The 111321-nt window shown below is 60.0% G+C and carries 109 protein-coding genes, 1 tRNA gene and 7 pseudogenes (2 of these 117 only partly in view); 74 read left to right on the top strand and 43 right to left on the bottom strand.

Going from position 1 to position 111321, the window contains the following annotated elements:
* The 8 genes and pseudogenes from cysG to argS all read right to left on the bottom strand — a co-directional run.
* On the bottom strand, positions 1 to 228 hold the 5' end (the start) of the coding sequence (gene cysG, locus ACTG2O_RS02735; protein WP_439975306.1) for a siroheme synthase CysG. 1173 nt of this gene lie to the left of the window's left edge; only the first 228 of its 1401 coding nucleotides appear in the window; its start codon is at positions 226 to 228; its stop codon lies off the left edge, out of view.
* Positions 229 to 240: 12 nt separating this feature from the next.
* On the bottom strand, positions 241 to 1053 hold the full coding sequence (nirC, locus tag ACTG2O_RS02730) for a nitrite transporter NirC (RefSeq protein WP_421303232.1): 813 nt from the start codon (positions 1051 to 1053) through the stop codon (positions 241 to 243).
* Between the two features lie 57 nt (positions 1054 to 1110).
* Entirely contained in the window at positions 1111 to 1428 is a 318-nt protein-coding gene (gene nirD / locus ACTG2O_RS02725; protein WP_439975305.1) for a nitrite reductase small subunit NirD, read from the bottom strand.
* Between the two features lie 100 nt (positions 1429 to 1528).
* A pseudogene (gene nirB / locus ACTG2O_RS02720) lies at positions 1529 to 4074 on the bottom strand (nitrite reductase large subunit NirB).
* A gap of 264 nt (positions 4075 to 4338) precedes the next feature.
* Positions 4339 to 5667: an HslU--HslV peptidase ATPase subunit gene (gene hslU / locus ACTG2O_RS02715; RefSeq protein ID WP_005340773.1), complete on the bottom strand. Its 1329-nt coding sequence runs from the start codon at positions 5665 to 5667 to the stop codon at positions 4339 to 4341.
* Positions 5668 to 5732: 65 nt separating this feature from the next.
* The gene (gene hslV, locus ACTG2O_RS02710; RefSeq protein WP_005342555.1) at positions 5733 to 6266 is read right to left on the bottom strand and encodes an ATP-dependent protease subunit HslV; all 534 of its coding nucleotides are present in this window, start codon (positions 6264 to 6266) and stop codon (positions 5733 to 5735) included.
* A 187-nt stretch (positions 6267 to 6453) separates the two neighbouring features.
* Positions 6454 to 7299 carry an SPOR domain-containing protein gene (locus tag ACTG2O_RS02705; RefSeq protein WP_005340771.1) on the bottom strand — a complete coding sequence of 282 codons (846 nt, stop codon included), beginning with the start codon at positions 7297 to 7299 and terminating at the stop codon, positions 6454 to 6456.
* Between the two features lie 3 nt (positions 7300 to 7302).
* The gene (gene argS, locus ACTG2O_RS02700) at positions 7303 to 9048 is read right to left on the bottom strand and encodes an arginine--tRNA ligase (protein ID WP_179902918.1); all 1746 of its coding nucleotides are present in this window, start codon (positions 9046 to 9048) and stop codon (positions 7303 to 7305) included.
* 310 nt (positions 9049 to 9358) lie between these two features.
* Here argS and ACTG2O_RS02695 point away from each other — a divergent pair, with 310 nt between their 5' ends.
* From ACTG2O_RS02695 to ACTG2O_RS02685, 3 genes are all read left to right on the top strand, one after another.
* Entirely contained in the window at positions 9359 to 9925 is a 567-nt protein-coding gene (locus ACTG2O_RS02695) for an LON peptidase substrate-binding domain-containing protein (protein WP_263085137.1), read from the top strand.
* 140 nt (positions 9926 to 10065) lie between these two features.
* A complete protein-coding gene (locus ACTG2O_RS02690; RefSeq protein WP_005355542.1) occupies positions 10066 to 10635 on the top strand; it encodes a sigma-70 family RNA polymerase sigma factor in 570 nt (189 codons plus the stop codon).
* Positions 10628 to 11323, top strand: coding sequence for a ChrR family anti-sigma-E factor (locus tag ACTG2O_RS02685; RefSeq protein WP_058059578.1), 696 nt, complete (start codon positions 10628 to 10630; stop codon positions 11321 to 11323). Before ACTG2O_RS02690 ends, ACTG2O_RS02685 begins: the two co-directional genes overlap by 8 nt.
* A gap of 66 nt (positions 11324 to 11389) precedes the next feature.
* Here ACTG2O_RS02685 and bacA read toward each other — a convergent pair.
* The 5 genes and pseudogenes from bacA to galE form a co-directional block, all read right to left on the bottom strand.
* A pseudogene (gene bacA, locus ACTG2O_RS02680) lies at positions 11390 to 12204 on the bottom strand (undecaprenyl-diphosphate phosphatase).
* A 114-nt stretch (positions 12205 to 12318) separates the two neighbouring features.
* Positions 12319 to 13308 carry a galactose-1-epimerase gene (gene galM / locus ACTG2O_RS02675; RefSeq protein ID WP_058059579.1) on the bottom strand — a complete coding sequence of 330 codons (990 nt, stop codon included), beginning with the start codon at positions 13306 to 13308 and terminating at the stop codon, positions 12319 to 12321.
* Positions 13305 to 14453 carry a galactokinase gene (galK, locus tag ACTG2O_RS02670; protein WP_216956716.1) on the bottom strand — a complete coding sequence of 383 codons (1149 nt, stop codon included), beginning with the start codon at positions 14451 to 14453 and terminating at the stop codon, positions 13305 to 13307. Before galK ends, galM begins: the two co-directional genes overlap by 4 nt.
* Positions 14450 to 15508 (bottom strand): UDP-glucose--hexose-1-phosphate uridylyltransferase, encoded by a 1059-nt coding sequence (locus ACTG2O_RS02665; protein ID WP_421269026.1) that lies wholly within the window; start codon positions 15506 to 15508, stop codon positions 14450 to 14452. The genes galK and ACTG2O_RS02665 overlap by 4 nt, the downstream gene beginning before the upstream one ends.
* 60 nt (positions 15509 to 15568) lie before the next feature.
* A pseudogene (galE, locus tag ACTG2O_RS02660) lies at positions 15569 to 16581 on the bottom strand (UDP-glucose 4-epimerase GalE).
* Between the two features lie 201 nt (positions 16582 to 16782).
* Here galE and ACTG2O_RS02655 point away from each other — a divergent pair.
* From ACTG2O_RS02655 to ACTG2O_RS02630, 6 genes are all read left to right on the top strand, one after another.
* Positions 16783 to 17790, top strand: coding sequence for a substrate-binding domain-containing protein (locus tag ACTG2O_RS02655; RefSeq protein ID WP_041915397.1), 1008 nt, complete (start codon positions 16783 to 16785; stop codon positions 17788 to 17790).
* 189 nt (positions 17791 to 17979) lie between these two features.
* Positions 17980 to 21039 (top strand): beta-galactosidase, encoded by a 3060-nt coding sequence (locus tag ACTG2O_RS02650; RefSeq protein WP_421269027.1) that lies wholly within the window; start codon positions 17980 to 17982, stop codon positions 21037 to 21039.
* A 276-nt stretch (positions 21040 to 21315) separates the two neighbouring features.
* Positions 21316 to 22302 carry a galactose/glucose ABC transporter substrate-binding protein MglB gene (mglB, locus tag ACTG2O_RS02645; RefSeq protein ID WP_005340747.1) on the top strand — a complete coding sequence of 329 codons (987 nt, stop codon included), beginning with the start codon at positions 21316 to 21318 and terminating at the stop codon, positions 22300 to 22302.
* Positions 22303 to 22355: 53 nt separating this feature from the next.
* Entirely contained in the window at positions 22356 to 23876 is a 1521-nt protein-coding gene (gene mglA, locus ACTG2O_RS02640) for a galactose/methyl galactoside ABC transporter ATP-binding protein MglA (RefSeq protein WP_041234376.1), read from the top strand.
* 16 nt (positions 23877 to 23892) lie between these two features.
* Complete coding sequence (gene mglC / locus ACTG2O_RS02635) at positions 23893 to 24903, top strand: galactose/methyl galactoside ABC transporter permease MglC (protein ID WP_005342585.1); 1011 nt, start codon at positions 23893 to 23895, stop codon at positions 24901 to 24903.
* 51 nt (positions 24904 to 24954) lie between these two features.
* Entirely contained in the window at positions 24955 to 26688 is a 1734-nt protein-coding gene (locus ACTG2O_RS02630; RefSeq protein WP_439975304.1) for a methyl-accepting chemotaxis protein, read from the top strand.
* Positions 26689 to 26755: 67 nt separating this feature from the next.
* Here ACTG2O_RS02630 and trmA read toward each other — a convergent pair whose 3' ends face one another.
* On the bottom strand, positions 26756 to 27889 hold the full coding sequence (trmA, locus tag ACTG2O_RS02625; RefSeq protein WP_005356965.1) for a tRNA (uridine(54)-C5)-methyltransferase TrmA: 1134 nt from the start codon (positions 27887 to 27889) through the stop codon (positions 26756 to 26758).
* A 170-nt stretch (positions 27890 to 28059) separates the two neighbouring features.
* Here trmA and ACTG2O_RS02620 point away from each other — a divergent pair, with 170 nt between their 5' ends.
* Positions 28060 to 29202, top strand: coding sequence for a DUF5610 domain-containing protein (locus ACTG2O_RS02620; protein ID WP_439975303.1), 1143 nt, complete (start codon positions 28060 to 28062; stop codon positions 29200 to 29202).
* An 89-nt stretch (positions 29203 to 29291) separates the two neighbouring features.
* The gene (locus ACTG2O_RS02615; protein WP_439975302.1) at positions 29292 to 29831 is read left to right on the top strand and encodes an ATP--cob(I)alamin adenosyltransferase; all 540 of its coding nucleotides are present in this window, start codon (positions 29292 to 29294) and stop codon (positions 29829 to 29831) included.
* A 99-nt stretch (positions 29832 to 29930) separates the two neighbouring features.
* Here the strand turns inward: ACTG2O_RS02615 and malZ are convergent, their stop codons facing one another.
* The 9 genes from malZ to ACTG2O_RS02570 all read right to left on the bottom strand — a co-directional run bounded on the left by malZ (position 29931) and on the right by ACTG2O_RS02570 (position 38216).
* Entirely contained in the window at positions 29931 to 31760 is a 1830-nt protein-coding gene (gene malZ, locus ACTG2O_RS02610; protein WP_005355500.1) for a maltodextrin glucosidase, read from the bottom strand.
* Between the two features lie 5 nt (positions 31761 to 31765).
* Positions 31766 to 32596: an HDOD domain-containing protein gene (locus ACTG2O_RS02605; protein WP_005355498.1), complete on the bottom strand. Its 831-nt coding sequence runs from the start codon at positions 32594 to 32596 to the stop codon at positions 31766 to 31768.
* Between the two features lie 88 nt (positions 32597 to 32684).
* Positions 32685 to 33104 (bottom strand): META domain-containing protein, encoded by a 420-nt coding sequence (locus ACTG2O_RS02600; RefSeq protein WP_252413178.1) that lies wholly within the window; start codon positions 33102 to 33104, stop codon positions 32685 to 32687.
* A gap of 165 nt (positions 33105 to 33269) precedes the next feature.
* The gene (gene yegD / locus ACTG2O_RS02595; protein ID WP_103250831.1) at positions 33270 to 34631 is read right to left on the bottom strand and encodes a molecular chaperone; all 1362 of its coding nucleotides are present in this window, start codon (positions 34629 to 34631) and stop codon (positions 33270 to 33272) included.
* 92 nt (positions 34632 to 34723) lie between these two features.
* Complete coding sequence (locus tag ACTG2O_RS02590) at positions 34724 to 35713, bottom strand: 2-hydroxyacid dehydrogenase (RefSeq protein WP_005340720.1); 990 nt, start codon at positions 35711 to 35713, stop codon at positions 34724 to 34726.
* Positions 35714 to 35787: 74 nt separating this feature from the next.
* The gene (locus ACTG2O_RS02585; protein ID WP_439975301.1) at positions 35788 to 36288 is read right to left on the bottom strand and encodes a CreA family protein; all 501 of its coding nucleotides are present in this window, start codon (positions 36286 to 36288) and stop codon (positions 35788 to 35790) included.
* Positions 36289 to 36315: 27 nt separating this feature from the next.
* Positions 36316 to 36762 (bottom strand): Mpo1 family 2-hydroxy fatty acid dioxygenase, encoded by a 447-nt coding sequence (locus ACTG2O_RS02580; protein WP_439975300.1) that lies wholly within the window; start codon positions 36760 to 36762, stop codon positions 36316 to 36318.
* 62 nt (positions 36763 to 36824) lie between these two features.
* Positions 36825 to 37682 carry a hypothetical protein gene (locus ACTG2O_RS02575; protein ID WP_042081792.1) on the bottom strand — a complete coding sequence of 286 codons (858 nt, stop codon included), beginning with the start codon at positions 37680 to 37682 and terminating at the stop codon, positions 36825 to 36827.
* A 147-nt stretch (positions 37683 to 37829) separates the two neighbouring features.
* Positions 37830 to 38216 (bottom strand): TraR/DksA family transcriptional regulator, encoded by a 387-nt coding sequence (locus ACTG2O_RS02570; RefSeq protein WP_005356952.1) that lies wholly within the window; start codon positions 38214 to 38216, stop codon positions 37830 to 37832.
* A 478-nt stretch (positions 38217 to 38694) separates the two neighbouring features.
* On the opposite strand from ACTG2O_RS02570, the gene ACTG2O_RS02565 reads away from it, so the two are divergent.
* The 9 genes from ACTG2O_RS02565 (at position 38695) to ACTG2O_RS02525 (ending at position 47979) form a co-directional block, all read left to right on the top strand.
* Positions 38695 to 40026: a glutamine synthetase family protein gene (locus ACTG2O_RS02565; protein ID WP_013723370.1), complete on the top strand. Its 1332-nt coding sequence runs from the start codon at positions 38695 to 38697 to the stop codon at positions 40024 to 40026.
* A 276-nt stretch (positions 40027 to 40302) separates the two neighbouring features.
* A complete protein-coding gene (locus tag ACTG2O_RS02560; RefSeq protein WP_439975299.1) occupies positions 40303 to 41664 on the top strand; it encodes an aspartate aminotransferase family protein in 1362 nt (453 codons plus the stop codon).
* 53 nt (positions 41665 to 41717) lie between these two features.
* A complete protein-coding gene (locus tag ACTG2O_RS02555; RefSeq protein ID WP_005340709.1) occupies positions 41718 to 42815 on the top strand; it encodes an extracellular solute-binding protein in 1098 nt (365 codons plus the stop codon).
* Between the two features lie 119 nt (positions 42816 to 42934).
* Complete coding sequence (locus ACTG2O_RS02550) at positions 42935 to 44020, top strand: polyamine ABC transporter substrate-binding protein (RefSeq protein WP_439975298.1); 1086 nt, start codon at positions 42935 to 42937, stop codon at positions 44018 to 44020.
* A gap of 78 nt (positions 44021 to 44098) precedes the next feature.
* The gene (gene potA, locus ACTG2O_RS02545; protein ID WP_005340704.1) at positions 44099 to 45253 is read left to right on the top strand and encodes a polyamine ABC transporter ATP-binding protein; all 1155 of its coding nucleotides are present in this window, start codon (positions 44099 to 44101) and stop codon (positions 45251 to 45253) included.
* A complete protein-coding gene (locus ACTG2O_RS02540; RefSeq protein WP_005340703.1) occupies positions 45250 to 46155 on the top strand; it encodes an ABC transporter permease subunit in 906 nt (301 codons plus the stop codon). Before potA ends, ACTG2O_RS02540 begins: the two co-directional genes overlap by 4 nt.
* Positions 46152 to 46997 (top strand): ABC transporter permease subunit, encoded by an 846-nt coding sequence (locus tag ACTG2O_RS02535; protein ID WP_407705117.1) that lies wholly within the window; start codon positions 46152 to 46154, stop codon positions 46995 to 46997. The genes ACTG2O_RS02540 and ACTG2O_RS02535 overlap by 4 nt, the downstream gene beginning before the upstream one ends.
* A gap of 45 nt (positions 46998 to 47042) precedes the next feature.
* Positions 47043 to 47747 (top strand): MOSC domain-containing protein, encoded by a 705-nt coding sequence (locus ACTG2O_RS02530; protein WP_120416359.1) that lies wholly within the window; start codon positions 47043 to 47045, stop codon positions 47745 to 47747.
* Between the two features lie 155 nt (positions 47748 to 47902).
* Positions 47903 to 47979: transfer RNA gene (locus ACTG2O_RS02525), tRNA-Pro, on the top strand.
* 260 nt (positions 47980 to 48239) lie between these two features.
* Here ACTG2O_RS02525 and ACTG2O_RS02520 read toward each other — a convergent pair.
* Positions 48240 to 48767, bottom strand: coding sequence for an AbiTii domain-containing protein (locus ACTG2O_RS02520; protein WP_236285165.1), 528 nt, complete (start codon positions 48765 to 48767; stop codon positions 48240 to 48242).
* A gap of 124 nt (positions 48768 to 48891) precedes the next feature.
* Positions 48892 to 49356 (bottom strand): thioesterase family protein, encoded by a 465-nt coding sequence (locus ACTG2O_RS02515; RefSeq protein ID WP_201298779.1) that lies wholly within the window; start codon positions 49354 to 49356, stop codon positions 48892 to 48894.
* Positions 49357 to 49489: 133 nt separating this feature from the next.
* Between ACTG2O_RS02515 and recQ the strand changes: the two genes are divergently transcribed.
* Positions 49490 to 51325 carry an ATP-dependent DNA helicase RecQ gene (recQ, locus tag ACTG2O_RS02510; protein ID WP_042081697.1) on the top strand — a complete coding sequence of 612 codons (1836 nt, stop codon included), beginning with the start codon at positions 49490 to 49492 and terminating at the stop codon, positions 51323 to 51325.
* Positions 51326 to 51392: 67 nt separating this feature from the next.
* Here recQ and ACTG2O_RS02505 read toward each other — a convergent pair whose 3' ends face one another.
* Positions 51393 to 51695 carry a c-type cytochrome gene (locus ACTG2O_RS02505; RefSeq protein ID WP_005340687.1) on the bottom strand — a complete coding sequence of 101 codons (303 nt, stop codon included), beginning with the start codon at positions 51693 to 51695 and terminating at the stop codon, positions 51393 to 51395.
* Between the two features lie 105 nt (positions 51696 to 51800).
* Here ACTG2O_RS02505 and ACTG2O_RS02500 point away from each other — a divergent pair, with 105 nt between their 5' ends.
* The 3 genes and pseudogenes from ACTG2O_RS02500 to ACTG2O_RS02490 all read left to right on the top strand — a co-directional run bounded on the left by ACTG2O_RS02500 (position 51801) and on the right by ACTG2O_RS02490 (position 54359).
* Entirely contained in the window at positions 51801 to 53228 is a 1428-nt protein-coding gene (locus ACTG2O_RS02500; RefSeq protein WP_439975297.1) for a protein adenylyltransferase SelO, read from the top strand.
* 10 nt (positions 53229 to 53238) lie between these two features.
* A complete protein-coding gene (locus ACTG2O_RS02495; RefSeq protein WP_439975296.1) occupies positions 53239 to 53526 on the top strand; it encodes a DUF3630 family protein in 288 nt (95 codons plus the stop codon).
* A gap of 159 nt (positions 53527 to 53685) precedes the next feature.
* A pseudogene (locus ACTG2O_RS02490) lies at positions 53686 to 54359 on the top strand (7-cyano-7-deazaguanine/7-aminomethyl-7-deazaguanine transporter).
* A gap of 270 nt (positions 54360 to 54629) precedes the next feature.
* Here ACTG2O_RS02490 and rraA read toward each other — a convergent pair.
* A complete protein-coding gene (gene rraA, locus ACTG2O_RS02485; protein ID WP_005340678.1) occupies positions 54630 to 55115 on the bottom strand; it encodes a ribonuclease E activity regulator RraA in 486 nt (161 codons plus the stop codon).
* Between the two features lie 146 nt (positions 55116 to 55261).
* Between rraA and ACTG2O_RS02480 the strand changes: the two genes are divergently transcribed.
* Complete coding sequence (locus tag ACTG2O_RS02480) at positions 55262 to 57115, top strand: methyl-accepting chemotaxis protein (RefSeq protein WP_159162697.1); 1854 nt, start codon at positions 55262 to 55264, stop codon at positions 57113 to 57115.
* A 122-nt stretch (positions 57116 to 57237) separates the two neighbouring features.
* Positions 57238 to 57888 carry a chromophore lyase CpcT/CpeT gene (locus ACTG2O_RS02475; RefSeq protein WP_021230765.1) on the top strand — a complete coding sequence of 217 codons (651 nt, stop codon included), beginning with the start codon at positions 57238 to 57240 and terminating at the stop codon, positions 57886 to 57888.
* Between the two features lie 110 nt (positions 57889 to 57998).
* Here the strand turns inward: ACTG2O_RS02475 and rpmE are convergent, their stop codons facing one another.
* The gene (rpmE, locus tag ACTG2O_RS02470; RefSeq protein WP_005340673.1) at positions 57999 to 58214 is read right to left on the bottom strand and encodes a 50S ribosomal protein L31; all 216 of its coding nucleotides are present in this window, start codon (positions 58212 to 58214) and stop codon (positions 57999 to 58001) included.
* A 147-nt stretch (positions 58215 to 58361) separates the two neighbouring features.
* Between rpmE and priA the strand changes: the two genes are divergently transcribed.
* Positions 58362 to 60569: a primosomal protein N' gene (priA, locus tag ACTG2O_RS02465; RefSeq protein WP_439975295.1), complete on the top strand. Its 2208-nt coding sequence runs from the start codon at positions 58362 to 58364 to the stop codon at positions 60567 to 60569.
* 66 nt (positions 60570 to 60635) lie between these two features.
* Here priA and ACTG2O_RS02460 read toward each other — a convergent pair whose 3' ends face one another.
* Positions 60636 to 61718 (bottom strand): hypothetical protein, encoded by a 1083-nt coding sequence (locus tag ACTG2O_RS02460; protein WP_439975294.1) that lies wholly within the window; start codon positions 61716 to 61718, stop codon positions 60636 to 60638.
* A 71-nt stretch (positions 61719 to 61789) separates the two neighbouring features.
* Positions 61790 to 61918 (bottom strand): hypothetical protein, encoded by a 129-nt coding sequence (locus ACTG2O_RS02455; protein ID WP_279500543.1) that lies wholly within the window; start codon positions 61916 to 61918, stop codon positions 61790 to 61792.
* A gap of 86 nt (positions 61919 to 62004) precedes the next feature.
* Here ACTG2O_RS02455 and ACTG2O_RS02450 point away from each other — a divergent pair, with 86 nt between their 5' ends.
* The 5 genes from ACTG2O_RS02450 to dtd all read left to right on the top strand — a co-directional run bounded on the left by ACTG2O_RS02450 (position 62005) and on the right by dtd (position 67902).
* The gene (locus tag ACTG2O_RS02450; RefSeq protein WP_181496997.1) at positions 62005 to 63438 is read left to right on the top strand and encodes a DUF2867 domain-containing protein; all 1434 of its coding nucleotides are present in this window, start codon (positions 62005 to 62007) and stop codon (positions 63436 to 63438) included.
* Between the two features lie 168 nt (positions 63439 to 63606).
* Complete coding sequence (locus ACTG2O_RS02445) at positions 63607 to 64833, top strand: aromatic amino acid transporter (RefSeq protein WP_439975293.1); 1227 nt, start codon at positions 63607 to 63609, stop codon at positions 64831 to 64833.
* A 254-nt stretch (positions 64834 to 65087) separates the two neighbouring features.
* Complete coding sequence (locus tag ACTG2O_RS02440) at positions 65088 to 66329, top strand: malic enzyme-like NAD(P)-binding protein (RefSeq protein ID WP_439975292.1); 1242 nt, start codon at positions 65088 to 65090, stop codon at positions 66327 to 66329.
* Between the two features lie 176 nt (positions 66330 to 66505).
* On the top strand, positions 66506 to 67378 hold the full coding sequence (locus ACTG2O_RS02435; RefSeq protein ID WP_005340664.1) for a virulence factor BrkB family protein: 873 nt from the start codon (positions 66506 to 66508) through the stop codon (positions 67376 to 67378).
* An 86-nt stretch (positions 67379 to 67464) separates the two neighbouring features.
* Entirely contained in the window at positions 67465 to 67902 is a 438-nt protein-coding gene (gene dtd / locus ACTG2O_RS02430) for a D-aminoacyl-tRNA deacylase (RefSeq protein ID WP_005340662.1), read from the top strand.
* On the opposite strand, the gene ACTG2O_RS02425 is transcribed toward dtd, so the two are convergent.
* Positions 67891 to 68571 (bottom strand): spermidine synthase, encoded by a 681-nt coding sequence (locus ACTG2O_RS02425; RefSeq protein WP_439976645.1) that lies wholly within the window; start codon positions 68569 to 68571, stop codon positions 67891 to 67893. The two genes, dtd and ACTG2O_RS02425, sit on opposite strands and share 12 nt — an antisense overlap.
* A 170-nt stretch (positions 68572 to 68741) precedes the next feature.
* Here ACTG2O_RS02425 and ACTG2O_RS02420 point away from each other — a divergent pair, with 170 nt between their 5' ends.
* Positions 68742 to 69650 carry a bifunctional GNAT family N-acetyltransferase/hotdog fold thioesterase gene (locus tag ACTG2O_RS02420; RefSeq protein WP_167557315.1) on the top strand — a complete coding sequence of 303 codons (909 nt, stop codon included), beginning with the start codon at positions 68742 to 68744 and terminating at the stop codon, positions 69648 to 69650.
* A gap of 54 nt (positions 69651 to 69704) precedes the next feature.
* Here ACTG2O_RS02420 and ACTG2O_RS02415 read toward each other — a convergent pair.
* From ACTG2O_RS02415 to gntU, 4 genes and pseudogenes are all read right to left on the bottom strand, one after another.
* Positions 69705 to 71820, bottom strand: a pseudogene (locus tag ACTG2O_RS02415) (AsmA family protein).
* A 143-nt stretch (positions 71821 to 71963) separates the two neighbouring features.
* Positions 71964 to 74032, bottom strand: a pseudogene (gene recG / locus ACTG2O_RS02410) (ATP-dependent DNA helicase RecG).
* A 190-nt stretch (positions 74033 to 74222) separates the two neighbouring features.
* Positions 74223 to 75572 carry a CDP-diacylglycerol--serine O-phosphatidyltransferase gene (gene pssA, locus ACTG2O_RS02405; protein WP_005342654.1) on the bottom strand — a complete coding sequence of 450 codons (1350 nt, stop codon included), beginning with the start codon at positions 75570 to 75572 and terminating at the stop codon, positions 74223 to 74225.
* Between the two features lie 150 nt (positions 75573 to 75722).
* A complete protein-coding gene (gene gntU, locus ACTG2O_RS02400; RefSeq protein WP_069527617.1) occupies positions 75723 to 77063 on the bottom strand; it encodes a gluconate transporter in 1341 nt (446 codons plus the stop codon).
* A gap of 245 nt (positions 77064 to 77308) precedes the next feature.
* Here gntU and ACTG2O_RS02395 point away from each other — a divergent pair, with 245 nt between their 5' ends.
* From ACTG2O_RS02395 to ACTG2O_RS02385, 3 genes are read left to right on the top strand one after another with little or no spacing between them, the layout of a single operon-like run.
* Complete coding sequence (locus ACTG2O_RS02395; RefSeq protein ID WP_005340649.1) at positions 77309 to 77818, top strand: gluconokinase; 510 nt, start codon at positions 77309 to 77311, stop codon at positions 77816 to 77818.
* On the top strand, positions 77815 to 79611 hold the full coding sequence (edd, locus tag ACTG2O_RS02390) for a phosphogluconate dehydratase (protein ID WP_021230776.1): 1797 nt from the start codon (positions 77815 to 77817) through the stop codon (positions 79609 to 79611). Before ACTG2O_RS02395 ends, edd begins: the two co-directional genes overlap by 4 nt.
* A 9-nt stretch (positions 79612 to 79620) precedes the next feature.
* Positions 79621 to 80262, top strand: coding sequence for a bifunctional 4-hydroxy-2-oxoglutarate aldolase/2-dehydro-3-deoxy-phosphogluconate aldolase (locus ACTG2O_RS02385; protein WP_005342660.1), 642 nt, complete (start codon positions 79621 to 79623; stop codon positions 80260 to 80262).
* Positions 80263 to 80347: 85 nt separating this feature from the next.
* Here ACTG2O_RS02385 and ACTG2O_RS02380 read toward each other — a convergent pair whose 3' ends face one another.
* Positions 80348 to 81355, bottom strand: coding sequence for a substrate-binding domain-containing protein (locus ACTG2O_RS02380; protein ID WP_236285176.1), 1008 nt, complete (start codon positions 81353 to 81355; stop codon positions 80348 to 80350).
* An 89-nt stretch (positions 81356 to 81444) separates the two neighbouring features.
* Here ACTG2O_RS02380 and ACTG2O_RS02375 point away from each other — a divergent pair, with 89 nt between their 5' ends.
* Positions 81445 to 82095, top strand: a complete 651-nt coding sequence (locus ACTG2O_RS02375; RefSeq protein ID WP_236285177.1) for a Qnr family pentapeptide repeat protein — start codon at positions 81445 to 81447, stop codon at positions 82093 to 82095.
* Between the two features lie 132 nt (positions 82096 to 82227).
* On the opposite strand, the gene envC is transcribed toward ACTG2O_RS02375, so the two are convergent.
* The gene (gene envC / locus ACTG2O_RS02370) at positions 82228 to 83580 is read right to left on the bottom strand and encodes a murein hydrolase activator EnvC (RefSeq protein WP_019445047.1); all 1353 of its coding nucleotides are present in this window, start codon (positions 83578 to 83580) and stop codon (positions 82228 to 82230) included.
* Between the two features lie 9 nt (positions 83581 to 83589).
* Positions 83590 to 85119: a 2,3-bisphosphoglycerate-independent phosphoglycerate mutase gene (gene gpmM / locus ACTG2O_RS02365; RefSeq protein ID WP_005356867.1), complete on the bottom strand. Its 1530-nt coding sequence runs from the start codon at positions 85117 to 85119 to the stop codon at positions 83590 to 83592.
* Between the two features lie 246 nt (positions 85120 to 85365).
* Here gpmM and ACTG2O_RS02360 point away from each other — a divergent pair, with 246 nt between their 5' ends.
* The 4 genes from ACTG2O_RS02360 (at position 85366) to ACTG2O_RS02345 (ending at position 88655) form a co-directional block, all read left to right on the top strand.
* Entirely contained in the window at positions 85366 to 85797 is a 432-nt protein-coding gene (locus tag ACTG2O_RS02360; RefSeq protein ID WP_005340640.1) for a rhodanese-like domain-containing protein, read from the top strand.
* Positions 85798 to 85847: 50 nt separating this feature from the next.
* On the top strand, positions 85848 to 86318 hold the full coding sequence (gene secB / locus ACTG2O_RS02355; RefSeq protein ID WP_042054222.1) for a protein-export chaperone SecB: 471 nt from the start codon (positions 85848 to 85850) through the stop codon (positions 86316 to 86318).
* A 2-nt stretch (positions 86319 to 86320) separates the two neighbouring features.
* A complete protein-coding gene (gene gpsA, locus ACTG2O_RS02350) occupies positions 86321 to 87325 on the top strand; it encodes an NAD(P)H-dependent glycerol-3-phosphate dehydrogenase (RefSeq protein WP_439975291.1) in 1005 nt (334 codons plus the stop codon).
* A 110-nt stretch (positions 87326 to 87435) separates the two neighbouring features.
* A protein-coding gene (locus ACTG2O_RS02345) for an IS3 family transposase (protein WP_439975195.1) occupies positions 87436 to 88655 on the top strand; the annotation gives its coding sequence in 2 pieces (ribosomal slippage) (positions 87436 to 87784 and positions 87784 to 88655; 1221 coding nt in all).
* Between the two features lie 66 nt (positions 88656 to 88721).
* Here the strand turns inward: ACTG2O_RS02345 and nfuA are convergent.
* Entirely contained in the window at positions 88722 to 89300 is a 579-nt protein-coding gene (gene nfuA / locus ACTG2O_RS02340) for a Fe-S biogenesis protein NfuA (RefSeq protein ID WP_005340636.1), read from the bottom strand.
* An 80-nt stretch (positions 89301 to 89380) separates the two neighbouring features.
* Positions 89381 to 90109 carry a ComF family protein gene (locus ACTG2O_RS02335; RefSeq protein WP_439975290.1) on the bottom strand — a complete coding sequence of 243 codons (729 nt, stop codon included), beginning with the start codon at positions 90107 to 90109 and terminating at the stop codon, positions 89381 to 89383.
* 38 nt (positions 90110 to 90147) lie between these two features.
* On the opposite strand from ACTG2O_RS02335, the gene bioH reads away from it, so the two are divergent.
* The 4 genes from bioH to ACTG2O_RS02315 all read left to right on the top strand — a co-directional run bounded on the left by bioH (position 90148) and on the right by ACTG2O_RS02315 (position 92351).
* Complete coding sequence (gene bioH, locus ACTG2O_RS02330; RefSeq protein ID WP_439975289.1) at positions 90148 to 90912, top strand: pimeloyl-ACP methyl ester esterase BioH; 765 nt, start codon at positions 90148 to 90150, stop codon at positions 90910 to 90912.
* Positions 90913 to 90983: 71 nt separating this feature from the next.
* Positions 90984 to 91217 carry a flagellar basal body rod C-terminal domain-containing protein gene (locus ACTG2O_RS02325; protein ID WP_005340632.1) on the top strand — a complete coding sequence of 78 codons (234 nt, stop codon included), beginning with the start codon at positions 90984 to 90986 and terminating at the stop codon, positions 91215 to 91217.
* A 1-nt stretch (position 91218) separates the two neighbouring features.
* Positions 91219 to 91986 (top strand): putative metalloprotease CJM1_0395 family protein, encoded by a 768-nt coding sequence (locus ACTG2O_RS02320; RefSeq protein ID WP_439975288.1) that lies wholly within the window; start codon positions 91219 to 91221, stop codon positions 91984 to 91986.
* Between the two features lie 86 nt (positions 91987 to 92072).
* Complete coding sequence (locus ACTG2O_RS02315) at positions 92073 to 92351, top strand: hypothetical protein (protein WP_005355353.1); 279 nt, start codon at positions 92073 to 92075, stop codon at positions 92349 to 92351.
* Between the two features lie 70 nt (positions 92352 to 92421).
* Here the strand turns inward: ACTG2O_RS02315 and ACTG2O_RS02310 are convergent, their stop codons facing one another.
* Positions 92422 to 94731 (bottom strand): Tex family protein, encoded by a 2310-nt coding sequence (locus ACTG2O_RS02310; RefSeq protein ID WP_247823633.1) that lies wholly within the window; start codon positions 94729 to 94731, stop codon positions 92422 to 92424.
* Between the two features lie 202 nt (positions 94732 to 94933).
* Positions 94934 to 95407, bottom strand: coding sequence for a transcription elongation factor GreB (gene greB / locus ACTG2O_RS02305; RefSeq protein ID WP_181269737.1), 474 nt, complete (start codon positions 95405 to 95407; stop codon positions 94934 to 94936).
* 249 nt (positions 95408 to 95656) lie between these two features.
* On the opposite strand from greB, the gene ompR reads away from it, so the two are divergent.
* Together ompR and envZ are read left to right on the top strand one after the other, a co-directional pair.
* Entirely contained in the window at positions 95657 to 96379 is a 723-nt protein-coding gene (gene ompR / locus ACTG2O_RS02300) for an osmolarity response regulator transcription factor OmpR (protein WP_005340625.1), read from the top strand.
* Complete coding sequence (envZ, locus tag ACTG2O_RS02295) at positions 96376 to 97686, top strand: two-component system sensor histidine kinase EnvZ (RefSeq protein WP_005340624.1); 1311 nt, start codon at positions 96376 to 96378, stop codon at positions 97684 to 97686. Before ompR ends, envZ begins: the two co-directional genes overlap by 4 nt.
* A gap of 37 nt (positions 97687 to 97723) precedes the next feature.
* On the opposite strand, the gene ACTG2O_RS02290 is transcribed toward envZ, so the two are convergent.
* Positions 97724 to 98638 carry a DMT family transporter gene (locus tag ACTG2O_RS02290; RefSeq protein ID WP_439975287.1) on the bottom strand — a complete coding sequence of 305 codons (915 nt, stop codon included), beginning with the start codon at positions 98636 to 98638 and terminating at the stop codon, positions 97724 to 97726.
* Positions 98639 to 98993: 355 nt separating this feature from the next.
* On the opposite strand from ACTG2O_RS02290, the gene rpsJ reads away from it, so the two are divergent.
* The 27 genes and pseudogenes from rpsJ to ACTG2O_RS02155 form a co-directional block, all read left to right on the top strand.
* Complete coding sequence (gene rpsJ, locus ACTG2O_RS02285; RefSeq protein ID WP_005307944.1) at positions 98994 to 99305, top strand: 30S ribosomal protein S10; 312 nt, start codon at positions 98994 to 98996, stop codon at positions 99303 to 99305.
* A gap of 22 nt (positions 99306 to 99327) precedes the next feature.
* Positions 99328 to 99960, top strand: a complete 633-nt coding sequence (rplC, locus tag ACTG2O_RS02280) for a 50S ribosomal protein L3 (RefSeq protein WP_005340620.1) — start codon at positions 99328 to 99330, stop codon at positions 99958 to 99960.
* A gap of 17 nt (positions 99961 to 99977) precedes the next feature.
* Positions 99978 to 100583, top strand: a complete 606-nt coding sequence (rplD, locus tag ACTG2O_RS02275; protein WP_005340616.1) for a 50S ribosomal protein L4 — start codon at positions 99978 to 99980, stop codon at positions 100581 to 100583.
* Positions 100580 to 100882, top strand: coding sequence for a 50S ribosomal protein L23 (rplW, locus tag ACTG2O_RS02270; protein WP_005307955.1), 303 nt, complete (start codon positions 100580 to 100582; stop codon positions 100880 to 100882). The genes rplD and rplW overlap by 4 nt, the downstream gene beginning before the upstream one ends.
* Positions 100883 to 100897: 15 nt before the next feature.
* Positions 100898 to 101719, top strand: coding sequence for a 50S ribosomal protein L2 (gene rplB / locus ACTG2O_RS02265; RefSeq protein ID WP_005340614.1), 822 nt, complete (start codon positions 100898 to 100900; stop codon positions 101717 to 101719).
* A gap of 22 nt (positions 101720 to 101741) precedes the next feature.
* Positions 101742 to 102020, top strand: coding sequence for a 30S ribosomal protein S19 (rpsS, locus tag ACTG2O_RS02260; RefSeq protein WP_005307960.1), 279 nt, complete (start codon positions 101742 to 101744; stop codon positions 102018 to 102020).
* A 10-nt stretch (positions 102021 to 102030) separates the two neighbouring features.
* Positions 102031 to 102375 carry a 50S ribosomal protein L22 gene (gene rplV, locus ACTG2O_RS02255; protein ID WP_005319741.1) on the top strand — a complete coding sequence of 115 codons (345 nt, stop codon included), beginning with the start codon at positions 102031 to 102033 and terminating at the stop codon, positions 102373 to 102375.
* A gap of 3 nt (positions 102376 to 102378) precedes the next feature.
* The gene (rpsC, locus tag ACTG2O_RS02250; RefSeq protein WP_005307962.1) at positions 102379 to 103092 is read left to right on the top strand and encodes a 30S ribosomal protein S3; all 714 of its coding nucleotides are present in this window, start codon (positions 102379 to 102381) and stop codon (positions 103090 to 103092) included.
* Between the two features lie 13 nt (positions 103093 to 103105).
* Entirely contained in the window at positions 103106 to 103519 is a 414-nt protein-coding gene (rplP, locus tag ACTG2O_RS02245; RefSeq protein WP_005340612.1) for a 50S ribosomal protein L16, read from the top strand.
* Positions 103519 to 103710, top strand: coding sequence for a 50S ribosomal protein L29 (gene rpmC / locus ACTG2O_RS02240; protein WP_005307965.1), 192 nt, complete (start codon positions 103519 to 103521; stop codon positions 103708 to 103710). The genes rplP and rpmC overlap by 1 nt, the downstream gene beginning before the upstream one ends.
* Positions 103710 to 103957: pseudogene (gene rpsQ / locus ACTG2O_RS02235) on the top strand (30S ribosomal protein S17). The gene rpmC and the pseudogene rpsQ overlap by 1 nt, the downstream one beginning before the upstream one ends.
* Positions 103958 to 104104: 147 nt before the next feature.
* Positions 104105 to 104473, top strand: coding sequence for a 50S ribosomal protein L14 (gene rplN / locus ACTG2O_RS02230; protein WP_005307975.1), 369 nt, complete (start codon positions 104105 to 104107; stop codon positions 104471 to 104473).
* A gap of 11 nt (positions 104474 to 104484) precedes the next feature.
* The gene (gene rplX, locus ACTG2O_RS02225; RefSeq protein ID WP_005307977.1) at positions 104485 to 104802 is read left to right on the top strand and encodes a 50S ribosomal protein L24; all 318 of its coding nucleotides are present in this window, start codon (positions 104485 to 104487) and stop codon (positions 104800 to 104802) included.
* Positions 104803 to 104815: 13 nt separating this feature from the next.
* Entirely contained in the window at positions 104816 to 105355 is a 540-nt protein-coding gene (rplE, locus tag ACTG2O_RS02220) for a 50S ribosomal protein L5 (protein ID WP_005331162.1), read from the top strand.
* A 10-nt stretch (positions 105356 to 105365) separates the two neighbouring features.
* Positions 105366 to 105671: a 30S ribosomal protein S14 gene (rpsN, locus tag ACTG2O_RS02215; protein WP_005340609.1), complete on the top strand. Its 306-nt coding sequence runs from the start codon at positions 105366 to 105368 to the stop codon at positions 105669 to 105671.
* Between the two features lie 21 nt (positions 105672 to 105692).
* Entirely contained in the window at positions 105693 to 106085 is a 393-nt protein-coding gene (gene rpsH / locus ACTG2O_RS02210) for a 30S ribosomal protein S8 (protein ID WP_005307980.1), read from the top strand.
* A gap of 13 nt (positions 106086 to 106098) precedes the next feature.
* A complete protein-coding gene (gene rplF / locus ACTG2O_RS02205; protein ID WP_005340607.1) occupies positions 106099 to 106632 on the top strand; it encodes a 50S ribosomal protein L6 in 534 nt (177 codons plus the stop codon).
* Between the two features lie 9 nt (positions 106633 to 106641).
* A complete protein-coding gene (gene rplR / locus ACTG2O_RS02200; RefSeq protein WP_005340606.1) occupies positions 106642 to 106995 on the top strand; it encodes a 50S ribosomal protein L18 in 354 nt (117 codons plus the stop codon).
* Positions 106996 to 107009: 14 nt separating this feature from the next.
* Positions 107010 to 107510 (top strand): 30S ribosomal protein S5, encoded by a 501-nt coding sequence (gene rpsE / locus ACTG2O_RS02195; RefSeq protein ID WP_005340605.1) that lies wholly within the window; start codon positions 107010 to 107012, stop codon positions 107508 to 107510.
* A 6-nt stretch (positions 107511 to 107516) separates the two neighbouring features.
* Complete coding sequence (rpmD, locus tag ACTG2O_RS02190; protein ID WP_005307985.1) at positions 107517 to 107696, top strand: 50S ribosomal protein L30; 180 nt, start codon at positions 107517 to 107519, stop codon at positions 107694 to 107696.
* A gap of 2 nt (positions 107697 to 107698) precedes the next feature.
* Complete coding sequence (gene rplO / locus ACTG2O_RS02185) at positions 107699 to 108136, top strand: 50S ribosomal protein L15 (protein ID WP_005340604.1); 438 nt, start codon at positions 107699 to 107701, stop codon at positions 108134 to 108136.
* Positions 108137 to 108144: 8 nt separating this feature from the next.
* Positions 108145 to 109473, top strand: coding sequence for a preprotein translocase subunit SecY (gene secY / locus ACTG2O_RS02180; protein ID WP_005340602.1), 1329 nt, complete (start codon positions 108145 to 108147; stop codon positions 109471 to 109473).
* Positions 109474 to 109500: 27 nt separating this feature from the next.
* Positions 109501 to 109614: a 50S ribosomal protein L36 gene (gene rpmJ / locus ACTG2O_RS02175; protein WP_005319705.1), complete on the top strand. Its 114-nt coding sequence runs from the start codon at positions 109501 to 109503 to the stop codon at positions 109612 to 109614.
* Between the two features lie 139 nt (positions 109615 to 109753).
* Complete coding sequence (rpsM, locus tag ACTG2O_RS02170; RefSeq protein WP_005307991.1) at positions 109754 to 110110, top strand: 30S ribosomal protein S13; 357 nt, start codon at positions 109754 to 109756, stop codon at positions 110108 to 110110.
* 14 nt (positions 110111 to 110124) lie between these two features.
* Positions 110125 to 110514, top strand: a complete 390-nt coding sequence (gene rpsK / locus ACTG2O_RS02165) for a 30S ribosomal protein S11 (RefSeq protein WP_005307993.1) — start codon at positions 110125 to 110127, stop codon at positions 110512 to 110514.
* Positions 110515 to 110553: 39 nt separating this feature from the next.
* Positions 110554 to 111174, top strand: coding sequence for a 30S ribosomal protein S4 (gene rpsD / locus ACTG2O_RS02160; protein WP_005340600.1), 621 nt, complete (start codon positions 110554 to 110556; stop codon positions 111172 to 111174).
* Between the two features lie 25 nt (positions 111175 to 111199).
* Positions 111200 to 111321: the start of a DNA-directed RNA polymerase subunit alpha gene (locus tag ACTG2O_RS02155; RefSeq protein WP_005307997.1), read on the top strand. 868 nt of this gene lie beyond the right edge of the window; 122 of the gene's 990 nt are visible here — the first part of the coding sequence; its start codon is at positions 111200 to 111202; its stop codon lies beyond the right edge, outside the window.

The raw sequence follows: 111321 nt of genomic DNA, 5'->3' as shown, positions 1-111321 counted from the left end.
CACCAGCCACTTGCCCGCCAGTTGCGCCGGTGCAAATTCACCGGCCAGCCACTCGATGCTCCCGTTGGCAGCCAGTTCCGCCAGCTCGGGGGCGAGCTCGGGCGCGACTACTGTGAGATGGGCACCGGCATCCAGCAGCAGGCGCGCCTTGCGTTCCGCTACCTCGCCGCCGCCGACCAGCAGCACGGGTTTGTTGTCGAGTCGGCAAAAGATGGGCAAGTAGTCCATGGGGCCTCCGGATCAGGCGGTTCGGGTCTGGTTGGCGGTGCTGGTGGTCTCGCTCACTGCAACCGGGCGCTCAGCCTTGGGGGTGGCATACCAGTAGCCGAGGCCCATAAAGAGGACGCCGGAGACGGTGTTGCCCAGGGTCACCCACAGCAGGTTGTGGCCGATGCCGCCTAGGGTGTAGGCCTCGGAGTGGGCGCCAAACCAGGAGAGGGCGAACAGGGTCATGTTGGCGATGGAGTGCTCGTAGCCGGAGGCGATAAAGGCCAGCAGGCACCACCAGATGGCGATGAAGCGGGCGGCCCCTTCGGTGCGCAGCGCCATCCAGATGGCGAGGCAGACCAGCCAGTTGCAGAGGATCCCTTTCATAAACAGGGTCAGCGCCGGTGCCTGGGTCTTGGCCAGCGCCACCTTGTGGGCCAGACTGCCCGCATCCGGCAGCAGGCTGCCGCCGTAGGAATAGATGAGCGCCACCACGATGGAGCCAATCAGGTTGCCGGCCCAGGTCTGCGGCAGGATGCGCAGCAGGTCGGCCATGGTGATCTTGCCGGTTTTCACCCCGAAGGTGAGGAACATGGTGTGGCCGGTGAACAGCTCGGAGCCGGCGATGATCACCAGCGTCAGGGCGATGCCGAAGGTGGCCCCCATCACCAGCGGTCGGATGCTCGGATCCACCAGATTGCCGAGGGTGAAGATCAGGATGATGCCGAGGCCCACATAGGCACCCGCCATGGCGGAGCTGAGCCAGAAGCCGAGCTTGTCGCTGCGCTCGAAGCGGTTGATGCGGGCCGCGTTGGCGGCGCACTTGTTGATGGTTTCCGTGTACATCTTGTGAGTCCTTGAAAGGGCTGCCCTCTGGCAGCCCGAAAGAGAGTGAATTTGGTTTTAGACGGCGACCCAGACCTGCTGGTCGCGCACGTCAACGGTGTAGCTTTGAACCGACATCGCCGGATTGTCGAAACAGTGGCCATCGCTCAGGCGAAAGCGCTGCTTCTTGAGCGGGCTGGCGACCCAGAGTTCACCGTCGTGTTCGCAGATCAGGCCCCGCGACAGCACGTTGGCGGCGAAGAAGGGATCCCGGTTGTCGATGGCGAACACCTCGGCCGCCGCGCTCGGGCGGAACAGGGCGATCTGACGACCCTCAATCAGAGCGCAGACGCCGGTGCCCGGCAGGATGTCGTTGAGTTGGCAGGCAAGTTTCATCGCTTAATCTCCACCTCGAGTTGGATGAACTGGCTATCGAGCAGTGCGCAAACGTCCATGCAGCCCGGCAGGATATCGTTGAGTTGGCAGGCAAGTTTCATCATTTGGTCTCCACCTCGATCTGGTAGACGGGGATGCGCTCGGCCGGGGTCGCCGGTCGGTGCTGGTCGCGCTCGGCGACGAACTGAACGTCCGGATCGCGCTTGTCGCTGTTGATGAAGTGGCTGAAGCGCTTGAGCGCCTCCTCTTCATTGAGGGTGCGCGACCATTCGCACTCGTAGCTGTCGATCAGGGTCTGGATATCGCGCTCCAGCGTGTCGGCCAGCCCCAGCTTGTCGTCGACGATCACCTCGCGCAGGTAGTCGACACCCCCTTCCAGATTGCCGAGCCAGACCGATGTGCGCTGCAGTTTGTCGGCGCTGGTGACGTAGAACATCATAAAGCGGTCGATCAGCTTGATGAGGGTTTCGCGGTCAAGGTCAGAAGCCAGCAGGTCGGCGTGGCGCGGCTTCATGCCGCCGTTGCCGCCCACATAGAGGTTCCAGCCCGCGTCGGTGGCGATGATGCCGACGTCCTTGCCCTGCGCTTCCGCACATTCACGGGTACAGCCAGAGACGCCGAACTTCATCTTGTGCGGGGTGCGAATGCCCTTGTAGCGGTTTTCGAGGAAGACCCCGAGGCCGACGCTGTCCTGTACGCCGAAGCGGCACCAGGTGCTGCCGACACAGGTCTTGGCCATGCGCAGCGCCTTGGCGTAGGCCTGACCGGTCTCGAAACCGGCCGCCAGCAGCTTGCGCCAGATGGCGGGCAGATCATCCTTCTGGGCCCCGAACAGGCCGATGCGCTGGGCGCCGGTGATCTTGGTGTAGAGCTTGTAGTCGCGGGCCACTTCGGCCACCGCCAGCAGCCCCTCCGGAGTCACTTCGCCACCGGCCATGCGCGGGATGACGGAGTAGCTGCCGTCCTTCTGCATGTTGCCGAGGAAGATGTCGTTGGTGTCCTGCAGCGGGATGTTGCGCGGGCTCAGCACATGCTCGTTCCAGCAGGAGGCGAGGATGGAACCTACGGTCGGTTTGCACACCTCGCAGCCATAGCCTTGGCCATGTTTGGCCAGCAGTTCGTCGAAGCTCTTGATCCCCTCCACCTTGACCAGATGGAACAGCTCCTGACGGGAGTGTTGGAAGTGGGCGCAGAGGTGGTTGTTGACCTCGATGCCCTGCTTCACCAGTTCGGCGTTGAGCACCTGACTGATGAGCGGCACGCAGCCGCCGCAGCCGGTACCGGCCTTGGTGTGCTGCTTGATGGCGGCCAGGGTGGTGTGACCCTCGGCCACCGCCTGAGCGATGTCGCCCTTGGAGACGTCGAAGCAGGAGCAGATCTGGGCGCTCTCCGGCAGGGCATCCACCCCCAGCGTCGGCTTGGCACCGGCGTAGGCGGGCAGGATCAGGGTATCCGGGTGGCTCGGCAGCGGCAGGGCGTTGAGCATCATCTGCAGCAGGTTGCCGTAATCGTCCACGTCGCCCACCAGCACGGCGCCGAGTAGGCGGCTGTTGTCTTCGCTCACCACGATCTTCTTGTAGACGCCAGCCTGATCGTCCTGGAACACATAGCTGTGGCTGCCCGGGGTGCGGCCATGGGCATCACCGATGGAGCCGACGGAGACGCCGAGCAGCTTGAGCTTGGCGCTCATGTCCGCCCCTTCGAAGCGGCTGTCGCCGCCGAGCAGATGGTCGACGGTGATCTGGGCCATCTTGTAGCCCGGCGCTACCAACCCGAAGAAGCGGCCCTGCCAGGCGGCGCACTCGCCGATGGCGTAGATGTCGGGGTCGGAGGTGAGGCAGTGATCGTCGATGACGATGCCGCCGCGCTCGGCGATGGCGAGATCACCGTAACGGCCCAACGTATCTTGCGGACGAATGCCGGTGGAGAAGACCACCACGTCCACTTCCAGCTGGCTGCCGTCGGCGAAGGCGAGGCGGTGTTTCGCCTGTTCGCCGCCGTGCATCAGGATCTCGCTGGTGCTCTTGCTGGTGTGTACCTGCACCCCCATGGATTCGATCTTGCGGCGCAGCAGCTGGCCGCCCTGACCGTCGAGCTGCTCGGCCATCAGCACAGGGGCAAATTCAACCACGTGGGTCTCGAGACCCAGCGCCTTGAGGGCACCGGCCGCTTCGAGGCCAAGCAGGCCGCCCCCGATCACCACCCCGCTCTTGCCACTCCTGGCGGCGCTGCGGATGGCTTTCAGATCCTCGATGGTGCGGTAGACGAAGCACTCGTGGTGCTGACTGCCCGCAATGGGCGGCACCCAGGGGTAGGAGCCGGTGGCCAGCACCAGCTTGTCGTACCCGACCACAGTGCCCTTGTTGGAGTGCACTTCGCGGTTGGCCCTGTCGATTTTTTTCACCGCTTCGCTGAGCAGCAGGCGGATGCCGTGCTTGTCGTAGAAACCGGGTTTGACGAGGGAGAGATCTTCGCTGGTGTGATGGGAGAAGTAGGAGGAGAGATGGACGCGATCGTAGGCGGGACGGGGTTCTGCACCGAAGACGGTGATCTCGTAGCGGCCGGCTCGGCCCGCTCGATCAACTCTTCGATGAAGCGGTGCCCCACCATGCCGTTGCCCACAACGACCAGTCTGACTTTGCTCATGATTGCCTCTAGTTTGGAGTAATAAAACATCATTCTGGGGCTAGGCTACCCAGTCAGTCGGGGCGGGCAATTGATGCAAATCAAGTGTCTATTTATATATCTCGTCAGGGGTAATTCGATAAAATTCAAAGATATACAAAAATAGGTATACCAGTTGAGAGTTTTGGTGCTGGGTGTGAGTGGGACATAGAGAGAAGGGGGCTGGGGCTTAAAATGCAAAACGCCCCCATTTCTGGAGGCGTTTTTTTACAAACAGAACTGCGCTTACAGAATAAAGCGGCTCAGATCCTCATCCTCGACAAGCGCACCGAGATGAGCGTTGACGTAGTCGGTGTCGATGACAAAGGTCTCGCCGGACTTCTCGGAGGCATCGTAGGAGATATCTTCCATCAGACGCTCCATCACGGTGTGCAGACGACGGGCTCCGATGTTCTCGGTACGCTCGTTGACCTGCCAGGCCGCTTCGGCCAGACGGCGGATGCCATCCTTGGTGAACTCGATATTGACCCCCTCGGTGGCCATCAGCGCCTTGTACTGATCGGTCAGGGAGGCGTTCGGTTCGGTCAGGATGCGCTCGAAGTCATCGGTGGTCAGCGCGGTCAGCTCGACCCGGATCGGCAGACGACCCTGCAGCTCGGGGATGAGATCGGACGGCTTGGCGATCTGGAAGGCGCCGGAGGCGACAAACAGGATGTGGTCGGTCTTGACCATGCCGTGCTTGGTGTTGACGGTGCAACCTTCAACCAGCGGCAGCAGGTCGCGCTGAACCCCTTCACGGGAGACATCGGGGCCCGAGCTCTCGCCGCGCTTACAGATCTTGTCGATCTCGTCGAGGAAGACGATGCCGTTGTTCTCGACCGCTGCGATCGCTTTCTGCTTCAGCTCTTCCGGATTGACCAGACGGGCCGCTTCCTCTTCGATCAGCGCCTTCATGGCCTCTTTGACCTTGATCTTGCGCTTCTTCTTCTGGTTCTGACCCAGGTTCTGGAACAGCCCCTGCAGCTGGTTGGCCATCTCTTCCATGCCCGGCGGGGTCATGATTTCGACGCCCATCGGGGAGGCGGAGAGCTCCAGCTCGATCTCTTTGTCATCCAGCTGACCTTCCCGCAGTTTCTTGCGGAAGATCTGGCGGGTGTTGGAGTTGTCGGCTTTCTCTTCCTCACCCCAGGTGTTGCGCGGGTTGGGCAGCAGAGCGTCGAGGATGCGCTCTTCGGCGGCTTCCTCGGCGCGGTATTTCATCTTCTCCATCTCGGTTTCGCGCACCAGCTTGATGGCGGCATCGGTCAGATCGCGGATGATGCTGTCCACTTCCTTGCCGACATAGCCCACTTCGGTGAACTTGGTCGCTTCCACCTTGATGAAGGGGGCGTTGGCCAGCTTGGCCAGACGACGGGCGATTTCGGTCTTGCCTACACCGGTCGGGCCGATCATCAGGATGTTTTTCGGGGTTACTTCATGGCGCATCTCTTCGTTGAGTTGCATCCGGCGCCAGCGGTTGCGCAGGGCAACGGCAACGGCGCGCTTGGCATCGGCCTGACCAATGATGTGTCTGTCCAGCTCGTGGACGATTTCTCTCGGGGTCATCTCGGACATGATGGTGTTCCTGTATCCGGGGTGGGCAGTGCCCACCCCTTGGGAAATTGGGTTGGCTGGCGGCCTTACTTGGCAGCGTAGTCCAGCACTTCGATGGTGTGGTTGCCGTTGGTGAAGACGCAGATGTCGCCCGCAATCTTGAGGGACTTCTCGACAATGGTCCTGGCATCCAGCTCGGTGTTTTCCAGCAGCGCGATGGCGGCGGACTGGGCGAAGTTGCCGCCGCTGCCGATGGCGATGAGATCGTGCTCCGGTTGCACCACGTCACCGTTGCCGGTGATGATGAAGGATTTGTGTTCGTCGGCCACGGCCAGCAGCGCTTCGAGGCGGCGCAGGGCGCGATCGGTGCGCCAATCTTTGGCCAGCGCCACGGCGGCGCGCTCCAGATTACCCTGATGGGCCTGCAGTTTTGCTTCGAAACGCTCGAGCAGGGTGAAGGCGTCGGCGGTACCGCCAGCGAAACCGGCCAGCACCTTGCCGTTATAGAGACGATGAACCTTGCGGGCGTTGCCCTTCATGACGGTGTTGCCAAGAGAGACCTGGCCATCGCCACCGATGACGACCTGACCGTTGCGGCGAACTGAAACTATGGTAGTCACTTTACTTACCTCGCTTGAGCCGAATGACGGCCTGACTGTGCATGGCAAGAAAGATGGGGATGGCAAACGGGCTTTTCAACCCTGCCTTTGGTCGGGATAAACGGGGTAGTAAAGAGCGTGGGTGCGAGTGACACCAAAAGAACAGGGCCGGGTGTTGCCACTCGGCCCTGCGTCATCGGTAAGCGGATTACCCTTTCTTGGGAATGCAGCCGCTGATGCCGGAGCTCTGCAGCTTGCTGTTGGCCGCGTCGGCGGCCGCCTTGCCGTTGAAGGGGCCCACCATCACCTTGTAGACGGTGCCGTTGGCGCCATTGATCACCTGCAGGCTGGAAGAGAGGCCGGCGGTGAAGGCGATACGCGCCTTGAGCGACTCTGCGGAATCCTGCGAGCGCAGGGCGGCGCACTGCATCATGTAGCGACCGCTGTCGGCGGCTGCGGTCTGGGCTGGCGGAGTGGCCGCTTTGGCCTTGGCCGCTTCGGCGCGTTCCCGTTCCAGCTCAGCACGGATCTCCCGCTCCATCCGTTCCCGTTCAGCCTTGCGGTCGATCACCTGCTCTTGCGCGCTGGCAACCGGTGCACCCGAGGTGGAAGGGGTGGTCGCCGGATTGGGCTGATAGGGCTTGGGCTGGCCGATAGGTGTTCCCGGTTGGGGAATGTCGGTCGGCACCGGCTGTGGCAGTTTTTCCGGTTGCAGGGTCATGGTATCTGCCGGTGGTGGCGGCAGCACACCCGGCTGGGTCGGCGGCTCTATGATATCGACCTGCTTGTTCTCAAGCCGTTCGATGTAGCTCCACTTCTCCTGAGGCAGCCCGTTATTCTGCGCTTTTGGCTTGTTGGCCTTTACCTGCTCCTCAATGGTGGGGGCGTCGTTGCCCTTGCCATTGATCATGTAAAGGAAGCCACCAAAGCCTGCCAGCAGTGCCACGACCAGCAGCACTGGAATAACAGGAAAGCGGCGAGGGGCCGCTTTCTTGGTATTGCGGCCACCCGCCCGACGTCGCGGGCGGCTGCCGACATAATCCCGGGTTGCCATCTATTACATGCGCTCCAGGGTATGGATGCCCAGTACGCCGAGGCCCAGTTTCAGCACCTTGGCGGTGGCGGCGCACAGCAGCAGACGGCTCTGACGGGTTGCTTCGTCCACGCCATCCTTGTTGATCGGGCAGGCTTCATAGAAGGTCATGAAGTTGCCGGACAACTCGTACAGGTAGGTACAGAGCAGGTGCGGCATCCCTTTGTCGGCCACGCCGTTGACCGCGTCGGAGAACTGGATCAGTTTCTGGGCCAGCACCTCTTCGGCCTCTTCGTTCAGAGTCACGTTGCCGGTCAGCGCCTCGGCATCGATGTTGGCCTTGCGGAAGATGGACTGGATACGGGTGTAGGCGTACTGCAGGTAAGGGGCAGTGTTGCCTTCAAAGGAGAGCATCAGATCCCAGTCGAAGATGTAGTCGGTAGTACGGTTCTTGGAGAGATCCGCATACTTGACTGCGCCCATGGCGATGGCATTGACCACATTGGCCTTCTCTTCGGCAGAGAGGTCGCTGTTGCGGCTCTCCAGCAGGGCGGCGGCGCGCTCTTCCGCTTCGTTCAGCAGATCAACCAGCTTGACGGTGCCACCGGAGCGGGTCTTGTAGGGACGGCCATCCTTGCCCAGCATCATGCCGAAGGCGTGGTGCTCGAGCGGCACGGATTCCGGCACATAACCCGCCTTGCGGGTGATGGTCCAGGCCTGCATCAGGTGCTGGTGCTGACGGGAGTCGATGAAGTACATGACACGGTCGGCGCCCAGCGTCTCGTAACGGTATTTGGCACAGGCGATGTCGGTGGTGGTGTAGAGGAAACCGCCATCGCTCTTCTGGATGATGACGCCCATGGCCTCGCCATCCTTGTTCTTGAACTCGTCCAGGAAGACAACGGTGGCGCCTTCGCTCTCGACCGCCAGCCCCTTGGCTTTCAGGTCTGCAACGATCTCCGGCAGCATGTCGTTGTACATGGACTCGCCCATGATGTCCTTGTTGGTCAGGGAGACATTCAGGCGGTCGTAGTTGATCTGGTTCTGTTCCATGGTCATGTCGACCAGCTTCTTCCACATGGTACGGCAGTACTCGTCGCCGCCCTGCAGCTTGACCACGTAGTTACGGGCGCGCTCGGCGAAGGCTTCGTCTTCGTCGTAGCAACGCTTGGCCTGGGTGTAGAAGGCTTCCAGATCCTTGAGCGCCATGTCACTGGCGTGTTCGTTGGACATCTTCTCCAGATAGGCGATCAGCATGCCGAACTGGGTACCCCAGTCACCGATGTGGTTGGCACGGATCACTTTGTGGCCGAGGAATTCCAGCGCGCGCGCGGCCACGTCACCGAGTACGGTGGAGCGGATGTGGTGCACCGCCATCTCTTTGGCCACGTTGGGGGCAGAGTAGTCCACCACCACGGTTTGTGGCGCGGGCAACCGTACGTTGGCGTTGGCAGAGGTCACCATGGCCTCGACCTGACCGGCCAGCCAGCGCTGGTCGAAGAAGAAGTTGATGAAGCCGGGGCCGGCGATCTCGACCTTGGCGATCAGGTCGGAGGCGGGCAGGTGCTCGATGATGGCCGCCGCCAGCTCACGGGGATTCTTGCGGGCCGGTTTGGCCAGCAGCATGGCCAGGTTGGTAGCCAGGTCGCCGTGAGCTTTTTCCTTGCATCGGTCTACTTGCACGCGGGCTTCCAGGTCCGCCGGCAGGACGCCTGCTGACTTGAGATTGGCTACCGTTTGTTCAAGTAGATGATGAATATGCTCTTTCATAACTGACCACCAAGGTTGCGCGTCGAAAAATGACTGATATATAAGGGCGTGAATTTTACCCGCATCGGCCCGAGAAAACTATAGGGATGACCCGCCGCTCGCTGTCGGGCGGATATTTCACTGCGTTTAGCGCCATATTCCAGAATATTGGGCGGAAATTACGGTGCTTATCCATTTCTACTGCATATCGAAGCGGCTTGTCCAGGCTATTTTCCCCTGATTGTTAAGGGTTTTTCCTTTCCGCTGACGGGAATGATCTCCTCCCTCTGGCCCGGCGTATCAACAGAGGTTCCCAACCGAGGAGTTTGCGATGCGACTGGCGCTGTTTCCCCTATCTGCCCACCTGCTGCCAGGCGGTGTCATGCCGCTGCGGATCTTCGAACCGAGATACCAGCGGATGATCGCCGAGGCGGGGGAGTCCGGCTTTGCCCTCTGCATGGTGGACCCTCGCCAGCCCGACGCCCTGCGCAACATGCTGCCCATCGCCACCCGGGTCACCATCATCGATTTCGACCGGCTGCCGGACGGCATGCTGGGGATCACGGTGCAGGGGGTGGAGCGGGTGCAGATAGAGGATCTGTGGCAGGAGCAGGATGGCCTGCGTATCGGCGAGGTGACGCCGCTGACGGCCTGGCCGCCCCGCCGGCTCCATCCCGATCAGCAACCACTGGTTGATGCGCTGCGGGAGGTGTTTGCCGACTATCCCGACTACGCCGCCCTCTATCCCGCCCCTCGCTGGGACGATGGCAACTGGGTGGCCCAGCGCTGGCTGGAGGTGCTGCCGATCCCCCCCGAACAGAAACAACTGCTGCTGGCCGCCGCCGACAATCAGCCCGCCATCGCCCTGCTCAAGGGGGTACTGGTGGCCAGCCACTGATTTTTTCTGACCCGCTGATCCGCCAGCGCCGCAGCGCCGTACCAGTCATCACCACAGCATGTTCGACAGCACACCAAAGGGATGGCGCAATGGCATATACTGGCCAACCACACTCGACCATACGCAGGACCTCGCCCGTGATGGATAACCCGGATGGCGACCTCAAATCTCTGCTGATCAGGGTGGCAGAGCAGGCCGACAAGGCTGCTTTTGCCCGCCTGTTCCAACACTTTGCGCCGCGCATTCGCAGCTACGGCCTGCGCCACCTCGGCAGCGAAGCCAACGCCATGGAGCTGGTGCAGGAGACCATGCTGCTGGTGTGGCAAAAGGCGCGCCTCTACCACCCCGAGAAGGGGGCGCCGACCACCTGGATCTACACCGTGATGCGCAACCAGTGCTTCGACATGCTGCGTCGTCGTCGCGCCAGCAAGGAGGATCTCTGTGCCGAGGAGCTGTGGCCCGTGCTGGAGTTTCAGGCCGAAGAGGAGCATCTGAGCGGCGGGGAAGATGCGGTGCTGACTCGTCAGATGGCCCACTATCTGGGTACCCTGCCGGAGCCGCAACAGCAGGTGGTGCGCGGCATCTATCTGCAGGAGTTCTCCCAGCAGGAGCTGGCGGAGCGCCTTGGCGTGCCGCTCGGTACCATCAAGTCCCGCCTCAGACTGGCGTTACAGAAATTGAAAGAGCAAGTGGAGCAAGGCCATGATTAAAGCCCATCCGACCGACCCTATGCTGCGTGCCTTTGCCGCCGACGAGCTCCCTCTGCCGCTGGCGGTAGGACTCTCCGCCCACTGCGAACTCTGCCCCGATTGTGCTGCCCGACTGAAGACATTCGAAGAGGAGCTGGCGCAACAATATCTTGCCTCGCCAGCGGAGCCCGAGCTGGACTCCCGCGATGACGTGGCGCTGGACGCCGGATTCGACGCCATGCTGGCGGATATTCTGGCCCAGCCGCTGGCAGAGCCCCTCTCCGAGCCAACACATGACCAGCCCCGAACGCAGCACGGTGAGCTGGAGGTGGCAGGTCACGCCTACCGTTTGCCACGGGTGCTGGCCCGCTATCGTTCGCCCAAGTGGCGCCATATCGGGGCCATTCGTCAGCATAGTTTGCCGCTGGACGAGATGGGGGCGCGCGCCAGCTTGCTCCATATCGAAGCGGGCGGCCGCATCCCCGAGCACACCCATCAGGGCTATGAACTGACTCTGCTGCTGGCTGGCAATATTCAGGATGGCGATACCCTTTACAAGGCGGGAGATTTCATCTGGCGCGATGCCAGCCACTCCCATAGCCCGCATACGCCCGATGGCTGCCTTTGCTACACGGTGCAGGATGCGCCGGTGCAGTTCACCAAGGGGCTGTCGCGGCTGCTGAATGGCATCAGCCAGCACCTCTACTGAGCACTATGACGCCATAGAAAAAGGGACCAGATTGGTCCCTTTTTTCATTTGATTGCTGGTTGCCGGTCAGGCGACAAACACCAGATAGACGGCGAATGCCACGATAAAGCGGTAGATGGCGAACGGGATAAAGTCGATGCGGCGTATCAATGTCAGGAAGGTTTGATCGCAAACATCGCTACCACGAAGGCGGTGATAAAGCCCACTGCAAACATCGGGAAGTCGGCCATCGAGAGGAAATCGCGGCTCTTGTAGAGATCAAGCCCGCTGGCCGCCACCATCATGGGCACCGCCATGATGAAGGAGAACTCGGCGGCGGCGTGACGGCTGATCCCCATCAGCATGCCACCACTGATGGTGGCGCCGGAGCGGGAGAAGCCGGGCCACAGGGCCAGACACTGGAACAGACCGATGCCGAACGCCTGCTTGTAGCTGATGTCATCCAGGGTTTCTGCTGTGACGGCCGGGCGGAACTTCTCGGCGATGATCAGCAGGATGCCCCCCGCGACCAGCGCGTACATTACGGTTTGTGGGCCAAACAGGTTGGCCTTGATCCAGCTGTGGATGGCCAGACCGACCACGATGGCGGGCATCATGCCGAGGATGACATGTACCAGCGACAGGGTGGCGTGATCCCGGGACGGCTTCTGGCCAAAGTGGATGCCAATCAGGCCAAACAGGCGACGCCAGAAGACGGCGACCACGGCGAGGATGGAGCCAAGCTGGATCACCACTTCGAAAGTGGCAGCCTTGGGCCCTTCAAAGCCCAGCAGATGGCCGACGATAATCATGTGGCCGGTGGAGGAGACGGGGAGGAACTCGGTCAGCCCCTCGACGACGCCCAGAATAAAGGCGACCAGCAGGCTATAAGTGTCAGTCATCGAACAAACAATCCTTAACTTCGTTGATGTAAAACGCCCCGGGAGGGTCTCGGGGCGGCTTATCTTGCTCGATAGTGACTGCTGAGGCTATGTAAAAATCATGAAACCTTTAAGTCAGTCGCGGATAAAGCGGTAGCGAGTCTGGTGGTGATAACGCTCGCCAGGCAGCAGCCAGGGGTTGCCTAGCTCGGGGCGATTGGGGCTGTCCGGTAGCTGTTGCGCCTCAAGACAGAAGCCGTCGTGATCCCGGTGCGACAGGCCGCTGCGGTTCGGGGTATTGGCCAGCCAGTTTCCGGTGTAGAACTGTAGCGAGGGCTGGTTGGTATAGACCTCCATCGCCAGCTGCTTGTCGCCAGAGACTATCCGAGCGGCCCATTCTGATGTCGGGCCGTTGAGCAGAAACGCATGATCGTACCCCTTGGCCTGTTGCTGCTGGGGATGGTTCAGCCAATCCTGGCCAATCAGGCGCTCGCGGCGCAGATCGAATGGCCCCTCCACCGGAGTGATGGCGATCGGCAAACCGATCGGGTCGGTCGGCAGGAAGTGGTCGGCATTGATGCTGATGAGGTGGTCACGGACATCTTCGCCATCGGTTTGCCCATCGAGATTGAAGTAGGCGTGGCTGGTAAGGCTGACCGGGGTCGCTGCATCTGTGCTGGCCACAAAATCGACCACCAGATCGCTCCGCTCCAGCCGGTACTCCAGGGTGACCCGCAGATTGCCGGGAAAGCCCTGATCCCCCGCCCGGGAGAGCAACGCCAGCTTGACCCGATCCGCCTCCAGCTCCCTGATTTGCCAGCGCTGGCGATGAAAGCCAGCCTGCCCGCCGTGCAGACAGTTGGGTGCCTGATTGGCATTCAGCGGCCAGCGCTGTCCATCACGCACCAGCTCGGCACCGCCGATGCGGTTGGCAAAGCGTCCTGCCACCGCGCCCAGCCACACCTGCTGGGTGGGATAGGTGTCGTCGGCACAGCCCAGCAGCACTTCACGCCGTTTGCCCGCCACCGGCAGGGTGAGGGAGGTGAGGGTGGCGCCGAAATCGAGGCCGCGCAGGCGCAGCCCCTCCTCGTTTTCCAGCTCGAATGGCGTCATGGCGCTGCTCATAGCTTGCCTGCACCGGCGCTGGCAGAGCAGACGTAGCAGTCAGCCTTGAGGCCGAAGCGGGTCGGATACTCGGCTTCAACCGCGGCGATCACCTCGGCCACTTTCTCCGGGCGCAGCAGGGCGACCACGCAGCCGCCGAAGCCGCCGCCGGTCATCCGCACGCCGCCATCTGTGCCGATCCTGGCCTTGATGATCTCCACCAGACCGTCGATGGCGGGCACTGTGATCTCGAAGTCATCGCGCATGGCGGCGTGCGACTCGGCCATCAGCTCGCCGAGACGGGTCAAATCGTGGCTCGCCAGTGCATCGGCCGCCGCCAGGGTGCGGGCGTTTTCACCGACGATGTGGCGGGCACGGCGGTAGCAAGCATCATCCAGCCCGGCCTTGCCCGCTTCCAGTCCGGTCAGATCGAGGTCGCGCAGCGCCTTGACCCCGTAGTGACGGGCGGCGGTCTCGCACTGCTGACGGCGGGTGTTGTATTCGCTGTCCACCAGACCCCGGCGCACGTTGGAGTTGACTATCAGCACCGCCAGATCGCTGGGCATCGGGATGAGGCGGGTCTCCAGCGAGCGGCAGTCGAGCAGCAGGGCATGATCGGTTTTGCCGCTGGCGGAGATCATCTGATCCATGATGCCGCAGTTGCAGCCGACGAACTTGTTCTCCGCCTGCTGACCGTTGAGGGCGATCTCGGCCTGGCTGATGTCGAGCCCCAGCGCCTCCTTGAAGGCCTGACCGATGGCCACTTCCAGCGAGGCAGAGGAGGAGAGCCCCGCCCCCTGCGGCACGTTGCCGGAGACCACCAGATCGAGGCCGCGCAGGGCATAACCGCGCTCCTGCAGATACTTCACCACGCCGCGGATGTAGTCGCTCCAGCGTTGGCTGGGGTGGTGCTCGATGGGCTGGTCGAGGTCGAACTGGTCGCGCTGGTTGTCGTAGTCGGCGGCGATCACCTGCACTTGTCGGTCATCGCGCAGGCCGATGGCAACGCAGGTCTCGTAGTCGATGGCGCAGGGCAGCACGAAGCCGTCGTTGTAGTCGGTATGTTCACCGATGAGGTTGACGCGGCCGGGGGCGCGTACCAGCAGATCGGGCGCTTTGGCAAATTGCTCGGCAAAAACGGTGCTGACGCGTTGGCTGGGGGTCATAGGGCCTCCTCATTGGTGTGGCTGGTCTGGGTGTAGTGAACGGGGCTCAGGGCACGCAGCCGCTCGGCAGCCTGCTCGGGTGTAAGGTCGCGCTGGGTTTCGGCCAGCATCTCGAAGCCGACCATAAATTTGCGCACGGTGGCGGAGCGCAGCAGCGGCGGATAGAAGTGGGCATGCAGTTGCCACGCCTCGGGGCAATCCGATTTGGGCGGTGCAAAGTGCCAGCCCATGGAGTAGGGGAAGCTGCACTCGAACAGGTTGTCGTAGCGGCTGGTGAGCTCCTTGAGCGCCACCGCCAGATCCTGTTGCTGGGCCTTGGTCAGATTGAGCATGGAGGGGACGTGCGCCTTGGGCAGCAGCAGGGTTTCGAACGGCCAGGCGGCCCAGAAGGGGACGATGGCAAGCCAGTGCTCGGTCTCTACCACGATGCGAGAGCGATCCGCCAGCTCCCGCTCCACATACTCCAGCAGCATGGGGCGGCCATGCTCGGCCAGCCAGTCACGCTGGTGCTGCTCTTCGCGGGCGATCTCGTTGGGCAGGAAGTCGCTGCCCCAGATCTGGCCGTGGGGGTGCGGGTTGGAGCAGCCCATGACGGCCCCTTTGTTTTCAAATACCTGCACCCACTCCCACTGGGCCGACAACTCGGCGACCTGATCCATCCAGGTGGTGATCACCCCCTCGATGGCGGGTAGCTGCAGCTCGGGCAGGGTCTTGCCGTGATCCGGCGAGAAGCAGATGACCCGGCTGGTGCCGCGGGCGGCCTCCAGTTTCAGCAGGGGATCGCTGGCGCTATCGGCGGCCGGGGTATCCTGCATCAGGGCGGCGAAGTCGTTGGTAAAAACGAAGGTGCCCTGATAGTCGGGGTTGATGTCGCCGGTGACCCGGGTGTTGCCCGCGCAGAGGAAACAGTCGGGATCGTGTGCCTGTTTGGGGGCCTGACTCACCTTCTCCACCTGTCCCTGCCAGGGGCGTTTGGCCCGATGGGGGGAGACCAGCACATACTGGCCGGTCAGCGGGTTGAAGCGGCGATGGGGATGATCGATGGGGTTGAACATCATCTCTCCTGAATAAGGTATTGAAAAATAGGGTCGTCTATTAACAGGGAGCAGGCAGGCCTACTCCTCGTAACCGTTCGGATTGGCGGATTGCCAGCGCCAGCTGTCGGCGCACATGGCGTCGATGTTGCGGGTCGCCTGCCAGCCCAGTTCACGCTGCGCCTTGGCCGGATCGGCCCAGCAGGCGGCGATATCGCCCGGGCGACGCGGCTCGATGCGAAATGGCAACGGCTTGCCACAGGCAGCAGAGAAAGCGGCGACCAGCTGCAACACGCTCTGGCCCTGGCCGGTGCCCAGGTTGTAGGTGTGCACGCCACCCTTGCCGGCGCAGTGGTGCAGCGCCTTGACGTGCCCTTCGGCGAGATCCATTACATGGATGTAGTCGCGCACGCCGGTGCCGTCCGGGGTGGGGTAATCGTTTCCAAAGACAGACAAGCAGTCGCGACGGCCAATGGCCACCTGGGTTAAAAATGGCATGAGATTGTTGGGGATCCCTTGCGGGTCTTCCCCCATGGTGCCCGATTCGTGGGCGCCGACCGGATTGAAGTAGCGCAGCAGGGTCATGCTCCAGTGGGGCTCGGCCAGTTGCAGATCTTCGAGGATCTCCTCGATGATCAGCTTGGATCGTCCGTAGGGGTTGGTGGCGCTACGAGGGAAATCCTCGCGGATCGGCAGGCTGGCGGGATCGCCATAGACGGTGGCCGAGGAGCTGAACACCAGATTGTGCACATTGGCCCGCTTCATCGCCTGCAGCAGGGTGAGGGTGCCGCCGAGGTTGTTCTCGTAGTAATCCAGTGGAATGCGGGTCGACTCGCCGACCGCCTTGAGGGCGGCAAAGTGGATCACTGCATCGATATGCTGCTCGGCGAAGATCCGGTCCAGCAGGGCCGCATCGCGAATATCCCCTTGATAGAACAGGGGTTGCTGGCCGCTGATGGCAGCGACTCGGGCCAGCACGCTGCGTTTGCTGTTGCCGAGTTGTCGACCACCACGGGATTCATGCCTGCCGCTTGCAGGGCCAGACAGGTGTGGCTGCCGATATATCCGCAACCGCCGGTGACCAGAACGTTCATCTTGCTCTCCACTGAAAAGTGTCTGGAAGGAGTCTAGCCGAGGGTGTGGCGACCAAACTGTGAGCTTGCTTGCAAAACAGTGTAAACGATTACACTGTTTTTATGGTCATCCTGACGGCAGATATACGTTTCACCCCTGTTTTCAATGGGTTTGCTGGGTATAATGGCGCTCTATTGCACAGTGAAAGAAGTGAAAACAGCATGAGCACCATCAAGGATGTCGCCCGTTTGGCCAATGTGTCGGTGGCAACGGTTTCACGGGTGATGAACAACTCCCCCAAGGCCAGCGCCGCGTCTCGCGAAGTGGTGCAGAAGGCCATGGCTGAACTGGGCTACACCCCCAACGCCAACGCGCGGGCACTGGTCAGTCAGACTTGCGACACCATGGGGGTGGTGGTCGGTGACGTGGCCGATCCCTTCTTCGGTGCGCTGGTGAAGGGGGTCTCCGGCATCGCCGTCGAGCAGAACCTCCACCTGCTGATGGGTAACGGTTTTCACAAGGCGCGTCAGGAGCGTGAAGCGATCGAGCTGCTGATCGGCAAGCGCTGTGAGGCGCTGGTGGTGCATAGCAAGGCGCTGAGCGACGAGGAACTTTACGATTACGCCATGCGGGTGCCCGGCATGGTGCTGATCAACCGCGATATTCCGGCCCTCAAGGGGCGCTGCATCGCCCTCAACAACCGGCTGGGGGCCGCTACGGCGACTCGCCACCTGATCGAACTGGGCCACCGCCATATCGCCTTTATCAGCTCGGATCACGCCATCGAGGATGCCACCTTGCGTCTGCAGGGGTATCAGGATGGGCTGATGGAGGCTGGTCTGGCAGCCGATCCCGAGCTTATCGAGAGTGGCACCCCGAACGAGGAGGGGGGGGAGCGCGCCATGCTCAACCTGCTGGCCAAGGGGCTCAAGGTGACCGCCGTGGTGGCTTATAACGATGCCATGGCGGCTGGCGCCATCTCAGTGCTGGCGGACAACGGCCTGCGAGTGCCGGAGGAGGTATCGGTGGTGGGCTTCGATGACATCATCTATGCCAGATATTTGCGCCCCAAGCTCTCCACCATGCGCTATCCCATCGAGCTGATGGCGGCCCAGGCGGCCAAGCTGGCCATTCAGCTGGCGGCGGGGGAGAGTGACGCGACCCAGAGCCGGATCTATACCCCCACCCTGATCAATCGCCACTCGGTGGCACCGGTTCGGGCCGGATAGCCCCCTTTTGTGGCCCTGTTTGGGGCCGTTTCTTGCACAGTTATTGTTTTACCTATTTTTAATCATTTTTACTCCGCTTTACTTAACAAAATCAGTGTAATCGTTTACATCTGTGTGAGCGAGATCGCCGTTCCCTGCGTCATACTTCTCTAGACTGAATAGGTTTTCCAATCAGCAGGGAGAGAGTGAATGCTCAGGGAGATAGTGGCGCGTCAGGATTGGCAGACTCAGGCCATTACGTCGGTAAACCGGCTGGCTGCCCATACCCCCATGTTCAGCTGGCGCAGCGAAGCGGATGCCAGGGGTGATCTGGCCTCTTCCTCCCGTCTCTTGCTCGATGGCGAGTGGCGTTTCTCCTTCTTTGCCGCTCCCGAGCGGGTGCCCGAGAGTTGGCTGGCGCAGGATCTGGTGGATGTTTGCCCCATTACCGTGCCGGGTAACTGGCAGCTGGATGCCGCCTATCCGGCTGCGCGGCCGCTCACCGATGGCCCCATCTACACCAATATCAAATACCCCTTTCCCTGCGATCCGCCCCGGGTGCCGGCAGACAATCCTACTGGCTGCTACTCCCGCGAGTTCGAACTGCCCGCCGACTGGCTGGTAAGCGGCCAGAGCCGGATCATCTTCGACGGGGTGAGCAGTGCCTTCTACCTCTTCTGCAACGGCCGCTGGGTCGGCTACTCCCAGGACAGCCGCCTGCCCGCCGAATTCGATCTGACTCCTTATCTGCACACCGGTCACAATCGGCTGGCGGTGCTGGTGCTGCGCTGGTCCGACGGCTCCTATCTGGAAGATCAGGATATGTGGTGGCTGGCGGGGATCTTCCGCTCCGTCAGCCTGCTGCACAAACCGTCCCGTCATCTGATGGATATCCGGGTCACCCCCGAGCTGGATACCTGCTATCGGGATGGCCGTCTCAAGATTGCCCTGCAGGTCGCCAATGGGGCTGGCCTCTCGGTAGAGGCCAATCTCTATGACGGCGGCGAGCGCGTCGCGACCCTGCGCCAGCCGATCGGCACCCAAGCCATTGATGAAAAAGGGGCGTATGACGATCGCGCAGAGTTCTCGCTCGACGTGGCTGCGCCGCGCAAGTGGAGCGCCGAGACGCCCCATCTCTATCGTCTGACCCTGACCCTGCTGGACGAGCAGGGCCAGGCTATCGAGAGTGAGGCATGTGATGTGGGCTTTCGGGTGGTGGAGATCCGTGGCGGCCTGCTGCGGGTCAATGGTCAGCCGCTGCTTGTTCGCGGTGCCAACCGCCATGAACACCACCCCGCCAGGGGTTATGCCATCGATCGTGCCACCATGGAGCGGGATCTGCTGCTGATAAAGCGCCACAACTTCAATGCGGTGCGCTGCTCCCACTATCCCAACCACCCCGACTTCTATCGCCTTTGCGATCGGCTCGGTCTCTATGTGGTGGACGAGGCGAATCTGGAGACCCACGGCATGACCCCGATGGGGCGGCTGGCGCGGGATCCCGCCTGGAGCAATGCCTTTCTGGAGCGGGCGACCCGCATGGTGGCGCGGGATTTCAACCACCCCTCGATCATCATCTGGTCGCTCGGCAACGAGTCGGGTTACGGCCCGGCCCACGATGCCATGTATGGCTGGATCAAGCGCAGCGACCCGAGCCGTCCGGTGCAGTACGAGGGGGGCGGGGCCGATACCCCGGCCACCGACATCATCTGCCCCATGTATGCCAGAACCCATCAGGATCAACCCTTCCCGGCGGTGCCCAAGTGGGCGCTGGCCAAGTGGATTGGCCTGCCCGGCGAGCACCGACCGCTGATCCTCTGCGAATATGCCCACGCCATGGGCAACAGTCTGGGGGGCTACGCCCACTATTGGCAGGCGTTTCGCGATCATCCACGTCTGCAAGGCGGGTTTGTCTGGGATTGGGTCGATCAGGGGCTCGACAAATACACCGCAGATGGCCGCCACTACTGGGGCTATGGCGGCGACTTCGGTGATGTGCAAAACGATCGCCAGTTCTGCTGCAACGGTCTGCTGTTCCCGGATCGCACCCCCCATCCCACCCTGTTCGAGGCAAAACGTGCCCAGCAGCCGTTCCGCTTCACCCTGCTTGAGCACACACCGCTGCGGGTGCGGCTCGAGAGCGAATACCTGTTCCGCTCCACCGATAACGAGCGGCTTTGCTGGCAGCTGTGCGAGAACGGTCATGTGCAGCAGCAGGGGGAGTTCTCCCTTGAGCTGGCGCCACAGGGAGTGGTCGAGTTGACCCTGAGCGAGACACTGCCTCCCTTTGCGGCAGGCTCACTGGCCTGGCTCGATCTGGCCATCGTTCAGCCCCAGGCTACCCTATGGTCGCAGGCGGATCACAAGGTCGCCCGTCAGCAGTTCACCCTGCCGACCCCCCTTGCTCTGCCTGCTCCCGTCGCTGCCGCCACCCTGAGCGAGCAGCCGGATGGCTGGTTGGTCACCACCGCAAACAGTCAGTGGCGGCTCGACAAGCAGAGCGGCCGCATCACCAGTTGGCAAAGATCGGGGCAGGAGCAGCTGCTGGCGCCGATCATGGATCACTTCTACCGGGCGCCGCTCGACAACGACATCGGCACCAGCGAAGCGGATCACGCCGACCCCAACTCCTGGATTGCCCGTTGGCAGGTGTGTGGTCTCGGCCAGTGGCAGCACCGCTGTCTGGGGATTGCGGTCGCCGGAGGGGATATCCGGGTCAGCCATGGTTACTTCCACCACGATGAGCCGCTGCTGGTGAGTCACTGGCATCACCGCTTTACCGACGATGGCGCCATGAGCCTGGAGATAGAAACTGAGCTGGCACAGGTGCTGCCGTCGCTGCCGCGGATCGGTCTGCTGCTTCATCTGGCCGAGGTACCGGCGCGAGTCGAATGGCTTGGGCGTGGGCCGCACGAGAACTATCCGGATCGTCTGCTGGGCGCCGATCTTGGTCGCTGGAGCCTGCCGCTGGAGGCCATGCACACCCCTTACATTTTCCCGAGTGACAACGGTTTGCGCTGCGATACCCGTCAGCTGCAGCTGGGCAGCACAACGGTGAACGGCAGCTTCCATTTCAGTGCCAGCCGCTTCAGTCAGCAACAGCTGGCCGCTGCTCGTCACCAGAGCGATCTGGTGGCCGAAGCAGGGCTGTGGGTCTGCCTCGATGGCGCCCACATGGGGGTGGGTGGCGATGACTCCTGGAGCCAGAGCGTGCGTCCCGAGTATCAACTGCTCGAGCGTCGTTACCGTTGGAGCTGCACTCTCCGTTAAGCCAGCTATTGAGACGACTGTCGAGCCAGTGCGCCATTTTGACAACAGACCAGTAACGACTAGCCTCAATGCTGTGGGAAAGATTGAGTCTCAAATCTGATTTTTATTTATATGTATTTGAAAAATAAATATAAAGTTTCAATGTAACAGAGTGTAAACGTTTTCATTTTGTCGTCATGATCACAGAAGAAATGACAACAAACTGATTACATTGATTGGCGCTTGCTCAATTGCTCGCCACCCTACAACACAGATAGACACATCGGAGCACACATAATGAAAAAACTGACCACAGTTGCCGCCCTGCTGATGGGCATGATGGCTGGAGCTAATGCCCAGGCTGACACTCGTATCGGGGTAACCGTCTACAAGTACGACGACAACTTCATGGCGGTCGTGCGCAAGGCCATCGAGAAGGAGGCGGCAGCCACTCCGGGGGTGGAGCTGCTGATGAACGACTCCCAGAACGACCAGTCCAAGCAGAACGACCAGATCGACGTGCTGCTGGCCAAAGGGGTGAAGGCGCTGGCCATCAACCTGGTTGACCCGGCTGCGGCCCCGGTGGTGATTGAGAAAGCCCGTGGCGAAGATATCCCGGTGGTCTTCTACAACAAGGAGCCGAGCGCTACCGATCTGGCCAGCTACGACAAGGCCTACTACGTGGGTACCGACTCCAAGGAGTCAGGGATCATCCAGGGTCAGCTGATTGCCAAACACTGGAAAGCCCATCCGGAGTGGGATCTGAACAAGGATGGCGTGATCCAGTTCGTGCTGTTGAAAGGGGAGCCGGGCCACCCGGATGCCGAAGCGCGTACCTCCTACGTGGTCAAGACCCTGAACGATGGCGGCGTCAAGACCGAGCAACTGCACATGGATACCGGTATGTGGGATACCGCCATGGCGAAAGACAAGATGGACGCCTGGATCTCCGGCCCCAACGCCAACAAGATCGAAGTGGTCATCGCCAACAACGACGGCATGGCAATGGGCGCGGTCGAATCACTGAAAGCCCAGGGCAAGACTGCCATTCCGGTATTCGGCGTCGATGCGCTGCCGGAAGCGTTGGCCATGGTCAAGAGCGGTGCCATGGCGGGTACCGTGCTGAACGATGCGGCCAACCAGGCCAAAGCCACCTTCGAGCTGACCAAGAATCTGGCTGAAGGCAAACCGGCCGGTGAAGGCACCAAGTGGAATATCGTCGACAAGGTAGTACGTGTTGCCTACGTCGGTGTGGATAAAGACAACCTGTCCCAATTCGAGTAATTCCCTCCTCCAGGGCAAGGGAGATCCCCTTGCCCTTTTTTCAACCAGATGTGATGGCTGATATGACAACACAGCAACAATCAGAATGGCTGTTGGAGATGATTGACGTCAGTAAGAGCTTTCCCGGCGTCAAGGCACTCGATAATGTCAATTTACGGGTCCGTCCTCATTCTGTGCATGCGTTGATGGGCGAAAACGGAGCGGGAAAATCCACACTGCTCAAGTGCCTGTTCGGCATTTACGAGAAGGATCAGGGCAAGATCTTCTTCAAGGGGCAGGAGATCAACTTCACCTCCTCCAAAGAGGCGCTGGAAAATGGCGTCTCCATGGTGCATCAGGAGCTCAACCTGGTGCTGCAGCGTACCGTGATGGACAATATGTGGCTCGGCCGCTACCCCACCAAGGGGTGGTTTATCGACCACGGCAAGATGTATGACGACACCAAGCGCATCTTCGATGAGCTGGATATCGACATCGACCCCAAGGTGAAGGTCGCGACCCTGTCGGTCTCCCAGATGCAGATGATCGAGATCGCCAAGGCGTTCTCCTACGATGCCAAGATCGTCATCATGGACGAACCCACCTCCTCCCTGACCGAGAAAGAGGTGAACCACCTCTTCAAGATCATCAACAAGTTGAAGGAGAAGGGGTGCGGCATCGTCTACATCTCTCACAAGATGGAGGAGATCTTCCAGCTCTGTGACGAGATCACCATATTGCGGGATGGCCAGTGGGTGGCAACCCAGCCGCTCAAGGGCATGACCATGGATCAGATCATCGGGATGATGGTCGGCCGTGAACTGACCCAGCGCTTCCCGGAAAAGACCAACCAGCCGAAAGAGGTGATCCTCGAGATCGAACACCTGACGGCGAAGAACCAGCCCTCCATTCAGGATGTGACTTTCAACCTGCACAAGGGGGAGATCCTCGGCATCGCCGGACTGGTGGGGGCCAAGCGCACCGACATCGTCGAGACCCTGTTCGGTATTCGTGATCGCAGTCAGGGCAGCATCAAGCTGCACGGCAAAGAGGTAGCCAACCACAACGCCCACGAAGCGATCCGCAACGGCTTTGCGCTGGTGACGGAAGAGCGCCGCTCCACCGGTATCTACTCCCGGCTCGATATCGCCTTCAACTCCCTGATCGCCAACATGGACAGCTACAAGGGCTCCATGGGGCTGCTCAGCGACAACAAGATGAAGAGCGATACCCAGTGGGTGATCGACTCCATGCGGGTCAAGACGCCGACCCAGCAGACCCAGATCGGTTCCCTCTCCGGGGGCAACCAGCAGAAGGTGATCATCGGCCGCTGGCTGCTGACCCAGCCGGAGATCCTGATGCTCGACGAGCCCACCCGCGGCATCGACGTCGGGGCGAAGTTCGAGATCTACCAGCTCATCCTGGAGCTGGCGAAGAAGGACAAGGGGATCATCATCATCTCGTCAGAGATGCCGGAATTGCTGGGGATCACCGACCGCATCATGGTGATGAGCAATGGCCGGGTCGCCGGGATCGTCAATACCAAAGAAACTGACCAGAGCGAGATACTGCGCCTGGCATCTCTGTACCTCTAGAGACAGGAAGACATTTATGGAGTCGGCTAAAAATTTCAATCTGATGCAGGCGCTCAAGGAAAACGCCATCTATCTGGTGCTGCTGGTGCTGCTCATGGTCATCGTGATCCAGGAGCCCTCTTTCCTGAGCCTCACCAACTTCAGCAACATCCTGACCCAGTCCTCGGTGCGGGTCATCATCGCGCTGGGGGTGGCGGGCATCATCATCACCCAGGGGACGGATCTCTCGGCCGGTCGTCAGGTCGGTCTGGCGGCACTCATCGCGGCAACCATGTTGCAGGCGCTGACCAACGTCAACAAGGTGTTCCCGACGTTGGGGGAGGTGCCCATTCCTGCGGTGATCCTGCTGGTGTGTGTGGTGGGGGCGCTGATTGGTCTGGTCAACGGTCTCATTGTGGCCTACCTGAACGTTACCCCGTTCATTACCACCTTGGGCACCATGATCATCGTCTACGGTATCAACTCCCTCTACTTTGACTCGGTAGGGGCCTCGCCGGTGGCCGGGTTTGATCCCCGCTTCTCCAGCTTCGCGCAGGGCTTTATCCGGATAGGAGGATTCAAGCTCTCCTATCTCACCTTCTACGCGGCCATCGCCAGCGTCTTTGTCTGGGTGCTGTGGAACAAGACCCGCTTTGGCAAAAACATCTTCGCCATCGGCGGTAACCCCGAGGCGGCCAAGGTCTCCGGCGTCAACGTGGCGGTCAATCTGGTGATGATCTATGCGCTGGCGGGGGTCTTCTACGCCTTCGGTGGCATGCTGGAAGCGGGCCGGATCGGTAGCGCCACCAACAACCTCGGCTTCATGTACGAGCTGGATGCCATCGCGGCGTGCGTGGTGGGCGGGGTGTCGTTTGCTGGCGGGGTGGGAACGGTCGCGGGTGTGATTACCGGCGTACTTATCTTCACCCTGATCAACTATGGCTTGACCTATATCGGCGTCAGCCCTTACTGGCAGTTCATCATCAAGGGCGGCATCATCATTCTGGCGGTGGCCTTGGACTCCATGAAGTACGCCAAGAAGAAATAACGATTGGCAGAGAGGGTTGGCGTTGTCAGCCCTCTCTTCTGGAGGGAACCCATGCCATTCAAGGTCAAGATTTACCTCTTGCTGCTACTGGCCATTCTGGTCACCATCGGCACCGCCGGGCTCAGTGTCAACCACTTCATCAGTGGCTACATTCGCACTCAGGCCACCCACAACATCAACGAGCAGATCACTCTGGTCAAAGAGAAGCTGGCCAGCGACATCAATCAGAAAATCCTGTTGGCCGCCAACCTCAACTTCGGGGTGACCAACGTCAAGAAGACCCTGCAAGAGACCGGCTTTCACAACATCGTCAAGGTGATCGGCGACATGGCATTCGACGTGAGCGGGGTCATCAACGACAACGCCAAGGTCGATGCCCTGCGCAAGTTGATCCCCGCCGCCAACAACCAGATCACCGTCAGCCCGCTGCAACAGGTGGATGGCAAGCCGGTCATCACCATTCTGGTGCCGCGCGGCGCCGATTCCGCCTATCTCTACTACCTCGATATGAGCGAGTTCAAAAGCCTGCTGGAGAAGATGAGTGGCGATGGCCGCTACTTCTCGCTGGCCGACAGTCAGGGTAACAGCCTCTATGACCGCAAGCCGCAAGGGGAGAGCGAAGCGCGCCCCAACCAGCTGGATATTCGCGGCAGCAGCTGGACGCTGACCGGCTACATCGATCTTGACTACATCCGGGCCATGACCCGGGCCCTCAACGGCCAGATCATCATGGCACTGTGCGGCGTGGCGATCGTAGTGATGGTGCTGGCGATGCTGGCGCTCAACGTGGCCTATCGCCCCATCCTCTCGCTGCGGGATCTGGTGCTGGAGCTCTCCCGCGGCAGCGGCGATCTCACCCGCCGACTGGCGGTAACCAGCAAGGATGATCTGGGCCAGATCTCGGCCGGCATCAACCGCTTTATCGAGCGGTTGCAGGAGATGATGGGGGAGGTGCGGCAGGCGAGCGGCCAGCTCAACAGCGGCATCGAGGGGTTGGCCAGCCAGACCGGCGCCGCCCAGTCCCTGCTGGCGGATCATGTACGCGAGACCGAGCAGGTGGTGACAGCCATCAACGAGATGAGCCGCACCGCGGTCTCCGTCTCCGAGAGTGCGGCCAGCACCGCCCAGCTCACCGGCCAGAGCCAGCAGCTGGCGAGCCAGTCCCGTCAGGTGGTGGATCAGGCGATGGCCAGCGTGATGGCGTTGGTGGACGAAGTGGAAGCCACTGCCCGCTCCATCGAGGCGATGCAGCAGGATGTGCAGCAGATTGGCTCTGTGCTGGGGGTGATCGGCAGCATTGCCGAACAGACCAACCTGCTGGCCCTCAACGCCGCCATCGAGGCGGCCCGCGCTGGTGAACAGGGGCGCGGTTTTGCGGTGGTGGCGGACGAGGTGCGTTCCCTCGCGGCCCGTACCCAGCAGAGCACAGCCGAGATCCAGACCATGCTGGCCAGTCTGCAGCGGGGCACCCGAACTGTGGTGGATGCCATGGGCAACACCAAGCAGAGCTGTCAGGGGGCGGCCGAGAACACCACCAGGGTCAACGAGTCGCTGGATCTGATGGCAGGGGAAGTGGTGGAGATCAACGATCTCATCAGCCATATCGCCACGGCGGCGGAACAGCAGAGCGCGGTGGCCGAAGAGATCAATCGCAACATGAGCGCCATCGCTGAAGTGATCCGCCAGCTGACCCACAATGGCGAAGCGACGGTCGCGAGCTCTGCGGCGATGCAGCAGACCTACGACCAGCTGCGGGAGATCGTGGGTCACTTCCGGCTGGAGTGAGGCCGGTGTTCAGTCAATAACAAAACAGGGCCATCCGGCCCTGTTGTTGTTTTCCTGTCTGCCTGAATCAACCCGCCTTGCGGCGCAGATAGACCCCGGCTTCCATGTGATGGGTCCAGGGAAACTGGTCGAACAGGGCGAAACGGGCGATTTCGTGGGTTTCGCCCAGCACGGCCATGTTGGCCTGCAGTGTCTCGGGGTTGCAGGAGATGTAGAGGATGTTGTCGTACTCCTGCACCAGCTTGACGGTGGCATCGTCCAGACCGGCGCGGGGCGGGTCGACGAAGATGGTGTTGCACTGGTAGCTCTTGAGATCGACCCCCTTGAGGCGGTTGAACTCCCGCTCGCCACGCATCGCCATGGTGAACTCCTCGGCCGACATGCGCAGGATGATCAGGTTATCGACGCCGTTGGCGGCGATATTGAACTGGGCGGAGTCGACGCTCGGCTTGGCGATTTCGGTGGCCAGCACCTTGCGGAAGTTCTGCGCCAGCGCGATGGAGAAGTTGCCGTTGCCGCAATAGAGCTCCAGCAGGTCCCCTTCGCTCCCCTTGGTCACATCCAGCGCCCAGGCCAGCATCTGCTCGTTGATGGCGGCGTTGGGCTGGGTGAAGCTGTTCTCCACCTGCTTGTAGATGAGCTGGCGACCCGCCACGTTGAGCTGTTCGATGACGAAGTCATCCCCCAGACAGATCTTCTGCTTGTGGGCGCGGCCAATCAGTTGCAGCTCGAACCCCTTGGCGCGCAGGTCGGCCTGCAGCGCTTCGGCGGCCTGTTGCCATTCGGCCTCCAGCTTGCGGTGATAGAGCAGGCTGACAATGATCTGGCCGGACTGGGTGGAGAGGTAGTCAATCTGGAACAGCTTGCGGCGCAGCACCGGGTGTGGGCGCAGCCCCTCCAGCAGCAGCGGCATCAACTGGTTGATGAGGCGGCTGGCGGTAGGGAAGTGGTCTATCTTGATGATCTCTTTGGTCGCCGGGGCATACATGCAGTGGAAGAGGTCATCCCCTTCGTGCCAGATGCGAAATTCGGCGCGCATCCGGTAGTACTCCGCCGGTGAGCTGTGCACTTCCAGCGCCGGGAGGGTGAAGCCGGCAAACAGCTCGGTGAGGCGAGCGCGCTTTTCGTCGAGTTGGGCCTGATAGTCGGCCGCGGTTCTAGGCGCCGGAGCGTTCGCGGAAGGCTGTTGGGATTGGGTCATAAATACCTCACATGCACACCGGCCGGGCCGGGTCGAAATCGGGGGAAGGCAACAGGCCACCCAAAGGGGCCCGATTTTAAAAGCCAGCCGCAGATTGTCCAGCATTTTGTGGTCAAGAAGTGTTCAGTCAGGCCGATAGCTGATCTACAGGCATGGTGGGAGGACACATTATGCAGATCGAAGGCGTGGGCGCAGCCCAACCCAAGGGAGTGGGTGTTTCTCCCAAATCGCCCCAACAGGCGGAGCAGAAACAGGTCAAGAGCGAGGAGGAGGTCTCCTTGCACAAGCCGCCCAAGTGGGCGCAGGTGCTGATCCAGCAGGCATTGCAGTTCTCGCTGGAGATCAACGGCCAGGGCTATCAGGCTCCGAAGGTGATAGAGCCCGAGGAGATCACGCCGGAGACCCTGTTCGACTTCCAGTCGGTGGCTGACAACGTGCTACAGTTTGTGACCGGGCGGCTTGGCGCCGCACGGGCTGATGGCAAATCCGACGACGACCTGACCGGGATGATGGAGCAGGCCCGCAAGGGGGTCGACAAGGGCTTTGACGAGGCGAAGAAGCAGCTCGGCAAGTGGGCGACTGACAACGACGATATCAAAACCGGTATCGATCAGAGCTACAAGCTGATCCAGAAAGGGCTCGAGGAGTTCGAGAAGGAGTTCTTCGGCAAGGTCTCTCCGACCGACATGGGACAGGCCGAGATGGCCAGTCGCCAGCAGGGGTATCTGGAGATCCAGACCAAGGATGGCGACAAGGTGGTGCTACGCTTCAACGACAGCTGGCAGACCAAGTCCCAGAGCAGCGAGAGCGGCAGCCAGTTCAGCCTCAAGTCGAGCCAGAGCTTCAGCTTCTCGCTGGAGGGGGATCTCAGCAGCGACGAGATGGAGTCCATCGGCAAGTTGGTCAAAGGGATCGACGAGCTGGCGGGGAACTTCTTCTCCGGCAACTTCGAGGATCTGCTGGACAAGGCGGGCGAGCTGAAACTGGATGACAGCCAGTTGGCCTCCTACTCCCTCAAGCTCAAGCAGAGCGTCAAGCTGAGCCAGACCTATCAGGGGGCGCACTCTCTGCAGGATCTGATCAAGCCGTTTGCCGACTACCTGCCCAAGCTGGATCAGGTGCAGAAACAGGCTGATACCCTGCTGCCAGCATCCCAGCAACAGGCGCTGACCCCGGCCGTGCTGGCCGCGAGAGGGGAAGGGGAACCTGCACAGGTCGATCGCTTCACCAGCTTCAACCAGCGGATGCTGGAGGCGCTGCGGATGATCAACCAGTTCCAGCCCTCCACCGAGCCCGCCAGTAAGAACGCCTGAGCCACAGCGCGTAACGCAAGTAATGAGCTGCCGTTTGCCAGCCCTTCCCGGGGCTGGCAAACTGGCCTTTTCTCCAATCCGGTTGCCCCATGAACCCCAAGAAGCCAAGAGACAAGCGCGAGCTCTGCTACCCCTTTATCTTCGAAACCTCGCTCAAATGTGATTTTGAAATCGCCACCGACGAGCTCTGCTGTCAGGTCGGGGCAGTGCTGTCACACCTTGCGCCGGATGCGGATACCGATACCGAGCCCATGCTGGCGGATCTCGCGGCGTTGCAGCGACTTATCTACAACCTCAACGGCTCGGTGCGCGGCAAGCTGGGGATCTTCGATGCAGACCTTGAGTGGCTCAAGGCACGTTACGACCACTACAACGAGGCGAGTCGCGGCAGCGTCACAGGTTTCGTGCTGCCACAGGGGCCACAGCCCATTCCCACCCTCCATCTGTGCCGCTGTGGCAGCAAGAAGGTGGTGCGGCTGCTGGTCAGGCTGGAAGAGAGCGGGGTGACCTTCGATCCCATTCTCTATCGCTTCGCCAACCTGCTGGCCAATTTCTTCTTCGTGCTCACCGTCTACCTCAAGCAGCGCTGGCAGGTGCCGGAAGTGCCCTACGTCAGCATCAACTACTGATGGCGGCAGGCAAAGAGCCAAGCGCCATGGTGGATTGAATGGAATAAAAAACCGGAGCCTTGGGCTCCGGTTTTGCTTTTCAGCGCGTAAGTTGCCCACTCAGCTGGAGATCAGCACTCTCGCCGAGTTGGCCGGGATGGTGAGCTGTACCTCGCCCTGCACCACTTCAAACTTCTCGCCGTTGAAGGCGTCGGTGAAGCGGCTGGCGGGGCTCGCGGTCTGCCACAGGGGCAGGCTGATGGTGCGTGGCTCGCTCGGGTGGCGGTTGCAAGCCACTACCACCTGATCGCTTTGCAGGGTACGGGCGAACACATAGCTGTGGGGCCCGGCGTAGAGGGTCTGGATATCGCCACGGCGCAGGGAGGGGCGCTGGCGGCGGATCTGGATCAGCCGACGATAGTGGTCGTGCAGCACATGATCCCAGTCTGTGGTATCCCACGGGAAGCAGCGGCGGCAGTCCGGGTCGTTGCCGCCGGAGAGCCCCACTTCATCGCCGTAGTAGATGGACGGCACACCGATATAGGTGAGCAGCAGGGTGGCGGCCAGCTGCATCCGCTGCTTGTCTTCACCCAGCAGGTGGAGGAAGCGGGCGGTATCGTGGCTGTCCAGCAGGTTGAACTGGGCCAGCTGGTTCTTGAACGGGATATGGGCCCGCGCCAGCTTGAGCCAGCGATCCAGCTCTTCGGCGCTGATCTTGATGGGGTGGTAGGCGATGTCCTTGCCAGCCAGGAAGGCGCGGATCGGGTGGGCGAAGCCGTAGTAGTTCATGGCGCCATCCTCCTGATCCCCTTGCAGCCACTGGCTCGCCTCGAAGAAGTGTTCGCCGAGCACATAGGCGTCCGGGTTCTCCTGCTTCACCGCGCCGCGAATGGCGCGCACGTGACTGCGATTGCCCTCGGCGGTGCCGCGCTCGCCCAGCATGTGGATGACGTCAAAGCGCCAGCCATCGATCTGGTAGGGGGCGCGCATCCAGTAACGGAGGATGGCGTCGTCGGCCCGATAGACGGCGTCTTGTACCTTCTCGCAGGAGAAGTCCAGCTTGGGCAGGCTGCGAATGCCCTTCCAGCTGACGTAATCCCCTTCTTTATCAAAGGTGTAGAAGCTGCGCCACGGGGAGTCCGGGTTGCTCTGGGCGCCCAGTGGCGGGCAGAACCAGGGATGCTCGGTAGAGGTGTGGTTGACCACCGCATCGAGGATGATCTTCATGCCGCGCTGGTGCAGGTTGCGGGTCAGCTCGGCGAACTGCTCGTTGCTGCCGAGGTGGGCATCCACCTTGAAGTAGTCCTGGGTGTCGTACTTGTGGTTGCTCGGCGAATCGAAGATGGGGTTGAGGTAGAGCGCCGTCACCCCGAGAGATTGCAGGTAGTGGAGCTTGGCATCGATGCCTGCCAGATCGCCGCCGTAAAATTCGCAGGCGCCGTGGCCCTCTTCGTGGCGACTGACCGGCTCGCCCCACGCCTTGCTGATCACCGCCTTGCCACGGTATTCGTACTCGTGATGCTTGACGCTCAGCGACGGATCGCCGTTGCAGAAGCGGTCGGGGAAGATCTGGTAGAACACCTGATCCTGCACCCAGGCCGGTGGCTGGTGCAGGCTGTTGAAGCGAAAATGTTGCTCCCGTGGCGGCATGGACGCGCTGACGCCCGCCCCGTGCAGCCACCACTGCTCCTCGTCGGTGAGGCACTTGAAGCTGTAGAGGTGGATATCCTGTCCCTTGATGAGCGGCAGTGTCGCCTGCCACACCTGCAGCCGATCGCGGGTGGAGACTGCCGTCATCGGGATCAGGTACTCCTCGTTATCCGGCTCGTGGCGCAGCCACACCTCGCGGATCGGCGCATCCAACTCGCTAAAGAGGGTCAATTGCAGTGCGTCGGCGCTCTCTTTGAACCAGGGCGCCACCTGGGGATGAAACAGAAAGGGATGGGTCATGATGCTTATTGAGTCAGAAGATCGGCGAGGGCATTACCCTGTTCATGCAGTGTTTCGAGCTGGCCTGCCAGCGACTTGGGATCCAGTCCCAGCTGATCGGCGAGCGGTTTGGGGAAGCGGGCGATGATGGCCTGGGCAGGCACGCCCGCGTTCCAGGCGAAGGAGATAAACACGGCGAGGCGGATTAGCACCGCCTCCTTGCTGACCGGATCGTGGGAGAGCGGGTCAAGCTGTTGGGAGATAGCATCGACGAAGGCCTCGGAGAGGTTCCAGCGCCGCGCCAGTTCGGCACCAAGCTGGGCATAGTCGTAGCCCAGCATCTCCCGCTGGGCCTCGACCCGGCTGCTGCCGTTCTGGATCGCCATGTTGATGAGCTCGGCCTCTTCCGGCAAGGTGCTCTGGATAAGCAGTTCGCCGATGTTGTGGATCAGGGCGCAGGTGAAGGCGGTCTCGGGATCCATCACCTTGGCCTCCTGGGCCAGGGTTTTGGCGATGGTGGCGACCTGGAAGGTCTCGGTCCAGAACTTGTTCTTGTCGAAGCTGGGCGGGGCCTTGAAGGTGCCGATGATGCCGGAGGCGACCACCACGGAGCGCAGCCGGTTGAAGCCAAGCCGGATCACCGCCTGTTCGATGGAGGTCACTTCGTTGCCCCGGCGCAGGGCGGCCGAGTTGGCCATCCGTAGCACCTTGACGCTGATCACCTGATCCATGGCGATCTTGGCCGCAATCTCGTCGATGCGGGCATTCTCGTCGTTGAAGCTCTGCATCAACTCGTGCAGCAGCTTGGGAATAGTGGGGAGTTGTTTGATCTTGTCAAACAGGCGATCCATCGACATGGCTGAGGCAGCCTCCGTTGCGAACTCTGCCTCATATTGTGCCACAGCCGGACAACATGTTCCTGTTTGTGATGCGGCTTTGTGAGCGCTAGAACACCCAGTCGCGCAAGGTGTATTCCAAACGGTGCTGTTTGCCCTGCAGGATCAGGTTCTGACTGGTGCCGCTCAGGGTCGCACCCTCGGTAAGGGTGGTCAGTACGGCCTGTTCGATTGTGTCGAGCGGTGGCATGCAGGCCATTTCGGTGCTGCCCAGACTGGTGACCCACAGCTTGTCATCTTCCAGATGGCCCTGACCGAAGTAGCGGTTGCAACCGGCGATGCCGTTGACGGTGAAGTGTTCGCCGATCTCGAAATCGGGAGGATTGTCGCGCAAGGTGGCGACCGGTTCGCCATCCAGTTTGCTCAGTACCCAGTGGTGATGTTGCAGATCTTGTTGAACAAAGGCGGTCGAGCTGCAGCCAGCGAGCAGTAACAGGGGGATCAGCAACAAAAAGGGCAATCTGGGCATGAGGGGGCTCCGGTTGGGGGAGCGTCAAGAATACCCTTTTTAGGCAGTCGGGAGCAGGGCGGGAGAGGGGACGACCGACCGCTTCTGTCGCCCCTTGTCCCGCACGACTGTCGCTTAATGGCAACACCCTGGTGATGTTGCCATCGATTTACGCTATCTCAGGGATCAGTTGGCGAACAGCCGCTCGGCATAACGGGCGAGACCCGCGGCCACCGAGCCAAAGTCATCGCCACCCTCAAGCGGGATGGACGGGAGCTTCTGGCGGATAAAGCTGGCGATCAGCGGCGAGCGGGCGCTACCGCCGGTGACGAAGATGCGGTCCGGCTGCACACCGGCGGCGGCAATCGCTTCGTCCATCAGCTCGCCAATCTTCTCCAGCAGCAGGGCGGAGGCGTTGGCCAGCTGTTCGCGGGTCAGTTCCGCTTCCAGCCCTTTTTCCAGCTCGGCCAGCGACTGGCGATTGAGTTCCTGCTCCGAGAGGGCGATCTTGCCCTGCTCGGCACGCCACACCAGCTGGTGGCTCAGCTTGTGTGCCCGCAGGTTGGCCAGACGCCCCAGCTTGCTGCCGGGCTGGCTGTCGAGCTGCAGATCCTGCAGCTGGCGGGCGGTGTCGAGGCTGTAGAAGCGGCTCTGGGCGCTGACGTCATTGATGGCGGCCGCATCCCAGAACAGCGGGTGGGGCAGCGGCTTGCCGGTCTTGAGGGTCTCGTGCATGCCGAGCAGCGGCATCATCCCCTCCACCGTCAGGCGGATGTCGAAGTCGTTGCCGCCGATCCGCTGGCCGCTGTGGCCGAGCAGATCGCCGCTGCGATCCAGCTGATCGCGGTAGCTGGGACCCATCCGCAGCATGGAGCAGTCGGTGGTACCGCCGCCGATATCCACCACCAGTACCACGGCGTCTTCGGTGAGGCGCGCCTCGAATTCAAACCCGGCGGCCACCGGCTCGTAGAGGAACTCCACCTGCTCGAAACCGGCCAGACGGGCCGCCTCGGTCAGGATGGCGATAGCTTGCTGGTTGCTCTCTTCCCCCGCCAGGCCCTGGAAGTTGACCGGTCGGCCGATCACCGCCTGACGGATCGGGGCGCCGAGCTGCTGCTCCGCCTGCTGGCGGACATGGAGCATCATGGCGCAGACGATGTCTTCAAACAGGGCGATCTGGGGGGCCTTGAGGCCATAGGCGCCGAGGAAGGATTTCGGCGATTTGATGTAGTAGCCATCGTCTGGCTCTTCCAGATAGCGCTCCAGCGCGGCACCGCCGAAGCTCAGCTCGTCGATCAGTCCCTCTTCGCGCATCTGGCGACGAACCGTCTGGGCGCGGGTGACCACGGGGCCACGCAGCTTGAGGTACTCCGCCTGCTGGGCGGGGGCCAGCCCTTCGGCCAACAGACCGGCGATGGCATCCCGGTGGGGCGCATGCAGGGTGGAGGGGAGATAGCGGGATGCGCCAAGATTCAGCAGCCTGGGGCTACCTTGTTCCATCACGGCCACGGCACAGTTGGAGGTGCCGTAATCAAATCCGATAAACATGGGCGCCAGACTCCTGAATAAAAAAAGGGGGCTAGCCTACCCGAAGGCGCCGGGTCTCACAACCCGGCGCGTGACGAAGAGAGGGCGAGCCCTTATTCCACTTCGTTGTCGCAGCGGCCCTGGCTCTCGATGGCGCGGATATTGCCGAGGGTGGTATCGGCGATGGCGTGCAGTGCCTCCCGAGTCAGGAACGCCTGATGGCCGGTGAACAGCACGTTGTGGCAGGCGGACAGACGGCGGAACACGTCATCGGTGATCACCTCGTTGGACTTGTCGGAGAAGAAGAGATCCTCTTCCTCTTCGTAGACGTCCAGCCCCAGCGCGCCGATACGGGAGGTCTTGAGCGCTTCGATGGCGGCGTTGGAGTCGAGCAGGCCGCCACGGCTGGTGTTGATGATCATCACCCCGTCCTTCATCTTGGCGAACGCCTCCTTGTTCAACAGGTGGTAGTTCTCTTTGAACAGCGGGCAGTGCAGGCTGATGATGTCGGATTGGCGGAACAGGGTATCGAGATCCACGTACTCGGCTCCCAGCTCGATGGCTGCCGGATTCTGGTAAGGGTCGTTCACCAGCAGGCGAACCCCGAAGCCCTTGAGGATACGTAGGGCGGCCAGACCGATCTTGCCGGTGCCGATGACGCCAACGGTCTTGCCATGCATGTTGAAGCCGACCAGCCCTTCCAGCGAGAAGTTGGCGTCGCGGGTGCGTTGATAAGCCTTATGGATGCGGCGGTTGAGGCACATCATCATGCCGACGGCGTGTTCTGCGGTCGCCTCGGGGGAGTAGGCGGGCACCCGCACCACTTTCAGCCCCAGCTCTTTGGCGGCGGCCAGATCCACGTTGTTGTAACCGGCGCAGCGCAGGGCAATCACCTGGGTGCCGTTGGCAGCCAGTTCGGTCAATACCTCGCGGTCGGCATCGTCATTGACGAACAGACACACCACCGGGAAGCCGTGAGCCAGTCGGGCCGTTTTGGCCTCCAGCCGCACATCGAAAAACTCCAGGTCGAAGCCGTACTGGCTGTTGGCCTGGTTGAAATGCTCTTTGTCATAGCTCTTGGTACTGAATACGGCGACTTTCATGGTATGTGCTCCGCAGCGTGTGTGTCGTCAAATTACAACAAAATGGGTCAGCTATCACCGGACAAACCGGCTGGTTATTGTCCCCATGGCATAATGGGAACGGCGCTGACTGCACTCTTGTACGAACCATCCACCAGTTTGGTGCTGTAGGTCAGGTAAACCAGTGCATTGCGTTTCTTGTCGTAAAAACGCACCACTTTCTGCTCCTTGAACACCAGTGAAGTGCTGACATCGAACACCTCTTCTCCCGCCTTCAGCTTTTCGGGCAGGGTGATGGGGCCGATCTGGTGGCACGACAGGGAGGCGTGGGAGGGATCTTCCGCCAGTCCCAGCCCGCCTTTTACACCACCGGTCTTTGGGCGAGCCAGATAGCAGGCGACGCCGTCGATGCGCGGGTCGTCGAACGCCTCCACCAGGATCTTGTGGTTGGGGCCAAACAGCTTGAAGGCTGTGCTCACTTCACCGACCGGGTCGGCCTTGTCGGCCAGTGCCGGGCCGGCAAACAGGGCCCCCAGCAGCAGCAGCAGGGGCAGGGCGCGGCGCAGGGCATTATGTCGCGTGTGGTTATGTGTCATGGTCTCTCCTGTTGGCCTGGCCCCCCTTCAATAGGGAATGCCCAGGCGACGATAGAGGCTGGCAAGCACCCAGGCGGGGCCTATCAGCAGAAATTGCAGGTCGGCGAGGAAGGAGGGGCGCTTGCCCTCGATCTTGTGGCCGACAAACTGGGCTATCCAGAGAATCACGAACGTTGCCACGGCCGGCCACAACAGCGGCCCCTGCCATTGGTGGCAGATCCACAGTCCCAGCGTGGTCAGCCCGGCCATCCCCGCGAACAGCGAAAATGACAACTGTAGGTAGAATGCCAGCACCGGAATGACCGCTACTGCCGCCCAGTTGAGGGGCTCTGGCAAGGGCCCGTGTGGCAGACACCAGAGCAGCGCCAGCGAGCAGAGATAGATGCCCGGCACTGCCAGCTTGTGGATGGCGACGTTGACCGGATGGCGATGGCTCTGGCCATACTCCGCAAACCACTCCTGGATTCCCTTCATGGCACCTCCCTGGCGCACTGTGTTCTCGCTGCCTGACCTTCGTGGTCAGGCGCTCGGGATGATTATCCCTGCGGTGGATACTCCCAATATTGGGCCGGAATGGATTTTAGCAACGGGGTCATATCCGGATTGGGCAGGGCGATGGTGACCCGCTGATCGAGGTTGGCGCTGGCGAGCGCTTCGCGGATCTTGGGGTTGTCATTGAAGAACTTCATAAAGCTGCCATCGGCATAGGCCCGCTCCAGCCCGGTCTGAATCGCCTTGGCCAGCTTGGGGTATTCGGGGCTGACGAAGAAGAACTGGGCGAAGGGGTAGCGGATCAGCAGATGCTGCTCGATAGCGAGGTTGGGATACTGCGCCACCAGCTCGCTGCGCTCGGCGAAGATCTCCACCAGGGCGCGCGGGAAGAAGTCGATCTTGTCGCCGTCGTTGATAAGGCGAAACAGGCTGCTGTATCGGCCGGAGAAGGTCGGGATGCCCGCATTTTCCAGAATTTTGTTATCGGCCCAACCGACCCCTTGCGCCGCCTTCAGCTGTTTGAGGTCGGCCAGGGTATTGATCTGGTTGAACTTCTCTTGTGCATCTGCGTGGATGAAGGACAGTCGCAATCCTTCCAGCCCGCGAAACAGCGGAATGGGGACGGCAATCAGGGAGGATTCGAGTGCGCTGGAGGTGCCCATCCAGAAGACGTTGATGGTCTTGCCCTTGCTCAGCTGCTGCTGGAGGGTGAACTGGTTGAGGTCGAGTTCGACAGGCTGGATGCGAAAGGGTTGCCCGGAGCGGGTCAGGGCCAGTTCCAGCAGCTTGTACTGGTACTCCTGGTCAAGATTGTTGACGGGACGGCTGGGGACCTTGACCGTCAGAACCTGTGCTTGTGCCAGCAGTGGCAGGCACAAACACAGCTTGATGAGCCATTTCACTCTCTGTTCTCCTGTAGATTCCGGAAGGTGTCCGGAGTCTAACAGAACTTGTCACCATCTTGCTGCGAGGCGTTGTGCAAGGTTTGAGCGCGGTGCGCTGCCTTGCTGGCGTCTGTTGCACCAGAATGGTGACGGTTCTTCGAAGAATCAGGCGACGCGACGGAACACGTGGGTATCGTTAAATTCCTTGGTGCTCTGGCATTCGACGCAGAAACGGGATTCCGGACGGGCATGCAGCCGCTTGAGGGAGATCTCGTCACCGCAAGATTCGCAGTAACCGAAATCCCCTTCGCTGATGCGCTTCAATGCGCCCCGCAGCTTGCGCAGGTGCAACTTGTCGTGCTCGATGCGGTTCAGCTCCAGACGGCGGGCTTCCTCGATACTGGCACGGTCAATTTCATCAGCCATCTCGTTGGTGTCGGTGGCGATGGCCTGGCTGGCCTGGGAGTTCAGGCGCTCTTCGAGCTCGACGATCTGTCGCTCGATCTGCCCCTTGTAAAAGGCCAGTTGGTCTTCAGTCATGAAATCACACATACGATTAACTACCAGTCAGTTTACTAACCCAATTATCCCTGTTTATGGGGGCTGTCTGCCTACAGACCAAGCCCTTGTATCCCGATTTGCACCTGTTTCATGCAAGAGAGTGCAAATCAGGGCGGGCCTTGTACCAAAAAAATGCAGCCAAGCAAAGCAAATAGGATAAGGATTGTGCGCCCTTGCAAAAAAATGGTCCGTTCCTGCGGGGGATTGGTCGGGATCTGGCGTCCGCTTCACCCTCTGTTGGCATCGCCTTTGCAACGATGAGAGGGAGGCTTCGTACGGATTTGAGTGTTTAGTATTTGGTGCCGCCTTGGTCATTATATACGCCGTTATTTATAGTTTTTTAAACACGTCCGCTTGACATTGCCCTTGATGGCGGGCTTTTATGGTGATGTTGATTACAATTTTATAACAAGGGTGTTCCATATATTAGACACCCTTGCCAATGGCAACCGTAAAGTCGGGGTTTAACATGGACAGTATCAAAGGCTGGATGGAAAGCAATCGCATCACGGAAGTGGAGTGCCTGTTCCCGGATTTCACCGGCAACGCCCGGGGCAAGATCATCCCAGCCAACAAGTTTTTGCGCGAAGGGGGCATGCGTCTGCCCGAGGTGATTTTCACCCAGACGGTGACCGGCGAATATCCGGATGACGACAGCATGATCGACCCGCTGGAGCGGGACATGCAGCTCTATCCCGACCCCAACACCATCCGTTTTGTCCCCTGGGCGCTGGAGCCCACTGCACAGGTGATCCACGACTGTTTCGACGTCAACGGCAAGCTGATCGACATCGCGCCGCGCTCCGTGCTGCGTCGGGTTCTGTCATTTTACGAGAAGCAGGGCTGGAAGCCGGTGGTGGCGCCCGAGCTGGAATTCTATCTGGTCACCCGCAACGAAGACCCCGACTATCCGCTGGTGCCGCCGGTGGGTCGCAACGGCCGCCCGGAGACCGCCCGCCAGTCGTTCAGCATCGATGCGGTCAACGAGTTCGACCCCATCTTTGAAGACATGTATGACTACTGCGAGGCGCAGGAGCTGGAGGTGGACACCCTGATCCACGAGTCGGGCGCCGCCCAGATGGAGATCAACTTCCTGCACGGGGATGCCATCGATCTGGCGGATCAGGTGTTCCTGTTCAAGCGCACCATGCGTGAAGCCGCTCACCGCCACGGCATCTATGCCACCTTCATGGCCAAGCCGATGAGCGACGAACCGGGGTCGGCCATGCACATCCACCAGAGTCTGGAAGATGTGAACGGCCACAACCTGTTCGGCACTCCGAACGGCGGCAACAGCGAACAGTTCATGCACTTCATCGCCGGTCTGCAGAAATACACCCCGGCGGTGACCGCCCTGCTGGCCCCCAACGTCAACTCCTACCGCCGCCTCACCTTTGGCGAGAGCGCGCCGCGCAACGTCCAGTGGGGTGTCGAGAACCGCACCTGTGGTCTGCGGGTGCCCTTCTCCGACCCGAGCGCACGGCGGGTGGAGAACCGTTTCGCCGGTGCCGATGCCAACCCCTATCTGGCGCTGGCCGCCACTCTTGCCTGTGGCTATCTCGGCATGATGGAGAAGCTGGAGCCGCTGCCGGAGATGAAGTCGAGCGCCTATGACCTGCCCTACAGCCTGCCCCGCTCGCTGGAGGAGGCACTCAGCCATCTCGAACAGTGCGAGCCCATCAAGGAGATGCTGGGGGAGCGCTTCACCCGCGCCTTCGTCGCGGTCAAACGCAAAGAGTACGAGACCTACTTCGGGGTGATCAGTCGCTGGGAGCGCGAGTTCCTGCTGCTGAACGTTTGATCCCCCTGTAACGGGGAGGCCGGAGTCGGCCTCCCCGGTCCCTGTATCGAAGAGACCGGAACGCGAGTCAGGTGGCGGTAGCCACCTGTGAGTGGTTGTGGCCGAAAGAGCGCTGCGACCTAGATTGATTAACGATTGAATCTTGCCAAATCGAAGGCGCAGGGGAGTAACGAATGCAGCAGACACGCCGTGAGTGACTGTGGCTGCGAACGTGCCAACGCACCTGACTGTTTGACGACTGAATCTTGCTAAATCGAAGGAACCGAGGAGCAACAAATGCAGCAGACAACCCGTGAGTGGCAACAGCTGGATGCCAGCCACCACCTGCACCCTTTTACCGACTTTCAGGCCCTGAACAAGAAGGGCTCGCGCATCATCACCAACGCCAGCGGTGTCTATCTGGAAGATTCCGAGGGCAAACGCATTCTCGACGGCATGGCGGGCCTGTGGTGCGTCAATATGGGCTATGGCCGCCAGGAGCTGGTGGATGCCGCTACCCGCCAGATGCAGCAGTTGCCCTACTACAACCTCTTCTTCCAGACCGCTCACCCGCCGGTGATCGAGCTGGCGACCCTGTTGGCCGAGGTGACGCCAGCCCATCTCAACCACGTCTTCTTTACTGGCTCCGGCTCCGAGTGCAACGACACCGTGCTGCGGATGGTGCGCCACTACTGGGCCAGCAAGGGTCAGCCTGACAAACAGGTGATCATCAGTCGCCACAACGCCTACCACGGTTCTACCGTGGCGGGGGCGAGCCTGGGCGGCATGAAGGGGATGCATGCCCAGGGTGGTCTGCCCATTCCCGGCATAGTGCACATCGATCAGCCTTACCACTTCGGTGAGGGGCAGGGGATGAGCGCCCACGACTTCGGGCTGGAGCGGGCCCGTCAGCTGGAGCAGAAGATTCTGGAGCTGGGGGTGGACAAGGTGGCTGCCTTTATCGGCGAGCCGATCCAGGGGGCGGGCGGCGTCATCATTCCGCCCGACAGCTACTGGCCGGAGATCCAGCGTATCTGCGATCAATACGGCATCCTGCTCATCGCCGACGAGGTGATCTGCGGCTTTGGCCGTACCGGTCACTGGTTTGCCAGCGAAGGGTTTGGCATCAAGCCGGACCTGATGTGTCTGGCCAAGGGGATCACCTCCGGTTATCTGCCGCTCGGCGCAGTGATGGTGAGTGACCGGGTTGCCAAGGGGTTGGTGGAGGAGGGGGGCGAGTTCAACCACGGCTTCACCTACTCGGGCCATCCGGTCTCTTGCGCCGTGGCGGTGGCCAATATCCAGCTTATGCAGAAAGAGAGCATAGTTAAGCGAGTGCATGATACTATCGGCCCCTATTTGCAGCGCCGCTGGGCGGAGCTGGCCGATCATCCTCTGGTGGGAGAAACCCGAGGCAAAGGATTGGTCGCCGCGCTGGAAATCGTTGAGGACAAGCAGACCAACCGGCGTTTCCCGGCTCAGGCAAATGCGGGGATGACTTGCCGGGAGTTCTGCTTTAACAATGGCTTGGTGATGAGGGCGGTAGGCGATACCATGATCATATCGCCCCCCTTGGTCATCACCGAGGAACAGGTTGATGAATTGGTCGATCTGGCCAGGCGCAGTCTGGATCTGACAGCCGCAAAGCTGAAGGGTTGAGGCAGGTCGGGCAGGTTGGCATGCGCATACAATTTGCTTAGGAGACAAGGATGATGTCTTTCAAAACAGGAGTGATCGCTGCCTCCGTGGCTCTGGTCATGGCAAGTGCCGGAGCAATGGCTGAAGAGAAGGTGCTGCACGTCTACAACTGGAGCGACTACATAGCGCCGGATACCCTGGATAACTTCCAGAAGGAGACGGGGATCAAGGTGGTCTATGACGTGTTCGACAGTAACGAGGTACTGGAAGCCAAGTTGCTGGCGGGTAGTTCTGGCTACGACATCGTGGTGCCATCCAACCCCTTCCTAGCCAAGCAGATCAAGGCGGGCGTGTTCCAGAAACTGGACAAGTCCAAGCTCTCCAACTGGCAAAACATGGATGTCGACCTGCTCAAGGCGCTCGAGCCGAGCGATCCGGGCAACCAGTACTCCATCCCCTATCTGTGGGGCACCATCGGCTATGCCTACAACGCCGAGAAGGTGAAAGCCGTGCTGGGGGCCGATGCCCCGGTCAACTCCTGGGATCTGGTGTTCAAGCCGGAGAACATGGCCAAGTTGAAAGAGTGTGGCGTCTCCTTCCTCGATTCACCGACCGAAATGCTGCCGGCTGCCCTGCAATATCTGGGCTTCAAACCGGATAGCCAGAAACCGGCCGAGCTGAAGAAGGCTGAGGAGCTGTTCCTCTCCATCCGCCCCTATACCGCCTATTTCCACTCCTCCAAGTACATCTCGGATCTGGCCAACGGCAACCTTTGCGTTGCGGTCGGTTACTCCGGTGACTTGCAGCAGTCCAAGGCGCGGGCAGCCGAGGCCAAGAATGGCGTCGCGCTCACCTACACCATTCCGAAAGAGGGGGCAGGCAGCTTCTTTGACATGATCGCCATTCCGGCGGATGCCAAGAACGTCGAGGCGGCCCACACCTTCATCAACTACCTGATGAAGCCCGAGGTAATCGCCAATATCACCAACGTGGTGCAGTTCCCGAACGGCAACAAGGCTGCGACCCCGCTGGTGGATGAGGCGATTCGCACCGATCCGGGTATCTACCCCGATGCGGCAACCCTGCAGAAGATCTACACCTTCCCGGATCTGCCGGCTAAGGTGCAGCGGCTGATGACCCGCAGCTGGACCAAGATCAAGTCCGGCAAGTAAGTAACGAGTGCCCCTCCCGGTCCGCAGTTCGGCCGGGAGGGTAGTGATGCCATCCATCCGGATGGGCCGCGCGAATGGATGCGCAGACGGTCAACCACTGAAACAGGAGAACTGACACCGTGAATACAACCAGATTGCTAACCGTAGCGCTGACCATGGGATTGGCGAATGTGGCTCAGGCTGCCCCTGTGCTGCACTTCTACAACTGGTCTGACTATATCGGCGAGACCACCCTCAGCGATTTCCAGCAGGCGACCGGGATCAAGACCGTCTATGACGTGTTTGACTCCAACGAGACCCTGGAAGGCAAGTTGCTGACGGGGCGGACCGGTTACGATCTGGTGGTGCCCTCCAATAATTTCCTGGCCAAGCAGATCAAGGCGGGAGCCTTCCAGAAGCTGGATAAATCCCTGCTGCCCAATCTGGCCAACCTGGATCCCGTGCTGCTCAAGCAGCTCGACAAGGTGGATCCGGGTCATCAGTACGCGGTGCCCTATCTGTGGGGGACCAACGGCATCGGCTACAACGTCGACAAAATCAAGGTGGTGCTGGGAGTCGACAAGATTGACTCCTGGGCCACCATCTTCGAACCGGAAAACATGGCGAAACTCTCTCGCTGCGGCGTCGCCTTCCTCGACTCTGCCGACGAGATGCTCCCTGCTGCCCTCAACTACCTCGGGCTCGATCCCAACAGTCATGCGACGGGGGATATCAAGCAGGCCGAGGCGCTGCTGCTCAAGGTGCGGCCCTATGTGGCCTACTTCCACTCCTCCAAATACATCGGCGATCTCGCCAATGGCGACATCTGCGTGGCGGCCGGTTTTTCCGGTGACATCCTGCAAGCCGCTGCCCGCGCCGATGAAGCTGGCAAGGGGGTGAAAATTGCCTACAGCATTCCGAAAGAGGGGGGCAATCTCTGGTTCGACATGATGGCGATCCCGTCCGATGCCACCAATGTCAAAGAGGCGCACGCTCTCATCAACTACGTCCTGCAGCCCGAAGTGATCGCCAAGGTCAGCGACTATGTGGGCTATGCGAATCCCAACTCAAGGGCGGGCGAGTTTATGGATGAGGCGGTGCGCAACAATGAGGAGGTTTATCCCCCTCAGGCCGTGCTGGAGCGACTCTATGTGCAGGAAGCACATCCCCGCTCGGTACAGCGTCTAATCACCCGGAGTTGGACCAAGATCAAGTCCGGTACCTAACCTTGGTGCCCGTTCGGGGGCGCCAAATCGCTTTTATGGATCGGCCGCAAGGCTGGTATCACGTTGGGGAGTTTGGTAATGGCGATAGCCTCCAGTGCCTACAAGAAAGCCCTCGAGGGCAGTCAGCAGCGCAAAGAAGTGCTGGTGAAAATTGATCGGGTAAGCAAGCAGTTCGACGAAACGCTGGCGGTCGATAACGTATCTCTCAATATTCACAAGGGGGAGATTTTCGCCCTGCTCGGCGGGTCCGGTTCCGGCAAATCGACCCTGCTGCGGATGCTGGCCGGTTTCGAGCGCCCGACCGAGGGGCGGCTGTTCCTCGACGGGGTCGACATCACCGACATGCCCCCCTATGAACGCCCCATCAACATGATGTTCCAGTCCTACGCCCTGTTCCCCCATATGACGGTGGCCCAAAACATCGCCTTTGGCCTCAAGCAGGATGGCCTGCCCAAGGCCGAGATTGATGCCCGCGTGGAGGAGATGCTCAAGCTGGTGCAGATGACCCAGTATGCCCGCCGCAAACCGCATCAGCTCTCCGGTGGCCAGCGCCAGCGGGTGGCGCTGGCCCGTTCCCTGGCCAAGCGTCCCAAGTTGCTGCTGCTGGATGAACCCATGGGGGCGCTCGACAAGAAGCTGCGATCCAAGATGCAACTGGAGCTGGTGGAGATCATCGAGCGGGTCGGGGTTACCTGCGTCATGGTGACCCACGATCAGGAAGAGGCCATGACCATGGCGGAGCGGATCGCCATCATGCACCTCGGCTGCATCGAGCAGATCGGCAGCCCGATGGATATCTACGAGACCCCGGCCAGTCGGCTGGTGTGCGAGTTTATCGGCAACGTCAACCTGTTCGACGGCCTGCTGGTGGAGGATGAGCAGGATCACGCCACCATCGCCTGCGCCGATCTGGAGCAGCCCATCTATGTGGGCCACGGCATCAGCTCCCGCGCCGAAAACAAGAAGGTGACCTACGCCCTGCGGCCGGAAAAACTGCTGATGAGTCTGCAAAAACCGGAGGAGATCGAGCACCCGGACTTCAACTGGACCAAGGGTGAGGTCTATGACATCGCCTATCTGGGCGGTCACTCGGTTTATCACATCCAGCTGCCCTCGGGCAAAATCGTTCAGGCTTTCATCGCCAATGCCGAACGCCACGGCAAGCGGCCAACCTGGGATGACCAGGTGTTCCTCTACTGGGAAGATGACAGCGGCGTGGTGCTGCAATCATGAAGTTCTTGCAACGACTGAAGCGGGTCGGGGGGCGCCGATTGGTGATCGGCATCCCCTTCTTCTGGCTGTTCCTCTTCTTCCTGCTGCCCTTCGTCATTGTGGTGAAGATCAGTTTTGCGGAAGCGGATGTGGCGATCCCGCCCTACACCGACGTGGTGAGCTGGGCCGACAATCAGCTCACCATCCTGCTCAATATGGGCAACTACCTGCTGCTGCAGGAGGATGAGCTCTATATCGCGGCCTATCTGGGCTCCCTCAAGATGGCCTTCGTCAGCACTTTGCTCTGCCTGCTGATTGGCTATCCGATGGCCTACTCCATCGCCCGGGCCAACAAGGAGACCCAGACCGTTTTGCTGCTGCTTATCATGATGCCGACCTGGACCGCCATTCTGATCCGGGTCTACGCGTGGATGGGGATCCTCAGCAACAACGGCCTGCTCAATAGCGTCTTGCTGGGGATCGGGGTGATCGACGAGCCGCTGCAGATCCTCAACACCAACCTGGCGGTCTATATCGGCATCGTTTACTCCTACCTGCCCTTCATGGTGCTGCCGCTCTACGCCAATCTGGTCAAGCATGACCAGAGCCTGCTGGAGGCTGCTTCTGACCTGGGGGCCCGCAACCTGACCCGCTTCTGGCAGATCACGGTGCCGCTCTCCAAAAACGGCATTATCGCCGGCTGCATGCTGGTGTTTATTCCGGTGGTGGGGGAGTTCGTTATTCCGGAAATGCTGGGCGGCCCGGAGACCCTGATGATCGGTAAGGTGCTGTGGCAGGAGTTCTTCAACAACCGCGACTGGCCGGTCGCCTCTGCGCTGGCGGTAGTGATGCTGGCGGTGCTGATCATTCCGATCATCCTCTTCAACCGTAACCAGGCCAAAGAGCTGGAGGGCAAGGCATGATGAGACGTTTCGGTTTTGCCAAACTGATGCTCTGGCTGGGGCTGCTGTTTATCTACCTGCCCATGATCATCATGGTGATCTACTCCTTCAACGCCTCCAAGCTGGTGACGGTGTGGGGTGGCTGGTCGCTCAAGTGGTACTTCGGCCTGCTCGACAACAAGCAGCTGATTGGATCCGTGTTCCGCTCGCTGGAGATCGCCTTCTACACCGCGATCGCTGCAGTGGCGCTGGGGACGGTGGCGGCCTTCGTGCTGACCCGAATTCCCCACTTCCGTGGTCGCACCCTGTTCGGCGGAATGGTGACGGCGCCGCTGGTGATGCCCGAGGTGATCACCGGTCTGTCGCTGCTGCTGCTGTTCGTGGCGATGGCCCAGCTGGTGGGCTGGCCCGCCGAGCGGGGCATGCTGACCATCTGGATCGCCCACACCACCTTCTGTACCGCCTACGTGGCGATCGTGGTGTCGGCGCGCTTGCGGGAACTGGATCTCTCCATTGAGGAGGCGGCGATGGATCTTGGCGCCAAGCCGTGGAAGGTGTTCTTCCTGATCACTATCCCGATGATCGCCCCCTCGCTGGCGGCAGGCGGCATGATGTCGTTCGCCCTGTCGCTGGATGATCTGGTGCTGGCGAGTTTCGTCTCCGGCCCGGGCTCGACCACCTTGCCGATGGAGGTCTTCTCGGCGGTGCGGCTAGGGGTGAAACCCGAGATCAACGCGGTGGCCAGCCTGATCCTGTTGTCGGTATCGCTCTTTACCTTCGGCAGCTGGTATCTGATGGCCAAGGCGGAGAAGCGCCGTCGTGCCGAGATCGCCATGACCACCCAGATGCAGGCCGTCGTCTGACGCCATGATAAGATCCGCCTACTCTCGTCAACCTGGAGGATGAGTATGCGGATCTCCCTTTTTAGCGGTCGTGGCACCGAGCTGGTGCCCGGCCTCACCAGCGCCATTCACAAGCAACCGATCTCTGCACCAGTTCGCTGTACCTTTGCCGGTCTGGAAGGGGATGAGCAGTGTGACCTGCGCCACCACGGTGGCCCGGATCGGGCGCTCCACTACTATCCTGCCGATCACTATCTCTGGTGGCAGACCTGGCAAACCGCGCTGGGCCTGTCTGCGCCACGTACACCCTGGCAACCTGCCGCCTTTGGCGAGAACCTCTCCGGTATCGGGCTGACCGAGGCGCAAGCCTGCATTGGCGATGTCTATCGACTCGGTGAGGCGCTGATCCAGATCAGCCAGCCGAGATCCCCCTGTTTCAAGCTCAACCAGCGCTTTGGCTATGGCCAGATGTCCCAGGTGATGCAACTGAATGGTCGTTGTGGCTGGCTGCTGCGGGTGCTGGAGGAGGGGATGGTGTCGCCGGAGTCGGCCATGGAGCTGGTAGACAGACCCTATCCCGAACTGACGGTGAAGCGCACGGCGGACATTCTGTTCAATCAGGTGCGCAATGAAGCTGATCTACTGCTGTTGCTGGAGAATCCGGCCCTCTCACCCAACTGGCGCCAGCATGCAGCCGACTGGCTGGAGCATGGCACTGTGGCTGACTGGCAGCGCCGTCTGTTGGGACCGGCATCCCTGCGCCTGGCCTGACGGTCGGTTGCCGGAATGTCACCAGCTGGCTGCAGTCCGGTAAATGGGTGAAAAGAGTGCTGAATAGTTGAGCGAACGGCACTTTTTTTCCTGTCAAACGCAAAAAAGGCTTGTGTCGGGTCGGGGCTTTCGGTAAATTCCCGTCCCGCAGACATCGGTGTGTAGCGCAGCTTGGTAGCGCACTTCGTTCGGGACGAAGGGGTCGGAGGTTCGAATCCTCTCACACCGACCAAATTTGAAAAGGCCGCTCAATAGAGCGGCCTTTTTGCATTCATCCTTCCTGTTTTCCCGATTTTCTTTAGCTGCTGACCTGTTACCTGGCCAAGTGATCTGACTTGCAGTATGCAGGGTCGAAGCAAGACCACAGACATTAAAAGGGCCACCGCTCGGTGGCCCATCGGTGGAGTCTGATCCTGACTCCGGCACTCTAGATTGTGGCAATCTCGCTATGGGTCTTGTCTATGGTGCCCTCCTTGCGCGCCAGGCGCTTACTCAGATATGCCAGTGCTGATGCCGCAAAGCCTTGAAACTGTGTTGAGGCAGCAAGGCCGCGTGCTTGGGGTACTCACTAATGAAATGTTCTATTCCCTCCATCAGTTGTGCACGTAATGAAATCACGGGCTCATGCCAGGCTTGCAGGCATAGATGGCCGGGGATCAACTGCTCCTGATAATCTTCCAGCAGCTGTTCTGGCCAGGGTTCAATACCGGAATTGCGTTGCAGCAAATAGTGGGCGGCGGGTTCACGGGCATAAATGAACTGAATTTGGGCCAGATCGCGTTGGCATAGCGTTTGACTGTTGATATGACAGGTCAAATATTTTCCCGTTTTCAGATCCAGAAAGTGACCGCGTTGCCGACAGGGAACGATGCGATACCAAGGCAAGGGTGAGGAGAGAGAATACCCCTCAAGCTCCTGTTCCAACCAGTGGCGACACTCGGGTGTCTGCACCTCGTCGAGCATGGACTCGAGCTGTGTCAACAAGGCTCTGGATGGTTTGATGGCCGGTTTCGCACTCATCGCCTGCAATCCTCCCTCTGCACACAATCCCGACTATCAGTATGGACCTTGTTCGGCCAGAGGGGGTAAGGAATCTAATGATTAAAAGTGGATTAGCCGTGTGGTTTTTATGCACTAACTTGGTTCAACTCACCAGATAGGTGCCGGTGCCAAAGGCGATGTGGGTGCCCTCTTCGTTGTGCAGCTCCATCCTGGCGACGGCCACCTTGCTGCCAGCCCGGATGATGTGGGCGGTGGCGATAAACTCGTTGCCGCGCCCCGGCCGCAGGTAATCCACCCGCAGATCTATGGTGCCGAGGCGGGCGAAGCGCTCCTTGAGATAACTGGGGGAGAACTCCTCCAGCTCGTCGATGCAGGAGGCTGCGACGATCATGCCGCCCGCCACATCCAGCAGCGTGGCGGTGACGCCGCCATGCAGGATGTTGTGGAAGGGGTTGCCGATCAGCTTGTCGTCCATCTTGATGCGCAGTTCCACTTTGTCGAAGTCGTAGTGGGTCACCTGCATGCCGATCAGCTTGTTGAACGGCATCTTCTCGGCAAACAGGTTGGCAATGCCACTGAGCGCCATCTTCTTGAGCATCTGTTTCATTCTCTGATCCCAATCCTTGTCATCAAAGCCGAGTAAAAACTCCAGCCAGTCTGCAACAGTTTCTTAACAGTCGCAATGGCAGGTTTATTGTGGGCGGCGGCTGCTTTAGAATGGCGACCCCAAAGGAGAGCCCATGACCGCGATTGCCGAAACCCTGCCAGATCCTCAGCCAGAGAGTCCGCTTGCCCTGCTGCAGGCGGTCTTCGGCTATCAGCAGTTTCGGCCGGGTCAGCTCGAGATCATCGAGCAGATCGTCGCGGGGCGCGATGCGCTGGTGCTCAAGCCCACCGGTGGCGGCAAGTCGCTCTGCTATCAGATCCCGGCATTGCTGCGGCCAGGGCTCGGGGTGGTGGTCTCTCCCCTTATTTCGCTGATGAAGGATCAAGTCGACAGCCTGCGCGCCAACGGCGTAGCGGCGGTCTACATCAACTCGGCCCTCAGTCGGGAGGAGATGATCCAAAACTTCGCCGCCATGCGTCGCGGCGAGATCAAGCTGGTCTATGTCTCCCCCGAGCGCTTGCTGCAGCACGAGTTTATGGATCGGCTGGCCGAACTGCCGCTCGGGCTGTTCGCCATCGACGAGGCGCACTGCGTCTCCCAGTGGGGCCACGATTTCCGGCCTGAGTATGCGGCGCTGGGGCGGCTTAAACAGTGGTTCCCGCAGGTGCCTGTGGTGGCGCTGACCGCCACCGCCGATGAGGCGACCCGTAGTGATATGCTGCACCGCCTCGAGCTGAACGATCCCTTTATCCACACCGCCAGCTTCGATCGCCCCAATATCCGCTACAGCCTGGTGGAGAAGTTCAAGGCGGCCGAGCAGCTGCTGCGTTACGTGCAGAGCCAGAAGGGCAACTGTGGCATCGTCTACTGCTCCAGTCGCAACCGGGTGGAGGAGGTGGCCGAGCGGTTATCCCGCCACGGCTGCAAGGCCGCGCCCTATCATGCGGGGCTACCGCTCGAGCAGCGCCAGCAGACGCAGGATGCCTTCCTCAAGGATGACATCGAGATAGTGGTGGCGACGGTGGCGTTCGGGATGGGTATCGACAAGCCCAATGTGCGCTTCGTGGTGCACTACGACATCCCGAAGAACATCGAATCCTACTATCAGGAGACCGGCCGTGCCGGGCGCGATGGCACTCCCGCCGAGGCGCTGCTGCTCTACGATCCTGCCGACATCGGTCGGGTGCGCCGCTTGCTCGACAACATCGAGAATCCCCAGCAGTTGCAGGTGGAGCAGTACAAGCTCAACGTGATGGCGGCGTTTGCCGAGGCCCAGACCTGCCGCCGTCAGGTGCTGCTCAACTACTTCGGCGAGTACAACGACAAGCCGTGCGGCAACTGCGATATCTGCCTCGATCCGCCCAAAAGTTATGACGGCACCGAAGATGCCCAGAAGGCGCTCTCCTGCGTCTGGCGGGTGGGGCAGAATTTCGGGGTGGGTTATGTAGTGGAAGTGCTGCGCGGGTCGCTGAACCAGCGCATCAAGGATCACGGCCACGACAAGCTCTCGACCTACGGCATCGGCAAGGATCAGAGCCACGAATACTGGATGAGCGTGATCCGCCAGCTGATCCACAAGGGACTGCTGACCCAGAACATCACCCGCAATCTGGTGCTGCAGCTGACCGAAGCGGCCCGCCCCGTGCTGCGTGGCGAGGTGAAGCTGGAGTTGGCGGTACCCCGCCTGCAGCCTATCTCCAGCCGCAAGGAGAAGCGCAACGGTCTGCTCGACAATGCCAACTATGACAAGCGGTTGTTCAAGGAGCTACGCGGCCTGCGCAAGCAGATTGCTGAGGATGAAGAAGTACCGCCCTACGTGGTGTTCAACGATGCGACCCTGGTGGAGATGGCTCAGCTGATGCCGATGACCGAAGACGAGATGCTGGCTATCAACGGTGTCGGGCACCGCAAGCTGGAGCGCTTCGGCGAAGCCTTTATGGACCTGATCATCGACTACTGCCGTCGTTAGGGTCGATTAGGCAGCCTAATCGACCACGGTAAGCGCGGCTCGGAAGAACCTGGGGTTAGACGCGAGGTTATTTCAGGCTGGCGTAGAAGGCCGCCAGATTGTCGATATCCGCATCGGTCAGCGGCGCCATGAAGGGGTCCATCAAGGGCTCTTTGCGAGTGCCATCCTTGAACGCTTTCAACTGTTTCACCAGATAGGCTGCATTCTGACCCGCCAGATGGGGATAGTTGGGGATCATCGCCTTGCCTTCCACGCCGTGACAGGCGGCACAGACCGCGGCCTTGGCTTTGCCGGCTTCGATATCGGCAGCCTTGGCCTGATGACCCCACGCCAGTGCCAGCAGGGGCAGGGCATATACCCATTTTTGCATCTTCTTCTCCTTGAATTGAAAAATGATGGTTGCCAGTGAGCACAAGCATGGCTGACGGCAGTATAAAGAGTGACACGAGCATACGCAGGGACGAATGGCACAACCATGAAGTTGATCAACACTTTTGCTACCGAGTTGCCCTGGGCCTGTGAACCCGTGGCCCCCCAGCCGCTGCAGCAGCCCCGGTTGCTTCATCTCAACCGGGCTTTGCTGGATGAGTTGGGGCTGGGAGGCGTCAGAGAGGCTGACTGGATCGCCTGTTGTGGCGAGGGAAAAGTGCTGCCAGGCATGCAGCCGGTAGCTCAGGTCTATGCGGGCCATCAGTTCGGGGGTTACAGCCCCCGGCTCGGGGATGGTCGGGCGCTGCTGCTGGGTGAGCAGCAGGCGCCGGATGGTCAGCGCTGGGATCTGCACCTGAAGGGGGCGGGTAAAACCCCATTCTCCCGTTTTGGTGACGGCCGCGCCGTGCTGCGCTCCAGCATTCGCGAGTATCTCGCCTCCGAGGCACTCCATGCTCTAGGCATCCCGACCACCCGGGCGCTGGTATTGGTGGGGAGTCAGGAGCCCGTTTATCGCGAACAGGTTGAGACAGGGGCGACCGTGCTGCGCACCGCCCCCGGCCATCTGCGTTTCGGCCATATCGAGTATTTCGCCTGGAGCGGGCAGGGGGAGAAGATCCCGCCACTCATCGACTATCTGCTGCGCCACCACTTCCCCGAGCTGGAGAGTGGCGCCGAACTGTTTGCCGAGGTAGTGCGCCGCACCGCGCGGCTGATTGCCAAATGGCAGGCCGCGGGGTTCTGTCACGGGGTAATGAATACCGACAACATGTCGCTGCTCGGCCTGACGCTGGATTATGGCCCCTACGGCTTTATCGATGCCTATGTGCCCGATTTTGTCTGCAACCACTCGGACCCTGCGGGCCGCTACGCGCTGGATCAGCAGCCAGCGGTCGGTTACTGGAATCTGCAAAAACTGGCGCAGGCGCTGGCTGGCCATGTAGACGGTGATGCGCTGGCTGCAGCGTTGGCCCAGTACGAGCAGCAGCTGATGTTGCACTACTCCGAGTTGATGCGGGCCAAACTCGGGCTGGCGGTGTGGGAGGAGGATGACCCGGCGCTGTTCCGCGAGCTGTTCCGGTTGCTGGCGGCCCACAAGGTGGATTACCACCTGTTCCTTCGCCGTCTCGGCGAGGTGACGCAAGAGGGGGCGTGGCCTGCGTCTCTGCTGGCCCTGTTGTCTGAACCAAGTGTTTGGCAGGCGTGGCTGGAACACTATCGGGCGCGGCTAATGCGCGAAGGCAGCGAGGATGCCGTGCGCAAAGCGCAGATGGATGCCATCAATCCCAAGTATGTGCTGCGCAATGCGCTGGCCCAGCAGGTGATCGACGCCGCCGACGCAGGGAATATGCGGCCGTTCGAGCGGCTGTTCGCCGCCTTGCAGCACCCCTATGATGAACAAACCGAATATGAGGATCTCGCCACCCCGACTCCGGCATGGTATTGCGGTGGTGAGCTCTCCTGCAGTAGCTGAGAGATTGGGAATGAGTTGGCAAATCAAACAGGCAGATAGCGAAGCTGGCGTGGTGACGCTGGATTGTCCGGCACTCGACTGGGACACGTTCCCGCTGTTGGCGCAGGCCTTGCTGCGAGAGTGGGAGCTACGGCCGCTCGAGCAGGATGTGGGGGCCGACCGCCATAGCTGGTTGCTGGAGTTTGAAGGTAGCCAGTTTCGGCTGGAGTACGAACACTACAGCGGCTGCTGGCTGGAGGCGGTGCGCCCGGCGGATCGGGAGGCGCTGCTCTGGCTCGCCAGACAGCACAAGGCGTGACTATCGCCCACAAGGCCTGTTCTGCCGCTGGCCAACTTGGATGAGCCTAATCGCATAAAGATTGAACTATCGGTTTGGGGGCGTATAATCTCGCCCCTCGATTATCGCCAATGGTGGCGATATGGGTTCCCTAACCCCATTAACCAAAAAGGTCACAAGATGAATCTGACCCCTGCGCAGTACCAAACGGCGCTCGTTCGCCTGTCGTTGTTCCACATTCTGATCATTGCCAGCAGCAACTATCTGGTGCAGCTGCCGATCACCGTGTTTGGCTTCCATACCACCTGGGGTGCGTTCAGCTTCCCGTTTATCTTCCTGGCGACCGACCTGACGGTGCGGATCTTCGGTGCCGGTCTGGCACGCAAGATTATCCAGACCGTGATGCTGCCTGCGCTGGCAGTCTCCTATGCGCTCTCCGTGCTCTTCTTCGAAGGGAGCTTCCAGGGCGTTGGTCATCTGGCTGAATCAACCTGTTCGTGGCGCGTATCGCACTGGCCAGCTTTATGGCCTATCTGGTAGGGCAGTTCATGGATGTGGTGGTGTTCAACCGCCTGCGTCTGCTCAAGCAGTGGTGGATTGCACCTGCGGCCTCCACCCTGTTTGGTAATCTGGTTGATACCATCGCTTTCTTCAGTGTAGCCTTCTGGCGCACCACAGATCCTTTCATGTCAGAACACTGGGTCGAGATCGCAACCGTCGATTACGTATTCAAGTTGCTGATAAGCCTTGGTTTATTCGTGCCGCTCTACGGTGTCTTGTTGCGCTACCTCAGCCGCAAGCTGGTGGGCGAGGCCGGATTATCCAGCCTGCAAACGGCCACCCGGCAAGCCTGACGAGATTGACCACCCTTTGCGGTGGTCAATTTTTTTGCACTTTCTGCAAATAGCGCTTGCCTAGTTAAATGAGAATGATTATTGTTAACTTGTTTTCCGGGAAAGACTTCATTCGTTCCAACGTGATGGACTTCTTGTGAAGGCACGACATTGCTCACATTGCTTCCAGTTAAGGGCCAGTTTATCTGGCCCTCTTTTTTTGTCATTTTTCAGCAAGTTGCAGGCATAAAAAACGGGAGCCAAGGCTCCCGTCGTCACGCTGTTTGTGGCTTACTCGATATCGAGTGCCTCGGGGGAGAGGATCACCCCTGTGGTATCGGCGTAGAGGTGGTCGTCAGGCAGGAAGGTCACCCCACCGAAGTTGACCGGCAGATCGGTCTCCCCTACATCCTTGCTGTCGGCACCGACCGGAATGGCTGCCAGTGCCTGAATGCCGATGTCCAGATCTTCCAGAATATCGACTTCGCGGACGCAGCCGTAGCAGACAATCCCTTCCCAATCGTTCTCTGCTGCTGTTGTGGCGATGTCGCTGTCGATCAGAGCGCGGCGCATGGAGCCACCGCCATCGATCAGCAAGACGCGTCCCAGTCCGTTCTCTTTGACGAGTTCACGGATCAGGCCATTCGATTCGAAGCATTTGACGGTGGTGATGACGCCGCCGAAAGAGGCGCGGCCGCCGAAGGAGCAGAGCATGGGTTCAAGCACATCCACCATGTCCTGATAGATGTCGCACAGTTCAGAAGTATTGTATTCCATAGTGTCAAATCCACGGCTGGAAACAGGTGCAACCAGTATAAGGAGTGGGTGTGGCATTTCAATGAATATTCCTTGCACAGATCACCTGTCGCCGCTTTTCTGCATAAGCTCAATGCAGTTCACTGCCAGTTTGCGAGAGGTCCATCGTGCTTATCCGTCATAAGTTGATCCTGAATACCGTGCTGGTTGCCGTTGCCATGCTGGTACTGAGCGGCCTGTTTATCTACTCCAGCCAGGTGCACCGTCATCTGACCGAAGCCCAGCGCAATATCGACCAGCTGGAGATCGCCATGCTCAACTTGCGGCGGGCCGAGAAGGATTTTCTGATCCGTAAGGATATGACCTTCGTCGAGCGCTTCAATCAGGGGCTGTCAGATTTTCACCAGCACAATCGGGAGCTGGTGAACGATGACAATCTGGCGGCTGTCGAGGGGGAGCTGACCAGACTGGATCAGCAGATCAGCGGTTATGGCAAAGCCTTCAACGATCTGGTGGCCCAGCAGCAGAAGATTGGTCTGGGGCCGGAGGAGGGGCTCTATGGCAAGCTGAGGGCGGCGGTGCATGAGGTGGAGAATGGGCTCAAGCAGCTGGATCAGCAGGGGCTGCTCATCACCATGTTGCAGCTGAGACGGGCGGAGAAAGACTTCATGCTGCGCTCCGATATCCAGTATCTGGAGCGTTTCGAAACCTTGCACAAGAGTTTTCAGGATAGTCTTGCCACTTTGCCGGAGGCGGATCGCGGCAAGTTGGAGCAGGCCAGCAAGCAGTACCGGCAGGACTTTGTGGCGCTGGTGCAGGGGATGCAGGTACTGGGGCTGAAAGAGGATGAGGGGCTGCGCAACCAGATGCGGGATCTGGTGCATCAGACCGAACAGGGATTTGCTGCTGTAGATCAGCACATTGTCGCTGAACTGGAGCGGCAGAGCGCTCGCCTCAACAGCCTGATGCTGGTCTGTGGCGGGGTGATTGTGGTGCTGATCGGCATCATGAGCGTGTTGCTGGGGCGCAGCATCGACCGTCCCATTACTCAGGTGAATGATACCGTCAACCGCATTCGTAAGGATAATGACCTGCGCCTGAAGATAGATCTGCGCGGGGCAGATGAAATGGCCCAGCTGGCAGGCAATCTCGACGTGATGCTGGGCGGGTTTCGCGATCTGATCGGCGATGTGAAGCAGAGCGTGCACACCCTGACTGAAGCGGCGGATCACCTCTCGGCCAACGTCAAACGCACCAGTGAAGGGGCGGCGCGCCAGCTGCAGGAGACCGACATGGTGGCGACCGCGTCCACCGAGATGGGCTCCACCATCGAAGAGATCGCCCGCAACACCGAGCAGGCGGCCAACAATGCGCAGGCGACCAACAACAAGGCGATGGAGGGGCGGACTGCGGTCGAGAACACTGTCGAGCAGATCCGCTCGCTGGCGGACAATCTGGAGAGCTCATCCCGCGAGGTGAGCCAGCTGCAAAAAGAGAGCGAGACCATCGGCTCCGTGCTTGACGTGATCCGTGGTATTGCCGAGCAGACCAACCTGCTGGCCCTCAACGCAGCCATCGAAGCAGCTAGGGCAGGGGATCAGGGGCGCGGCTTTGCGGTAGTGGCCGATGAGGTGCGCAATCTGGCCATCCGTACCCAAAAATCGACCCAGGAGATCGCCGGCATCATCAGCTCGCTGCAGAAACAGACCGGCAGCATCGTAGAGGTAATGGCGACCTGCCGCGAGCAGGGCAACCGCAGCTCGGATCAGGCCAGTACTGCAGGGGAGTTGTTGGGGCAGATCACTCAGGATGTTACCCATATCATGGACATGAGCACCCAGATTGCCGCCGCCATCGAACAGCAGAGTCTGGTGGCCAACGAGGTGAACCGCAACGTCAACAACATCCGCGACATCGCCCAGGAGTCGAGCATCATGGCAGAGGAAAATGCGAGATCCAGCGAGGGCCTCAACGAGCAGGCACAGCTGCTCAACAAGGCGGTGGCAAAATATCGGGTTTAGTGAGCGGACTGGCATCCTTGTGAGGTTTTTGCACCAGAGTGGCAATGATTTGATCGTAATGGCTGTTATTGGGGAAATTCGCTCATATAATCGCCGCCACTATGATGATTCGGAAGGATTCGATGGCAAAGTTGCTGGTGGCCGTATTCGGGCTGCTCTGTTCCTGTCTGGTGTTGGCAGGATCGGCGCCTCAGGCTACCCCACTCAAGCCCGGTATGGAGCCGCTACTCAGCTGGTTCAACGGGGCCTTTACGAGCCGGGAGCAGGCCAGTTACGACAGCCGCTTTACCAGTGCCGAGCTGCGTCTGATGGAGATTTGGCCCGGCTATCAGGGCTATCGCTGGGTCTATGCCGAGCAGTATCTGAGCATGCGCTCCGTCCGTCCTTTCCGCCAGCGCATCTATCGCTTCTCCCCCGCCCCTGACGGGCGGATCCTGATGGCAGAGCTGACCATGCCCCGTGCCACCGATTTTGCCGGTGCCTGGCATGATCCCGCCCTGCTCGACAGTCTGACCCCGCAGCAGCTCTCCTTGCGCCACGGTTGCGAGATCTGGCTGACCCGTACCCCCTCCGGCGAATATGCCGGTCACACCCGGGTGGGCCACTGCTCCACCGATTTTGGTGGTGCCACGACGCTGGTGCAGCATATCTGGATTGGTCCCGACAGCGTCAGACTGCTGGATCGCGCCTATGACAACGCAGGGAGCCCGCGCTGGGGTAGCCCGGGTGAGGGGTATGTCTATTTGCGTCGTTCCAAAGGGTTTGGCCAGTAGGTGAGAGAGCGTCTGGCTGCGGGAAAGGGGTAAACCATATTCAGGACGGGACAAAGACAATGAAAAAGGCGCCCATTGGGCGCCTTTTTCAGAATTCTTCAGAAGTAAAATTACTTCTTGGTGGTCATCGCACCGAAACGCTTGTTGAACTTGTCTACGCGGCCGCCGCTAGAAACTTCTTTCTGCTTGCCGGTGTAGAACGGGTGGCACTCGGAGCACACGTCCAGGTTCAGATCTTTACCGATGGTAGAGAAAGTGTTGATGACGTTACCGCAAGAGCACTTGGCGGTGATGGCTACGTAGTCAGGATGGATACCAGCTTTCATGGACAACCTCAATTAATAGGCCGTGTCGCCATCCGATCTCTTGTCGGACACCACACGATTGTTGAACACAGTTTCAAAGGCTGCGAATAATATAGGAAATGCCTGAGATCAGGCAAGTGGCTTCGCAGAAAAAATAGGCAACCCCTGGTGAATTCTTCCCAAACGCTGGATCTGGTTCGTGTCGCTGTCCCGGTACCGTTACGCCGTCACTTCGACTATCTCTCTCCCCTGCCGTTACCTGCCCCCGGTTGCCGGGTCGAGATCCCTTTCGGTCCCCAGACCCTGGTCGGGCTGGTGGTGGATCATCCGGCCGACAGCCAGGTGCCCCGCAACAAGCTCAAGTCCATCAAGCGAGTACTCGATGCGACGCCGGTGCTGGGGCCGGATATTCTGGCGCTGATGAACTGGAGCGCCAGCTACTACCAGCATCCGCTGGGGGAGGTGTTGCCTCACGCCCTGCCAGTGCTGGTGCGCAAGGGGGAGCCTGCCGCTTATCGCGAACTGGAGTTCTGGTTTGCCACCGAGGCAGGGATGGCCATCGACCTTAACGAGCTCAAGCGGGCGGCCAAGCAGCAGCAAGCGCTCGCCCTGCTGCGCAAGGGGCCGCAGACCCCCTCCGCCCTCAAACAGGAGGAGATCCAGAGCGCCGCTCTCACCGCGCTGGAGAAGAAGGGGCTACTGGAGAAGCGCTCGCTGGAGCCGAGTCACGACGGCGATTGGGCTACCCGTTTCGAGCAGGGGGAGGGGCTGCGTCTCAACGGCGAACAGGCGCTGGCGGTCTCCGCCGTCACCAGCCAGAGCGACAAGTTTGGTGCCTTCCTGCTGGATGGCATCACAGGTTCCGGCAAAACCGAGGTGTATTTAAGCATCCTCGAGCCGTTGCTCAAGGCGGGCAAGCAGGCGCTGGTGATGGTACCGGAGATCGGCCTCACTCCACAGACCATCAACCGCTTCCGGCGCCGCTTCAACGTGCCGGTGGTGGCGATGAACTCGGCCATGAACGATCGGGAGCGGCTCGACGCCTGGCTCGCCTGCCGCGACGGCGCCGCCGCCATCCTGATCGGCACCCGCTCTGCGGTGTTCACCCCGTTTCACAACCTCGGCATTATCATCATCGACGAAGAGCACGACGGCTCCTTCAAGCAGCAGGACGGTTTTCGCTACCATGCGCGGGATCTGGCGGTGATGCGGGCCCATCGTGCCGGTATTCCGATCCTGCTTGGCTCGGCTACCCCGTCGCTGGAGACGCTGCACAACGCCCGCACCGGCAAGTATCACCACCTCGCCCTGACTCGCCGTGCCGGCAATGCCCAGACCGCCCGGCAGGTGATTCTGGATATCAAGAACGTGCGGCTGCAGGCTGGGCTCTCTCCCCAGCTGGAGCAGCTGATGGCAGAGCATCTGGCGGCGGGCAATCAGGTGATGCTGTTTCTCAACCGCCGTGGCTATGCCCCAGCTCTGATCTGTCACCAATGTGGCTGGAGCGCCGCCTGCGAGCGCTGTGACGCCTGGTACACCTGGCATCAGGCCGGACGACGGCTGCACTGTCACCACTGTGACAGCGTGCGCCCCTTGCCACACCACTGCCCCGAGTGTGGCAGCAACGAGCTGATCGGATCGGGAGTGGGCACCGAACAGCTGGAACAGCTGCTTACCACAGTGTTCCCGCAATATCCGGTAGTGCGCATCGATCGGGACAACACCCGCCGCAAGGGGGAGCTGGAGACCCATCTCGGCGACATCAAGGCGGGCAAGTACAAGATCCTGATCGGCACCCAGATGCTGGCCAAGGGCCACCACTTTCCGGACGTGACGCTAGTGGGTCTGCTGGATGTGGATGGTGCCCTGTTCAGCGCCGATTTTCGCGCCGCCGAGAAGCTGGCCCAGCTCTACACCCAGGTGGCGGGCCGTGCCGGGCGCGCCAGCAAGCTCGGGCTGGTGGTGTTGCAGAGCCACCATCCGGAGCACGCCCTGCTGCAGGATCTGACCCAGAATGGCTACGGCCACTTCGCCGATACGGCGCTGAAAGAGCGCCGCCTGCTGGGGCTGCCGCCGTTCAGCTATCAGGGGCTGTTTCGGGCCGAGGCCAACGGCCGTGACGAGGTGCAACTGTTCCTCTCTCGCCTCGCCGATACTCTGCGCAGCGCCCGCTATCCCCACGTTCAGGTACTGGGGCCCATCAGCGGCTTCATGGAGCGCAAGGCGGGCAAGTTCCGCATGCAGTTGCTGGTGCAGGGGCCGAACCGGGCACCGCTGGCCCAACTGCTGGATTGGGCGGTGAAGGAGCTGGAAGGCTGGCCGGAAACCAAAAAGGTGCGCTGGAGTCTGGATATCGACCCCACCGAGCTGAGTTGATGGTGGCACCGGAGCCGGTCGCTGGCAGTTATCGTCAGCGACCGATGGGTGATTGCATTTCAAGGCTCAGACCCGCAGATCGATCTGCTGCACCCAGCCTCCTTTACCCTGTTCGGTGAGATAGAGGCCGGATTGGCGCAGCACCCCCTGATTGCCGCTCTCCCCCAGATGGTTGAAGGGGGTGTCGAGGGGGCGCAGCAGGATGGCGCCGATCCCCAGTTCGACCAGTGCGATAGGTGCGTGCTCCGGATGCCAGAACTGCAGCGCCGAGAACTGGCTATCCCCCTCATCCAGCACCCCGTTGCCATCCTCATCCAGGGTGGCCAACTCGCCGAAGCCATTGCCGGAGTGAGCACCAAACAGCTCGCCCCCATCGTCTATGGTGCCGTTGCCATTGCGATCCAGCGCCACAAAGCCGCTCCCTTCACTCAAGCCCGGCAGGCTATCCTCTTTGCCATCCTGATCTATATCGAAAGTGACCCGAGCCTCGGTCAGATCGGCAATCTTGCCATCCAGACTGAGCACCAGCGGATCCTTGAGGGCATTGAGGGTGGTGCGCCGCTGGCTCACCTCCAGCTGGCGCCAGTCGAGCACAAAGCCGAGATCGAGCTGAATAGTCTGACCATCCCGAGTCGCTACGCTGGCCGATGCCACCACGTTGAGCTGCTCCTGTTGCAGCAGGCTGTCGGTTACTTCCACCAGTTGATCCGGCTCGGCGGCTTGAGCCGCGGCGTCTCCTTGGGTCACCCCTTCGCCCCCCTCTTCGGTGGGCTTGATCGGCTTGGGCAGCTCGATTTCGTGGCCCAGCATCGCCTCGATCATCAGCTTGATCAGCCGCTGGCGGTTATCCAGCCCATCGTCGGGAATACCATCCTGCTCTTTGCCGACGTCCGCTGCGGGAGGTGTTGCCGCTTGCTGGTTGGCGGCGGATTGCCTTGCGGTTTGCAGCGTCAGGGCGCTGGTGAGGGTCAGGGTGCTGTTGCGTTCGCCGGCCACTGCCGTGTTGTTGCCCTCCGGTGGATTAACGACGGGTGGCACGGGCCCGAGGTTGCGCACCTTGCGGCTCTGGGTCTGTTGTTGCCGGTATTGCACCTCCCCCCGGAGGTCGTAGTGATCGATGCGCATACGTTCGCCCTCGGTGCTATACATCTGGTCAGTTATCGACCAGTCAATGAGCAGGGCTTAACACCAAATCGGACTAATCAGAGAGGTGGTTAGTACTAGGTTGCAAGGTGGTGGCGTGGCAGGATGGCAAGAGACTGGATGGTGGCGCTGTAGTTGAACATTTTCAGGTAACGCGGCGCACTCTGGCTGACAAGCGGCATCGGTAAGGATAGGGAGAATTGCATGAGAAATTGTCTGGTGATGGACGTGGCGGGCTATGGTGGATTCCTGTCTGGCGCCCCTTGCATCAATGATGTTGAGGGCTGCACGCATGCGTAACTGTCTGGTGATGGGTGCGGCAGGATATATCGGTTCCTATCTGGTCCCTCACCTGCAAACGCTGGGCTACAGGGTGATTGCCGGGGCGCGACGTCCCTGCCGCTTGCCTGAGGGAGTCGAGTTTCGCCTCGCCGACAGCCTCAAGCCGATCTCCTTGCTGCCTGCGCTGGCGGGCATAGATACCGTCTTCTATCTGGTGCATGCCATGGGGGCGGGGGCAGATTTTCACCGATTGGAGCAGCAGGGGGTAAAGAACTTCGCTGCCGCCGCCCGTGCTGCCGGGGTGCGCCGTATCATCTATCTCGGGGCAATCCAGCCCGAGCAGTGCAACAGTCGCCATCTCAACTCCCGCCGCCATTGCGGCGAGCTGTTTCGTGACTCCGGTGTGCCGACGGTGGAGCTGCGCGCCGGCATCATCATCGGGCCCGGTTCGGCGGCGTTCGAGGTGATGCGGGATCTGGTGTTCAACCTGCCGATGATGGTGACGCCCAAATGGGTGCGCTCGCGCACGCCGCCGATTGCGCTGTCCAACCTGCTTCACTATCTGGGTGGGCTGGTGGAAGCCGACGAGGTGGATGGGCGCATCTTCAATGCGGTCGGCCCCGAGCTGCTCAGCTATCAGCAGCAGTTGCAGAAGTTTGCTGCCCATATCGGCAAGCGCTGCCCCATCATTCCCATCCCGTTTCTGAGTCCGCGCCTCTCCGCCTGGTGGCTGCAGTTTGTCACCTCTGTGCCGCAGCCGGTGGCCAAGGCGCTGGTGGGCGGTCTCAAGCACGATATTCCGGCCGACGATGGCCCGCTGCGTGCCCTGCTGCCGCAGACCCTGCTCAGCTTCGACGAGGCGCTGGCGGAGAGTCTGGCGCTGGAGCAGAAGCTGGGTGCGGAGCAGCAGGGGCAGGAGACGCCGCTCGGCCTGCGCTGGCGCCATCCCGAATATGGTTTCTATGACCGTACCGCCAGCGGCGAGGCCATCTGCCTCGCCTCTCCCGAGGTGGTGTGGCAGGTGTTGCAGCAACTGGGGGGTGAGCAGCGCTACTTCTACATGAACCAGCTGTGGGTGGTGCGCGAATGGATGGATCACCTGATCGGCGGCCCGGCCCGCACCCGTGGCCGCACCAATCCGGATCGCTTCGTGAAGGGTGACATGCTCGACTCCTGGCAGATCCTCGGGGTCGATGAGGGGCGCAGGCTCGATCTCTTGTTCAACATGAAGGCCCCGGGCGTCGGCCGGCTGGAGTTCAACATCCTGCCGGAGGAGTCGGGTCTGACCCGCATCCGGGTCACCGCTCACTGGCACCCGCAGGGCGCCTGGGGGTTGGCCTACTGGCTCGCCATGCTGCCGTTCCACCTTTTCATCTTTCAGGGGATGACCGAAGCCATCGCCCGTCAGGCCGAAGCGAGGGCAGGTATCCCGGTGATGGATTAACCCTCTTCACATCATTCCCGCTGATAGAGTGCCCCGCTCGGGGCACTTTTTATGCAGCGGCCATGCCCGGTTATGGCAGATAGTGGTAGGCGTCTCATGGCAAAGGCTGGCATCATGCCGCGGTCTTGTTTACCGCGGATAGATAATCAGTCAGAAAAAGAAGGGATTATGAAGAAAAAACCGTCAATTTTGGGGGGCGCCTGCATCATTGCCAGCGTCTGCGTGGGAGCCGGCATGCTCGGTCTGCCGAGTTCGGGGGCAGGGGCCTGGACCCTCTGGTCGGTGCTGGCGCTGACCGTCACCATGGTGATGATGACCCTCTCCGGCTGGATGTTGCTGGAATCCTTCCAGCACCACGATATGCGGGTCTCCTTCAATACCGTGACTCGCGAGCTGCTGGGGGAGAAGCTCAATCTCCTCAACAACCTCTCGGTCTACTTTGTTGGCGGTATTCTGCTCTACGCCTATATCACCTCCTCCGGTGCCATCCTGCAGGGGATACTGGGGATCGACAGCAAGCTTGCATCCGTGCTGTTCGTGGCGCTCTTCTCTGCGGTGGTGTGGCACTCGACTCGCGCCGTTGACCGTATTTCGGTGGTACTGATCGCCTTCATGATCCTCAGTTTCGCCCTCGGTGTGGCCGGTCTGCTCGGCAGTATCAAGCTGCCGACCCTGCTTGATCTGGCGGGCAGCGAGAGCCGCTACGCTCCCTATGCCATGGCGATGCTGCCGGTAGCGCTCACCTCGTTCGGCTATCACCACTCGGTGGCCTCCCTGCGTGCCTACTACCAGAACGAGCAGCAGGCCAGATGGGCCATTCTGTGGGGAACCCTGATCGCGCTGGCGCTCTACGTGCTCTGGCTGTTGGGGATCTTCGGCAACCTGCCCCGTCAGGATTTTGCCCCCGTGATTGCCAAGGGGGGGGACGTGAGCGTGCTGCTCTCCGCCCTCTCCGGGGTCATTGAATCGGAGAAGGTGGCCAGCGCCATCAACGGTTTCTCCATGGCGGCGATCCTCTCCTCCTTTATCGGGGTGGGGCTTGGGGTGTTCGACTATCTGGCTGATCTGTTCAAGTTCGACAGCAGCCGCGCCGGTCGCTGCAAGACCTGGGCGGTCACCTTCCTGCCGCCGCTGGTGCTCTCCCTGCTCTTCCCGTTTGGCTTCCTGCTGGCCATCGGTTATGCCGGTGCCGCAGCCACCATCTGGACCTGCATCATCCCGGCACTGCTGGTGCTGCGCACCCGGGCGCGGGCCGAGCGGGGCGAAGTGACTCCCCATTTCGTTACCCCCGGCGGCAAGCTGATGGCCTGGCTACTGATCCTGTTCGGATTGGCGACCGCGCTGTTCCACTTCCTGTCGATGGCAAATCTGTTGCCGGTCTATCTGGGCAACTGAGTCAGGTCTACAGCACTGACAGAAAGGGCGGCAAGGCCAACTTGCCGCCCTTTTTGCGCTATTTTCATCCCATGCGGCAGAATCTATAACTAAAGTGGTATGTGCGAGCGGGGTAAGGTGCTGAAATAACTGGTCTGATCTGGCTGATGGCAGCATGATCTGCTGGGCATGCCCACCGCTTTCTTTTATGATCCCCGCCCTTCTGTGTGCCCCCTGTCGGCACCTCATTTGCACCAACCACATCGGGGTCCCCCATGTCCGATCTGCGTCAAGAAGCACTCGATTACCACGCCCAGCCCGTACCGGGCAAAATTGCCATCGCCCTGACAAAGCCTGCCGAAACCGCCCGTGATCTGGCGCTGGCCTACAGCCCGGGGGTTGCCGAGCCGGTGCGCGAGATCGCCGCCAACCCGGCCGATGCCTATCGCTATACCGGCAAGGGCAACCTGGTGGCCGTCATCTCCAACGGCACCGCCATTCTGGGGCTGGGTAATCTGGGGCCGCTGGCCTCCAAGCCGGTGATGGAGGGCAAGGCCCTGCTGTTCAAGCGCTTCGCCGGTATCGACGCCATCGACATCGAGGTGAAGCACGAGACCAGCCAGCAGTTCATCGACACGGTGGCGGCCATCGCCGATACCTTCGGTGGCATCAATCTGGAAGATATCAAGGCGCCTGAGTGTTTCGAGATTGAAGAGGCGCTGATCGCGCGCTGCGACATTCCAGTGTTCCACGATGACCAGCACGGTACCGCCATCGTCACCGCAGCCGGTCTGCTCAACGCGCTGGAAGTGCAGGGCAAGCAGATCAGTGACAGCCGCATCGTCTGCATGGGGGCGGGGGCTGCCGCCACCGCCTGCATGGATCTGCTGATCAAGTGTGGCGCCAGAGCACACAACATCTTCATGCTGGATCGTCAGGGTGTTATCCACACCGGCCGCAGCGATCTCAACAAGTACAAGCAGCGTTTCGCCAACGAGACCCCGCTGCGCACCCTGATGGATGTCATCGAAGGGGCGGATGTGTTTGTCGGTGTTTCAGGCCCCGACGTGTTGCCCGCCGAAGCGGTCGCCCTGATGGCGCCCAACCCGGTGATCTTTGCCTGCTCCAACCCGGACCCGGAGATCAAGCCTGCGCTGGCCCACGGGGTGCGCAGCGACCTCATCATGGGTACCGGTCGCTCCGACTACCCGAACCAGATCAACAACGTGCTCTGTTTCCCCTTCATCTTCCGCGGTGCGCTTGATGCCCGCGCAAGCCGCATCAACGATGCCATGAAGATTGCTGCGGTCGAGGCGATCCGCGCGCTTGCCAAGGAGCCGGTGCCGGCCGAGGTGCTGATCGCAGCCGGGGTGAGCGAGCTGGCCTTCGGCAAGGATTACGTCATTCCCAAGCCGATGGATGCCCGTCTGCTGCCGCGGGTTGCCCGCGCCGTGGCGCTGGCGGCGGTGGCCTCCGGCGTCGCCCGCATCGAGCTGTCCGCGGACTACATGCTGTAATCCGGCGTTGCAAACGGCCCCATAGCGGGGCCGTTTTTATTTCTGCTTCTGGCGACAGCCAGAGACGCCAGCCGGGTGACAGGCTGGGGCATATGGAGGCAAATCGGGTGCAAAGGTGGTCAAGCAGCGCTCTCCTCTGACACAATATTGCCACTATGACGCTAACGAGAATCAAGATGCAGCAGCCTGTCAGCGGCCGTTTGGCCCACGCCCTCTCCTTCTTGCGCCATGATGGTCGCCACTTTGCCCAGTTTGTCTGGGGCCGTTTCCAGCAGGACAGATTGACGGTTACCGCCGGTTATCTGGCCTATGTCACCCTGCTTTCGCTGGTGCCGATGATCGCCGTGGTCTTTGGCATGATGTCCGCCTTCCCGGTGTTCCAGAGCCTCAAGCAGGCGATGGAGCAGTTTGTCTACCACAACTTTGTGCCGACTGCGGGAGACATGCTCAAGGAGTACATCGACGGCTTCGTCGCCAATGCAACCAACACCACGGCCGTGGGGATAGGGGCGCTGGTGGTGGTGGCGCTGATGCTGATCTCCGCCATCGACAAGAACCTCAACTACATCTGGCGTTCGACCCAGGGCCGCCCGCTGGCGCAGGCCTTTGCCATGTACTGGATGATCCTGACCCTGGGGCCCGTGCTTATCGGGGCCAGTATCGCCATCTCCTCCTATATCTTCTCGCTGCGGCTGTTTGGCGCCGAGAGCCTGTTCGGTATCGGTTATCTGCTGTTGCGCGGTTTGCCGTTCCTCTTCTCGGTGCTCACCTTCCTGCTGGTCTATACCGTGGTGCCGAACTGCAAGGTGCGGCTGATCCACGCCTTTATCGGCGCGCTGGTAGCGGCGACCCTGTTCGAGCTGGCCAAGCGCGGCTTTGCCATCTACATCACCAACTTCCCCTCCTATCAGGCCATCTACGGTGCGCTGGCCACCATCCCGATCCTGTTTGTCTGGGTCTATCTCAGCTGGCTGGTGGTGCTGCTGGGGGCTGAAACCACGGCCTGCCTCGGTGAATATGAGAAACCGGCGAGTGAGGAGCTTGGCTAAGCCATCGCCTTGGCCATCGGTTTATTGGTAGCATCGACGACCGCCCCTGCGAGGGGGCGGTCGTTCTGTTTTCAAAGGAGAGGGATGTGATTGCATTGATTCAGCGGGTCAGCGAGGCCAGCGTGACCGTCGAGGGGGAGGTGACCGGCGCCATCGGTCAGGGATTGCTGGTACTGCTCGGGGTAGAGCAGGGGGATGACGAGGCCAAGGCCGACAAGTTGCTGCATCGGGTCAGTGGTTATCGCATCTTTCCGGATCAGGAGGGCAAGATGAACCTGAATGTCAGCCAGATCGGCGGCAGTCTGCTGGTTGTCTCCCAATTCACGCTGGCGGCGGATACCAAGCGAGGGATGCGTCCCAGCTTCTCCTGCGGTGCTCACCCGAGCGAGGCCGAGCGGCTCTATGACTACTTCGTGGCCAAGGCTTCAGCCAGCGGCATCCCGACCGAAACCGGCCGTTTTGCCGCCGACATGAAGGTGGCGCTGGTCAACGAGGGGCCAACGACCTTCTGGCTACAGGTCTGAGGATGTTTCGTCCCGCGGTGTGACGTGGACGATCACGTTGATAAGCCCCGCGACCGGGTAGGGGGTAGCCGGGCCAATACACTGCTCGATCAGTGTCAGGGCGTGGGTTAGCTCAAGCGCGGTGCGTGGCAGCAGGTTGATGACCAGAGTGCCGTTCAGCCGGGGGGCCAGCGCCCGGTAGAGCCGCTCCTGAAACAGCAGCAGCGGGTTGCCATCCTGACTGAAGAGATCGAGCAGGATGAGGTCGTACTGCTGCTCGCTCTGCTCCAGAAAGGCGAGGGCATCGGCCTGATGGAGTGCCGGAGCAGCGTGTTCATCGCTCTCCTGATGCTGGAAAAACTGCTGATAAACGGTCAGCACCTCTTCGTCGAGGTCAACGCACTCGTGGCGGGCATCTGGCCAGCGTTGGCAGAGATGGCGGGTGAGATCGCCGCCACCCAGACCCAGCTCGAGTATCTGTGTGGCCTGTTCCGGCAGCAGGCAGGCGATGACTCGCTGATGGGGTAGACAGAGAGCTGCGGGGTCGGCGAGCGACATGGCGGATTGCACCACGCCGTCTATCTCCAGCCAGCGGTGCTGGTCATTTTCCTGTACCGTGAGGCGGCGCTGGGGTTTGACGCTGAGGTGCAACAAGTGATCGGCTTGGTACGCTTGCAGATTGAAGTCCATGAATTTGCACGGCAAGATGGTTTCCGACCAGTGTAACTCAAGGATGAAACTATGTACCGGGTAGTCACCCCTCAGACAGTCGCCGAGCCGGGTACTTACTGCAAGCTGCGCTGGAAACGTCTGTGTAAGCCCTTCCATCTGCCAGTCGGCGCAAACTCAAGGATCTCTTTATGTATCGGGTAGTCACCCCTCAAACGGCAGCCGAGCTAGATGCCTACTACCAGTTGCGCTGGGAGCTTCTGCGTAAGCCCTTCAATCTGCCCGTCGGTTCCGAGCGGGACGAATACGACACGGTTGCCATTCACCGGCTGATGCTGGCACCCGATGGTACCCCCATCGCGGTGGGGCGCCTCTTTATCGGCGGCGACGAGGCGCAGATCCGCTTTATGGCGCTGCGGCCCGAATATCGCGGCCAGGGGCTGGGCGCCAAAATGGTGGAGGATCTCGAGGAGCTGGCCCGCAGCGAGAAGGTGAAACGGCTGGTGATGAACGCTCGTCAGGAAGCGGTGGAGTTCTATCGCAAGTGCGGCTTTCTCGAAGTGGGGGGCGGCCCCGTCTCCTTTGGCCGGATTCCCCATCGCCAGATGATCAAATCTCTGAGCCCGTTGCAGACTATCCAGTACCGGCCGGAGTGGTGTCAGGATCTCACCACCCGCTGGTCGCGCGGGGTACCCATCAGCGAGAAGATGGGGATGCACATCAGCCACTACGATGGCCAGACTTTCCACCTCAAGGCCAATCTGGCGGCCAACTTCAACGTGCATGGCAGCATGTTCGCCGGCAGTGTCTACAGCCAGTGCGTGCTGGCGGGCTGGGGGCTGATCTGGTTGCAGCTTAAAGAGGAGGGGCTGGTGGGCGAGCCGGTGCTGGCCGAGAGCACCATCAAATATCATGGCCCGGTCGATGAGGAGCCGGAGGCGCGGGTGGCCCGCGAGGGGATGCCCGCCGTACTTCAGCCGCTCAAACGGGGCGAGCCTGCGACTTTTAGCCTCAAGATCCAGCTGTTCAGCGGCAGCAAGCTGGCGGCGGAGTTCTGCGGCCACTACGTGGTGCAGCCGCCCCGCCGCCCGGGCCAGTAACCGCGTCATTTCCCCATCAAACAACAAGGCCTCATCATGAGGCCTTGTCTGTTTTTACCCTTGCTGGCTGTCGCTTGTCTGCCCGGTTTGGGTCTGCACTTGGGCCTGGTTTTGGGCTTTCGTTGCGGGAGCCGGTCGCCAGAGCGGGGCGCTGTTGCCTTGTGGTGGATAGCGTACCCCCACCTCCCAGCCGCAGGCGTCCTGCTTCTGCGGGAAGCTCCAGGCCAGCGTGGGTTCCGTCAGCGGCCCGCGCCACTGGCCGAGCAGCTCGGCGCAGCGGTTGCCGTTGAGGATCCCCAGATCCAGCTGCCACTGCTCGTTGACCAGATCGATCCCCCTGCAGCGCCAGCAGATGGGTGATGGTGGAGGCGCCAGCCTGCTCGACTTGTAGTTGCCCCTTGTCGATCTTGCCCTGCAGCTTGATGCGGTAGAAGGGGGTGTCACCCTCCTGCATCGCCTGCCACAGCTGATCCGGCGTCAGGGTGGGCGGGGTCGACCCCTTGAACCACTCATCGAGCAGCGGGTCGATCTTCACCTTGTCCCAGAACGGCTCGTCGGCATCGAGGGCAAAGCTGCCCTGCAGGGTCTGGCGCCACTCGCCAGCTGTCTTGCCGTGTTCGGCTTGCAGGTCGGCGCTCACGTCCGCCTTGCCAGCGAAGGAGACCGGGGAGTGGAGTATCTTGCCCCATTGCTGCAGATCCAGCTTGGTCGCCTGCAGTTGGAGGCGGCTGCTCTGGCCTGGTTCGCGGCCCCACTGGCCGCTCATGCTGAGGCTGCCCTCATCCGGCAGCGAGCTGGTGAGCTTGCCCAGTTGCCAGGAGCTGGGGGTCAGCTCCCCATCCAGCTCGCCGTTGCGGGCGCTGAGGCCATCCCACACCAGCTCGAACCACTTGCTCTCGATACGGGCACGGCCGAGCAGCGGGCCGGGTTGGTTATCGCGCAGGGCGAGATCGCTCAGATAGAGCTGCCAGCCGGTCAGCGACAGAGGGATGGAATCGTCGAAGGAGAGCACCTTAAGCTTGTCGAACGCCAGCTTGCGGATATCGACCTGCTGCGGGAGCCAGCCCTGCCAATCCTGCCACCACCCCTGTGGCAGGCTGATATCCATGCCGCTTAGCGCCACGTCTTTCAGGGTCAGCTTCTGCTGCTGGGTATCGAGGGAGAGCTCGACATTGAACTCCCCTTCATAGGCCTTGCCCTGCAGTTCGCTATCGATCTGCTGGGGCGAGAAGGCGAGCTTGCCCTTGATCTCCTCCAGCTGGAACAGGCCACGGCCCATGTCGCCCAGGGTGCCGCTCAGATAGCCGGTGGGCTGGTTGCCCGCCTGCCAGTTGAAGGCGGTGAGCTGGCCGCTGAAGTTGTTGAAGGAGAGCTCCTGATTGATGTCGTTGAGGCTGACGCCGTCCAGCTGACCGCGATCCAGCGACACGCTTTGCAACGGGAAGCGCTGCGGGAAGCCTTGTTGTGTCAGATCCCCCAGCTCCACCCGCATGCCGCGCGCCTTGAGGTCATGCAGTTGCAGGGTGCGGGCGGGCCAGTCCAGCACCATGCCGGTCTCCAGCAGACCGTCGAACAGGTTGGTCACCAGCTTGTCGGTGCGCAGCACTTCTCCTTCCAGCCGTCCTTGCAGGTTGAGACGGGCGAAGGTGAACTGCGGAGTCTCCAGCTGGCCGATATTGAGGCTCAGGTTGGCCTGTGGTTGCCGTTTCGGATCGATCAGCTCCCAGTCGCTCAGGGTGGCATTGAGGCCGCGCAGGGTCAGCTCGGGGCTCTCCAGACTGAGCCGGTCTATGGTGCTGTCACTGATGGTGAGGGAGTGCACCGGCAGGTTCGGCAGTTGGTTGGGCAGCGGCAGCTTGATGGCGGGACGAATGAGATCGAGATGGGCGATGCGCACGTCGCGGCTCAGCCAGTCGATGCTCTCGATCTCCAGATAGATCTTGTCGAGGGAGACCGCATCGCCGTAGTGCACCTGCTCCGCCAGCAGGGTGTAGGGGTGAAGCGGGTTGAATACCAGCCGTCCTATGGTGACCGGCACACCGGTCTGCTGGCTGATCCAGCTGGCGATGGGGCCTTTGGCGCGCTCGGCGTCGAACAGGCCGAGGGCAATCCAGACAAACAGCAGCAGGAAGGCGAAGGTGTAGAGCAGGCCGCGTAGCCAGGAATTCATGGTTGCTTTCCTCCTGTTTTGGGATGTGTTGTCAGGCGTTTGAGTAGTGGCCTCGCAGACCGAGCCAGCGCCGTATCAAGGGTTCGACATGACTCGGATGCCTATCCATAAGGACATGTGCCCATCTTCTGCATCTACTTCGATCAGGCATTGGAATAGTGATCCCGTAAGCCGAGCCAACGGCGAATCAAGGGTTCGACATGGCTTGGGTGCCTATCCATGAGGAAGCGCGCCATTTTTTGCACCTGCGGAATAAGCGGCTGATCCCGCACCAGATCGGCGATCTTGAGATCGGCCAGACCGGTCTGGCGGGTGCCGAGCAGTTCCCCCGGGCCGCGCAGTTCCAGATCGCGCTGGGCGATGAGGAAGCCGTCGTTGGTCTCCCGCAGCACCCCGAGCCGGCTCTGGGCCGTCTTGGACAAGGGGGCATGATAGAGCAGCACGCAGTGAGAGGCTACCGCACCACGGCCAACCCGACCGCGCAGCTGGTGCAACTGCGCCAGTCCCAGTCGCTCCGGGTTCTCGATGATCATCAGGCTGGCGTTGGGCACATCCACCCCCACCTCGATGACGGTGGTGGCGACCAGCAGTTGCAGTATGCCCGCCTTGAACTCCTCCATCACCCGCTGTTTCTCCACCGGACGCATCCGGCCGTGCACCAGCCCGATGTGCAGGCCGGGCAGCATGGTCTGCAGTTCGGCGGCGGTATCCTCGGCGGCTTGGCACTCCAGCACCTCCGACTCCTCGATCAGGGTGCAGACCCAGTAGGCCTGCTTGCCCTCGGTGCAGGCGAGTTTGACCCGCTCGATCACGTCGCCGCGACGGCTGTCGGGCAGCGCCACCGTTGTGATGGGGGTTCGGCCCGGCGGCAGTTCGTCGATGACCGAGGTGTCGAGGTCGGCATAGGCGGTCATCGCCAGGGTGCGGGGGATCGGGGTGGCGGTCATGATCAGCTGATGGGGATGTACCCCTTCCCGCTCCCCTTTTTCCCGCAGGGCGAGGCGCTGATGCACCCCGAATCTGTGCTGTTCATCGATGATGACCAAGGCGAGGCGCTGGAACACCACCTGCTCCTGAAAGATGGCGTGGGTGCCCACCACCATCTTGACACTGCCATCGGCGATGGTCGCCAGCGACTCTTCGCGCGCCTTGCCTTTCTGTTTGCCAGCAGCCAGCCGACTCCGATGCCGAGCGGCTCCAGCCACTTGGCGAAGTTGATGGCGTGCTGTTCCGCCAGCAGCTCGGTCGGCGCCATCAAGCCCACCTGACAGCCATTGCCGATAGCCTGCAGGGCGGCCAGCGCCGCGACCAGGGTCTTGCCGGAGCCCACATCCCCCTGCACCAGCCGCATCATGGGGTGGCTCTGTTGCAGATCCTTACTTATCTCCGCTACTACCCGGCTCTGGGCGCCGGTGGGCTTGAACGGCAGGGCGCCGAGCAGCTGTTCGACCAGCTCGGGCGCCGGTTTGAGAGCGCGGGCCAGCTGGGTTTGTGCCTGAGCACGCACCTTGAGTACCGAGAGGTTGTGCGCCAGCAGCTCCTCCAGCACCAGCCGTTGTTGGGCCGGGTGCTGGCCGCTTTCCAGCAGCGGCAGCGCCACCGAGGGGGGCGGACGGTGCAGCAATTTCAGGGCGGCGGCCAGCTCAATCTGGTGGGGATAGAGGCCAGCGGGCAGCAGCTCCTCCACGCCATAGAGGTCGAGCTGGGCCAGCGCCTGATCGGTGAGGTTGCGCAGGGTGAGCTGGCGCAGCCCTTCGGTAGTCGGGTAGACGGGGGTGAGCGCCTCTTCGGTCTGACCGGCCTGCTCCTCGCCGAGCAGCTTGTACTCGGGGTGGGCCATCTCCAGCCCGTATTTGCCGAGGCGCACCTCGCCAAAGCAGCGGATCAGACGGCCCGCCGCCAGACTGTTTTTCTGGGCAGCGGTGAAGTTGAAAAAGCGCAAGGTGAGGGTGCCGGTGCCATCGCTGATGCGACAGACCATCATGCGGCGGCGCCCCATCACCAGCTGAGTGTCCTGGATTTCGCCCTCGACGGCGCCGTGCAGGCCGAGCGGCAGATCGCCGATGGGCCACACCTGGGTGCGGTCCTCGTAGCGCAGGGGAAGGTGGAACAGCAGATCCTGTACTGTGGCCAGCCCCAGCCGCTCGAGCTTCTCCAGCATCTTGCTGCCGACACCCTTGAGGCTATCGAGAGGAATTTTATCCAATTTCATCAATTAGATGCCCGAAAACACTGTAAATATGTCCAGATGATAGGGGTTGTTGAGGGGCCGATGCAAGCCGAGTTGCTGCTGGCAGGGCCGCCAAGGCGGGGGAAACGGCGGATATAACAAAGGCCTGCCGAAAACGGGAGGCCTTTGTGTGGTTGCCAACAGGCAAGGTGCGGGCGCATGGCGCCCAGGGTCAGATGATGCGTTTGAGCAGCAGATGGGCCTTGACCCGGTGGATCCGTCCCAGCAGCTTGCGCACCTGTTCCGGGTAGTCCTGGATCTGCTCCACCTGATCGAAATGACTGATCCGCTTGGTGTTGGTCAGGATGTTCTCCCGCTCCGCGTTGAACTGGGGACGCAGCAGGTGGCGACGATCGTGTACCAGCAGGCCGTTCTCCAGATCCAGCGCCCAGGCGCGGGGGTTGAGGTTGTTGCCGGTGAGCAGGGCCCACTCGTCATCCACGAAGATCCCCTTGAGATGGTAGGAGTTGCGCTCGCAACACCAGAGCATCAGGTTGAGGCGACCGTCGTCGATGTGACGCTGGTTGCGCTCGGCAAACTTGCGCAGGTTGGTCTCGTAGAGATAGGGCAGGCCACCGATAGTGGAGAACTTCTCTTCCGGCGGAATGAAGAAGTCGTTGGCGGTCTTGTCGCCCACTACGATGGTGACTTTGCAACCGCGCTGCAGCAGATCCTCGATATCCTTGCTCAACTCCTTGGGCGGGTTGAAGTAAGGGGTGCAGATGAAGATCTCCCGCTCGGTGGCGCGCACCAGATTGCGGATCATCAGGTTGAGCTGATTGTTGCGCTTGCCCAGACCCACCATGGGGGTGACGGCCACCTCCTGGGTGTTGACCGGCATGGTGCTGAAGCGGTACTGGCTCTGGCGCAGGTTCTGCTTGAAGCGGCGGATCGGCCCCTTCAGCTGCTTGGCGCTGGGGATGTCGCTGTGATCCAGTCGCTGCACCGCGTCGCTCTTCACGAACAGGTCATCCACATAGTTGACCATGCTGCGGGCCAGCTCCGGGCTGGTGATCTGGTGATAGCGATCGAAGCGGTAGCGATCCTGCTGGTGCAGGTAGATGTCGTTGAGGCTGGCACCGGAGTAGAGCACCACATCATCAAAGATGAAGCCCTTGAGGTGGAGCACGCCGAGCAGCTCGCGCCCCTTGACCGGCACGCCGTAGATTTCGATCTGGTGCTCGTGTTCGGCAGCCATGGCCTGATACATCAGGTGGTTGCCGCCCTGCTTGCCCTTGCCGATCAGGCCGCGCTGGGCACGGTGGAAGTCGACGAACAGCTTGATGTCGAGGGCCGGATTGCGCTGCTTGGCGGCGTAGAGGGCGGAGAGGATCTCCCGGCCCGCTTCGTCATCCTGCAGATAGAGCGCGACCAGATAGATGCGCCGGGTGGCACTGGCGATAAGCGCGAGAATGCGGCGTTTGAAATCCTGGGCGCTGTAGAGCACTTCAAACTGATCCGCTGCGACGGCGATCTGGGGCAGGCGCGCCAGCAGTTGTCGATAATGGGCCGATGAATGCATAGATAAACCTGAAATCACGGGGTTAAGCGTTCCACTCGGAGCGATGAATAGGCGATTCTAGCAATCTCGCCCTCTCAGCCAAAGAAAGAATCATCAGAAAGATGAAAAAGGCCTCACGAGTGAGGCCTTTTTGTCAGCATTTCGCCCTTGTCAGAGGAAGCTGTAGATGATCATCGCCATCACGCCGCCGGTGGTGCCGATGATGGTCTCCATCACGGTCCAGGTCTGCAGGGTCTGCTTCTCGGTGAGGCCGAGGTAACGGTTGGCCAGCCAGAAACCGGAGTCGTTGACATGGGAGAGCACGATGGCACCGCCACCGATGGCGATGGTGACGGCAGCCAGCTGGGCACCGTTCAGGCCGAGCGGCTCCAGCATCGGCAGCACCAGACCACAGGCGGTCAGCATTGCGACGGTGGCAGAGCCCTGAATGACGCGCACTGCGGCCGCCAGGATAAAGGCCAGTGCGACGATGGGCAGACCGGAGTCGGCCAGCATATTGCCAAGCGCGGCACCCACGCCGGAATCAACCAGCACCTGTTTGAACACGCCACCGGCACCGGTCACCAGAATGATGACGCCCGCCGGCTGGATGGCGCTGTTGCAGACGCTCATCACCTCGTCACGGGACATGCCACGGCGAATACCCAGCAGATAGAAGGCGGCCAGACAGGCGACCATGATGGCGGTGAAGGGGTGGCCGATGAACTCCAGCCAGTTGTGCAGGGTGGAGCCCGCCTCGACGAAGCGACCGACGATGGTCTTGAGGCCGATCAGCAGCAGCGGCAGGCCGATGAGGCCCATGGCTAGCCCGAAAGAGGGCAGGGATTTGCTGTCATCATGGACGCTGTTCTGGGCATCGGCAGGCAGCGGCACATCGACGATCTTGCTGATGAAGTCACCGAACAGCGGGCCCGCCAGGATCAGCGCCGGCACGGCGGCGATCAGGCCGAACAGGATCATATAGCCGAAGTCGGCACCCAGCTGGGAAGCCACCAGGATCGGGCCCGGCGCCGGAATAAGGAAGGCCTGGCAAGTGGCGATACCGGCCAGCAGGGCGATACCGATCTTCACCACGCTGCCGCCGCCACGACGGACGATGGCGAAGGCGACGCCGATCAGCAGCACCACGGCCACGTCAAAGAAGAGCGGCAGGGCGCAGACAAAGCCGGTCAGGGCCATTGCCCAGTTGGCGCGCTTGACGCCGAACTTGCCGAGCAGGGTGTGAGCCACCCGGTCGAGGGCACCGGTCACTTCCATCACCTTGCCGAACATGGCGCCCAGCGCCACCACTACCGCGACGAAACCGAGGGTGCCACCCATCCCTTTCTGGATGGTGGCGGCGATATCGGCCGGGTTCATGCCGGCGGCGAGACCCGCCACCATGGAGACCAGGATCAGGGCTACCACGGCGTGGAGCCGGGCCTTCATCACCAGGAAGAGCAGCAGCACAATCGAGCCGGCGGCTGTCATGATCAGGGAGAGGTCAGACATTGTTATGCGTTCCTTTTTCCAAGTTCAGTCGTGACACCTTGCCGATCCGTCGGCAAACCATATCTTTATGATTTATTTAGATTTATGGCAAGGGCTCAACATCATATGCCCAGGTGACTATGGGTTTGCTCAGTCTGTGGCAGACTTCACATTTTCAATCGTTACCGGTAACATGTTACCGGTAACGTGTTAGATTAGAACCCATCAACAGCTGGTTTTTTGAAAAGTGGGACAGAGGTCAAATTATGGCGGGTAAGTGCATTATCGTGATGGGTGTGTGTGGTAGCGGCAAATCCAGCGTGGGTCTGAAAGTGGCCGAAGCGCTGGGCGCCAAGTTCATCGATGGTGATGACCTGCACCCCAAGGCCAACATCCAGAAGATGGCTGGCGGCAACCCCCTCAACGATGAGGATCGTGCCCCCTGGCTGGAGCGGATCCGCGACGCCGCCTACAGTCTCGAGCAGAAGAACGAGACCGGCATCATTGTCTGTTCCGCCCTCAAAAAGAAGTACCGCGACCAGATCCGCGAAGGCAACGAGTCGGTCAGCTTCATCTTCCTCGATGGCAGCCAGCCGCTGATCCTCGAGCGGATGCGTGCCCGCAAGGGCCACTTCATGCGTGAAAGCATGGTACAAAGTCAGTTCGATACCCTGGAGCGCCCGGATGGCGAAGCCGGTGTATTCCACATTGATATAGACGGCACCTTCGAACAGGTGGTTGACCGCGCCGTCACAGCATTGGAGCAAGCCCAATGATTCATCAGGTAATTTCCGACGTCACCGCCCGCATCCGCGAGCGCAGTGTCGCCCGTCGTCAGGCATTTCTGGCCCGCATCCAGCGTCAGGCCGAGCAGGGCAAGACCCGCGCCGCGCTGGCCTGTGGCAACCTGGCTCACGCCGTGGCTGCCTGCAGCAGTGACGAGAAGGGTCGCATTCTCGATATGACCCGTGCCAACGTCGGCATCGTCACCGCCTACAACGATATGTTGAGCGCCCATCAGCCCTATCAGGGCTATCCGGATCAGATCAAGGCGGTACTGGCCGAGCTGGGCCACAGTGCTCAGGTTGCCGGTGGCGTGCCCGCCATGTGCGATGGTGTGACTCAGGGTCAGCCGGGAATGGACATGTCCCTCTTCTCCCGCGACCTGATCGCCCAGGCGACCGCGCTGTCGCTCTCTCACAACACCTTCGATGCCACCCTGCTGCTCGGCATCTGCGACAAGATAGCTCCGGGTCAGATCATGGGGGCCCTCTCCCACGCTCACCTGCCGACTGCATTCGTACCGGCGGGCCCCATGGCGAGCGGCATCAGCAATGACGAGAAGGTGAAGGTGCGTCAGAAGTACGCTGCCGGTGAAGTGGGTCGCGACGCCCTGCTGGAGATGGAGTGCGGCGCCTACCATGCGGCGGGCACCTGCACTTTTTACGGCACCGCCAACACCAACCAGCTGGTGTTCGAGGCCATGGGCCTGATGCTGCCGGGCTCCGCCTTCGTCCATCCTCACAGCGAGTTGCGCCGCGCCCTGACCGCCGAAGCGGCCCGCCGCATCAGCGCCATGATCCCGGGTTCCCCGGCCTATCGCCCGCTGAGCGAGGTGCTGGACGAGCGCTCGTTGGTCAACGGTCTGGTGGCCCTGCTCGCCTCCGGCGGCAGCACCAACCACAGTATCCACATGGTGGCGCTGGCTCGCGCGGCCGGTCTGGTACTGACCTGGGATGACATCAGCGATCTCTCCGACGTGGTGCCGCTGCTGGTTCGCATGTACCCGAACGGCCCGGCCGACGTCAACGCCTTCGAACAGGCGGGCGGCGTGCCCGGCCTGATGCGCCGTCTGGCGCAAGAGGGGCTGATCCACATGGACGCTACTCCGGTCTTTGGCGAGATGCAGGATTACCTCAGCCGTCCGGCATTGGTCGATGGCCAGCTGGTATGGCAGCCGGTGGGCGAGAGCGGCGATGCGAGCGTGCTGTCGCCTTCCGGCAGCGTATTCCAGGCCACCGGCGGCACCAAGCTGCTGGCGGGCAATCTGGGCCGCGCCGTGGTCAAGGTCTCCGCCGTGGCTCCCGAGTATCGGGTCATCGAAGCGCCGGCGCGGGTCTTCTCCTCCCAGCATGCGGTGGAAGCGGCCTACAAGGCGGGCGATCTCAATCAGGATGCCGTGATCGTGGTGCGCCACAATGGCCCGGCCGCCAACGGTATGCCGGAGCTGCACAAGCTGATGCCGGTGCTCGGCAACCTGCAGAAGGCGGGTTACAAGGTGGCGCTGGTCACCGATGGCCGCCTCTCCGGTGCCTCCGGCAAGATCCCGGCCGCCATCCACGTCACCCCGGAAGCGCTGCACGGCGGGGCCATCGGCCTGCTTGCTGACGGCGACCTGCTGCGGGTTGATGCGGTAAACGGCAGCCTCGACTGCCTGACCGATTTGAGTGGCCGTACCCAGGCCGAGATTGACCTCACTCTGGAACAAGAGGGGTGGGGCCGTGAACTGTTCAGCGTGATGCGTCGCGCGGTATCGAGCGCCGAGTGTGGCGCTACCATCTTTGACTAAGGAAGAGCTATGCAGAACTGGAAAGTGACCCCGGCCGAGGTGTTTGCCGCCTCCCCGCTGGTACCCGTGATGGTTATCAACGAGCTGGATCAGGCCCTGCCGATGGCCAAGGCGCTGCTCGACGGCGGCATCTCTGTCTTCGAAATCACCCTGCGCACCCCGGTGGCCCTCGATGCCATCGCCCTCATCGCCAAGGCGATGCCGGATGCCATGGTCGGTGCCGGTACCGTGCTCAACTGCGAGCAGTTTGACGCAGCCGTCGCTGCCGGTGCCCGCTTCGTCATCTCCCCGGGGATGACCCCGGCCCTGCTGGCCCACGCGGCCAAGAGCACTGCACCGCTGATCCCGGGCGTCGCTACCCCGTCTGAAGTGATGCAGGCGCTGGAAGCGGGCTATGACCATCTGAAGTTCTTCCCGGCCGAAGCGAACGGCGGCACCAAGGCGCTCTCCGCCATTGCCGCGCCGCTGCCCCAGGTGAAGTTCTGCCCGACCGGCGGTATCGGCCCGAAAAACGTGGCCGACTATCTGGCGCTCAAGTGCGTCGCCACCGTCGGCGGCTCCTGGATGCTGCCGGCCGATGCGGTCAAGAGCGGCAACTGGGAAGAGGTGACCCGCCTCTCCCGCGAGGCGGTTGAGTTGGTAAAACGCTAAGCATCAGTTGTGCAGAAAAACCAGACAGGCCACCCTCGGGTGGCCTGTTTGCTATCAGCGTGACTTAAGTGGGTGAGGGAAGGGATTACCCAAGACTCTCCCCGACATAGAGGGAGAAGCCGATATCCTTGCGGGTGTCGGGTTGGGATTGGCCGTTGAGACGAGCCAGCAGCATGGTGGCCGCCTCCCGACCGATCGCTTCCCGCGGGGTGGCGATACTGGCCAGTTTGGGGGTCATGGCGTGGCCGATGTCGAGAGCGTTGCAACCGGCGATGGCGATCTGCTGGGGCACCGGGATCCACTTTGCCTGACACTGCAGCAGGGCGCCCACCGCCAGGTCATCGTTGGTGCAGAACAGGCCGTCGAGGTCGGGATAGCGTACCAGCGCCTGATCCAGCAGCTCACCCCCCAGAGTGAAGCTGGAGGATTGTTCGGTCAGCAGATGCTGGCCGGTGAGGCCGAAGTCGGTCATCGCCTGATAGTACCCCTCCATCCGCAGCTGGGTGCGCACGTCGAGCCGCGCCCCCAGATAGACCACCTTGCGTCGGCCCCGGCGCAGCATATCTGTTACCATGGCCCGGGCCGCGGCTCTATGGTCCATGCCGACCACCATGTCGATGGGGGTTTGCGGCAGATCCATGGTCTCCACCACCGGAATGCCGGCGGTGGCGATCATCTTGCGGGTGCGCTCTGTGTGCTGGCTGTCGGAGAGGATCAGCCCATCCACGTGATAGGAGAGCAGGGACGCGACTTGCTCCTCCTCCCGCTCCGGACTGTAGCCGTAGTGGGCCAGCAGGGTCTGGTAACCAGCCGGTCGGGTCACCGACTCGATGCCATGGATCACCGCAGAGAATACCTGGTTGGAGAGGGAGGGGATCAGGATGCCGATCGCCTTGCTGGTCGCGTTGGAGAGAATATCCGGCGCCCGATTGGGGATATAACCCAGCTCTTCCACCACGGCCGCGATCCGCTCGCGGGTCCCCTCCGCCACGGTCTGCGGGTCGCGCAGATAGCGGCTGACAGTCATCTTGGTCACGCCGGTCTGGTCGGCGATATCTTGCAGGGTGGGGCGGCGCTTGCGGGTGGGGCTCATAAGGGTGTCCAGCGTGGATGTTACATGTAACATTACCGTTTTTGGCGGATAAAGTCAGCATATGAAGCCGTTTTTGCAGGAGTTTTCCGATGATCAGAGGCAAGCAGTTCGTGGATGTCCGGTTCGAGCAACAGGATGTGGAGGGGGAGCAGTTCTCGGAGTGCCGCTTTATCGGCTGCAACTTCTCCTGGCTGGATCTGAGCGATAGCCGCTTCATCGACTGCAGCTTCTACGATCGGGAGAGTGAACGGGGCTGCCTGTTGCAGGGTTGCGATCTGCGCGAGGCCAGCTTCCTGCGCTGTGATCTCACCATGGCCGATTGCAGCCGCAGCCAGTGTCTGGGGTTGGAGATGCGCGACTGTCAGGCGGTCGGCATCAACTTCGGCCACGCCAGCTTCGCCAACCAGATCACCGCCAAATGCTACTTCTGCGAGGCCCATCTGACCGGCAATAACTTCAGTTACGCCAGCTTCGAGAGTTGTCTGCTGGAGAAGTGCGAGCTGACCGGCAACCGTTGGCAGGGGGCCAACCTGTTTGGTGCCTCGCTGGCGGGCTCCGATCTCAGCGGCTCCGAGTTTGGCCAGATCGACTGGACCAGCTTCAAATTGCAGGGCTGCGATCTGCGCCAGTGCGATCTGCCGGGGCTGGATCTGCGGCGGGTCGATCTGCAAGGGGTGCAAATTAACGAGGATCAGCAGCAGGTATTGCTGGAGCAGATCGGTATGGTTGTCTTTCCCTGAGCCGAGCGAAAAATTAGGTAATTTTTCATCAAATGGGGGTGACAGCGGGTTGCTGTACTCCTGAAACGACAAAAGCCTGCGTGAGGCAGGCTGTTGTTGTGAGCGTGTGATGCGTTTGTCGGCCGGGTTGACTCAACCCCTGGCCAGCCATTTGGTCGGGTTGATCGCCTCGCCCTGATAGCGAATTTCGAAGTAGAGGCCCGGTCTGTCCTGACCGCCACTGTCACCGACCAGCGCCACCGGTTCACCCTGTTCCACATTCTGGCCAACCTGACGCAGCAGCGACTGATTGTGACCGTAGAGGCTCATATAGCCCTTACCGTGATCGATTACCAGCAGCATACCGAAGCCATCGAGCCAGTCGGCGTAAACCACCTGGCCCGGCGCGACCGCCTTGACCTGGGTTCCTTCGCTGGCGCCGATCAGGGTGCCTTTCCACTTGAGCTGGGCGGTGCGCGGCGAGCCGTAGGCGATGAGGATCGGCCCCTGTACCGGCCAGCGCAGGCTGCCATTGGTCTTGAGCCCGCTGTAGTAACCTGCGGTCCCAATCCCCGAGCCTCGCTCCGGTTTGGTACTGGACATCTCTTCGACCGGTTCTGCCGGTTTGACGGTTTTGTTCTGCTGGGCGGCAAGTCGTTGTTGCTCGGCGCGGCGCTGCTCGGCCAGCTTGCGCTGACGCTCCTGTTCCGCTTTCAGCTTGGCCAGCCGCTCCCGTTCGGCCCGTTCGCGGCGCTCCTGCTCTTCCCGCTGGCGGCGCAGCTCTTCCAGCCGGGCTTTCAGCGCCTTCTCCGCCTTGACCAGCTTGGTGAGCTTCTGCTCGTCATCCTGTACCGACTGCTGCAACTGGTTGCGCACCTTGGCCCGGCTCTGCTGGCTGGCCAGCAGGGTCTGGTGATGCTCCTGCTGTTCGGCAAGCAGGGTCTGCAGTCTGGTTTCGGTCTCTTTGGTTGCCTGCTGGTTTTTCGCCAGCTTGTCGCGGGTGACGCGCAGGGCGTCGATGGCCTCGATGCGGGCCTTGTTGAGGTAGTCGTAGTAGTCGAGGGAGCGGCTCAGTTTGGCCGGATCCTGCTGATTGAGCAGCAGTTTCAGGTAGTCGTGGTTGCCCGCCTGAAAGGCGCTCTCCGCCTGTTTGGCCAGCAACTGCTTTTGATGTTTGGCTTGAACTTCCAGCGCCAGCTTGTCTTTTTGCAGGGTCGCCAGCTTCTGCTGGTTCTGCTTCAACTGCTGTCTGGTCTGGTTGAGTTTGGCGGCGGCGGCCGAGATGGCCTGCTCGTCAGCCTTGAGCTGGGTATTGAGCTTGGCAAGCTCCTGCTTGCTGAGCTTGATGGTCTTCTGTTGCTCTTTGATCTGGGACTGCATGGTGCCCAGCTGCTGATTGGCGGCCAAAGCCGATTTGCTGGCGCCAAACAACAGGCAAAAAAACAGCGCGCCGGCCAACAGGCCGACGCGACTGGTTTTCTGTGAAATAACTTCGCATCCCCGCATGGGGAAGGATTATTTCAGAATCATCAGGGGCTTGCCAGTCATTTCCGGCGGCACCGGCAGACCCATCAGGGTCAGCATGGTGGGGGCCAGATCGGACAGTTTGCCACCTTCAACTACCTCGGCTTTGCGACCGAAATAGATGAGCGGAACCGGCAGATTGGTGTGGGCAGTGTGGGCCTGACCAGTCTCTTCGTCCAGCATCTTCTCGGCGTTGCCGTGGTCGGCAGTGATCAGGCACTCGCCACCCACTTCGGCCAGGGCGTCGGTCACACGGCCGATGCAGTGGTCAACGGCTTCACAGGCTTTGACGGCGGCATCGAACACACCGGTGTGGCCAACCATGTCGCCATTCGGGTAGTTACAGATGATGACGTCGTACTTGCCGCTCTTGATGGCCGCAACCAGCTTGTCGGTCAGCTCTTCGGAGCTCATCTCCGGCTGCAGGTCATAGGTCGCCACTTTCGGGCTGGCCACGATCTCGCGATCTTCGCCGGTGAAGCAGGACTCTTCGCCACCGTTGAAGAAGAAGGTAACGTGAGCATACTTCTCGGTTTCGGAGATGCGCAGCTGGGTCTTGCCCTGCTTGGCCAGCCACTCACCCAGGGTGTTGACCAGAGCGGTCGGCGGGTAGGCACAGGCGGTTTTGATGTCGGCCGCGTATTCGGTCAGCATCACGAAGTTCAGCTTCGGCTCGACTGCACGGGCGAAGCCGGTGAAGTCGGTGTCAACGAAGGCGCGGGTGATTTCACGGGCACGGTCGGCACGGAAGTTCATGAAAATCAGCGCATCGCCATCTTCCATCGGGGCAGCTTCGCCGATGCGGGTCGCTTTGACGAACTCGTCGTTCTCGTCGCGGGCATAGGCGGCAGCCAGCGCTTCGGTGGCGCTCTCGGCGGTGAACTCGCCCTTGCCCTGGGTCATCAGGTCATAGGCTTGCTGCACGCGATCCCAGCGGTTGTCACGGTCCATGGCGAAGTAACGACCGATCATGGAGGCGAAACGACCCTTGCCCAGCTTGGCGAACAGGGCGTCGAACAGCTCGATGGAGGACTGGGCGGAGCGCGGCGGAACGTCGCGGCCATCCAGGAAGGCGTGCAGATAGATCTTCTCGGCACCACGCTTGGCGGCCATTTCGATCATGCCCATGATGTGCTCTTCGTGGCTGTGTACGCCACCCGGGGACATCAGGCCCATGATGTGAACGGCTTTGCCGTTGGTCACGGCAGCGTCAACAGCCTTGGCCAGCTCGACGTTCTGGAAGAATTCACCGTCCTGGATGTCTTTGGAGATGCGGGTCAGCTCCTGATAGACGATGCGACCGGCACCGATGTTGACGTGGCCTACTTCAGAGTTGCCCATCTGGCCATCCGGCAGACCGACATCCAGACCGGAGCCGGAGATCAGGGTGCTGGTGTAGTCACGGGCCAGACGATCGAGGTTGGGAGTCTTGGCGGCAGCGACGGCGTTGTGCTCTTGCTTGGTGCTGTAGCCCCAACCGTCCATGATGACCAGAACCAAAGGTTTCTTAGCTGTTGACATAAGACTATGTCCTCTCGGATTGGAAAAAATGCGGGAAATGAAACTAGCGTAATATTACTACATCTGCCGAAATAGTCACCTGATAGCCAAGGGGCGCTCCCGCGGCCCCGCAAGCCACGCCCTTCCTGCCATGCTCGCTGCCCAATGATGATGGGAGCCTGCTCGCGCTTTGCCGCCAAGATGGCTGATCTTATCAATACCCCCATGTATACTCGGGCCCTTGTCTTGGTCCCTGGATAGTAGAAGATGCAAGAGTATTTGGATTTTGCGGCCCGTAACCCGCTGCTGACCGCAGCCTGGTTGGGTCTGGCTGGCACCCTGGTTTACACCACTGTGCGTGCCCGTTTGTCTCCGGTAAAAACCGTCAACAATCACACCGCGACCCTGCTGATCAACCGCGAGAATGCCACCGTGGTGGATATTCGCAGTCAGGAAGAGTATGCCAAGGGCCATCTGGCCGGTGCCCAGCACCTGCCGCTGACCCAGATCCAGAGCAATAATCTGGGCCCGGTTGAAAAGCATAAAGATGCCCCCATCATAGTGGTGTGCGAGTCGGGAATGACTGCGGGCGGCGCGGGCCGTCAGTTGAGCAAAGCTGGCTTCAAGCAGGTTTATGTGCTCGGCGGTGGCATGGCCCAATGGCGTGCAGAAAATCTGCCGGTAACCAAGAAACGCTGATTTAAGCAGGGCCTGAGCCCACTTATCCATATAACAAGGAATCAAACGAAATGGCTGACGAGATCAACAACCAGGAAGTACAACCGGAATTCCACATCCAGCGTGTTTACACCAAGGATGTCTCTTTCGAAGCGCCGAACACCCCGCACATCTTCCAGAAAGAGTGGCAGCCGGACGTCAAGCTGGATATGGATACCAAGACCAACATCCTGGCTGAGAGCGTGTACGAGGTTGTCCTGACCCTGACCGTGACTTGCAAACTGGAAACCGAAACCGCCTTCCTGTGCGAAGTACAGCAAGCTGGTATCTTCACCATCGGTAACCTGCCGGAGCCGCAACTGGCTCACTGCCTGGCTGCCTTCTGCCCGAACATCCTGTTCCCGTATGCCCGCGAAGCCGTGGCCAACATGGTGAGCAAGGGGTCCTTCCCGCAGCTGAACCTGGCACCGGTCAACTTCGATGCCCTGTTTGCCCAGCACATGGCGCAAGCACAGGCCCAGCAGGCGACTGCGGAAGCCTGATAATGGCTGACCAGATCGCTATCTCGGTCTTGGGGGCGGGGTCTTATGGCTCCGCCCTTGCCATTTCTCTGGCGCGCAACGGTCATCCGACCCTGCTGTGGGGTCACGACCCTGCTCATGTCGCCGAGCTGGAACAAGACCGCAGCAACAAGGCTTTTCTGCCTGATGTCCCTTTTCCTGCCGATCTGCAGCTAACTGCGGATCTGCAACGTGCGGTACAGGCTGCCCCCGTGCTGCTGCTGGTCGTGCCGAGCCATGTATTTGGCGATGTGCTGACCCGGATCAAGCCCTTCTTGCGCCCCGATACCCGTATCGCCTGGGCCACCAAGGGTCTGGAGCCGGACAGTGGCCGTCTGCTGCAGGATGTGGCCCGTGAAGTGCTGGGTGACGAGATGCCGCTGGCGGTGATCTCCGGTCCCACCTTCGCCAAGGAGCTGGCTGCCGGTCTGCCGACCGCCATCTCGGTCGCCTCGACTCACGACGAGTTCGCCGACGATCTCTCCCACCTGCTGCACTGTGGCCGCTCGTTCCGGGTCTATACCAATCCGGACTTCGTCGGTCTGCAGCTGGGTGGGGCGGTGAAGAACGTCATCGCCATCGGTGCCGGTCTCTCCGACGGGCTCGGGTTTGGCGCCAATGCCAGAACCGCGCTCATCACCCGGGGTCTGGTAGAGATGCAGCGTCTGGGTGCGGCGCTGGGTGCCGATGCCAAAACCTTTATGGGGATGGCGGGGCTCGGGGATCTGGTGCTCACCTGTACCGACAACCAGTCGCGCAACCGTCGCTTCGGGCTGGCCCTCGGGGCTGGCAAGGATGTGAACACCGCCATGACCGAGATCGGTCAGGTGGTGGAGGGGTATCGCAACACCAAAGAGGTGCATTTGCTGGCGGCCCGCTGCGGCGTCGAGATGCCCATCTGCGAGCAGATCTTCAAGGTGCTCTACGAGGGTAAGAACCCGAAAGAGGCGGCCATCGCCCTGCTGTCGCGAGACAAAAAGGACGAGTAATCGGCCGATTGCCCATGCAAAAGGCCCCGCCGGATGGCGGGGCCTTTTCTTTGCGCCTGTCCCGTCCTGAATATGGTTTACACCTTTCCCCCCAATAAATGGAGAGCCCGATGGGACAAGGTGTGAAACGGACACAGCGCGATTACTCGCTGACTTTTAAACTGGCGCTGGTCGAGCAGATTGAAAAAGGCGAGCTCACCTACAAACAGGCTCAGGTGCGTTATGGCATTCAGGGCCGCTCCACCGTTCTGGTATGGTTGCGTAAACATGGTCGGCAAGATTGGAGCCAGGGGGCTTCTGTGCGTGCCGGCAGGAGCATCACCATGCCTGACCACGACAATCAGACGCCCGAACAGCGCATCAAGGAACTTGAGCAACAGCTGGCGTTGATGAGTCAGAAGGCCCAGTTCTTTGAGGCCGTCGTCGATGTACTGAAGAATGACTACGGCGTCTCCATCGTAAAAAAGCGACCCGGCAAGTCCTCTCGCAGCGGCAAGTCGAGAGGCTGACCATTGTCAGGGCTTGCCTGTTTCTGGGGATAAGCCGGCAGGCTTACTACAAGCGCAATCGGGTCGCCGACGAGCGCCATGCACAGGGATTGCAAGTGGTGCGTTTTGTGCGTCAGGTTCGACTGCGACAACCGCGGGTGGGCACTCGCAAGCTGCATTATCTGCTGCAGGGTCAGGATGATGGCGGGCTCAAGGTCGGGCGGGACAGGCTGTTTCAGATATTGGCCGAGCACCGCCTGCTGGTGCAGCCCAGGCGGGCGTATCACAAGACCACCCACAGTTTTCACCGTTTCTACCGTCATCCCAACTTGCTCAAGGCGGGGCCAGAGCAGGTCACACCGGTGGCCCCGGAGCAGGTCTGGGTCGCTGATATCACCTATCTGCCAGCCAGAAGCGGGCCGCTGTACCTGAGCCTGGTGACGGATGCCTACTCACGCAAGATAGTGGGCCATCACGTGCACGAAGGGATGCACGCCGAATCGGTGGCGATGGCGTTCAAGAAAGCACTGAAGCAACGACGTGGCGGCGGTGAACTCATCCATCACTCTGACCGCGGCGTGCAGTATTGCTCTGGGCTGTATCAGTCATTACATGAACGGTACGGGGTGAAATGCTCGATGACGGATGGGTATGACTGCTACCAGAATGCGTTGGCGGAGCGGGTGAACGGGATTTTGAAAGGAGAGTTATTGTTGCAAAGCCCGCAGGATTTGACGCAAGCGCGGGAAATGGTGCGTGAAGCAGTGGATATTTACAACGCGGAGCGGCCGCATCATGCGTTGAAATACAGAACCCCCGATGCGGTACATAGGGGGTTCTGAGTGGAGCAAAGCTAGCCGAAAATGTGTAAACCTATTTCAGGACTAGACAGCCGCAATGGCAACAAATCAATAGTAGGAGTGGTCGCCGCGCTGGTGCTCGGTGGCATCTTTCACACCGTTGAGCTCACCCGGGAACTTCTCCAGCAGTTGCTTCTCGATCCCCTCTTTCAGGGTGTAATCGACCATGGAGCAGCCGTTGCAACCGCCGCCAAACTGCAGGATGGCCAGTTTGTCTTCGGTCAGCTCGACCAGGGTGACCTTGCCACCGTGACCAGCCAGCATGGGGTTCACTTCGGACATCAACACGTACTCGATGCGCTCGATTAGCGGCGCGTCATCGGCCACTTTACGCATCTTGGCGTTCGGTGCTTTCAGGGTGAGCTGGGAGCCCATCTGATCGGTCACGAAGTCGATGGTGGCATCCACCAGGAAGGGGGCGCTCAGGGGATCGACCATGCAGTCAAAGCCGCTGAAGGGCAGGTGTTGATCTTCCGGGTCCACGGCATCGGGCGGGCAATACGATACGCCACACTCGGCATTCTGGGTTCCCGGATTGACCACAAACACCCGGATATTGGTGCCATCAGGCTGTTTTTCCAGCAGTTTACGGAAATGGGCCTGGGCGGCGTCGGAAATGCTGATCATCACTATCCTCATAAACCTGAGTGTACGACTAGGGTATTCATGATAACGCGGTTATTAATGCTTGGGTAGCATGCCGATGGCTACTTGCTGTGCCGCAGGGTTCGACAGATTGCCCACACTTCCACCTTTGTGATGCCGCTCTCATGGAGCAGACGGCTGAGCTGCCCGGCGGTGGCGCCTGTGGTCACGACGTCATCGAGCAGGGCGACATGACGGTATTGGTGGGAGCGGATCCGGAATGCCCCGCGCAGATTGCGCCGCCGCTGCCCGGCGCTCAAGGTTGTTTGTTGCGGGGTCGCCTTGATGCGTTGCAACAGAGTGTTGTCGCAGGGAATACCGGTGAACTCGCCAAGGGCTTGTGCGATCTCCTCCGCCTGATTGAACCCGCGCCGCCACTGCCGCCACCAGTGCAGGGGAACCGGAATGATCGCCTCCGGCGGCTCGCGGCTATCCAGATGATCGGCCAAGAGGCGTGCCAGTAGCGGCGCCAGCAGGATCTGGCCGGAATATTTAAGCCGGGGGATCAGCATGGGGTAGGGGGTTTGGTAGTCGCCAATCACCTGCAACCGCTCCCAGGGGGGAGGTCTGCGCTGGCAGCGACCACAGACCGGTATGCTCTCTTCTATATAGTCAGCCAGCGGTGCGGCGCAGAGGCGGCATCTCGGCTGTGACTGGTGCAGCGCCTGCCGACACCAGCTGCAGAGCATGGGCTCGCTGTCACAAGGCTGATGACAGAGGAGGCAACTCCCTTGCCAGTCATCGTGGCTGCCGAGCAGCAGGCTTGCTTTAGCGAGCAGTCGCTTTAACATGCTGACCCCAAGAGCATGAACAGGGATCTTGAGTCTAGATGAGCATATCGGTAGAGCAGTTTGGCCAGGGGCCCGATCTGGTGCTGTTGCACGGTTGGGGGATGAATGGTGCGGTCTGGCATGGTATTGCCCAGCAATTGGCGCTCCACTACAGGGTTCATCTGGTGGATTTGCCCGGCTTTGGCAACAGCCCGCTGGCAGACGAGGTGGATTACAGCCTGCCCTGGCTTGCCGAGCAGGTGGCCGCCATCTTGCCGCAGAAGTGTCATCTGCTTGGCTGGTCGCTCGGCGGTCTGGTGGCAAGCCAGTTGGCGTTGACGCATCCCGATCGGCTGCACTCCCTGATCACCGTGGCCAGCTCCCCCTGTTTCATGGCCCGCGACGAGTGGCCGGGGATCGCCCCCAAGGTACTGACCGGCTTCAACCAGATGCTGGCGGGGGATTTTCGCCAGACCATAGAGCGCTTTCTGGCGATCCAGGCCATGGGCAGCGAACATGCCCGGGACGATATCCGTCAGTTGCGCCACTGGCTGGCCGAGCGGCCGGCGCCCGAGTTTGCCGCACTCGAGGCTGGACTGACGCTGTTGGCCGAGATTGATCTGCGCGAACCGCTGCAGGTGCTCGATCTGCCCTGGTTGCGGATCTATGGGCGACTGGATTCATTGGTACCCAAGGCGGCTATTCCCCTGTTGGATTATCTCTACCCTGCCAGCCGTAGCGTGACCCTCAATAAGGCCTCACACGCACCTTTTATCTCCCACCCTGACGAATTCATTGAAATCGTTCGAGATTTTGTTGGCTAAAAAACAGCCGGCAAGCTTCATTAATCCTCTGGTCTGGCGGATAATTAAGCTGTGACCAGAGGAGTAACACCATGCGTATTGATTCTGCTTTCAACAGCGGGGTACAGGGATTTCAGCGAGCCGAGCAGATTGCCGACAAGGCATCCAATCAGATCGCCCGCCTCAACACCCCCAGCGGGGATCAGGTGCAAGTGACCGATGAGCTTGTCAATCTCAAGGTGGCCGAGCAGCAGGCTGGCGCTTCCGCCAAGGTAGTGCAGACTGCCAGCGATATGATGGGAACCCTGATCGACATCCGGGTGTGAGATGAACATCAACGTCAGTCTGCCTCCCCTTATCCCGACACAGCTGCAACCTCAGGTGGAAGCGGCGAGGACGGATAATCGCCGGGCAGAACTGATCCCGCAGGCCCGAGCGGGCCAAGCCTCCGTTGCCGAATCCGAAGTCGGCTCCCAAAAAGAGAAATCCAAAGCCGGTCAGGCCTCCAGCAATCAGACTTCCCAGAACAGCCGTGAAACTGGGCAACCGGCGCCGACGACACTGCCAGACAATCGCTTTGTCGAGGCAACCGGTGAGGATGGGCAGCGCAAGCAGCAAGATCCCAAACAACAGGAGCAGCAACAGCGGCAAGAGCAGCAGGTTCAGGATCTTGTCGAGCGTGACAAGGAGGTGCGCACTCACGAGCAGGCGCACCAGTCTGCGGGTGGAGAGTACGCCAGCTCGCCCACCTATCAGTTTACGCAAGGGCCGGATGGCAAGCGTTATGCAACGGGTGGCGAAGTCCAGATCGATACCAGTGTCGTACCCGGTGACCCTGCCGCTACCATCGCCAAGATGCAGCAGATCCGCTCTGCTGCGCTGGCGCCTGCCGAGCCTTCCGCGCAGGACTTGGCCGTTGCACGCAGCGCTGCCGCGAGTGAAGCTAAGGCGCGCAAAGAGCTGATGGCCGAGCAGAGCGCAAAATCGGGCGGCGTGCTGAGTGCCTATATGGACAAGCGCAACAGCGTCATCGCTGGCCACTATCGACAGGCTGTCAGCCCGGCCTCGACCCAGTCCCTCAGTCTGCATATCTGAATCCCCCCTCACCAAACTTTCAGCTGCTTTGCCTGTTTTGCAACTAACCTGAAGATCAGGCCCATTCCAATTTCACAGGAGCTGTCATGCATTTCGATGAAGTCAAAGCGGAAGATTTCACCACCTTCTCCCGTGTGCCGCCCCCCCACCTGCAGATGGAGCAATTTCTGATGCAGCTCGGAGGAGGAGGAACTGAAGGAACCAGTTTTAAGAAGAAAGTGATGCTGGCGGCTGGCTGGAGTCACACCGGCGTCGTCTCTTACGGAAAGTATCCACAAGAGGCCTGCAAGGCATTCAATCGACTGCGGGAGGTGCTGGCCCAGCATGGAGAGCCCGAGAGTATTCTTGCTGCCCTGACGCAGTGATCCTGAGCTTCGCGTGTAAAAAAGCCCCTTGCGGGGCTTTTTGCATTCAGAGGACTTCTGGAAGGTTTCGCTACTTTTTCGCTTTGGAGAGCGCTGCCGCGAAGGCGTTGCCCATGGCACCACCCATAGGGGGGCTTTGGCGCGGCTCATTTCTTGGTTTAGTGTTGCCAGCACTGCTGTTGCGCGCTTCAGCCGGCTTGCGGGCGGGTTGCCCTGCCTTTTCGTCGAGGCGCATGGTCAGACTGATCCGCTTGCGCGGGGCGTCCACTTCCAGCACCTTGACCCGCACAATGTCGCCCGCCTTGACCACCTCACGGGGATCCTTGACGAAACGGTCGGTCAGGGAGGAGATGTGCACCAGACCGTCCTGATGAACACCGATATCGACGAAGGCGCCGAAGTTGGTGACGTTGGTGACTACACCTTCCAGTACCATCTCTGGCACCAGGTCGCTGATCTGCTCCACACCTTCCTTGAAGGTCGCGGTTTTGAACTCGGGGCGCGGGTCGCGGCCCGGCTTGTCAAGCTCGCCGATGATGTCGGTGACGGTAGGTACGCCGAATTGCTCATCGGTGTAATCGGCCGGTTTCAGGCTGCGCAGCAGGCTGCTGTTGCCGAGCAGGCTCTCCACGGTCTGCTCCAGCTTGGCGAGGATCCGCTCCACGACCGGATAGGACTCCGGGTGTACCGCTGAGCTGTCGAGGGGATTGCTGCCGCCGCGAATGCGCAGGAAGCCGGCGCACTGTTCGAAGGCTTTGGGGCCGAGTCGGCTCACTTTCAGCAACTGCTGACGGCTCTTGAAGGCGCCGTGCTCATCCCGATAGGCGACGATGTTCTGGGCCAACGTCTGGGAGAGGCCGGAAACCCGGTTGAGCAGGGCGACCGAGGCGGTGTTCACATCGACCCCGACCGCGTTCACGCAATCCTCGACCACGGCATCCAGCCGGCGGGCCAGCTGGCTCTGGCCGACGTCGTGCTGATACTGGCCCACCCCGATGCTCTTGGGGTCGATTTTGACCAGCTCGGCCAGCGGGTCTTGCAGGCGGCGGGCGATGGAGACGGCGCCACGGATCGAGACGTCGAGATCCGGGAACTCCTGAGAGGCGAGCTCGGAGGCGGAGTAGACCGAGGCCCCCGCTTCGCTCACGACTATCTTCTGCGCCTTAGCGGCGGGGTAGCGCTCGAACAGGTCGCTGACCAGCCGGTCGGTCTCCCGCGAGGCGGTGCCGTTGCCGATGCTGATGAGCTCGACCTTGTGCTTCTGGCACAACTCGCTCAGGGTCTTGAGGCTTTGATCAATCTGGCGTTTTGGTTCGAACGGATAGATGGTGGCGTGATCGACCAGTTTGCCGGTGGCATCCACCACGGCAACCTTGACCCCGGTACGGATGCCCGGATCCAGCCCCATGGTGCAGCGCATGCCGGCCGGGGCCGCCATCAGCAGATCCTTGAGGTTCATGGCGAACACCTTGATTGCCTCCTCCTCTGCCGACTCGCGGATACGGCCGATCAGCTCGGTCTCCATCTGAAGCGACAACTTGATCTTCCAGGTCCAGCTCACCACCCCTTGCAACCATTTGTCGGCCGGGCGGTTCTGCAGATTGAGCTTGAGGTGGTGGGCAATGATCCCTTCGCAGGGGCTGGCACTCTCATCGTCACCGGTGACCAGCGCCAGATTGAGGATCCCCTCATTGCGGCCGCGCAGCATGGCCAGCACCCGGTGGGAGGGGGCCTTGTGCAGGGGTTCGTCGTGTTCGAAATAGTCCTTGAACTTGGCCCCTTCCTGCTCCTTGCCTGCCACCACGCGGGCGCGCAGGGTGGCATTTTGCCACAGGTAGTCGCGCAACTTCTCCAGCAGGTCGGCCTGCTCGGCGAAGCGCTCCATCAGGATATAGCGGGCGCCGTCGAGGGCCGCCTTGCTGTCGGCAATGCCCTGTTCGGGATTGAGGAAGGCGGCAGCCGCTTGCTCGGGATCCTGCATCGGGTCGCTGAGCAGCAGGTTGGCAAGCGGCTCCAACCCGGCTTCGATGGCCATCTGCCCCTTGGTGCGGCGCTTGGGCTTGTAGGGGAGGTAGAGGTCTTCCAGTCGGGTCTTGCTGTCGGCGCCATTCAATTCGCGCATCAGCTCGGGGGTCAGCTTGCCCTGCTCTTCGATGGAGCGAATGATCACCTGACGGCGATCTTCCAGTTCACGCAGATAGCCGAGGCGGCTCTCCAGAGTACGTAGTTGGCTGTCGTCCAGACCGCCGGTCACCTCTTTACGGTAACGGGCGATAAAGGGCACGGTCGAGCCTTCATCCAGCAGGCGCACTGCGGCCTGCACCTGCTCCGGGCGAGCATTGAGCTCATCGGCAATCTGTCTCTCTATGGTTTGCATCATGATGTTGTTGAGGGCCTCTGTGGTCGAGTCCGCGCCATCAGGCGCCAAGTGTGAGCACTATATGGGGTCGTGTTGCGGGATGCCACCCTGCGCCGGGGTCTGCACCAGTCAGACTGATAAAGTCGCAGGGGGGGGCATTTATCTTGCCATTGCACCTGTGACTCAGGATGTGGCTGTAGCAAGCAGCTCGCCAGCAGTCCGGCTATTTGGGGTAGCTGATCTCGTTGATATACCAGCAGACGTCACCAACTGGCGTACGGACGATGGCTTCATCACCGACCTCTTTCTTGAGCAGGGCGCGGGCCATGGGGGAGTCGATGGAGATGTAATCCTTGCGCTCGAAGATCTCGTCATAGCCGACGATGCGAAAGCGCTTGGTCTCGCCCTCTTCGTTTTCCACCTCGACCCAGGCGCCGAAGAAGACCTTGCCCTCCTGCGCGGGGGCATAGTCGACGATCCCCAGATCTTCGAGGCACTTGCGCAGGTAACGCACCCGCCGATCGATCTCCCGCAGCCGCTTCTTGTTGTACTGGTAGTCGGCATTTTCGCTGCGATCCCCCAGACTGGCGGCCCATGCCACCTTCCTGGTGACCTCGGGGCGCTCCTGGCGCCAGAGGAAATCGAGCTCTTCTTTCAGCTTGTTGTAGCCTTCGCGGGTGATCAGCTTTGTCTTCATGGTGATGCGGACCTGGTCAAAGAGGGGTATTCATCGCTAACTGCTCGGGAATATTAGCTTTTGTCCTCTTGCTGTCGAGGGAAATCGTGATGGCTCGGCTGGCGCCATTCAGGGAGTAGCTGGCCAGCGCAGTGACTTGATGGCCGTCACGCTCTCGGGACGGGTAATAACCGGTAACATATTTGTGCTTTGCTCCCGCTATATCCCCCCCTAGTATTGGGGGCAGCTAAAGAATGAAGAGGCAAAGCAATGAGTCAGCAGCAATACAAGGTCCTGGTCGTGGACGATGACCTGAAATTACGTTCCCTGTTGGAACGCTATCTCACCGAGCAGGGATTCGTAGTGCGCGGCGTGGCCAATGGCGAGCAGGCCGATCGCTTGCTGACTCGTGAAAACTTCAGCCTGATGGTGCTCGACCTGATGTTGCCGGGGGAGGATGGGCTCTCCATCTGCCGCCGTCTGCGGGAAGCGGGCAACCAGATCCCGGTGCTGATGCTCACCGCCAAGGGAGATGAAGTGGATCGCATCGTCGGGCTCGAGATGGGGGCCGATGACTATCTGCCCAAGCCGTTCAATCCCCGCGAACTGCTGGCGCGGATCCGTGCCGTGCTGCGCCGCCATACCGTCGAGCTGCCGGGGGCTCCCTCTGCTGCAGAGAAGGTGGTCAACTTCGGCGCCTTTCAGCTCAATCTCGCGACCCGCGAGCTGAGCCGGGATGGCGAGCCTATGGCGCTCACCAGTGGTGAATTTGCGGTGCTCAAAGTGCTGGTCAGCCATCCGCGTGAACCGCTCTCCCGCGACAAGCTGATGAATCTGGCCCGTGGCCGCGAATACACCGCTACCGAGCGCAGCATCGATGTGCAGGTCTCTCGCCTGCGCCGCCTGCTGGAACAGGATCCGGCCCAGCCCCGCTACCTGCAGACCGTGTGGGGTCTGGGGTATGTGTTCGTGCCAGATGGTGACGGTGCATGAAAAAAGTCGGCAGCATGTTCTCGCGCATGCTCTGGTTTCTGGCCGCCGTTTTGGTGGTCTATCAAGCGGTCTCCTACGTCACCTTCTACAACTATCTGCTGGCGCCCACCGTCAAGCAGATCAGTCACTTGCTGGCCAATCAGGTCAAGCTGATCTTTCCGGTCAACACTGAACAACTGGCGCTGAGTGAAGATGCCGAGGCGCTGGTCTATGTGACGACCGGTACCGATATCTATACCCAGAGCGAGGCGGTGCAGCATGGCTTCAACGATGCCAAGCCGTACCCCTATCTGGAGGAGAACATCAGTCGCGAACTGGGTGGCCCGGCCAAGGTGCGGGTCGAGATCCAGGATCACTACATCATCTGGATCCAGCCGCCGCAGGCCAGCAAAATCTGGGTGCGGATCCCGCTGACCGAGATTGAAGATGACGATATCGAACCCCTCATCATCTATCTGAGCGTGCTGCTGGTGATCACCCTGTTTGCGGCCTGGCGCTTTGCCCGGCAGTTGGTGCGCCCGCTCGAGGATCTCGAGGCTGGCGCGGTTGCAGTGGCCAGAGGGCATTTCCCGGAGGCACTGGGGGAGCTGGGCTCAAGGGAGGTGCGGCGGCTGACCCGCACCTTCAACCATATGTCCCACTCCATCAAGAGCCTGATCGAAGAGCGTAATTTGATGATGGCGGGGGTCTCCCACGATCTGCGTACCCCGCTGACCCGCATCCGGCTGGCCACCGAGATGATGTCCTCCGGTGACGAGTACCTCAAGGAGAGCATCAACGCCGACATCGATGAGTCCAATGCCATCATCGATCAGTTCATCGACTACATCCGCCCGGACGAGGGGCAGGATCTGGAGCCGATCGACCTGACCCAGCTGGTGCACGATACCTTGCTGATCTACTCGGAGCAGGGGCTGGAGGTCGATCTGGCGCTGCCGCAAGAGGCGGTGCGGGTGGCCTGCAATCCGGTCAGTATCCGGCGGGTGTTGAACAACCTCTCAAGCAACTCGCAGCGTTATGGGGCGAGCCGCTTGCATGCCGAGCTCAAGGACGACGGGCACTGGGTGCGCCTGCGCCTCTCCGATGATGGCCCCGGCATTCCGGAGCAGGACTACTCCCGGGTACTAAAGCCGTTTACTCAGGGTAATGTGGCGCGGACCGTTGGCGGCAGTGGCCTGGGGTTGGCCATCGTGGCCAAGATAGTCGCCCAGCACCACGGCACTATCCGGCTGGGAAGCTCGGATCTCGGCGGCTTGCTGGTCGAGATGCGGCTGCCGAAACATCAGCCACAGGAGTGGATGGATTGAGAGAAGGGCGTATCCGTGGATACGCCCTTCTGCATGGTCAGCTCTTGGTTTCGACTGATGCTCGATAACGTTTGCCGTACTTGAGCTGCTGGATCAGCAGGGCGGCAACGATGAGCGCCAACCCGATGGGGGTGGCCGGATGGATGGCTTCGCCGATCAGCAGATTGAGCAGCACCAGCGAGGCAAACGGCGAGATGAAAATGAGGTTGCTGATGGGGGCCGTGTTGGTGGCATGGCGCAGCGCCATCAGCCAGAGCACAAAACCGAAGCCCATTTCGAACAGTCCCACATAGATGGCACCAGCCCATCCCTGCCAGGCGGTCATGGCAAAATCGGAGAGCAACCAGGTCGCCACGACGATAAAAGGCAGGCTGATCATAAAGCCGAGCAACAGGCTGACGATGGGATCGCCCTGATTGCGGGTGTTGAGGATCCAGTAGCTGGCCCAGATGAGGGTCGAGACCAGCGCCAGCGTCACGCCGAGGGGGCTGTCGAACTGGAGGCCGAATACATCCCCTCTGGTGGCGATCACCAGTGCGCCAAAATACCCCAACACGATGGCGACGCCATCACGCCGACGCAGCTTCTGGCCGAGGAAGGGGACGGCCAGCAGACTGAGAGTGATAGCCCAGGTGTAGTTGAGGGTCTGTGCCTGCTGGGCAGGCAGCAGGTCATAGGCCTTGAATAGCAACAGGTAATAAAGAAAGGGGTTCAGCACGCCCAGAGCCAGGTAGTAGAAAGGGCGGGCCTTGATGTAGCTTCCCAGCAGCGGCAGTTTGCCCTGTTTGGCGACGATGGCTGTCAGCGTAAGAGTCGAGGTGAAGGCGGCCACAAGCAACAGTTGCACAGGTTCGAAATAGGCGAGGGAGATCTTGAAGGCTGTGGCGACCGTCGACCAGAGGGCAACGGCGCAAAGGCCATACTGATAGGCTTTCTTTTGATCTTTGAGCATGGGATGTCGTTCCACTGACAGAGGCAAGCGCACAGTCTACCAGTCTGCTTGTAACATTGTCGTTACCTGGGTGTTGGCACAGAGTGCGTTGCCGCAAGCGAGATCCATCTGTCACATAAAACTGCGCATAATCTGTTCGCTATCCCTTGCGCAAATTTGAAAAATCCGTATAATCCCCTCCGCTTACCCATGAGGTAAGCCAGACGATATGTCTGCTGCTGAGCTTCCTGTTTACAGGAGCCAGCCATACAGTCCTCCCGATATGGGGGGAAACGTGAAAAATCACACCTCTGGCGGGAGAAATCTCGGTCGGGCGGTGTTGATTTATGTTCTTTTATCTATTGGAGCTCTGTCAATGCAGAACCAAAGAATCCGTATCCGCCTGAAGGCTTTTGATCATCGCCTGATTGATCAATCCACTGCGGAAATCGTTGAAACTGCTAAGCGCACTGGCGCGCAGGTTCGCGGTCCTATTCCGCTGCCGACTCGCAAAGAGCGCTTCACCGTCCTGATCTCCCCGCACGTCAACAAAGATGCGCGTGATCAGTACGAGATCCGCACTCACAAGCGTCTGGTAGACATCGTTGAGCCGACTGACAAGACCGTAGACGCCCTGATGCGTCTGGATCTGGCAGCTGGTGTAGACGTCCAGATCAGCCTGGGTTAATTACGGAAAGAGGTTGATAACAATGACAATCGGTCTTGTAGGTCGCAAAGTGGGTATGACTCGCATCTTCACTGAAGATGGCGTTTCTATCCCGGTGACTGTTATCGAAGTTGAAGCTAACCGTGTAACTCAGGTCAAATCTGTAGAAACCGACGGCTACAACGCTATTCAGGTTACCACTGGCGCCAAAAAAGCCAGCCGTGTGACCAAGCCGGAAGCTGGCCACTTCGCCAAAGCTGGTGTAGAAGCCGGTCGCGGTCTGTGGGAATTCCGCCTGAACAACGGTGAAACTTTCACTGTTGGTAGCGAGCTGAAAGTAGATCTTCTCGCTGACGTTAAGCTGGTAGACGTTACCGGCACATCCAAAGGTAAGGGCTTTGCTGGTACTGTTAAGCGCCACAACTTCCGCACCCAGGATATGACCCACGGTAACTCCTTGTCTCACCGCGTTCCGGGTTCTATCGGTCAGAACCAGACTCCGGGTCGTGTATTCAAGGGCAAAAAGATGGCTGGTCACATGGGTGCTGAGCGTGTAACGACTCAGAACCTGGAACTGGTTCGTGTTGACGCTGAACGCAACCTGCTGCTCATCAAAGGTGCAGTACCGGGTGCAACCAACGGCAACGTGATCGTCAAACCTGCCGTCAAAGCGTAACGTCTGAGGAGATAGTAATGGAATTGGTAATGAAAGACGCCAAGAGCGCTCTTGAAGTTTCCGAGACTACCTTCGGGCGCGAATTCAACGAAGCTCTGGTTCACCAGGTCGTCGTTGCATATGCCGCTGGTGCCCGTCAGGGTACTCGTGCGCAGCTGACTCGCTCTGAAGTGTCTGGTGGCGGCAAAAAGCCGTGGCGTCAGAAGGGTACTGGTCGTGCCCGTGCTGGCTCCATCCGTTCGCCCATCTGGCGTTCCGGTGGTGTGACTTTTGCTGCTAAGCCGCAAGATCACAGCCAGAAAGTAAACAAGAAGATGTACCGCGGCGCTATCCGTAGCATTCTGTCCGAGCTGGTACGTCAAGAGCGCCTGATCGTTGTTGAGAAGTTCGGCATCGAAGCTCCGAAGACCAAAGAACTGATCGCCAAGCTGAAAGAAATGGAACTGACTGACGTTCTGATCGTGACTGCTGAAGTCGATGAGAACCTGTTCCTGGCTGCTCGCAACCTGTACAAAGTTGACGTGCGTGACGTTGCCGGTATCGACCCGGTCAGCCTGATCGCTTTCGACAAGGTTCTGATGACTGCTGATGCAGTTAAGCAAATCGAGGAGATGCTGGCATGATCCGTGAAGAGCGTCTGCTGAAAGTTCTGAAGGCTCCGCACATCTCTGAAAAGAGCACCATGGTTGCAGAAAAGCAGAACACTATCGTGTTCAAAGTTGCTGTTGATGCTACCAAGGCGGAAGTCAAAGCTGCAGTTGCGAAACTGTTCGAGGTCGAAGTTGAGACCGTCCGTACCCTGAACATGAAGGGTAAGACCAAGCGCGCAGGTGCACGCGTAGGCCGTCGTTCCGATTGGAAAAAGGCTTATGTGACCCTGAAAGCTGGTCAGGACATCGACTTCATGGGCGCAGCCGAGTAAGAGGAGTTCTCAAAAATGGCAATCGTTAAGTGCAAGCCTACTTCTCCGGGCCGCCGCCACGTCGTCAAGATCGTCAATCAAGAGCTGTACAAGGGCAAGCCCTTCGCCGCTCTGCTGGACAGCAAAAGCAAGTCCGGTGGTCGTAACAACAACGGCCGTATCACTACCCGTCATATCGGTGGTGGTCACAAGCAGCACTACCGTATCGTCGACTTCAAGCGCGACAAAGACGGTATCCCGGCTAAAGTAGAGCGCCTGGAATACGATCCGAACCGTACCGCTAACATCGCTCTGGTGTTGTATGCAGACGGTGAGCGTCGTTACATCCTGGCTCCGAAAGGCCTGAAAGCTGGTGACGCGATCGCTTCTGGTGCTGATGCAGCCATCAAGGTAGGTAACGCCCTGCCGATGCGCAACATCCCGGTTGGTTCTACCGTTCACGCTGTAGAGATGAAGCCTGGTAAAGGTGCCCAGCTGGCTCGTTCCGCTGGTACTTTCATCCAGATCCTGGCTCGTGAAGGTAACTATGTAACTCTGCGTCTGCGTTCCGGCGAAGTACGTAAAGTTCTGGCCGAGTGCCGCGCTACCATCGGTGAAGTCGGTAACTCCGAGCACATGTTGCGTCAACTGGGTAAAGCCGGTGCAAACCGCTGGCGTGGTATTCGTCCGACCGTTCGCGGTATGGCGATGAACCCGGTTGACCACCCGCACGGTGGTGGTGAGGGTCGTAACAAGGGCATGCAGCCTGTGTCCCCATGGGGCCAGAAGGCTAAAGGCTTCAAGACCCGTAAGAACAAGCGTACCGACAAGTACATCGTACGTCGTCGTAACAAGTAATTGTTAACATAGAGGAATCACCATGCCACGTTCTCTCAAGAAGGGTCCATTTATTGACCTGCACTTGCTGAAGAAGGTAGAGAAAGCGGTGGAAAGCGGGGATAAAAAGCCGGTTAAAACCTGGTCCCGTCGTTCAATGATCATCCCGAACATGATCGGTTTGACCATCGCTGTCCATAATGGTCGTCAGCACGTTCCGGTTTTCGTTACCGAAGAAATGATCGGTCACAAACTGGGTGAATTCGCACCGACTCGTACTTATCGCGGCCATGCTGCTGATAAGAAGGCTAAGAAGCGCTAAGGGATAAATGATGGAAGCTATCGCTAAACACCGTTATGCCCGTACTTCTGCCCAGAAAGCTCGTCTGGTAGCCGATCAAGTACGTGGTCTGTCCGTAGACAAGGCTCTGAATATCCTGACCTTTAGCCCGAAAAAGGCTGCAGTGCTGGTTAAGAAAGTGCTGGAATCTGCCATTGCAAACGCTGAGCACAACGAAGGCGCCGATATCGACGCGCTGCGTGTTGCTACTATCATGGTCGACGAAGGTCCCTCCATGAAGCGCATCCGTCCGCGTGCCAAAGGTCGTGCGGATCGTATCCTCAAGCGTACCGCTCACATCACTGTAGTGGTATCCGACGCTAAGGCTGGGAGATAAGCAATGGGTCAGAAAGTACATCCTAATGGCATTCGCCTGGGTATTACCAAGCCTTGGAATTCTACCTGGTTCGCGAACACCAAAGACTTCGCTGACAACCTGTACAGCGATTTTCAAGTACGCCAGTTCCTGACCAAGGAACTGAAAAACGCGTCCTTGTCCAAGATCACCATTGAGCGTCCGGCCAAGAGCATCCGTGTGACCATTCACACCGCTCGTCCGGGTGTTGTCATCGGTAAGAAAGGCGAAGACGTTGAGAAGCTGCGCAAAGCTGTAGCCACTATTGCTGGCGTGCCTGCTCAGATCAACATTTCCGAAGTCCGCAAGCCGGAGCTGGATGGCAAACTCGTTGCCGACAGCATCACTTCCCAGCTGGAGCGTCGTGTAATGTTCCGTCGTGCTATGAAGCGCGCCGTACAGAACGCAATGCGCCTGGGTGCCAAGGGCATCAAAGTGGAAGTTTCCGGTCGTCTGGGCGGCGCTGAAATCGCGCGTACCGAATGGTACCGTGAAGGTCGTGTGCCGTTGCACACCCTGCGTGCCGACATCGACTACGCAACTTCTGAAGCCCACACCACTTACGGTGTGATCGGCGTTAAAGTTTGGATCTTCAAGGGCGAAGTTCTGGGCGGTCTGGCTGCTGTTAACGCTGCCGCTGCTCAAGAGCAAGCTCCTGCAAAGCCCAAGCGTGACAACAAGCGCCGCGCTGCTAAGTAAGGAGATTCGGTAAATGTTGCAACCTAAGCGTACTAAATTCCGCAAGACCCACAAGGGTCGTAACCGCGGTCTGGCCACCTCTGGTAACGAAGTATCCTTCGGTACCTTTGGCCTGAAGGCGACATCCCGTGGTCAACTGACTGCTCGTCAAATCGAAGCAGCCCGTCGTGCCATGACCCGTCACGTTAAGCGTCAAGGTAAGATCTGGATCCGTGTGTTCCCGGACAAGCCCATCACCGAAAAGCCCCTCGAAGTTCGTATGGGTAAAGGTAAGGGTAACGTGGAATACTGGGTTTGCCCGATCCAGCCTGGCAAGGTTCTGTACGAGATGGACGGTGTACCTGAGGCTCTGGCGCGTGAAGCGTTTGCCCTGGCCGCAGCTAAGCTGTCTGTTCAGACCACTTTCGTAATTAAGACGGTGATGTGATGAAAGCCCAAGATCTGCGTCAAAAGAGCGTCGAAGAACTGAACCAGGAGCTGCTGGGCCTGCTGCGTGAGCAATTCAACATGCGCATGCAAGCGTCCACCGGCCAGCTGGCTCAGACTCACACTCTGAAACAAGTGCGTCGTGACGTCGCACGTATCAAGACTGTACTGACTGAGAAGGCAGGTGCGTAATGACTGACAAGATCCGTACTCTGCAAGGTCGTGTAATCAGCGACAAGATGGACAAGTCCATCACTGTTGCTATCGAGCGCAAGGTAAAGCACCCGATCTACGGTAAGATCATAAGCGCACTACCAAGCTGCACGTACATGACGAAAACAACGAGTGCAAAGCTGGCGACCTCGTGGAAATCCGCGAATGCCGTCCGCTGTCCAAGACCAAGTCCTGGACCCTGGTTGCCGTTGTAGAAAAGGCCTAATCGGTACTTTGTAGTCCAAGCGGCCCCTTTCAGGGGCCGTTTGTTTTTTAGGCTACCTTTTCTGAAAATCCTGTGTTATAGTTTCGCGCCTTTTGAAGGCAGCCAGATCCCATTAGGGATAAGAAGTAAACAAAGCGGAGCACTAAGATGATCCAGATGCAAAGTATGCTGGGTGTTGCCGACAACTCCGGCGCTCGCAGTGTAATGTGTATTAAGGTTCTGGGTGGCTCGCACCGCCGTTACGCCGGCATCGGCGACATCATCAAGGTTTCCATCAAGGAAGCCATTCCTCGCGGTAAAGTGAAGAAAGGTGATGTGTATAACGCGGTGGTCGTACGCACCCGTAAAGGCGTTCGTCGTCCGGACGGCTCTGTCATCCGTTTCGACAACAATGCGGCTGTGTTGCTTAACAACAACCAACAGCCAATCGGTACTCGTATTTTTGGCCCGGTGACCCGTGAACTGCGTAATGAGAAGTTCATGAAGATTGTGTCCCTGGCACCCGAAGTACTGTAAGGAGTCGAACGATGGCAGCTAAAATCCGTCGCGAAGACGAAGTGATTGTTCTTACCGGCAAAGACAAGGGCAAGCGTGGCAAAGTCACTCAAGTCCTGATTGCAAAAGGTAAGGTAATCGTGGAAGGCATCAACCAGGTGAAGAAACACCAGAAGCCGGTACCCGCACTGGGTCAGGCTGGCGGTATCGTCACCAAAGAAGCCCCCATCGATGTATCAAACGTAGCGCTGTTCAACTCTGCCACTGGCAAAGCTGACCGCGTTGGTTTCCGGATTGAAGACGGCAAAAAAGTCCGTTTCTTCAAATCCACCGGCGAACTTGTGAAGTAATTGGAGTTTAACGATGGCGAAACTGCATGATTACTACAAATCCGATGTAGTAAATGAACTGTCCAAGCAGTTCGGTTACAAGACTATCATGCAAGTCCCTCGGATCGAGAAAATCACCCTGAACATGGGTGTTGGTGAAGCGATCTCTGACAAGAAATTGCTGGAAAATGCTGCTGCCGATATGGCTGCCATTTCCGGTCAGAAGCCGCTGATCACCAAAGCTCGCAAATCTGTTGCGGGCTTCAAGATTCGTGAAGGCTACCCGATAGGTTGTAAAGTAACCCTGCGTGGCGAGCGTATGTGGGAGTTCCTGGAACGGCTGATCTGCATCTCCGTACCGCGTATCCGTGACTTCCGTGGCCTGAACGCTAAAGCGTTCGACGGTCGTGGTAACTACTCCATGGGCGTGCGTGAGCAGATCATCTTCCCGGAAATCGACTATGACAAAGTCGATCGCGTCCGTGGTCTGGATATCACCATCACCACTTCCGCGAATACCGATGAAGAAGGCCGTGCTCTGCTGGCTGCCTTTAACTTCCCATTCCGCAAGTAAGGTTAGGGTTATGGCTAAAACATCCATGAAAGCGCGCGAAGCAAAGCGTGCCAAGCTGGTAGCCAAGTACGCGACCAAGCGTGCCGAGCTGAAAGCTATCATCGTTGACATGAACGCTTCTGAAGAAGCGCGTTGGGATGCTGTTCTGCAACTGCAACAGCTGCCCCGTGATTCCAGTCCGTCCCGCCAGCGTAACCGTTGCAATATTACTGGTCGTCCGCACGGTTTCCTGCGCAAGTTTGGCCTGTCTCGCATCAAGGTGCGTGAGCATGCCATGAAGGGCGAAATTCCGGGCCTGAAGAAGGCTTCTTGGTAACGAATCTCGGGAGTTAGACTTATGAGCATGCAAGATCCGATCGCGGATATGCTGACCCGCATCCGTAACGGTCAGGCGGCGAGCAAAGTTGCGGTTTCCATGCCTTCTTCCAAGCTGAAAGTGGCTATCGCCAAAGTGCTGAAAGAAGAAGGTTACATCGCTGGCTACTCCGTAGCTGGTGACGTGAAGCCGGAACTGGAAATTGAACTGAAATATTTCCAGGGCAAGCCAGTTGTAGAACTGATCCAACGCGTAAGCCGTCCAGGCCTGCGTATTTACAAGCGCACTACTGATCTGCCGAAAGTTATGGGCGGTCTCGGTGTTGCTATCGTGTCCACGTCTAAAGGTGTGATGACTGACCGTGCTGCTCGCAAAGCAAGCATGGGCGGTGAGATCATCTGCTACGTCGCTTAATAGGAGGTAGGAAATGTCTCGTGTTGCTAAGGCACCCGTCACTATTCCTGCTGGCGTAGAGGTGACTCTGAACGGCCAGGAACTGACCATCAAAGGTGGTAAAGGTTCTCTGGTTCGCTCTATTCACGCCGGTGTAGAAGTGACCAAAGAAGACAATGTACTGAAGTTCGCCCCGCGCGGCAGCATCGCTGGTGCTGACGCTCAGGCCGGTACTGCCCGTGCATTGGTCAACAACATGGTAATCGGTGTTACCCAAGGCTTCGAGCGCAAGCTGCAGCTGGTTGGTGTAGGTTATAAAGCCTCCATCAAGGGCAATGCTGTTGCGCTGGCTCTGGGCTTCTCTCACCCGGTAGAGCATGCGCTGCCGGCTGGTGTGACCGCTGAGTGCCCGACTGCTACAGAAATCGTTCTGCGTGGCGTCGACAAGCAGCTGGTTGGCCAAGTCGCCGCCGATATCCGTGCTTACCGCGCTCCGGAGCCCTACAAGGGCAAGGGTGTACGCTATGCCAACGAGCAAGTGCGTACTAAAGAAGCTAAGAAGAAGTAAGGTAACACTATGGACAAGAAAGCAGCTCGTCTCCGTCGTGCTACTCGTGCTCGGAAAAAGATGCAGGAACTGGGAGCTACCCGTCTGGTTGTTCACCGTACCCCGCGTCATATCTATGCGCAGGTTATTGCAGCCAACGGTTCCGAAGTTCTGGCCTCTGCTTCCACAGTAGAGAAAGCCATCAGTGAAGCTCTGAAATACACCGGTAACGCAGATGCTGCTACCGCTGTAGGTAAGGCTATCGCTGAGCGTGCTATTGCCAAAGGCGTTCAGAACGTATCTTTCGATCGTTCCGGTTTCAAGTATCACGGTCGCATCGCTGCCCTGGCAGCTGCCGCACGTGACGCTGGTCTTCAGTTCTAAGCTAGGAGTCGAAGATGGCTAAAGTCGAATCTCAAGCCGGCGAACTGCAAGAAAAGCTCATTGCAGTAAACCGTGTTTCGAAAACTGTTAAAGGTGGTCGTATCATGTCCTTCACCGCGTTGACCGTGGTGGGTGATGGTAACGGCCGTGTAGGTTACGGTTACGGTAAAGCCCGTGAAGTTCCGGCTGCTATTCAAAAAGCAATGGAACAGGCTAAGCGTAACCTGAACAAGGTTGAGCTGAACAACGGCACTCTGCACCACCCGGTGCGTGGTGTTCACTCTGGCTCCACCGTGTTCATGAAGCCGGCCTCCCAAGGTACTGGTATCATTGCAGGCGGCGCTATGCGTGCTGTTCTGGAAGTTGCCGGTATCCACAACGTGCTGGCCAAGACCTACGGTTCCACCAACCCAATCAACGTTGTTCGCGCTACTGTAGACGCTCTGGTTCACGGTCAATCACCGGAACAGATCGCTGCCAAGCGTGGTCTGCGCGTTGAAGAAATTCTGGGGTAATGCGACATGGCTAACACTGTAAAAGTAACTCAAACTCGCAGCTCTATCGGCCGTCTGCCAAAGCACAAGGCGACTCTGCGTGGTCTGGGTCTGCGTCGCATTGGTCACACCGTTGAGCTGGAAGATACTCCTTGCGTACGCGGCATGATCAACCAGGTTTATTACATGGTTAAGGTGGAGGGCTAAGCATGCGTCTGAACACTCTGTCTCCGGCCGCTGGTTCCAAGCCTGAAAAACAACGTCGTGGTCGTGGTATCGGCTCCGGCCTGGGCAAGACTGGTGGTCGTGGTGTTAAAGGCCAAACCTCTCGTTCCGGTGGCGGTAAAGTCCGCAACGGTTTCGAAGGCGGCCAGATGCCTTTGAAAATCCGTCTGCCGAAGTTCGGTTTCTTCTCTCGCAAATCTTTGGTTTCTGCCGAAGTGCGTCTGAACGAAATCGCCCTGGTAGAAGGTGATGTGGTCGACCTGAGCACTCTGAAGCAAGCCGGTGTTGTTACTAAGAACATCGTGTTCGCTAAAGTTGTTCTGTCAGGCAACATTGACCGTGCTGTGACCGTTCGTGGTCTGTCCGTCACCAAAGGTGCACGCGCAGCCATCGAGGCCGCTGGCGGTAAAATCGAGGAATAATCAGTACAATGGCTAAGAAACCAGGATTGGATGTTAAAGCACAGGGTGGTCTGAGTGAACTGAAGAGCCGTCTGCTCTTCGTTCTCGGGGCGATTATCGTTTTCCGTGCAGGCTCTTATGTGCCGATTCCTGGTATTGACGCCGCCGTACTGGCCGAGTTGTTCCAGCAACAGAAGGGCACCATCATTGAGATGTTCAACATGTTCAGTGGTGGTGCACTCTCGCGTGCTTCTATTCTTGCGTTGGGGATCATGCCGTACATTTCGGCATCGATCATTATCCAGCTGCTGACAGTGGTTCACCCCGCTCTTGCTGAACTCAAGAAAGAAGGTGAATCCGGCCGTCGCAAGATTAGCCAATATACCCGTTGGGGCACGCTGGTTTTGGGAACTTTCCAGGCCATTGGTATTGCAACCGGTCTGCCGAATATGATGCATGGACTCGTGACTAATCCGGGTCTGGGCTTCTATTTCACAGCGGTTGTGAGTCTGGTCACCGGTACCATGTTTTTGATGTGGTTGGGTGAGCAGATTACCGAGCGTGGGATTGGTAATGGTATCTCGTTGATTATTTTCACAGGTATCGTTGCTGGTCTGCCGCATGCCATTGGCGCTACGGCCGAACAGGCACGTCAAGGGGAATTGCACATCCTGCTGTTGTTGTTGCTGGGCTTGATTGTTTTCGCAGTGACTTACTTTGTGGTGTTCGTGGAGCGTGGTCAGCGTCGTATCGTCGTTAACTATGCCAAGCGTCAACAAGGCCGCCAGGTATTCGCCGCGCAAAGCACACACCTGCCGTTGAAAGTGAATATGGCTGGTGTGATTCCTGCGATTTTCGCGTCCAGTATCATCCTCTTCCCGGGGACCATTACCTCTTGGTTTGGTCAGGGTGAGGGTAAAGTAGCTGATATCCTGCAACAGGTCTCTATGGTCCTGCAGCCGGGTCAACCGCTTTACGAGATGCTGTATGCAGCAGCCATTATCTTCTTCTGCTTCTTCTATACCGCGTTGGTGTTCAACCCCCGCGAGACAGCAGATAATCTGAAGAAGAGTGGAGCCTTTATCCCGGGGATTCGCCCGGGCGAGCAGACAGCACGTTACATCGATAAGGTTATGACTCGCCTGACATTGGCAGGTGCGCTCTATATAACCTTTATCTGTCTGGTACCCCAGTTCTTGATGACTGCCTGGAACGTACAGTTCTACTTCGGTGGCACTTCGCTGCTGATTATTGTGGTAGTTATCATGGACTTCATGGCTCAGGTACAAACCCATATGATGTCTCATCAATATGGCGACGTCCTGAGGAAGGCCAACCTGAAGGGCTACGGCCGCTAAAGGTCGGCGTAGTTACGGAGTTAAGCAATGAAAGTTCGTGCTTCCGTTAAGGCAATCTGCCGTAACTGCAAAATCATCAAGCGTCACGGTGTGGTGCGTGTGATTTGCAGCGAGCCAAAGCATAAACAGCGCCAAGGCTAATTTTTTACGGTTAGTACTTGCAACAAATAGTTGTGCTGGCTAATATAGCCAGCCAACTTTTGTTGTGTATTGGTTGACCGCCACGTATCCGCTCACGGGCTTTGTGGTGGTCGTAATCTACTATATGTAGGAGTGAATAGTGGCCCGTATCGCTGGCATTAACATTCCTGACCATAAGCATGCAGTCATCGCTTTGACTGCGATTTATGGCGTCGGTCGTACCCGCTCCAAGGCCATCTGTGCCGCAGCCGGTATCGCTGAGAATGTGAAAATTAAAGACCTGGACGAAGCTCAGATCGAGAGTCTGCGTGAACAAGTAGGTAAATTCACCGTTGAAGGTGACCTGCGTCGTCAGATTTCCATGAACATCAAGCGATTGATGGATCTGGGTTGCTACCGTGGTTTGCGTCACCGTCGTAGCCTGCCTGTTCGTGGTCAACGTACCAAGACCAACGCTCGTACCCGTAAGGGTCCGCGCAAGGCTATCAAGAAGTAACGGGAAGGTAGAAAATGGCTAAAACTCCGACTCGTGCTCGCAAGCGCGTTAAAAAGCAAGTGAGCGACGGTATTGCGCACGTTCATGCATCTTTCAACAACACAATCGTGACCATTACTGACCGTCAGGGCAATGCTCTGTCTTGGGCTACTTCTGGTGGTTCCGGTTTCCGTGGTTCTCGTAAGTCCACCCCGTTCGCTGCTCAGGTAGCTGCCGAGCGCGCTGGTGAGATGGCCAAAGAATATGGCGTCAAGAACCTGGAAGTCATGGTCAAAGGTCCGGGTCCCGGTCGTGAGTCTTCCATCCGCGCCCTGAACGCGGCTGGTTTCCGCATCACTAACATTACTGATGTGACTCCGATCCCGCACAACGGTTGTCGTCCTCCCAAGAAGCGCCGCGTATAACGCTGTAGCTACTTGGTCTAGGATTGTTGGAGAAAGAAGATGGCAAGATATATCGGTCCTAAGCTTAAGCTTAGCCGTCGTGAGGGCACCGACCTCTTCCTGAAGTCAGGTGTTCGTGCGATTGATTCTAAGTGCAAGATTGACACTGCCCCTGGTCAGCACGGTGCGCGTAAAGCGCGTCTGTCCGACTACGGTGTTCAGCTGCGCGAGAAACAAAAAGTTCGTCGTATCTACGGCGTATTGGAAAAACAGTTCCGCAACTACTACCGCGACGCTGCCCGTCAAAAGGGTAACACCGGTGAAAACCTGTTGCAGCTGCTGGAAGGTCGTTTGGACAACGTTGTTTACCGTATGGGCTTCGGCGCTACCCGTGCTGAATCTCGTCAGCTGGTGAGCCACAAGGCCATCATGGTTAACGGTCGCGTTGTGAACATTCCTTCTTTCCAGGTTTCCCCTGAGGACGTGATCTGCGTTCGTGAGAAGGCTAAGAAGCAAGCGCGTATCAAAGCTTCCCTGGAAGTTGCTGGTCAGCGTGAGAAGCCGACTTGGGTAGAGGTTGACGCCGCTAAAATGGAAGGTGCTTTCAAGCGTCTGCCAGAGCGTTCCGACCTGTCTGCCGACATTAACGAACAGCTGATCGTCGAGCTTTACTCCAAGTAAAGCTAGCTTCTAAAGAGAGGACACAATGCTGGGTTCTGTAACAGATTTTCTTAAACCGCGGCTAGTTGACATCGAGCAAGTTAGCCCGACTCATGCGAAAGTGACTCTTGAGCCACTCGAGCGTGGCTTTGGTCACACGCTGGGCAA

This window comes from Aeromonas sp. 61P (assembly GCF_051919545.1).
In the GTDB taxonomy this organism is placed as follows: domain Bacteria; phylum Pseudomonadota; class Gammaproteobacteria; order Enterobacterales; family Aeromonadaceae; genus Aeromonas; species Aeromonas veronii.
This window is presented reverse-complemented; position numbering and strand designations above follow the sequence as displayed.

Coding starts and splice junctions, on each gene's coding strand:
- nirC (WP_421303232.1), bottom strand. CDS start 1,053: ATGTACACGGAAACCATCAACAAGTGCGCCGCCAACGCGGCCCGCATC.
- nirD (WP_439975305.1), bottom strand. CDS start 1,428: ATGAAACTTGCCTGCCAACTCAACGACATCCTGCCGGGCACCGGCGTC.
- hslU (WP_005340773.1), bottom strand. CDS start 5,667: ATGTCCGAGATGACCCCGAGAGAAATCGTCCACGAGCTGGACAGACAC.
- ACTG2O_RS02705 (WP_005340771.1), bottom strand. CDS start 7,299: ATGGCAACCCGGGATTATGTCGGCAGCCGCCCGCGACGTCGGGCGGGT.
- argS (WP_179902918.1), bottom strand. CDS start 9,048: ATGAAAGAGCATATTCATCATCTACTTGAACAAACGGTAGCCAATCTC.
- ACTG2O_RS02695 (WP_263085137.1), top strand. CDS start 9,359: ATGCGACTGGCGCTGTTTCCCCTATCTGCCCACCTGCTGCCAGGCGGT.
- ACTG2O_RS02690 (WP_005355542.1), top strand. CDS start 10,066: ATGGATAACCCGGATGGCGACCTCAAATCTCTGCTGATCAGGGTGGCA.
- ACTG2O_RS02685 (WP_058059578.1), top strand. CDS start 10,628: ATGATTAAAGCCCATCCGACCGACCCTATGCTGCGTGCCTTTGCCGCC.
- galM (WP_058059579.1), bottom strand. CDS start 13,308: ATGAGCAGCGCCATGACGCCATTCGAGCTGGAAAACGAGGAGGGGCTG.
- galK (WP_216956716.1), bottom strand. CDS start 14,453: ATGACCCCCAGCCAACGCGTCAGCACCGTTTTTGCCGAGCAATTTGCC.
- ACTG2O_RS02665 (WP_421269026.1), bottom strand. CDS start 15,508: ATGTTCAACCCCATCGATCATCCCCATCGCCGCTTCAACCCGCTGACC.
- ACTG2O_RS02655 (WP_041915397.1), top strand. CDS start 16,783: ATGAGCACCATCAAGGATGTCGCCCGTTTGGCCAATGTGTCGGTGGCA.
- ACTG2O_RS02650 (WP_421269027.1), top strand. CDS start 17,980: ATGCTCAGGGAGATAGTGGCGCGTCAGGATTGGCAGACTCAGGCCATT.
- mglB (WP_005340747.1), top strand. CDS start 21,316: ATGAAAAAACTGACCACAGTTGCCGCCCTGCTGATGGGCATGATGGCT.
- mglA (WP_041234376.1), top strand. CDS start 22,356: ATGGCTGATATGACAACACAGCAACAATCAGAATGGCTGTTGGAGATG.
- mglC (WP_005342585.1), top strand. CDS start 23,893: ATGGAGTCGGCTAAAAATTTCAATCTGATGCAGGCGCTCAAGGAAAAC.
- ACTG2O_RS02630 (WP_439975304.1), top strand. CDS start 24,955: ATGCCATTCAAGGTCAAGATTTACCTCTTGCTGCTACTGGCCATTCTG.
- trmA (WP_005356965.1), bottom strand. CDS start 27,889: ATGACCCAATCCCAACAGCCTTCCGCGAACGCTCCGGCGCCTAGAACC.
- ACTG2O_RS02620 (WP_439975303.1), top strand. CDS start 28,060: ATGCAGATCGAAGGCGTGGGCGCAGCCCAACCCAAGGGAGTGGGTGTT.
- ACTG2O_RS02615 (WP_439975302.1), top strand. CDS start 29,292: ATGAACCCCAAGAAGCCAAGAGACAAGCGCGAGCTCTGCTACCCCTTT.
- malZ (WP_005355500.1), bottom strand. CDS start 31,760: ATGACCCATCCCTTTCTGTTTCATCCCCAGGTGGCGCCCTGGTTCAAA.
- ACTG2O_RS02605 (WP_005355498.1), bottom strand. CDS start 32,596: ATGTCGATGGATCGCCTGTTTGACAAGATCAAACAACTCCCCACTATT.
- ACTG2O_RS02600 (WP_252413178.1), bottom strand. CDS start 33,104: ATGCCCAGATTGCCCTTTTTGTTGCTGATCCCCCTGTTACTGCTCGCT.
- yegD (WP_103250831.1), bottom strand. CDS start 34,631: ATGTTTATCGGATTTGATTACGGCACCTCCAACTGTGCCGTGGCCGTG.
- ACTG2O_RS02590 (WP_005340720.1), bottom strand. CDS start 35,713: ATGAAAGTCGCCGTATTCAGTACCAAGAGCTATGACAAAGAGCATTTC.
- ACTG2O_RS02585 (WP_439975301.1), bottom strand. CDS start 36,288: ATGACACATAACCACACGCGACATAATGCCCTGCGCCGCGCCCTGCCC.
- ACTG2O_RS02580 (WP_439975300.1), bottom strand. CDS start 36,762: ATGAAGGGAATCCAGGAGTGGTTTGCGGAGTATGGCCAGAGCCATCGC.
- ACTG2O_RS02570 (WP_005356952.1), bottom strand. CDS start 38,216: ATGTGTGATTTCATGACTGAAGACCAACTGGCCTTTTACAAGGGGCAG.
- ACTG2O_RS02565 (WP_013723370.1), top strand. CDS start 38,695: ATGGACAGTATCAAAGGCTGGATGGAAAGCAATCGCATCACGGAAGTG.
- ACTG2O_RS02560 (WP_439975299.1), top strand. CDS start 40,303: ATGCAGCAGACAACCCGTGAGTGGCAACAGCTGGATGCCAGCCACCAC.
- ACTG2O_RS02555 (WP_005340709.1), top strand. CDS start 41,718: ATGTCTTTCAAAACAGGAGTGATCGCTGCCTCCGTGGCTCTGGTCATG.
- potA (WP_005340704.1), top strand. CDS start 44,099: ATGGCGATAGCCTCCAGTGCCTACAAGAAAGCCCTCGAGGGCAGTCAG.
- ACTG2O_RS02540 (WP_005340703.1), top strand. CDS start 45,250: ATGAAGTTCTTGCAACGACTGAAGCGGGTCGGGGGGCGCCGATTGGTG.
- ACTG2O_RS02535 (WP_407705117.1), top strand. CDS start 46,152: ATGATGAGACGTTTCGGTTTTGCCAAACTGATGCTCTGGCTGGGGCTG.
- ACTG2O_RS02530 (WP_120416359.1), top strand. CDS start 47,043: ATGCGGATCTCCCTTTTTAGCGGTCGTGGCACCGAGCTGGTGCCCGGC.
- ACTG2O_RS02520 (WP_236285165.1), bottom strand. CDS start 48,767: ATGAGTGCGAAACCGGCCATCAAACCATCCAGAGCCTTGTTGACACAG.
- ACTG2O_RS02515 (WP_201298779.1), bottom strand. CDS start 49,356: ATGAAACAGATGCTCAAGAAGATGGCGCTCAGTGGCATTGCCAACCTG.
- recQ (WP_042081697.1), top strand. CDS start 49,490: ATGACCGCGATTGCCGAAACCCTGCCAGATCCTCAGCCAGAGAGTCCG.
- ACTG2O_RS02505 (WP_005340687.1), bottom strand. CDS start 51,695: ATGCAAAAATGGGTATATGCCCTGCCCCTGCTGGCACTGGCGTGGGGT.
- ACTG2O_RS02500 (WP_439975297.1), top strand. CDS start 51,801: ATGAAGTTGATCAACACTTTTGCTACCGAGTTGCCCTGGGCCTGTGAA.
- ACTG2O_RS02495 (WP_439975296.1), top strand. CDS start 53,239: ATGAGTTGGCAAATCAAACAGGCAGATAGCGAAGCTGGCGTGGTGACG.
- rraA (WP_005340678.1), bottom strand. CDS start 55,115: ATGGAATACAATACTTCTGAACTGTGCGACATCTATCAGGACATGGTG.
- ACTG2O_RS02475 (WP_021230765.1), top strand. CDS start 57,238: ATGGCAAAGTTGCTGGTGGCCGTATTCGGGCTGCTCTGTTCCTGTCTG.
- rpmE (WP_005340673.1), bottom strand. CDS start 58,214: ATGAAAGCTGGTATCCATCCTGACTACGTAGCCATCACCGCCAAGTGC.
- ACTG2O_RS02460 (WP_439975294.1), bottom strand. CDS start 61,718: ATGTATAGCACCGAGGGCGAACGTATGCGCATCGATCACTACGACCTC.
- ACTG2O_RS02455 (WP_279500543.1), bottom strand. CDS start 61,918: ATGCAATTCTCCCTATCCTTACCGATGCCGCTTGTCAGCCAGAGTGCG.
- ACTG2O_RS02450 (WP_181496997.1), top strand. CDS start 62,005: ATGCGTAACTGTCTGGTGATGGGTGCGGCAGGATATATCGGTTCCTAT.
- ACTG2O_RS02445 (WP_439975293.1), top strand. CDS start 63,607: ATGAAGAAAAAACCGTCAATTTTGGGGGGCGCCTGCATCATTGCCAGC.
- ACTG2O_RS02440 (WP_439975292.1), top strand. CDS start 65,088: ATGTCCGATCTGCGTCAAGAAGCACTCGATTACCACGCCCAGCCCGTA.
- ACTG2O_RS02435 (WP_005340664.1), top strand. CDS start 66,506: ATGCAGCAGCCTGTCAGCGGCCGTTTGGCCCACGCCCTCTCCTTCTTG.
- ACTG2O_RS02425 (WP_439976645.1), bottom strand. CDS start 68,571: ATGGACTTCAATCTGCAAGCGTACCAAGCCGATCACTTGTTGCACCTC.
- ACTG2O_RS02420 (WP_167557315.1), top strand. CDS start 68,742: ATGTATCGGGTAGTCACCCCTCAAACGGCAGCCGAGCTAGATGCCTAC.
- pssA (WP_005342654.1), bottom strand. CDS start 75,572: ATGCATTCATCGGCCCATTATCGACAACTGCTGGCGCGCCTGCCCCAG.
- gntU (WP_069527617.1), bottom strand. CDS start 77,063: ATGTCTGACCTCTCCCTGATCATGACAGCCGCCGGCTCGATTGTGCTG.
- ACTG2O_RS02395 (WP_005340649.1), top strand. CDS start 77,309: ATGGCGGGTAAGTGCATTATCGTGATGGGTGTGTGTGGTAGCGGCAAA.
- edd (WP_021230776.1), top strand. CDS start 77,815: ATGATTCATCAGGTAATTTCCGACGTCACCGCCCGCATCCGCGAGCGC.
- ACTG2O_RS02385 (WP_005342660.1), top strand. CDS start 79,621: ATGCAGAACTGGAAAGTGACCCCGGCCGAGGTGTTTGCCGCCTCCCCG.
- ACTG2O_RS02380 (WP_236285176.1), bottom strand. CDS start 81,355: ATGAGCCCCACCCGCAAGCGCCGCCCCACCCTGCAAGATATCGCCGAC.
- ACTG2O_RS02375 (WP_236285177.1), top strand. CDS start 81,445: ATGATCAGAGGCAAGCAGTTCGTGGATGTCCGGTTCGAGCAACAGGAT.
- envC (WP_019445047.1), bottom strand. CDS start 83,580: ATGCGGGGATGCGAAGTTATTTCACAGAAAACCAGTCGCGTCGGCCTG.
- gpmM (WP_005356867.1), bottom strand. CDS start 85,119: ATGTCAACAGCTAAGAAACCTTTGGTTCTGGTCATCATGGACGGTTGG.
- ACTG2O_RS02360 (WP_005340640.1), top strand. CDS start 85,366: ATGCAAGAGTATTTGGATTTTGCGGCCCGTAACCCGCTGCTGACCGCA.
- secB (WP_042054222.1), top strand. CDS start 85,848: ATGGCTGACGAGATCAACAACCAGGAAGTACAACCGGAATTCCACATC.
- gpsA (WP_439975291.1), top strand. CDS start 86,321: ATGGCTGACCAGATCGCTATCTCGGTCTTGGGGGCGGGGTCTTATGGC.
- nfuA (WP_005340636.1), bottom strand. CDS start 89,300: ATGATCAGCATTTCCGACGCCGCCCAGGCCCATTTCCGTAAACTGCTG.
- ACTG2O_RS02335 (WP_439975290.1), bottom strand. CDS start 90,109: ATGTTAAAGCGACTGCTCGCTAAAGCAAGCCTGCTGCTCGGCAGCCAC.
- bioH (WP_439975289.1), top strand. CDS start 90,148: ATGAGCATATCGGTAGAGCAGTTTGGCCAGGGGCCCGATCTGGTGCTG.
- ACTG2O_RS02325 (WP_005340632.1), top strand. CDS start 90,984: ATGCGTATTGATTCTGCTTTCAACAGCGGGGTACAGGGATTTCAGCGA.
- ACTG2O_RS02320 (WP_439975288.1), top strand. CDS start 91,219: ATGAACATCAACGTCAGTCTGCCTCCCCTTATCCCGACACAGCTGCAA.
- ACTG2O_RS02315 (WP_005355353.1), top strand. CDS start 92,073: ATGCATTTCGATGAAGTCAAAGCGGAAGATTTCACCACCTTCTCCCGT.
- ACTG2O_RS02310 (WP_247823633.1), bottom strand. CDS start 94,731: ATGATGCAAACCATAGAGAGACAGATTGCCGATGAGCTCAATGCTCGC.
- greB (WP_181269737.1), bottom strand. CDS start 95,407: ATGAAGACAAAGCTGATCACCCGCGAAGGCTACAACAAGCTGAAAGAA.
- ompR (WP_005340625.1), top strand. CDS start 95,657: ATGAGTCAGCAGCAATACAAGGTCCTGGTCGTGGACGATGACCTGAAA.
- envZ (WP_005340624.1), top strand. CDS start 96,376: ATGAAAAAAGTCGGCAGCATGTTCTCGCGCATGCTCTGGTTTCTGGCC.
- ACTG2O_RS02290 (WP_439975287.1), bottom strand. CDS start 98,638: ATGCTCAAAGATCAAAAGAAAGCCTATCAGTATGGCCTTTGCGCCGTT.
- rpsJ (WP_005307944.1), top strand. CDS start 98,994: ATGCAGAACCAAAGAATCCGTATCCGCCTGAAGGCTTTTGATCATCGC.
- rplC (WP_005340620.1), top strand. CDS start 99,328: ATGACAATCGGTCTTGTAGGTCGCAAAGTGGGTATGACTCGCATCTTC.
- rplD (WP_005340616.1), top strand. CDS start 99,978: ATGGAATTGGTAATGAAAGACGCCAAGAGCGCTCTTGAAGTTTCCGAG.
- rplW (WP_005307955.1), top strand. CDS start 100,580: ATGATCCGTGAAGAGCGTCTGCTGAAAGTTCTGAAGGCTCCGCACATC.
- rplB (WP_005340614.1), top strand. CDS start 100,898: ATGGCAATCGTTAAGTGCAAGCCTACTTCTCCGGGCCGCCGCCACGTC.
- rpsS (WP_005307960.1), top strand. CDS start 101,742: ATGCCACGTTCTCTCAAGAAGGGTCCATTTATTGACCTGCACTTGCTG.
- rplV (WP_005319741.1), top strand. CDS start 102,031: ATGGAAGCTATCGCTAAACACCGTTATGCCCGTACTTCTGCCCAGAAA.
- rpsC (WP_005307962.1), top strand. CDS start 102,379: ATGGGTCAGAAAGTACATCCTAATGGCATTCGCCTGGGTATTACCAAG.
- rplP (WP_005340612.1), top strand. CDS start 103,106: ATGTTGCAACCTAAGCGTACTAAATTCCGCAAGACCCACAAGGGTCGT.
- rpmC (WP_005307965.1), top strand. CDS start 103,519: ATGAAAGCCCAAGATCTGCGTCAAAAGAGCGTCGAAGAACTGAACCAG.
- rplN (WP_005307975.1), top strand. CDS start 104,105: ATGATCCAGATGCAAAGTATGCTGGGTGTTGCCGACAACTCCGGCGCT.
- rplX (WP_005307977.1), top strand. CDS start 104,485: ATGGCAGCTAAAATCCGTCGCGAAGACGAAGTGATTGTTCTTACCGGC.
- rplE (WP_005331162.1), top strand. CDS start 104,816: ATGGCGAAACTGCATGATTACTACAAATCCGATGTAGTAAATGAACTG.
- rpsN (WP_005340609.1), top strand. CDS start 105,366: ATGGCTAAAACATCCATGAAAGCGCGCGAAGCAAAGCGTGCCAAGCTG.
- rpsH (WP_005307980.1), top strand. CDS start 105,693: ATGAGCATGCAAGATCCGATCGCGGATATGCTGACCCGCATCCGTAAC.
- rplF (WP_005340607.1), top strand. CDS start 106,099: ATGTCTCGTGTTGCTAAGGCACCCGTCACTATTCCTGCTGGCGTAGAG.
- rplR (WP_005340606.1), top strand. CDS start 106,642: ATGGACAAGAAAGCAGCTCGTCTCCGTCGTGCTACTCGTGCTCGGAAA.
- rpsE (WP_005340605.1), top strand. CDS start 107,010: ATGGCTAAAGTCGAATCTCAAGCCGGCGAACTGCAAGAAAAGCTCATT.
- rpmD (WP_005307985.1), top strand. CDS start 107,517: ATGGCTAACACTGTAAAAGTAACTCAAACTCGCAGCTCTATCGGCCGT.
- rplO (WP_005340604.1), top strand. CDS start 107,699: ATGCGTCTGAACACTCTGTCTCCGGCCGCTGGTTCCAAGCCTGAAAAA.
- secY (WP_005340602.1), top strand. CDS start 108,145: ATGGCTAAGAAACCAGGATTGGATGTTAAAGCACAGGGTGGTCTGAGT.
- rpmJ (WP_005319705.1), top strand. CDS start 109,501: ATGAAAGTTCGTGCTTCCGTTAAGGCAATCTGCCGTAACTGCAAAATC.
- rpsK (WP_005307993.1), top strand. CDS start 110,125: ATGGCTAAAACTCCGACTCGTGCTCGCAAGCGCGTTAAAAAGCAAGTG.
- rpsD (WP_005340600.1), top strand. CDS start 110,554: ATGGCAAGATATATCGGTCCTAAGCTTAAGCTTAGCCGTCGTGAGGGC.